Annotated in this window: 111 protein-coding genes and 1 pseudogene (1 of these 112 cut by a window edge); 60 read left to right on the top strand and 52 right to left on the bottom strand. The window is 33.2% G+C overall.

Features of this window, described 5'->3' with window-relative positions; translation table 11 throughout:
* Positions 1-475, bottom strand: the 5' portion of a protein-coding gene (locus tag H600_RS0113620; protein ID WP_026729305.1) for an NAD(P)H-hydrate dehydratase. 386 nt of this gene lie to the left of the window's left edge; 475 of the gene's 861 nt are visible here — the first part of the coding sequence; its start codon is at positions 473-475; its stop codon lies off the left edge, out of view.
* 349 nt (positions 476-824) lie between these two features.
* Here H600_RS0113620 and gcvT point away from each other — a divergent pair, with 349 nt between their 5' ends.
* The 4 genes from gcvT to H600_RS0113600 all read left to right on the top strand — a co-directional run bounded on the left by gcvT (position 825) and on the right by H600_RS0113600 (position 5,484).
* Positions 825-1,907, top strand: coding sequence for a glycine cleavage system aminomethyltransferase GcvT (gcvT, locus tag H600_RS0113615; RefSeq protein ID WP_026729304.1), 1,083 nt, complete (start codon positions 825-827; stop codon positions 1,905-1,907).
* A 333-nt stretch (positions 1,908-2,240) separates the two neighbouring features.
* Positions 2,241-4,271: a S41 family peptidase gene (locus H600_RS0113610; RefSeq protein ID WP_026729303.1), complete on the top strand. Its 2,031-nt coding sequence runs from the start codon at positions 2,241-2,243 to the stop codon at positions 4,269-4,271.
* Between the two features lie 156 nt (positions 4,272-4,427).
* Positions 4,428-5,141: a YebC/PmpR family DNA-binding transcriptional regulator gene (locus H600_RS0113605; protein WP_026729302.1), complete on the top strand. Its 714-nt coding sequence runs from the start codon at positions 4,428-4,430 to the stop codon at positions 5,139-5,141.
* 139 nt (positions 5,142-5,280) lie between these two features.
* Positions 5,281-5,484, top strand: a complete 204-nt coding sequence (locus tag H600_RS0113600) for a hypothetical protein (protein ID WP_026729301.1) — start codon at positions 5,281-5,283, stop codon at positions 5,482-5,484.
* A gap of 70 nt (positions 5,485-5,554) precedes the next feature.
* Here H600_RS0113600 and H600_RS0113595 read toward each other — a convergent pair whose 3' ends face one another.
* From H600_RS0113595 to H600_RS0113580, 4 genes are all read right to left on the bottom strand, one after another.
* Positions 5,555-6,445 (bottom strand): LamG domain-containing protein, encoded by an 891-nt coding sequence (locus H600_RS0113595; protein WP_026729300.1) that lies wholly within the window; start codon positions 6,443-6,445, stop codon positions 5,555-5,557.
* Positions 6,446-6,826: 381 nt separating this feature from the next.
* Positions 6,827-7,753 (bottom strand): LamG domain-containing protein, encoded by a 927-nt coding sequence (locus tag H600_RS0113590; protein ID WP_026729299.1) that lies wholly within the window; start codon positions 7,751-7,753, stop codon positions 6,827-6,829.
* 387 nt (positions 7,754-8,140) lie between these two features.
* Positions 8,141-9,181 (bottom strand): cysteate synthase, encoded by a 1,041-nt coding sequence (capA, locus tag H600_RS0113585; protein WP_026729298.1) that lies wholly within the window; start codon positions 9,179-9,181, stop codon positions 8,141-8,143.
* Positions 9,182-9,250: 69 nt separating this feature from the next.
* Complete coding sequence (locus H600_RS0113580) at positions 9,251-11,311, bottom strand: S9 family peptidase (RefSeq protein WP_026729297.1); 2,061 nt, start codon at positions 11,309-11,311, stop codon at positions 9,251-9,253.
* Positions 11,312-11,455: 144 nt separating this feature from the next.
* Between H600_RS0113580 and H600_RS0113575 the strand changes: the two genes are divergently transcribed.
* Entirely contained in the window at positions 11,456-11,776 is a 321-nt protein-coding gene (locus H600_RS0113575; protein ID WP_026729296.1) for a YbaB/EbfC family nucleoid-associated protein, read from the top strand.
* A 135-nt stretch (positions 11,777-11,911) separates the two neighbouring features.
* Here the strand turns inward: H600_RS0113575 and H600_RS0113570 are convergent, their stop codons facing one another.
* Positions 11,912-12,931, bottom strand: a complete 1,020-nt coding sequence (locus H600_RS0113570) for a threonine aldolase family protein (protein WP_026729295.1) — start codon at positions 12,929-12,931, stop codon at positions 11,912-11,914.
* Positions 12,932-13,268: 337 nt separating this feature from the next.
* Between H600_RS0113570 and prfB the strand changes: the two genes are divergently transcribed.
* The 7 genes from prfB (at position 13,269) to hemN (ending at position 19,838) form a co-directional block, all read left to right on the top strand.
* A protein-coding gene (gene prfB / locus H600_RS0113565) for a peptide chain release factor 2 (RefSeq protein ID WP_157509921.1) occupies positions 13,269-14,367 on the top strand; the annotation gives its coding sequence in 2 pieces (ribosomal slippage) (positions 13,269-13,331 and positions 13,333-14,367; 1,098 coding nt in all).
* Positions 14,368-14,520: 153 nt separating this feature from the next.
* Positions 14,521-14,964, top strand: a complete 444-nt coding sequence (msrB, locus tag H600_RS0113560; protein WP_026729293.1) for a peptide-methionine (R)-S-oxide reductase MsrB — start codon at positions 14,521-14,523, stop codon at positions 14,962-14,964.
* 168 nt (positions 14,965-15,132) lie between these two features.
* Positions 15,133-16,761, top strand: a complete 1,629-nt coding sequence (locus tag H600_RS0113555; protein WP_026729292.1) for an acyl-CoA carboxylase subunit beta — start codon at positions 15,133-15,135, stop codon at positions 16,759-16,761.
* A gap of 123 nt (positions 16,762-16,884) precedes the next feature.
* A complete protein-coding gene (locus H600_RS0113550) occupies positions 16,885-17,307 on the top strand; it encodes a DoxX family protein (RefSeq protein ID WP_026729291.1) in 423 nt (140 codons plus the stop codon).
* Positions 17,308-17,421: 114 nt separating this feature from the next.
* Complete coding sequence (locus H600_RS0113545) at positions 17,422-17,769, top strand: hypothetical protein (protein WP_026729290.1); 348 nt, start codon at positions 17,422-17,424, stop codon at positions 17,767-17,769.
* A 112-nt stretch (positions 17,770-17,881) separates the two neighbouring features.
* Complete coding sequence (locus H600_RS0113540; RefSeq protein WP_026729289.1) at positions 17,882-18,358, top strand: hypothetical protein; 477 nt, start codon at positions 17,882-17,884, stop codon at positions 18,356-18,358.
* Between the two features lie 118 nt (positions 18,359-18,476).
* A complete protein-coding gene (hemN, locus tag H600_RS0113535) occupies positions 18,477-19,838 on the top strand; it encodes an oxygen-independent coproporphyrinogen III oxidase (protein WP_026729288.1) in 1,362 nt (453 codons plus the stop codon).
* 7 nt (positions 19,839-19,845) lie between these two features.
* Here the strand turns inward: hemN and H600_RS0113530 are convergent, their stop codons facing one another.
* The 7 genes from H600_RS0113530 to H600_RS0113495 form a co-directional block, all read right to left on the bottom strand.
* Positions 19,846-20,547, bottom strand: coding sequence for a sulfite exporter TauE/SafE family protein (locus tag H600_RS0113530; RefSeq protein ID WP_026729287.1), 702 nt, complete (start codon positions 20,545-20,547; stop codon positions 19,846-19,848).
* Between the two features lie 46 nt (positions 20,548-20,593).
* On the bottom strand, positions 20,594-21,043 hold the full coding sequence (locus H600_RS0113525; RefSeq protein ID WP_026729286.1) for a FixH family protein: 450 nt from the start codon (positions 21,041-21,043) through the stop codon (positions 20,594-20,596).
* A gap of 12 nt (positions 21,044-21,055) precedes the next feature.
* Positions 21,056-22,474, bottom strand: a complete 1,419-nt coding sequence (ccoG, locus tag H600_RS0113520; protein ID WP_026729285.1) for a cytochrome c oxidase accessory protein CcoG — start codon at positions 22,472-22,474, stop codon at positions 21,056-21,058.
* A 6-nt stretch (positions 22,475-22,480) separates the two neighbouring features.
* The gene (locus H600_RS0113515) at positions 22,481-23,422 is read right to left on the bottom strand and encodes a cbb3-type cytochrome c oxidase N-terminal domain-containing protein (RefSeq protein WP_026729284.1); all 942 of its coding nucleotides are present in this window, start codon (positions 23,420-23,422) and stop codon (positions 22,481-22,483) included.
* Between the two features lie 202 nt (positions 23,423-23,624).
* Positions 23,625-25,811: a cytochrome-c oxidase, cbb3-type subunit I gene (gene ccoN, locus H600_RS0113505; protein WP_026729282.1), complete on the bottom strand. Its 2,187-nt coding sequence runs from the start codon at positions 25,809-25,811 to the stop codon at positions 23,625-23,627.
* 2 nt (positions 25,812-25,813) lie between these two features.
* Complete coding sequence (gene ccoS / locus H600_RS0113500; protein WP_026729281.1) at positions 25,814-26,005, bottom strand: cbb3-type cytochrome oxidase assembly protein CcoS; 192 nt, start codon at positions 26,003-26,005, stop codon at positions 25,814-25,816.
* A 116-nt stretch (positions 26,006-26,121) separates the two neighbouring features.
* Entirely contained in the window at positions 26,122-28,509 is a 2,388-nt protein-coding gene (locus tag H600_RS0113495) for a heavy metal translocating P-type ATPase (RefSeq protein WP_026729280.1), read from the bottom strand.
* A 204-nt stretch (positions 28,510-28,713) separates the two neighbouring features.
* Here H600_RS0113495 and H600_RS0113490 point away from each other — a divergent pair, with 204 nt between their 5' ends.
* Positions 28,714-29,394 (top strand): Crp/Fnr family transcriptional regulator, encoded by a 681-nt coding sequence (locus tag H600_RS0113490; RefSeq protein ID WP_026729279.1) that lies wholly within the window; start codon positions 28,714-28,716, stop codon positions 29,392-29,394.
* On the opposite strand, the gene mazG is transcribed toward H600_RS0113490, so the two are convergent.
* From mazG to def, 3 genes are all read right to left on the bottom strand, one after another.
* Entirely contained in the window at positions 29,395-30,165 is a 771-nt protein-coding gene (gene mazG, locus H600_RS0113485; RefSeq protein WP_026729278.1) for a nucleoside triphosphate pyrophosphohydrolase, read from the bottom strand. It lies immediately after the preceding gene.
* Between the two features lie 97 nt (positions 30,166-30,262).
* Positions 30,263-30,748: a DUF5606 family protein gene (locus H600_RS0113480; RefSeq protein ID WP_026729277.1), complete on the bottom strand. Its 486-nt coding sequence runs from the start codon at positions 30,746-30,748 to the stop codon at positions 30,263-30,265.
* A gap of 62 nt (positions 30,749-30,810) precedes the next feature.
* Positions 30,811-31,401, bottom strand: coding sequence for a peptide deformylase (def, locus tag H600_RS0113475; protein ID WP_026729276.1), 591 nt, complete (start codon positions 31,399-31,401; stop codon positions 30,811-30,813).
* A gap of 203 nt (positions 31,402-31,604) precedes the next feature.
* On the opposite strand from def, the gene H600_RS0113470 reads away from it, so the two are divergent.
* Positions 31,605-33,827 carry an FUSC family protein gene (locus H600_RS0113470; RefSeq protein WP_026729275.1) on the top strand — a complete coding sequence of 741 codons (2,223 nt, stop codon included), beginning with the start codon at positions 31,605-31,607 and terminating at the stop codon, positions 33,825-33,827.
* Between the two features lie 38 nt (positions 33,828-33,865).
* On the opposite strand, the gene H600_RS0113465 is transcribed toward H600_RS0113470, so the two are convergent.
* The 3 genes from H600_RS0113465 to H600_RS0113455 all read right to left on the bottom strand — a co-directional run bounded on the left by H600_RS0113465 (position 33,866) and on the right by H600_RS0113455 (position 36,686).
* The gene (locus H600_RS0113465) at positions 33,866-35,359 is read right to left on the bottom strand and encodes a malate:quinone oxidoreductase (protein WP_026729274.1); all 1,494 of its coding nucleotides are present in this window, start codon (positions 35,357-35,359) and stop codon (positions 33,866-33,868) included.
* A gap of 126 nt (positions 35,360-35,485) precedes the next feature.
* Positions 35,486-35,902: a Holliday junction resolvase RuvX gene (ruvX, locus tag H600_RS0113460; RefSeq protein ID WP_026729273.1), complete on the bottom strand. Its 417-nt coding sequence runs from the start codon at positions 35,900-35,902 to the stop codon at positions 35,486-35,488.
* Between the two features lie 151 nt (positions 35,903-36,053).
* The gene (locus tag H600_RS0113455; RefSeq protein WP_026729272.1) at positions 36,054-36,686 is read right to left on the bottom strand and encodes a PAS domain-containing protein; all 633 of its coding nucleotides are present in this window, start codon (positions 36,684-36,686) and stop codon (positions 36,054-36,056) included.
* Positions 36,687-36,972: 286 nt separating this feature from the next.
* Here H600_RS0113455 and H600_RS0113450 point away from each other — a divergent pair, with 286 nt between their 5' ends.
* From H600_RS0113450 to H600_RS0113440, 3 genes are all read left to right on the top strand, one after another.
* Positions 36,973-37,788 (top strand): 2,3,4,5-tetrahydropyridine-2,6-dicarboxylate N-succinyltransferase, encoded by an 816-nt coding sequence (locus H600_RS0113450; RefSeq protein ID WP_026729271.1) that lies wholly within the window; start codon positions 36,973-36,975, stop codon positions 37,786-37,788.
* A 112-nt stretch (positions 37,789-37,900) separates the two neighbouring features.
* Positions 37,901-38,977, top strand: coding sequence for a glycosyltransferase family 9 protein (locus H600_RS0113445; RefSeq protein WP_026729270.1), 1,077 nt, complete (start codon positions 37,901-37,903; stop codon positions 38,975-38,977).
* Positions 38,974-39,744: a glycosyltransferase family 2 protein gene (locus H600_RS0113440; protein WP_026729269.1), complete on the top strand. Its 771-nt coding sequence runs from the start codon at positions 38,974-38,976 to the stop codon at positions 39,742-39,744. The genes H600_RS0113445 and H600_RS0113440 overlap by 4 nt, the downstream gene beginning before the upstream one ends.
* On the opposite strand, the gene H600_RS0113435 is transcribed toward H600_RS0113440, so the two are convergent.
* Both H600_RS0113435 and H600_RS0113430 read right to left on the bottom strand, forming a co-directional pair.
* Positions 39,741-40,514 carry a hypothetical protein gene (locus H600_RS0113435; protein ID WP_026729268.1) on the bottom strand — a complete coding sequence of 258 codons (774 nt, stop codon included), beginning with the start codon at positions 40,512-40,514 and terminating at the stop codon, positions 39,741-39,743. The two genes, H600_RS0113440 and H600_RS0113435, sit on opposite strands and share 4 nt — an antisense overlap.
* Positions 40,515-40,520: 6 nt before the next feature.
* On the bottom strand, positions 40,521-41,627 hold the full coding sequence (locus tag H600_RS0113430) for a glycosyltransferase family 4 protein (RefSeq protein WP_026729267.1): 1,107 nt from the start codon (positions 41,625-41,627) through the stop codon (positions 40,521-40,523).
* A gap of 133 nt (positions 41,628-41,760) precedes the next feature.
* On the opposite strand from H600_RS0113430, the gene H600_RS0113425 reads away from it, so the two are divergent.
* Positions 41,761-42,321, top strand: coding sequence for an L-threonylcarbamoyladenylate synthase (locus tag H600_RS0113425; RefSeq protein WP_026729266.1), 561 nt, complete (start codon positions 41,761-41,763; stop codon positions 42,319-42,321).
* Between the two features lie 32 nt (positions 42,322-42,353).
* Here the strand turns inward: H600_RS0113425 and H600_RS0113420 are convergent, their stop codons facing one another.
* A complete protein-coding gene (locus H600_RS0113420) occupies positions 42,354-43,478 on the bottom strand; it encodes a cysteine desulfurase family protein (RefSeq protein ID WP_026729265.1) in 1,125 nt (374 codons plus the stop codon).
* An 86-nt stretch (positions 43,479-43,564) separates the two neighbouring features.
* Between H600_RS0113420 and H600_RS22555 the strand changes: the two genes are divergently transcribed.
* Positions 43,565-44,569, top strand: coding sequence for a hypothetical protein (locus H600_RS22555; protein ID WP_051234424.1), 1,005 nt, complete (start codon positions 43,565-43,567; stop codon positions 44,567-44,569).
* 148 nt (positions 44,570-44,717) lie between these two features.
* Here H600_RS22555 and H600_RS0113410 read toward each other — a convergent pair whose 3' ends face one another.
* Together H600_RS0113410 and H600_RS0113405 are read right to left on the bottom strand one after the other, a co-directional pair.
* The gene (locus H600_RS0113410; RefSeq protein ID WP_026729264.1) at positions 44,718-45,269 is read right to left on the bottom strand and encodes a Smr/MutS family protein; all 552 of its coding nucleotides are present in this window, start codon (positions 45,267-45,269) and stop codon (positions 44,718-44,720) included.
* Positions 45,259-45,444 (bottom strand): hypothetical protein, encoded by a 186-nt coding sequence (locus H600_RS0113405; RefSeq protein WP_026729263.1) that lies wholly within the window; start codon positions 45,442-45,444, stop codon positions 45,259-45,261. The genes H600_RS0113410 and H600_RS0113405 overlap by 11 nt, the downstream gene beginning before the upstream one ends.
* A 125-nt stretch (positions 45,445-45,569) precedes the next feature.
* On the opposite strand from H600_RS0113405, the gene H600_RS0113400 reads away from it, so the two are divergent.
* The gene (locus tag H600_RS0113400; RefSeq protein ID WP_342446975.1) at positions 45,570-45,836 is read left to right on the top strand and encodes a DUF2752 domain-containing protein; all 267 of its coding nucleotides are present in this window, start codon (positions 45,570-45,572) and stop codon (positions 45,834-45,836) included.
* Positions 45,837-45,858: 22 nt separating this feature from the next.
* Here H600_RS0113400 and H600_RS0113395 read toward each other — a convergent pair whose 3' ends face one another.
* The gene (locus H600_RS0113395) at positions 45,859-46,560 is read right to left on the bottom strand and encodes a DUF1003 domain-containing protein (RefSeq protein ID WP_026729261.1); all 702 of its coding nucleotides are present in this window, start codon (positions 46,558-46,560) and stop codon (positions 45,859-45,861) included.
* A 191-nt stretch (positions 46,561-46,751) separates the two neighbouring features.
* Between H600_RS0113395 and epsC the strand changes: the two genes are divergently transcribed.
* From epsC to H600_RS0113375, 4 genes are all read left to right on the top strand, one after another.
* Entirely contained in the window at positions 46,752-47,543 is a 792-nt protein-coding gene (epsC, locus tag H600_RS0113390) for a serine O-acetyltransferase EpsC (RefSeq protein ID WP_026729260.1), read from the top strand.
* 1 nt (position 47,544) lies between these two features.
* A complete protein-coding gene (cysM, locus tag H600_RS0113385; protein WP_026729259.1) occupies positions 47,545-48,432 on the top strand; it encodes a cysteine synthase CysM in 888 nt (295 codons plus the stop codon).
* 98 nt (positions 48,433-48,530) lie between these two features.
* Complete coding sequence (locus tag H600_RS0113380; protein WP_026729258.1) at positions 48,531-49,517, top strand: aldo/keto reductase; 987 nt, start codon at positions 48,531-48,533, stop codon at positions 49,515-49,517.
* Between the two features lie 146 nt (positions 49,518-49,663).
* Positions 49,664-50,074: a hypothetical protein gene (locus H600_RS0113375; protein ID WP_026729257.1), complete on the top strand. Its 411-nt coding sequence runs from the start codon at positions 49,664-49,666 to the stop codon at positions 50,072-50,074.
* 19 nt (positions 50,075-50,093) lie between these two features.
* Here the strand turns inward: H600_RS0113375 and H600_RS0113370 are convergent, their stop codons facing one another.
* Positions 50,094-51,089 (bottom strand): sensor histidine kinase, encoded by a 996-nt coding sequence (locus H600_RS0113370; protein WP_245176568.1) that lies wholly within the window; start codon positions 51,087-51,089, stop codon positions 50,094-50,096.
* 213 nt (positions 51,090-51,302) lie between these two features.
* Between H600_RS0113370 and rlmD the strand changes: the two genes are divergently transcribed.
* Genes rlmD through H600_RS0113355 form a run of 3 tightly spaced genes read left to right on the top strand, consistent with a single transcriptional unit; the run spans position 51,303 to position 54,073 of the window.
* The gene (gene rlmD, locus H600_RS0113365) at positions 51,303-52,715 is read left to right on the top strand and encodes a 23S rRNA (uracil(1939)-C(5))-methyltransferase RlmD (protein WP_026729255.1); all 1,413 of its coding nucleotides are present in this window, start codon (positions 51,303-51,305) and stop codon (positions 52,713-52,715) included.
* A 10-nt stretch (positions 52,716-52,725) separates the two neighbouring features.
* Positions 52,726-53,283 (top strand): DUF6452 family protein, encoded by a 558-nt coding sequence (locus tag H600_RS0113360; RefSeq protein WP_026729254.1) that lies wholly within the window; start codon positions 52,726-52,728, stop codon positions 53,281-53,283.
* Entirely contained in the window at positions 53,255-54,073 is an 819-nt protein-coding gene (locus tag H600_RS0113355) for a DUF6048 family protein (protein WP_026729253.1), read from the top strand. The genes H600_RS0113360 and H600_RS0113355 overlap by 29 nt, the downstream gene beginning before the upstream one ends.
* Positions 54,074-54,147: 74 nt before the next feature.
* On the opposite strand, the gene H600_RS0113350 is transcribed toward H600_RS0113355, so the two are convergent.
* From H600_RS0113350 to H600_RS0113340, 3 genes are all read right to left on the bottom strand, one after another.
* Entirely contained in the window at positions 54,148-54,840 is a 693-nt protein-coding gene (locus H600_RS0113350; RefSeq protein ID WP_026729252.1) for an aspartate/glutamate racemase family protein, read from the bottom strand.
* 18 nt (positions 54,841-54,858) lie between these two features.
* Positions 54,859-55,095 (bottom strand): hypothetical protein, encoded by a 237-nt coding sequence (locus H600_RS0113345; RefSeq protein ID WP_026729251.1) that lies wholly within the window; start codon positions 55,093-55,095, stop codon positions 54,859-54,861.
* A 169-nt stretch (positions 55,096-55,264) separates the two neighbouring features.
* Complete coding sequence (locus H600_RS0113340; RefSeq protein WP_026729250.1) at positions 55,265-56,428, bottom strand: THUMP domain-containing class I SAM-dependent RNA methyltransferase; 1,164 nt, start codon at positions 56,426-56,428, stop codon at positions 55,265-55,267.
* Between the two features lie 111 nt (positions 56,429-56,539).
* On the opposite strand from H600_RS0113340, the gene H600_RS0113335 reads away from it, so the two are divergent.
* Entirely contained in the window at positions 56,540-57,304 is a 765-nt protein-coding gene (locus H600_RS0113335; RefSeq protein WP_026729249.1) for a class I SAM-dependent methyltransferase, read from the top strand.
* Positions 57,305-57,397: 93 nt separating this feature from the next.
* On the top strand, positions 57,398-58,066 hold the full coding sequence (locus tag H600_RS0113330) for a ZIP family metal transporter (RefSeq protein ID WP_026729248.1): 669 nt from the start codon (positions 57,398-57,400) through the stop codon (positions 58,064-58,066).
* Positions 58,067-58,168: 102 nt separating this feature from the next.
* On the opposite strand, the gene H600_RS0113325 is transcribed toward H600_RS0113330, so the two are convergent.
* The 3 genes from H600_RS0113325 to H600_RS0113315 form a co-directional block, all read right to left on the bottom strand.
* On the bottom strand, positions 58,169-60,553 hold the full coding sequence (locus H600_RS0113325) for a TonB-dependent receptor (RefSeq protein ID WP_026729247.1): 2,385 nt from the start codon (positions 60,551-60,553) through the stop codon (positions 58,169-58,171).
* A gap of 153 nt (positions 60,554-60,706) precedes the next feature.
* Positions 60,707-61,846: a helix-turn-helix domain-containing protein gene (locus H600_RS0113320; protein WP_026729246.1), complete on the bottom strand. Its 1,140-nt coding sequence runs from the start codon at positions 61,844-61,846 to the stop codon at positions 60,707-60,709.
* A gap of 95 nt (positions 61,847-61,941) precedes the next feature.
* Complete coding sequence (locus tag H600_RS0113315; RefSeq protein ID WP_026729245.1) at positions 61,942-63,096, bottom strand: helix-turn-helix domain-containing protein; 1,155 nt, start codon at positions 63,094-63,096, stop codon at positions 61,942-61,944.
* Positions 63,097-63,264: 168 nt separating this feature from the next.
* Between H600_RS0113315 and murQ the strand changes: the two genes are divergently transcribed.
* The 7 genes from murQ to H600_RS0113275 all read left to right on the top strand — a co-directional run bounded on the left by murQ (position 63,265) and on the right by H600_RS0113275 (position 68,952).
* A complete protein-coding gene (gene murQ / locus H600_RS0113310) occupies positions 63,265-64,077 on the top strand; it encodes an N-acetylmuramic acid 6-phosphate etherase (RefSeq protein WP_026729244.1) in 813 nt (270 codons plus the stop codon).
* A 56-nt stretch (positions 64,078-64,133) separates the two neighbouring features.
* The gene (locus H600_RS0113305) at positions 64,134-64,355 is read left to right on the top strand and encodes a DUF6095 family protein (RefSeq protein WP_026729243.1); all 222 of its coding nucleotides are present in this window, start codon (positions 64,134-64,136) and stop codon (positions 64,353-64,355) included.
* 76 nt (positions 64,356-64,431) lie between these two features.
* Positions 64,432-65,004 carry a pentapeptide repeat-containing protein gene (locus H600_RS0113300; protein WP_026729242.1) on the top strand — a complete coding sequence of 191 codons (573 nt, stop codon included), beginning with the start codon at positions 64,432-64,434 and terminating at the stop codon, positions 65,002-65,004.
* Positions 65,005-65,006: 2 nt separating this feature from the next.
* A complete protein-coding gene (locus H600_RS0113295; RefSeq protein WP_026729241.1) occupies positions 65,007-65,582 on the top strand; it encodes a DUF1572 family protein in 576 nt (191 codons plus the stop codon).
* 289 nt (positions 65,583-65,871) lie between these two features.
* Positions 65,872-66,243 carry a hypothetical protein gene (locus H600_RS0113285; RefSeq protein ID WP_026729240.1) on the top strand — a complete coding sequence of 124 codons (372 nt, stop codon included), beginning with the start codon at positions 65,872-65,874 and terminating at the stop codon, positions 66,241-66,243.
* A gap of 157 nt (positions 66,244-66,400) precedes the next feature.
* Positions 66,401-68,323 carry a DUF294 nucleotidyltransferase-like domain-containing protein gene (locus tag H600_RS0113280; RefSeq protein ID WP_026729239.1) on the top strand — a complete coding sequence of 641 codons (1,923 nt, stop codon included), beginning with the start codon at positions 66,401-66,403 and terminating at the stop codon, positions 68,321-68,323.
* 2 nt (positions 68,324-68,325) lie between these two features.
* Positions 68,326-68,952, top strand: a complete 627-nt coding sequence (locus tag H600_RS0113275; protein ID WP_026729238.1) for a 3'-5' exonuclease — start codon at positions 68,326-68,328, stop codon at positions 68,950-68,952.
* 36 nt (positions 68,953-68,988) lie between these two features.
* Here the strand turns inward: H600_RS0113275 and H600_RS0113270 are convergent, their stop codons facing one another.
* Positions 68,989-69,558 (bottom strand): hypothetical protein, encoded by a 570-nt coding sequence (locus H600_RS0113270; protein WP_026729237.1) that lies wholly within the window; start codon positions 69,556-69,558, stop codon positions 68,989-68,991.
* Positions 69,559-69,562: 4 nt separating this feature from the next.
* Between H600_RS0113270 and H600_RS22095 the strand changes: the two are divergent.
* Positions 69,563-71,935: pseudogene (locus H600_RS22095) on the top strand (AAA family ATPase); the annotation flags it as partial.
* Between the two features lie 48 nt (positions 71,936-71,983).
* Here H600_RS22095 and H600_RS0113260 read toward each other — a convergent pair.
* The 12 genes from H600_RS0113260 to ychF all read right to left on the bottom strand — a co-directional run bounded on the left by H600_RS0113260 (position 71,984) and on the right by ychF (position 84,443).
* On the bottom strand, positions 71,984-74,707 hold the full coding sequence (locus H600_RS0113260) for a DNA gyrase/topoisomerase IV subunit A (protein ID WP_026729236.1): 2,724 nt from the start codon (positions 74,705-74,707) through the stop codon (positions 71,984-71,986).
* Between the two features lie 24 nt (positions 74,708-74,731).
* Entirely contained in the window at positions 74,732-75,169 is a 438-nt protein-coding gene (locus H600_RS23180; protein ID WP_245176567.1) for a PDDEXK nuclease domain-containing protein, read from the bottom strand.
* A gap of 135 nt (positions 75,170-75,304) precedes the next feature.
* On the bottom strand, positions 75,305-75,391 hold the full coding sequence (locus H600_RS23260) for a hypothetical protein (RefSeq protein WP_342446978.1): 87 nt from the start codon (positions 75,389-75,391) through the stop codon (positions 75,305-75,307).
* 28 nt (positions 75,392-75,419) lie between these two features.
* Positions 75,420-75,836 carry a DUF1016 N-terminal domain-containing protein gene (locus H600_RS23225; RefSeq protein ID WP_035108648.1) on the bottom strand — a complete coding sequence of 139 codons (417 nt, stop codon included), beginning with the start codon at positions 75,834-75,836 and terminating at the stop codon, positions 75,420-75,422.
* A gap of 17 nt (positions 75,837-75,853) precedes the next feature.
* Entirely contained in the window at positions 75,854-77,722 is a 1,869-nt protein-coding gene (locus H600_RS0113250; RefSeq protein WP_026729235.1) for a DNA topoisomerase IV subunit B, read from the bottom strand.
* Between the two features lie 163 nt (positions 77,723-77,885).
* Positions 77,886-79,061 carry a nicotinate phosphoribosyltransferase gene (gene pncB / locus H600_RS0113245; RefSeq protein ID WP_026729234.1) on the bottom strand — a complete coding sequence of 392 codons (1,176 nt, stop codon included), beginning with the start codon at positions 79,059-79,061 and terminating at the stop codon, positions 77,886-77,888.
* Between the two features lie 66 nt (positions 79,062-79,127).
* Positions 79,128-80,108, bottom strand: a complete 981-nt coding sequence (locus H600_RS0113240; RefSeq protein WP_026729233.1) for a transglutaminase domain-containing protein — start codon at positions 80,106-80,108, stop codon at positions 79,128-79,130.
* Entirely contained in the window at positions 80,109-80,633 is a 525-nt protein-coding gene (locus H600_RS0113235; protein ID WP_026729232.1) for an NADPH-dependent FMN reductase, read from the bottom strand. It abuts the gene before it with no gap.
* A gap of 90 nt (positions 80,634-80,723) precedes the next feature.
* The gene (locus H600_RS0113230; protein ID WP_026729231.1) at positions 80,724-81,641 is read right to left on the bottom strand and encodes a YihY/virulence factor BrkB family protein; all 918 of its coding nucleotides are present in this window, start codon (positions 81,639-81,641) and stop codon (positions 80,724-80,726) included.
* Positions 81,642-81,732: 91 nt separating this feature from the next.
* Positions 81,733-82,413, bottom strand: coding sequence for a hypothetical protein (locus H600_RS0113225; protein ID WP_026729230.1), 681 nt, complete (start codon positions 82,411-82,413; stop codon positions 81,733-81,735).
* A gap of 7 nt (positions 82,414-82,420) precedes the next feature.
* Positions 82,421-83,098: a TIGR02117 family protein gene (locus H600_RS0113220; RefSeq protein ID WP_026729229.1), complete on the bottom strand. Its 678-nt coding sequence runs from the start codon at positions 83,096-83,098 to the stop codon at positions 82,421-82,423.
* A gap of 250 nt (positions 83,099-83,348) precedes the next feature.
* Complete coding sequence (ychF, locus tag H600_RS0113215; protein WP_026729228.1) at positions 83,349-84,443, bottom strand: redox-regulated ATPase YchF; 1,095 nt, start codon at positions 84,441-84,443, stop codon at positions 83,349-83,351.
* A gap of 298 nt (positions 84,444-84,741) precedes the next feature.
* Between ychF and H600_RS0113210 the strand changes: the two genes are divergently transcribed.
* Complete coding sequence (locus H600_RS0113210) at positions 84,742-87,375, top strand: TonB-dependent receptor (RefSeq protein ID WP_026729227.1); 2,634 nt, start codon at positions 84,742-84,744, stop codon at positions 87,373-87,375.
* Positions 87,376-87,696: 321 nt separating this feature from the next.
* Here the strand turns inward: H600_RS0113210 and H600_RS0113205 are convergent, their stop codons facing one another.
* Complete coding sequence (locus H600_RS0113205) at positions 87,697-88,863, bottom strand: peptidase associated/transthyretin-like domain-containing protein (RefSeq protein ID WP_026729226.1); 1,167 nt, start codon at positions 88,861-88,863, stop codon at positions 87,697-87,699.
* Between the two features lie 152 nt (positions 88,864-89,015).
* Positions 89,016-89,366: a 4Fe-4S dicluster domain-containing protein gene (locus tag H600_RS0113200; RefSeq protein ID WP_026729225.1), complete on the bottom strand. Its 351-nt coding sequence runs from the start codon at positions 89,364-89,366 to the stop codon at positions 89,016-89,018.
* Between the two features lie 193 nt (positions 89,367-89,559).
* Between H600_RS0113200 and H600_RS0113195 the strand changes: the two genes are divergently transcribed.
* From H600_RS0113195 to H600_RS0113165, 6 genes are all read left to right on the top strand, one after another.
* Complete coding sequence (locus H600_RS0113195) at positions 89,560-90,624, top strand: acyl-CoA reductase (RefSeq protein ID WP_026729224.1); 1,065 nt, start codon at positions 89,560-89,562, stop codon at positions 90,622-90,624.
* 92 nt (positions 90,625-90,716) lie between these two features.
* Entirely contained in the window at positions 90,717-91,787 is a 1,071-nt protein-coding gene (gene serC, locus H600_RS0113185; protein WP_026729223.1) for a 3-phosphoserine/phosphohydroxythreonine transaminase, read from the top strand.
* A 229-nt stretch (positions 91,788-92,016) separates the two neighbouring features.
* The gene (locus H600_RS0113180; protein ID WP_026729222.1) at positions 92,017-92,967 is read left to right on the top strand and encodes a D-2-hydroxyacid dehydrogenase; all 951 of its coding nucleotides are present in this window, start codon (positions 92,017-92,019) and stop codon (positions 92,965-92,967) included.
* A 102-nt stretch (positions 92,968-93,069) separates the two neighbouring features.
* Positions 93,070-93,633 carry a DUF937 domain-containing protein gene (locus H600_RS0113175; RefSeq protein ID WP_026729221.1) on the top strand — a complete coding sequence of 188 codons (564 nt, stop codon included), beginning with the start codon at positions 93,070-93,072 and terminating at the stop codon, positions 93,631-93,633.
* Between the two features lie 189 nt (positions 93,634-93,822).
* Positions 93,823-94,263, top strand: coding sequence for a DUF6146 family protein (locus H600_RS0113170; protein WP_026729220.1), 441 nt, complete (start codon positions 93,823-93,825; stop codon positions 94,261-94,263).
* Positions 94,264-94,295: 32 nt separating this feature from the next.
* The gene (locus H600_RS0113165) at positions 94,296-94,598 is read left to right on the top strand and encodes a DUF6787 family protein (protein ID WP_026729219.1); all 303 of its coding nucleotides are present in this window, start codon (positions 94,296-94,298) and stop codon (positions 94,596-94,598) included.
* Here H600_RS0113165 and H600_RS0113160 read toward each other — a convergent pair.
* On the bottom strand, positions 94,595-94,894 hold the full coding sequence (locus H600_RS0113160) for a hypothetical protein (protein WP_035108645.1): 300 nt from the start codon (positions 94,892-94,894) through the stop codon (positions 94,595-94,597). The two genes, H600_RS0113165 and H600_RS0113160, sit on opposite strands and share 4 nt — an antisense overlap.
* Positions 94,895-95,105: 211 nt before the next feature.
* On the opposite strand from H600_RS0113160, the gene H600_RS0113155 reads away from it, so the two are divergent.
* The 9 genes from H600_RS0113155 (at position 95,106) to H600_RS0113115 (ending at position 106,125) form a co-directional block, all read left to right on the top strand.
* The gene (locus H600_RS0113155) at positions 95,106-95,771 is read left to right on the top strand and encodes an ABC transporter ATP-binding protein (RefSeq protein WP_026729217.1); all 666 of its coding nucleotides are present in this window, start codon (positions 95,106-95,108) and stop codon (positions 95,769-95,771) included.
* Positions 95,771-97,471: an LIC_10190 family membrane protein gene (locus H600_RS0113150; RefSeq protein WP_026729216.1), complete on the top strand. Its 1,701-nt coding sequence runs from the start codon at positions 95,771-95,773 to the stop codon at positions 97,469-97,471. The genes H600_RS0113155 and H600_RS0113150 overlap by 1 nt, the downstream gene beginning before the upstream one ends.
* Positions 97,464-98,228, top strand: a complete 765-nt coding sequence (locus tag H600_RS0113145) for a TIGR02757 family protein (protein ID WP_026729215.1) — start codon at positions 97,464-97,466, stop codon at positions 98,226-98,228. The genes H600_RS0113150 and H600_RS0113145 overlap by 8 nt, the downstream gene beginning before the upstream one ends.
* A gap of 73 nt (positions 98,229-98,301) precedes the next feature.
* Complete coding sequence (locus H600_RS0113140) at positions 98,302-99,363, top strand: HEAT repeat domain-containing protein (RefSeq protein ID WP_026729214.1); 1,062 nt, start codon at positions 98,302-98,304, stop codon at positions 99,361-99,363.
* The gene (locus H600_RS0113135) at positions 99,360-100,796 is read left to right on the top strand and encodes a glycosyltransferase family 2 protein (protein WP_026729213.1); all 1,437 of its coding nucleotides are present in this window, start codon (positions 99,360-99,362) and stop codon (positions 100,794-100,796) included. Before H600_RS0113140 ends, H600_RS0113135 begins: the two co-directional genes overlap by 4 nt.
* A 7-nt stretch (positions 100,797-100,803) precedes the next feature.
* Positions 100,804-102,063 (top strand): YaiO family outer membrane beta-barrel protein, encoded by a 1,260-nt coding sequence (locus H600_RS0113130; protein ID WP_157509920.1) that lies wholly within the window; start codon positions 100,804-100,806, stop codon positions 102,061-102,063.
* A gap of 69 nt (positions 102,064-102,132) precedes the next feature.
* Positions 102,133-104,280, top strand: coding sequence for a DUF4838 domain-containing protein (locus H600_RS0113125; protein WP_245176566.1), 2,148 nt, complete (start codon positions 102,133-102,135; stop codon positions 104,278-104,280).
* A gap of 17 nt (positions 104,281-104,297) precedes the next feature.
* Positions 104,298-104,666 carry a response regulator transcription factor gene (locus H600_RS0113120; protein WP_026729210.1) on the top strand — a complete coding sequence of 123 codons (369 nt, stop codon included), beginning with the start codon at positions 104,298-104,300 and terminating at the stop codon, positions 104,664-104,666.
* A 109-nt stretch (positions 104,667-104,775) separates the two neighbouring features.
* Complete coding sequence (locus tag H600_RS0113115; RefSeq protein ID WP_026729209.1) at positions 104,776-106,125, top strand: DEAD/DEAH box helicase; 1,350 nt, start codon at positions 104,776-104,778, stop codon at positions 106,123-106,125.
* A gap of 144 nt (positions 106,126-106,269) precedes the next feature.
* Here the strand turns inward: H600_RS0113115 and H600_RS0113110 are convergent, their stop codons facing one another.
* Entirely contained in the window at positions 106,270-107,382 is a 1,113-nt protein-coding gene (locus H600_RS0113110; RefSeq protein ID WP_026729208.1) for a lactonase family protein, read from the bottom strand.
* 282 nt (positions 107,383-107,664) lie between these two features.
* Here H600_RS0113110 and H600_RS0113105 point away from each other — a divergent pair, with 282 nt between their 5' ends.
* From H600_RS0113105 to H600_RS0113075, 7 genes are all read left to right on the top strand, one after another.
* Positions 107,665-109,593, top strand: a complete 1,929-nt coding sequence (locus H600_RS0113105) for a BatA domain-containing protein (RefSeq protein ID WP_026729207.1) — start codon at positions 107,665-107,667, stop codon at positions 109,591-109,593.
* 66 nt (positions 109,594-109,659) lie between these two features.
* Entirely contained in the window at positions 109,660-110,910 is a 1,251-nt protein-coding gene (locus H600_RS0113100) for a dihydroorotase (protein WP_026729206.1), read from the top strand.
* 4 nt (positions 110,911-110,914) lie between these two features.
* Positions 110,915-111,241, top strand: a complete 327-nt coding sequence (locus H600_RS0113095) for a membrane protein (RefSeq protein WP_026729205.1) — start codon at positions 110,915-110,917, stop codon at positions 111,239-111,241.
* Between the two features lie 93 nt (positions 111,242-111,334).
* A complete protein-coding gene (locus H600_RS0113090; RefSeq protein ID WP_026729204.1) occupies positions 111,335-111,979 on the top strand; it encodes an alpha/beta hydrolase in 645 nt (214 codons plus the stop codon).
* Positions 111,980-112,132: 153 nt separating this feature from the next.
* Positions 112,133-112,486 (top strand): type II toxin-antitoxin system RelE/ParE family toxin, encoded by a 354-nt coding sequence (locus tag H600_RS0113085; protein ID WP_026729203.1) that lies wholly within the window; start codon positions 112,133-112,135, stop codon positions 112,484-112,486.
* The gene (locus tag H600_RS0113080; RefSeq protein WP_026729202.1) at positions 112,483-112,788 is read left to right on the top strand and encodes a helix-turn-helix domain-containing protein; all 306 of its coding nucleotides are present in this window, start codon (positions 112,483-112,485) and stop codon (positions 112,786-112,788) included. The genes H600_RS0113085 and H600_RS0113080 overlap by 4 nt, the downstream gene beginning before the upstream one ends.
* Positions 112,789-112,842: 54 nt before the next feature.
* Complete coding sequence (locus H600_RS0113075) at positions 112,843-113,412, top strand: cysteine hydrolase family protein (protein ID WP_026729201.1); 570 nt, start codon at positions 112,843-112,845, stop codon at positions 113,410-113,412.
* 93 nt (positions 113,413-113,505) lie between these two features.
* Here H600_RS0113075 and H600_RS0113070 read toward each other — a convergent pair whose 3' ends face one another.
* From H600_RS0113070 to H600_RS0113060, 3 genes are read right to left on the bottom strand one after another with little or no spacing between them, the layout of a single operon-like run.
* Positions 113,506-113,937, bottom strand: coding sequence for a hypothetical protein (locus H600_RS0113070; protein WP_245176565.1), 432 nt, complete (start codon positions 113,935-113,937; stop codon positions 113,506-113,508).
* A gap of 47 nt (positions 113,938-113,984) precedes the next feature.
* Positions 113,985-114,488, bottom strand: a complete 504-nt coding sequence (locus H600_RS0113065; protein WP_035108643.1) for a hypothetical protein — start codon at positions 114,486-114,488, stop codon at positions 113,985-113,987.
* 12 nt (positions 114,489-114,500) lie between these two features.
* Entirely contained in the window at positions 114,501-115,265 is a 765-nt protein-coding gene (locus H600_RS0113060; protein ID WP_026729198.1) for an MBL fold metallo-hydrolase, read from the bottom strand.
* Between the last annotated feature and the right edge of the window lie 78 nt (positions 115,266-115,343).

Here is a 115,343-nt window from a genome sequence, read left to right as displayed (position 1 = left end):
TAGGATGAGGTGTCAAAATTGTATCTTCGGGAACTAATTCTAACCATGATAAATTTTCCGAAATAATGTTTAGAGCATCCGCATCTAAAACCAAAGGCATTTTATTGATTCTCAAAAACTCAAATAACGCTTTTTGTGTACCGAGCTCCTTTCCCATCCCTGGACCAATCCCGATCGCCTGTGGCATGAAAGGTAAATGAATCATAGTAATGAAATTTGTGTTTTCGTCTGTAACCGTCATTACTTCGGGAATCGAAATTTGAAGAATTTGATAACCACATTTGGGTATAAAAGTCGTTACGAGTCCGCAACCTGATTTTAGGCAGGATTTTGAAGCCAAAACTGTTGCTCCAATTTTTCCGTAGCTTCCAGCAATAATCACGGCGTGACCTTGTGTTCCCTTATGCGCATGCGGATTTACAGGTTTGTATATTTTTAGAATTTCTTCTTTATTGATTAAATACGGTGATTTCATTCTTTCATTGGTGTTAATTTAAACACATAGAATCATAGCTTTTCTTGCCTTAGAAAGGCGTTTCACTTGTTTAAATAAACATAGCTAAACCTAAAAACTCCATTTTTATAATAAAATTACATAAAAAATAGAAATCACGAATCATCTTTTGAAACTGTCAGCCCTAGCCCTGATAGTAGCGGCATCTCCCGATTTAGAAAAACAAGGCTTTTTAGCGGTAGTTTTTGTTGATCGGGAATATAGCGGATAGCAGGAAATAGCTCCTAATTATTGCGAAATTTATAATTTAAGCTATTCAAATTCGATATTTTTTGAATAGATTTGCATAACAATTTTATAAAACTACACAATGAAAAATACTGCGCTTACGCACATACATGAGAGTTTGGGAGCGAAAATGCTGCCTTTTGCAGGTTACAACATGCCTATTACATATGAAGGAGTTAATGCTGAACATGAAACAGTTCGTAATGGTGTGGGCGTTTTTGACGTTTCGCATATGGGTGAATTTTTGTTGACAGGTCCAAATGCTTTGGCTTTGATTCAGAAAGTGACTTCAAATGATGCTTCAACTTTGACGATTGGAAGAGCACAATATTCTTGTCTTCCTAATAATGAAGGCGGAATTGTTGATGATTTGATTATTTATAAAATGAAAGAAGAGCAGTATTTACTTGTTGTAAATGCTTCTAATATTGAAAAAGACTGGAACTGGATTACTTCTCACAATGATTTGGGAGTTGATATGAAGAATATTTCTGATGATTATTCATTATTAGCTATTCAGGGACCAAAAGCGGTTGAAGCGATGCAGTCTTTGACTTCTGTTAATTTGTCTGCGATTACTTACTACCATTTTGAAGTGGGTGATTTTGCAGGAATCGAGAATGTAATTATTTCTGCTACGGGATATACTGGTTCTGGCGGATTTGAAATTTACTGCAAAAATGATGAGGTAGAACAAATTTGGAATAAAGTTTTTGAAGCTGGAGCTTCTTTCGGAATTCAGCCAATTGGTCTAGCTGCACGTGATACTTTGCGTCTAGAAATGGGATTCTGCTTATACGGAAATGATATTAACGATACTACTTCTCCACTTGAAGCTGGTTTAGGATGGATTACGAAATTTACAAAAGATTTTACTAATTCTGAGGCGCTTAAAAAACAAAAAGAAGCTGGGGTTACGAGAAAACTGGTTGCTTTTGAAATGCAGGAGCGCGCAGTGCCAAGACACGATTATGAAATTGTTGACGGTTCTGGAGCTGTAATCGGAATTGTAACTTCTGGAACGATGTCGCCTTCTATGAACAAAGGTATTGGTTTAGGTTATGTAACGGTTGCAAACAGTGCAATTGACAGTGATATTTTTATCAGAATCAGAAAAAACGATGTCCCTGCTAAAGTGGTTAAATTACCGTTTTACAAGAAATAATTACTAATAAGTTGCAAAGTCGAAAATCAAAAGTTGAAAGTTTTATATTTTACAACTTTATGACTTTCGACTTTTGACTTTTGACTTTCGACTTTCGACTTAAAGAAAATTCCAAAAATGCATTGCAATTTTATAAAGTTGCAATGCATTTTTTTATGCCAATTCGGAAATTTCAATATTCAGTTTTAAAGTTTTTGCTGATTTTTATTATCGTTTTTTTTGATTTAATGTTATTCATAGATAAAATCTTTTACTTGTCGATATTCTTCGGAAATTACTGTCTTTTCTAAAAAAAATACCGTAATTTTAGTGTAACCGATGATTTACAGATTTATGAAAAACTTAGTAATAATATTTCTGCTGACTTCAACTACACTATTTAGTCAAAATAGCGACCATACATGTCAGATCTTAAATAAAATCAATGCACTTATTCAAAAAGAGCATATTCGGCCAAAACCGGTTGATGATAGCCTGTCTGTTTTTGTTTTTGATAATCTGATCAACGAACTTGATCCGTCGCGAAACATTTTTTTTAAAAGTGAATACGATGAAATGTCCAAAAAATACCGTTCAAATCTTGATGATTTAATTTTGAATAATGACTGCAGTTTTCTGGATGACATTACTTCAAAATATCGAGCTGGCCTTTTGAGAACGAAAGCTGTTTTAGAAAAAATTCAGGCCTCAACTATTGATTATTCTATTAAAGATACCATCCGATTTTACAAAAAAGCGTTTCCTTTTTATCTGAAAAAAGAAGATTTAGAAAAGGTTTGGCAAAAAAAACTCCGCTATCAAATTTTAGACGAAATTGCAGAAACCAGTGAAAATCTGGATTCGATAAAAGCAAACTTCAAATCAATTGAAGCTGCTTCTAAACAGATGATTTTATCTAATGAAATTTGCCGAATAAGCACTCTTTTAGAAAACAACAACAAGCAAGAGGAAAATCTGTATAATTATTTCTGTACCTATTTTGATCCTCATACAACTTATTTTAGTGATGATTCTAAGACTAGCTTTGTTGCATCTTTGTCTAAAGAACATCTTTCACTTGGAATGAGTGTAAATTTGAATGAAAAAAATGAAATAATTATTGCTGAAGTCGATCCAAACGGTCCTGCATATCAAACCGGACTGATTAAAAAAGGTGATCAAATTATCTCTATTTCAAATCAAAAAGAAACTTTAAAGGTTTCCTGTGCTTCACTAGAATTGATCTCAAACATGATTTTATCCGAATCCAATAAAAGCATTACGCTTACGCTGAAACGAAATTCTGGAAAAAGCTTTGATGTTTATATAGAAAAACAAGTAATGAAGGATGAGGATAATTCAGTTTACAGCTTCATTATTGGAAAAGACAGCAAAATCGGCTACATCAAAATTCCGAGTTTTTATGCTGATCTAGACGAAAACAATCGAAAAGGCTGTGCCGATGATGTGGCACGCGAAGTAATGAAACTCGAAAGAGATGAAATAAAAGGCCTCGTAATTGATTTGATTGATAATGGCGGTGGTTCTATGGAAGAAGCCATAAAACTTGCAGGAATGTTTATTGATTACGGCCCGATTTCTATTGTTAGTGATAACAAAAAAGAAAAATCGGTAATAAATGATCCTTATAGAGGGATGATTTACAAAGGTCCGATTGTGGTTTTGATAAACAGCAATACAGCATCGGCAAGCGAATTCTTTGCTTCAATTATGCAAGATTACAATCGCGCACTTTTGATAGGAAGCAACACACTCGGAAAAGCAACTATGCAAACCATTCTTCCGCTTGATGAGAAAAAAAATACTGATTTTTTAAAAATCACAATCAATAAATTTTACCGCATTACAGGAAAAAGTCATCAATATATTGGCGTTAAGCCAGATGTAATTTTGCCTGAATTTTATGAAGACGTTTATCAAAAAGAAAGTGATTTCCCTACTGCAATTAAAAACGATAGTATTCAATCTTTTTTGAGATACAGACCATATGCAAAAAGAGCTCTCATCGACAAACTGGCTAAAAATTCTGCCACAAGACTGGCGGACAACTACTATTTTAATGACATCAAAAAAATCAACCTAAAGATCGACCAAATTGTCAATACGCCAAAAGCAGAACTTCCGATGACTTTGGACGCTGTTTTCAAACAAAAAAAAATAGTCAATTCGCTTTGGAAAGAAATCAACACTTTCAATGACGAAAACAATCCGCTGGATGTTTACAACTCTACCGTAAATCAATTTTTGCTTGGGGTTTACCCGAATGACAAAACGGCAAATCAATATCAGCTTGATAATTTAAAAACAAATCCTTACTTGAATGAAGCTGTAAATGTTATCAATGAATTTAATGCTTCGAAATAGATTTTTTTGTTTCAGGTTTCAGGTTTCATGTTTCACGTTTTCATCAGAACTTGAAACATGAAACATGAAACTTAAAACATCAAAAAAAAGAATAATTTTGTTTTTGGAAAAATAAGGAATAACCGTATTTTTGCATCACAAAACTAAAAATTAGAAATGGGAAGAGCGTTCGAATTTAGAAAAGGAAGAAAAATGAAGCGTTGGTCAGCAATGGCCAAAACATTTACCAGAATTGGTAAAGATATCGTTATGGCTGTTAAAGAAGGCGGACCAAACCCAGACGCCAATTCTAGATTAAGAGCTGTAATACAAAACGCGAAAGCGGCCAACATGCCTAAAGACAATGTGGAGCGCGCGATCAAAAATGCAAGCAATAAAGATACTGCCAACTATAAAGAGATTTTGTTTGAAGGATATGCGCCTCACGGAATCGCAATCTTGATTGAAACTGCTTCTGACAACAACAACAGAACTGTTGCAAACATCCGCAGTTATTTCAACAAATGCAATGGAACTATGGGAACTCAAGGTTCTGTTGAATTTATGTTTGACCATACTTGCAACTTCAGAATTGCCAATAATGGTCTAGATGCTGAAGAATTAGAATTAGAATTAATCGATTTTGGTGCTGAGGAAGTTTTTGAAGACGAAGACGGAATCTTGATCTATGCTCCTTTTGGAAGTTTTGGTGCTTTGCAAAAAGAATTAGAAAACAGAGGTCTTGAAATCCTTTCTTCTGGTTTTGAGCGTATTCCGCAAATCACTAAAGAACTGACTGAAGCTCAAATCGCTGATGTTGAAAAACTGATTGAAAAAATCGAAGAAGATGATGACGTAATGAACGTTTATCATACAATGAAAGAAGAATAATATTCTAAAATACCTCACAAATAAAGCCTTGGATTTTTCTAAGGCTTTATTGTTTGTAATCGTTTTAAACTAAGATTACATTTGTCCAAAAAACATATTTACTACTATATTTGCAACTCCTCAAATAAAAATTAAAAAAATGCAAACATCAAAATACACAAGAATAGCAGTCGTTGTACTGGTAGTTTTATTTTTAGTATTAAGCGTAATAAGCTGCAGTACACACGTACACACAAGCGGACCAGCACATACATCTAAAAAAGTACCACCCGGACAGGCTAAAAAAATGTCTGGAAGCAAAAGCGCTAAAGCTTACGCACCAGGACAACAAAAGAAAAACTAAACAAAAATGCCTTCTGAAATTCAGAAGGCATTTTTATTTATAAGTTATTCCTTAAAACCTAAGTATTAGATTATTTTTTCGCTTTTGTTACTTTCAACAAATATGTACCTTCAGGCAAATCTGTTATATTAGAAGCATTACTGCCTGTAATTTTTCTTCCTTGTGAGAAAACCTCAATTGTTTTAGCGTTAGTATTATTTTCTGCTGGACTAACTGAAGAAACTGGGGCTTTTGATGCAGTTGGCGTTTTCACAGTTGGCGTAACAGCTACTTTTTTTGAATTATTTGTTTCGGCCATTCCAGCTGGCTTTGAACTGTTATATGATTCTAAAACTTGCTCATCTGTCATGGCAACATTATATATTTTAAGATCATCTATATCAGCATTTAAAGTCGTGCTCGTATTGATTTGTCCAACTCTTAAAACATAGCCTTTTGTCGCGCGCGTAATCCCACTTGCTGTTTTTAATAGTTCGCCGTTACGATAAATTTTAGAATTACTTCCATCATAAGTAATATTGTATTGATACCAAACATCTTTTTGCAATGGAACTGAGACAACAACATTGTTTGTATCGCCCCAACCAACCAAACTCAAATCTGAATTTCCTGAAACTGCTGGTTGCTGTACTAATCCAAAAAATTGAGCATTTGTAGGCGTGCCATAACCTAAAATATAATTTGCGGTTGTGACATTATTAAATTTTATCCAAAAAGATACTGATCTAGACTTATTATCTTGCGGAAGATCTCCAACCATACCTTGTAAAACCTTATTAGTAATACGTTGTGCTGTTTTAGGAGCACCAGTTCTATCAGTTACAAAATTAGCAGTCCCTAATAAAGATACTGAATTGTCGGTACTGTTTAAAGTACCGTTAAAAGTAAATTCCTGTACTGGATTTTGGGCATTCATATTTAAAAAAGTTACAAACATTAACGTAAGTAATAATCTTTTCATATTTACATTTTTTGGGGTTAAAATATTTTATTTTGGTTATTTATAGTGTACAAATAAAAAAAACAGTTAAGCAATAAAAACCCATAAATCATCTCACAATAATTTTAGATTTTTTGTTAAAATTATAATTTTAATTCAAAGGCGCAAAACATTTGTCGAGCATCAGTACGATATTCTTATTAAAAGAGTAAAATATAAAAAACACTCATCATATTGCTCAACATTTGTAAAAACATTTTTACAAAAAGCCTCCTTCGCAACGAATAAAAAAAAACCTTCTGAAATTCAAAAGGTTTTTTCTACTATCCAAAATAAATTGCCTACTAAACAACTTGATAAAAAAACTAAAAAACTAACTATTTCTATTAACCAAATTTTCACTTATTTCGACGTTACTTTCTTTGATGGTGCATTTGTCACTTTTAACAAATACGTACCTTCAGGTAAATCATTGATGCTCATAGAATTGTCTCCAAGCACTTTTTGCCCTTGTGAGTACACTTCAATATTTTTTGCAACTGCGTTTACATCACTATCTTTAATAATTGAGGCAGATGGTGTTGCTTTAACAGCAACTTTACCTGTACCCGTAGCAGTCTTTGTTGGGATTGTTTTAGTTACTACGGTTGTTTCTTTAGCAACTGCAATAATGGGTTTTGACTCTTCATAGAGTGCAGCAACCTGCTCGCCAGTCATAGCTACATTATAAATTTTCAAGTCATCAATATCAGCATTTATGCCAACTGTCGTATTTATTTCTCCTAATCTGAAAATGTTACCTTTTGTTGAGCGTTCAATCCCGCCTAAAGATTTTAGCAATACTCCATCACGATAAATTTTAGACACAGTTCCATCATAAGTAATTGTGTATAAGTACCAAGTTCCTTTTGCCAATGGAACTGAAACAATCACATCATTTTTTGCTCCCCATCCTGCCAGACTAAGATCTGAATTTGAAGATGCAGTGCCTTGTTGCAACAAACCATAGTATTGAGCATTATAGGCAGTTCCATAACCCAAAATATAATTCGCTTTCGAAATATCATTCAGTTTTACCCAAACACTTATTGTTCGTGCAGCATTATTTTGAGGCAAATCATCAATAATAGCTTCCATCGCTTTATTATTTAAGCGTTGCGCTCCATTAAGATTTCCCATACGATCAGAGACAAAATTATTTGTTCCCATGAAAGTAATTGTATTTTGTGTATTGTTCAAGGTTCCGTTGAAGTTAAACTCCTGAATAGGATTTTGCGCAGTAGCATTCAAATAACTTACAAACATTAATGAGAGTAGTAATTTTTTCATAGCGATAGATTTAGGGTTATTAAAAAACTTTGTGTCATTTTAACACTGCTAAACTATATTTTTATGTTTTTCAGCCGAAATTTTTCCGATAACTAACCTAAATAATCGTTTAAATAACCAAAATTGATGATTTTAAACGCCTAATTGTATTTATTTATAACTACAGCAATAGTATTAAATTTTTGAATTTAATTCAAGTAACAGCAAAACTTCTTACGTATAAATACGGTATTTACAATATTTTGTCAATTATAAATATTCAGCAAAAAAACAACATTACTAGATTTTACAAAACTAAAATTCATCATTACTAAGGAGTTTTATCTAATTACCAAAAAAAAGCCCCATCAATATGATGGGGCTTTTATATCTTGGAAAAGTAGTTACTTACTTTACAAATTCAATTTTTTGAACTTCTTCCTCATTGATGCTATCAAAGAATCCTTGTTCGTTCATCCAGTCATCACTAAATACTTTGCTCATATAGCGAGAACCATGGTCTGGGAAAATAGCAATAATATTGCTGTCTTTAGTGAATTCGCCTTCTTCAGCATATTGTTTAATCGCCTGCATTACTGCCCCAGAAGTATATCCCACAAACAAACCTTCTTTACGAGTAATCTCTCTTGCAGAATGGGCACTTTCCTCGTCGGTTACTTTCATGAATTTATCAATGATATCAAAATCTGTAGCTGACGGAATCAAGTTTTTCCCTAAACCTTCTATACGATACGGGTAAATTTCTTTGCTGTCAAACTCTTTTGTTTCGTGATATTTTTTCAAAACAGAACCAAAAGCATCAACACCAAGAATTCTGATGTTAGGATTTTGCTCTTTTAAGAATTTTGCGGTTCCAGAAATTGTTCCTCCTGTTCCGCTACAAGCAATTAAGTGTGTGATTTTTCCTTTTGTCTGTTCCCAAATTTCTGGACCAGTAGTGTTGTAGTGTGCATCAATATTCAATTGATTAAAATATTGATTGATGTAAACTGAGCCTTTTGTTTCTTCGTGTAAACGTTTGGCTACATTGTAATAAGATCTTTCATCATCTGCTGAAACGTGTGCTGGGCAAACATAAACTTTTGCTCCTAAACTTCTCAACATGTCAATCTTATCTTTTGATGATTTTGAACTTACTGCTAAAATACAGTTATATCCTTTAATAATGCTGACCATTGCCAAACTGAATCCAGTATTTCCAGATGTAGTTTCAATGATCGTGTCACCTGGCGACAAAATTCCTTTTCTCTCAGCTTCTTCAATAATATATAACGCGATTCTATCTTTTGAGGAATGACCTGGATTAAAAGCTTCTACCTTTGCGTAGAAATTTCCTTCTAACTCTTCGGTGATTTTATTTAGCTTAATAAGCGGGGTGTTACCTATTAATTCTAAAACATTATTATAAGCATTTATTTCTTCTTTCATAAAAAAATAGTTAATCAAAGGCTTTTTAAAAAACCCCGATAGGTTGCAAATTTAACAAAATTTTTCTAATTAGCTTTTAATTTTCTCTAAATCTAATAAAAAACTAAATTCTTTTGCTAAGTCCTTCAAAGCCTCAAAACGTCCTGAAGCACCACCATGTCCGGCATCCATATTGGTATCTAAAAACAAAAGCTTCTCATTTGTCTTCATATTTCGCAATTTAGCTACCCATTTGGCAGGCTCCCAATATTGTACCTGCGAATCGTGCAATCCTGTTGATACATACATATTTGGGTAATCTTGAGCTTTTACATTATCATACGGTGAGTACGATAACATATAATCATAATATTTCTTATTGTTTGGGTTTCCCCATTCGTCGTATTCGCCTGTTGTTAACGGAATAGTATCATCTAACATTGTCGTAATTACATCAACAAAAGGAACCTGAGCAATTACTCCGTTGTATAATTCGGGCGCTTCATTTGTTATAACTCCCATCAAAAGTCCGCCTGCTGATCCCCCTTCTGCATATAAATGATCAGAAGAAGTATATTTCTCGTTTATTACAAATTTAGAGCAATCGATGAAATCTGTAAAGGTATTTTTCTTTTTTAACAGTTTTCCGTCTTCATACCATTGCCTTCCTAAGTCTTCTCCACCACGTATATGAGCGATGGCGTAAACAAATCCGCGGTCTAACAGCGAAAGCCTTGTTGATGAGAAATAAGTATCCATGGTAATTCCGTATGAGCCATATGCATACAATAAAAGCGGATTTTTGCCATTTTTCTCTAATCCTTTTCGATAAATCATCGAAATTGGCACTTTTACACCGTCTCTTGCTGTTGCCCAAACACGCTCTTCGATATAATTTTCTTTATCGAATTTTCCGCCTAAAACCTGTTGCTCTTTTAAGATTTCTTTGGTTTTGGTCTTCATATTAAAATCAATTACAGACGATGGCGTTGCAAGTGACTGATAACTATAACGCAAAATATCGGTATCAAAATCAATATTTGTTGTGGTGTAAGCGTTGTATGTTTCGCTTCCAAAAGGCAAATAATAATCTGGCTCTCCGTTCCAAGGCATAATCCTGATATGATTCAAACCATTTGAGCGTTCTTCTACAACTAAATAATTCTTGAAAATTTCAATATCTTCTAACAAAACATCTTCTCTGTGCGGAATAACATCTACCCAGTTTCTCTTGCCTGTTTTATTTTCAGGCGTTTTCATCAATTTAAAGTTGGTCGCTTTGTCTTTATTGGTCAAAACGTAAAACGAATCTTCAAAATGCGAAATGCTATATTCTAATCCGCGTACACGTGTTTGAAAAACTTCAAATTCTCCATCTGGATTATCAGAATTCAAAATTCTATATTCAGTCGTTAGAGTACTTCCAGAACTTATTACAATGTATTTTTTAGATTTTTCTTTGTGCACAGAAACATTAAAAGTATCATCTGTTTCATTATAAACCAAAACATCAGCTGCAGAATCTGTATTTAGTTTATGTCTGAAAATTTTATCTGCGCGTAATGTAACTTCATCTTGTCTGGCATAAAACAATGTATTATTGTCATTTGCCCAAACTGAACTTCCAGTTGCATTTTCGATTTTATCTGAAAGAATTTCTCCTGTTTCTAAGTTTTTAACTTGAACGGTATAAATTCTTCTCCCCACAATATCTACTCCAAAACTGGCAAATTTATTATCTGGACTAATGCTTAAACCGCCTAATTTGAAGTAAGCATGACCTTTTGCCAATTCGTTGCAGTCGAACAAAATTTCTTCATCTGCAGAAAGGCTTCCTTTTTTTCTGGCAAAAATTGGATAATCCTGACCGGTTTCAAAACGTGTGATGTAGAAATAACCGTTATAAAAATAAGGAACCGAAGAATCATCTTCTTTAATTCTGCTTTTCATTTCCTCATACAGTGATTCTTGCAAATCTTTTGTATGTGCAGTCATATTCTGGTAATAATCGTTTTCCTTATTCAAGTAATCAATAACCTCTGGATTTTCACGGTCATTCAGCCAAAAGTAATTGTCAATTCTAGTTTCTTTATGCTTTTTAAGTTTTTTAGGAATCTCTTTAGCCTTTGGAGCATTTATATTGTTTTGCATTGATTGAGCATTTATTTTAAATACGAGGAAGCAAAAGTAGTACAATCAAAACAGAACGGAAATTAAATTTTTCATAAAATATTCTATTGATTTACCACAGCAATATACTAATTTTGTCTGAAATAATTTAAAAAATCAACAAAAATGGATTTAATGGGAATGATGGGCAAACTTAAAGAAACCCAACAAAAAATTGAAGATACTAAAAAACGCTTAGATACTGTTTTAATTGATGAGCAAAGCGCTGACGGATTATTGAAAATTACAATTACAGCAAGCAGAAAAATAAAAACAGTCTCAATTGATGACTCTCTTTTAGAAGATAAAGAACAATTAGAAGATTATCTAATCGTAACATTAAATAAAGCTATTGAAAAAGCTACAAACATAAACGAAAGAGAACTTGACGCTGTTGCAAAAATGGACATGCCAATGATTCCTGGGATGGATAATCTCTTTAAATAAGATTCTAAGAGACTAAGGTTCTAAGTTGCTAAGATTTATAAAAACAGCGATTAAAAAAAGACGTACAAATTGTACGTTTTTTTTTAAAAGCAAAAGAAAAACCTTAGAATCTTAGCAACTTAGAACCTTAGCATCTTAAATTTTCGAGAAAATTTCCATCACATACGTATGCATCACTTCTTTGTAATCTAAATGCGTTACTATTCGAAGTTTATTTCGGCCTAAGGAACTTATTAATATATTTTTCTGTTTTAATTTTTCGATTAAAAGCGTATCGCTGTAACCTTCTGCCAAAGAAAAAATCAAAATATTAGTTTCAACAGGTTCAACACTTGAAACCCAAGATTTTGTGCTTAAAATAGCTCCAATTTCTTTAGCTCTTCTGTGATCTTCTGCTAATCTTTCAATATTATTTGCTAAAGCATACAATCCTGCCGCCGCTAAATAACCAACTTGACGCATTCCTCCTCCTAATATCTTCCTGATTCTCAACGCCCTGTGAATATCAGCTTTGCTTCCAAGAAGAACAGAACCAATTGGCGCACCTAATCCTTTTGACAAACAAACCGAAATTGTATCGAAAAGCAATCCAAACTCCTTTGGATTTTGTCTTTTAGCAACTAATGCATTCCAAATTCTTGCTCCATCTAAATGAAATTTCAAATTATGGGCTTCGCACACTTTTTTGATTTCTCTCAAATCTTCCAACTCGTAACAAGCTCCACCTCCTTTATTGGTTGTATTTTCTACACATACCAAACTCGTTAAGGGACTATGATAAAACTCTGGATCATTGATTGCGGCTTCAACCTGAGATGCGTTGATCATACCTCTATCACCATCTAACAAACAGCATGATACACCACTATTAAACGAAACTCCTCCTCCTTCATAATGAAAAACGTGTGCAAATTTGTCGGCAATCAATTGTTCACCTGGTTGCGTGTGGAGTTTAATGGCTGTTTGATTTGCCATAGTTCCAGACGGAAAAAAAAGCCCAGCTTCCATACCAAAAAAATCGGCTACTCTATTCTCTAACTCGATAACCGTAGGATCCTGCTTGTATACATCATCGCCAACTTGTGCGTTGAACATGTATTGCAGCATCTCATGTGTTGGTTTTGTAATGGTATCGCTAATTAAATTTATTTCCATATGAAACTAATATCTTTTTTTGGACAGCAAAATTACATATTACTGCTATTTAATAATCGTAAGTTTTAATAAATTTTAACTTTCGATTACTATACAACCAAATTAACGTAATATTTGTAAAAAACATATAAAACTAACATTAATAATTCAAAAATCGGTTATCATTCTTTCAGTTTATTTTTATTAATGCCGAAAGCACAATTATATTTTAAACAATTGCTATTGCAGAAATTTATTGCGGTATTATGAAAACTAAATCTTATTTTTGTACAACGAAATTACACAAACAAATTGACGTAATCTCTGCAAAAAAACATATAAAACTACTTATTAATTTATGACAACAGCCGAACAAGTAAAAGGTATTGTGGAGCGCCTTGGTGCGTTGAGGAGGTATCTTTGACGTTGATGCCAAGCTAATCGAAATTGCAAACGAAGAGGAAAAAACTTTTGCACCTGATTTTTGGAACAACCCAAAAGAAGCCGAAAACATTGTAAAAAATCTTCGAAACAAAAAAAAATGGATTGAAGATTACGACAAAGCCGTATCGCTTACAGATGAATTGCAGCTGGCTTATGACTTTTACAAAGAAGGCGAACTTTCTGTAGATGAATTAGACGAGCAATACAATGCAGCGCAATCTCACATTGAAAACATCGAATTCAAAAACATGCTTTCTGATGAAGGTGACAGCTTGAGCGCGGTTGTACAGATCACTGCTGGAGCTGGCGGAACTGAAAGCTGCGACTGGGCTGGAATGCTAATGCGTATGTACATGATGTGGGGCGAAAGTTATGGCTATAAAATCAAAGAACTTAACTTTCAGGAAGGTGACGTTGCTGGAATCAAAACCGTTACTTTAGAATTCGAAGGAGATTATTCTTTTGGATATCTAAAAGGAGAAAATGGAGTTCACCGCTTGGTTCGAATTTCACCTTTTGATAGTAATGCAAAGCGTCATACTTCATTCGTCTCGGTTTATGTTTATCCATTAGTTGATGATAGTATCGAAATCGACATTAATCCTGCCGATATCGAGATTACGACTTCTCGTTCAAGTGGTGCCGGAGGTCAGAACGTAAATAAAGTTGAAACTAAAGTTCAATTGGTCCACAAACCAACGGGAATTCAGATTCAATGTTCTGAAACGCGTTCACAACAAGACAACAGACAGCGTGCTATGCAGATGCTTCGTTCTCAATTATATGAAATCGAATTAAAGAAACAACAAGCACAACGTGCTGATATTGAAGCCGGAAAAATGAAAATTGAGTGGGGTTCGCAAATTCGTAACTACGTAATGCAACCTTATAAATTAGTAAAAGATGTTCGTACCGGTTATGAAACCAGCGACGTCGATGGTGTTATGAACGGAAATATTGACCCATTCCTTAAAGCATATTTAATGATGATGGGGCAGAAAGTGGAAGAGTAAGCAGTTTTCAGTTGCAGTCGCAGTCGCAGTTTTCAGTTAACTGAGACTGAGACTGAGACTGAGACTGAGACTGAGACTGAGACTGAGACTGGGACTGCGACTGCGACTGCGACTGAATACTGAGACTGCGACTGAAAACTTAAAAAATTAGTTATGATAAAATGGGCCGATGTAATTCATTTTACAAATAAAGGAAATCCAGCTCCAGATAAAAGAGTGGAAAAAACGGAAGAAGAATGGAAACAAATCTTGAATCCAGAAGAATTTCAAGTTACTCGATTGAAAGGAACTGAAAGATCTTTCAGCTCAGAGTTGTGCAGTTTATTTGATCCGGGAATTTACGAATGTAAATGTTGCGGAACAGTCCTTTTTGATGCAAGCGAGAAATTTGAATCAGGAACAGGATGGCCATCCTTTACACAGCCAATCAAAGAAAATGCAATTGCTTATCACGCTGATCGATCATACGGAATGGTTCGTGTTGAAGTAGCCTGCAATATTTGTGATTCTCATTTAGGTCATGTTTTCCCTGACGGGCCACCCCCTAGCGGTTTGCGTTATTGTATAAATGCTGTTTCACTTTCTAAGGTAAAATAGTCTTCACATTATCGAATAAATAAAAAACAGAAGTATTTGCTTCTGTTTTTTTTATGCCTTATCAAAAAAATATTCCAAATTTAGAATAGCACATTTCTGAAAGATTCGATTTATTTCAATTGATTTTGTAAATTAGCCAACACTATTTTGTAAAAAAAGCAATATCTCATGGATTTAAACTTCAATAAAAACGAAGATCACAATAAATTACTACTTTCAGAATTAAAACAAAAATTTGCCAAAGTAAAATTAGGCGGTGGCGAAAAACGAATTGCAAAACTTCACTCCGAAGGAAAAATGACTGCTCGTGAACGTATTGCTTATTTATTGGATGAAAATTCAGAAAATATTGAAATTGGCGGTTTCGCTGGCGAAGGAATGTACAAAGAACATGGCGGATGTCCATCAGGTGGCGTTGTAGTAAAAATTGGCTACATAAAAGGCAAACAATGCATTGTTGTTGCCAATGACGCAACAGTAAAAGCCGGAGCTTGGTTCCCAATTACAGGAAAGAAAAACCTTCGCGCACAAGAAATCGCTATAGAAAACCGACTTCCAATTATTTATCTTGTTGACAGTGCCGGAGTTTATCTGCCAATGCAAGATGAAATCTTCCCGGATAAAGAACATTTTGGTCGAATCTTTAGAAACAATGCCCAAATGAGCAGTATGGGAATTACCCAAATTGCTGCTGTAATGGGAAGTTGTGTTGCTGGGGGAGCTTATTTGCCAATTATGAGTGACGAAGCTTTAATCGTTGACAAAACCGGAAGTATTTTCCTTGCGGGAAGTTATTTGGTAAAAGCCGCGATTGGCGAAACTATTGATAATGAAACTTTAGGAGGTGCTACAACACATTGCGAAATCTCCGGAGTAACTGATTATAAAGCGAAAGACGATAAAGATGCTTTAGATAAAATCAAAAATATTGTTGACAAAATTGGTGATTTCGACAAAGCTGGCTATAGCCGAATCAAAGCTCAAAAACCTGCTTTAGACCCGAATGATATTTACGGGATTTTGCCAAAAGCTCGCACAGAACAGTACGATATGATGGAAATCATCAAACGTTTGGTCGATAATTCTGAATTTGAACCTTATAAGGAAGGTTACGGCCAGTCTTTGATTACAGGTTATGCCAGAATCAATGGCTGGGCAGTTGGAATCGTTGCCAATCAACGAAAAGTGGTGAAAACCAAAAAAGGCGAAATGCAGTTTGGAGGCGTAATTTATTCTGATAGTGCTGACAAAGCAACTCGTTTTATTGCAAATTGCAATCAAAAGAAAATTCCGTTAGTCTTTCTACAAGATGTTACTGGATTTATGGTTGGTTCAAAATCAGAACATGGCGGCATCATAAAAGACGGCGCAAAAATGGTTAATGCAGTGAGCAATTCTGTAGTCCCAAAATTCACTGTAATTGTTGGAAACTCTTATGGCGCTGGAAATTATGCCATGTGTGGAAAAGCTTATGACCCAAGATTAATTTTCGCCTGGCCAAGCGCAGAACTTGCTGTAATGGGCGGCACGCAAGCGGCAAAAGTTTTGGCACAAATTGAAGCTTCTTCACTTAAAGCAAAAGGAGAAATTGTGGATGAAGCTAAAGAAACGGAACTTTTCAATAAAATTAAAGCAAAATATGACGAACAAGTTTCTCCTTATTATGCGGCATCAAGATTATGGACAGATGCTATTATTGACCCGCTTGATACCCGCAAATGGATCTCGATGGGAATTGAAGCAGCAAACCATGCCCCTATTCAAAAACCATTTAATTTGGGCGTAATTCAGGTTTAAAACATTCCCAAATTCTCAAAACAAGCCAAACAAACACCAAAAAACTCATTTTCAAGGACTTATTATTAAATATGTGATTAAATTTTTGTAATTTTAATAAACAATTTTTAATCACGCAATGTCATGGAAAATGTAAAAAGCTTGAATAAATGGGCTAATTCGCACACTTATTTACCAGTAGATTTAGTACGTATCGTATTGGGTGTTTTTTTATTTATGAAAGGAGTTTCATTTGTAACTAACGTTCAATATCTGCATGATTTAATTTCTCCAATCGATCAGTTTGGAGGCGGAATGTTCCTATTACATTATATTGCGCCCGCGCATATGATAGGAGGAATAATGATCGTTTTTGGTCTGCTCACTCGCTGGGCAATTGCCGCACAGCTGCCAATTCTTTTTGGTGCTGTTTTAATTAATTTCATGGGACGAATGCACTCTGAAAGCTTGTTTCTTGCAATAACAGTATTACTGCTTTGCATTTTCTTTCTATTTTATGGCGGGGGAAAGCATTCTGCCGATTATTACTTTAAAATGCAACAATAAAATAATTACATCCTCAGCCAAATAAGCTGAGGATACTATAAAAAAAGCATTTTTAAGAAGTAATTAGCACTTCAAAATTTCTTTTATTGTGTTTTATGAACTAAATTCGCCACCATGAATTGGATTCGTAGAACTGTATTATTTATTTCACTTTTGATTATTGGATTTTTTGCTGCTCAAGCAAACGAAATTCCTATGCAAAAAATCGAAATTGAAAAAACAGACACCAATTTCACAAAAGATATTCCAGATTCATCTGCATTTATCCAGCCACAAGCAAGTTATCAGTTTGCTGCCAGCATTAAAACAGAGTATCCAGTCGCCATAAAATGGTTTGATTCTTTGTTATCAATTGTACCGCAACATGAAGCTGTTAAATCAACTTTCAATTTTACCCGTCAATTTTCGACTCAAAGCAAGAAAATCTCTTTGATGCTCTACGCTTTCCATTTTTTTTGGTAAATAAATCCCTGAAATTAATTCGAAAGAACACTTCTTTTATCATTCTTAAACCGTTTTCTTACTGAAAACAGTTTGTAATTTCATATTATTTAATCAATTAAAAAAATCAAAAATGGAAACAAGTGTAACCATTATTGGTGTTGTGATTGCAATTATAGTCGCAATTCCAATCTATTTTTCAGCACGATCGAGCGCTGCAAACAAATCGAAAATTTTAAATATCAAAAAGAAATTCAATTCAGTACATCCTGAAGATTTTGATCTGACCGAATCTCAAAACAACAAAACACTTACATTAGATCAAAAAAACCGAAAATTCATTTTAATGAATTTCAATCCAAATCAGCAAGAGTCAACTTTTATAGATTTAAAAAATGTTTCTTCTTGCAAATTAGTTTTGACTAGAGATGGAAATTCTGATACAATTCTAAAAATTGATTTTGAGTTCCAAGAAAAAGAAACCTTAAAAAAAATCACTATACCTTTCTATGATTTTGATGATGATCGAATAAAACAGATCAGTGCAAATCAAGATCATGTTTTTGCAAAAAAATGGCTTAAAATCATCGAAGATTCTATTTCACGTTAGTTATTTAATTCAGAAAAGAGGCTCAACTATTGAGTCTCTTTTTTTATGCAGTATGATATTTATCATTTTAATTTTTAAACTGTCATTGTAATTTTGATGATCTCTAAATGTTTTATTTATGAAAATTTCACTGACTCAGAAATACAACGTCCCAGGTCCAAGATATACAAGTTATCCAACCGTTCCGTATTGGAATGAAATCGATTTTACTTTAGAAAAATGGATAACATCTTTTCAAAAATCATTTTTAGAAAGCAATACGGAAAACGGAATCAGTTTGTATATTCATTTGCCTTTTTGCGAAAGCATGTGCACATTTTGTGGCTGCAACAAACGAATTACAAAAAATCATTCTGTCGAAGATGTTTATATAAATGCCGTTTTAAAAGAATGGAGCCTATACTGTGAATTGCTTCCGGCAAAACCACTTATCAAAGAAATTCATTTAGGCGGCGGAACACCAACTTTTTTTTCGGTTTCAAATTTAGAAAATCTTATAAATGGAATTTTTAAGCTAGCAGATAAAGCTGAAAATTATGAATTCAGTTTTGAAGGACATCCAAATAATACTACTTACGAACAACTTAAAAAATTATATGATCTAGGCTTTCGCCGTGTAAGTTTTGGCGTGCAGGATTATGCCGAAAAAGTTCAAAAAGCCATCCATCGCATTCAGCCATTTCATAATGTTGCCAAGGTAACTTTTTGGGCAAAAGAAATAGGCTACACCTCAATTGGGCATGATATTATTTTTGGGCTTCCGTTCCAAACTTTAGAAAATATTGTAGATACAATTGAAAAAACAAATTCATTGAAACCTGATCGATTAGCATTTTACAGCTATGCCCACGTGCCTTGGATAAAAGGAAACGGCCAGCGTGGCTTTAACGAAGAAAACCTGCCAAAAGATTCTGAAAAAAGAATGCTATATGAAACAGGAAAAAAACTGCTCGCTGCAAATGGTTATCATGAAGTTGGAATGGACCATTTTGCATTACCTTCAGACAGTTTATTCAAATCTGCAATTAATAAAAAAATGCATCGAAATTTCATGGGCTATAGTGCATCAAAAACACAGCTTATGATTGGCTTGGGCGTTTCTTCAATAAGTGACAGCTGGTATAGTTTTGCCCAAAATACTAAAGCTCTAGAAGAGTATTATAAAATTTTGAAATCTAATCAACTCCCTGTTGTCAAAGGCCACATTTTAAATAATGAAGACTTGATTATTAGAAAACATATTTTAAACCTAACCTGCGAACTTGAAACTTCCTGGGACAAAGATTTATATTTCAAAGAATTGCCAGAAGTTTTATTGGCTTTAAAAGAAATTGAAAATGACGAGTTGATTAAAATCGAAGAAAACAGAATTAAAATTACAGAAGCCGGAAGGCCTTTTGTTCGCAACATCTGTATGGCGTTTGATTTGCATTTAAAAAGAAAATCACCTGAAACAAATTTGTTTTCAATGACAATTTAATGAAAGTTTAGTGGCAATTGGGAGTTTGTTGAACAAACAAACTCATGTTTGAAGGAGATAGATAAGGAATCCCTAATCCCAAACCTCTCAAAATAAATAGAACACCGATAAATACTGCTACATAAGGAATTGCCTTCTGAATTTTATTTCGGAAAGGCAATTTTAATAATGAATGCATATAGACCACAATAGTCATTAAAGGAATAGTTCCTAATCCATAAAGCAACATGTAGAGGACACCTAAACTAGCACTTTGCATCGCAATTGCACCAAATAAAGCTACATATACCATTCCGCAAGGAAGACAACCATTCAATAATCCGATTATAAAAAGTGATTTGTAAGTTTTCTTTTTAAATTGACTTCCTAAACTTGATTTAATTTTTGAGATTACTTTGTAAACAGGTTTTGAGAAGTTGTATTTGGCAAAGTTTTTTTCAGGAATTAAAACGATAGCAATCATTGCAATACCAATAAAGATTGATATTTTCTGCTGAATTCCTGCCATAAAAAAGCCACGCCCTAATAAACCGAAAATCAAGCCTATTGTTGCATAAGCAGTCAAACGCCCTAAATGATAAGTGATGATTTGTGTTGCTTTTTTTGCCTCATTCTGATGATCAACAGGGAGCATCACCGCAATTGGCCCGCACATCCCCACGCAATGAAGACTGCTGATAAGACCTAATATGAATGCAGAATACAACATTGATATTTAAATATAAATTATAAGTTTCACTTTTGACTTACCAAAATTAGTTCACATAGATCACTTCTTTTGTCAAGTATTTTGTTCCATTGTATTGCCATTCCATATTGACATCCCAACGACCTTTAACCAATTTATCTTTTGGAATTACTAAAGCTGAATTTGTCAAAGCTATCTTAGTATTAAAATCAAATTTCTTATTTGAAGGTCGATATAATAAAACATTCCCTGTTATTTTATCACTTTCAAAAGTTGCAGGAAATGCCACTTTCACACCAGCCTCACCAAAAGTAATTGAAGGCTTTTGCTGTAAATCATGTGCATTTTGAACACGCGCCATTTCTTCTTGAAAATGTGAATCGTGTTTATAATATTCTTCAACAACTAAATCATTGTCATACTTAGCATTAGACTGAACTTCAAAAACGAAGTACAATATAAAACTCATAAAAAGAGCAAAAGCTATAACAATTCCGGTTCCCCAATTTATTTTCATGATATACTAATTTTAATTAAAACTTCTTGGACCTAAAAAGTTCGTTTTTGTAGTTTCAAGCAATTCTTTGCCATTATAAACACCAATTTTGATCGTCGTTTTATCACTTTCCAAGATTGCTTCGTTAATTTCTATAAACAATGTTCCTTGTGCGGTTTCTTCTCTTTTAATTTTGAAATTTTTATTCCCCACATTTTTAATTTCACCTTTTTGATCAATTAGCTCAAAATGAATATCACTGTAATCTTTCATTGTTTTATTAACTATTTTATAGGTATAAACATTGCTAATTTTATCGCCTTTATGCTGGAATAATTGTCCTGGCAAACGCAAAATTATAGCTTCAACATTAGTTCTTAAAAATAACATTCCAACAAAAACACTTAACAAAATAAACAAAACGGCTGTATAACCTTTCATTCTATTTGTGAATTTAAAAGGTTCTTTTTTAGCAATTTCATCTTCTGAGGCGTAACGAATAAGGCCTTTTGGCAAACCTACGCTCTCCATTATATGATCACATTCGTCTATACAAGCGGTACAGTTTGTACACTCTAATTGCGTCCCGTTTCTGATGTCAATTCCCATTGGGCATACATGGACACATTGAAGGCAATCGATGCAATCTCCTTTTCCAGTTAAAGCTCGATCTTCCTTTTTATTGAACTTTCCACGTCCGTTTTCTTTTTCGCCTCGAACAAAATCATAAGCAACGTTAATAGATTTATTGTCTAAAAGAACACCTTGGAGTCGTCCATATGGACAAGCAATTATACAAACCTGCTCACGAAACCAAACAAAAACAAAGTAGAAAACACCTGTAAAAATAAGCAGTGCAATGAAATTGCTTGCTTGCTTTACCGGACCTTGCTCAATCATTAAAAACAATTGATCACTGCCTACTAAATATGCTAAAAATATATTTGCAATACCAAAAGAAATCAAAAAGAAAACAGTCCATTTTAGGAGCCTTTTTCTAATTTTTTCGCCATTCCATTCTTGTCGGGCTAAACGTGATTGAGAACCTCTATCTCCGTCAATCCAATATTCGATTCGACGAAAGACCATCTCTAAAAAAATCGTTTGCGGACAAATCCATCCACAAAAAATCCTTCCAAAAACAACCGTAAAAAGAATAACGAAAACTACCCCAACAAGCATTGAGATTACGAAAAGATAGAAATCCTGTGGCCAAAATGGAAAACCAAAAATATTAAAACGACGTTCGATAACATTGAACATCATAAATTGATTACCATTGATTTTTATAAATGGATTTGCAACGAGAATAGCTAATAAAACATAGCTGACAATCTTTCTATAATCATAGAATTTACCAGACGGTTTTTTAGGAAAAATAAATTTTCGATTACCGCCTTCATCAATTGTTCCAATGGTATCTCTAAAAGCTTCGTCTGGTAAATTTGACATGATTTTCTATTTTTTAACTTCTGTACTATCTTTTGTATTAGTTGCTGTTGCTTCTTTTTTTGGAGCATTTTCATCTACCCAAATGTCACCTTCCGCTTCTTTTGGATCTTTAGGGTTGCTTCCTTGCAAAGACAAAATATAACTTGCAACTTTCTGAATATCTTTTGGTTTCATACCATTTGTTTTCCATGAAACCATTCCTTTTCCGTCACGACCTCCATTTGTAATCGTATGGAAAACATTTTTAATGCCACCTCCTAAAATCCAGTGATCATCTGTCAAATTTGGACCAATCTGTCCTCCTCCATCTGCTCTGTGGCAAGCCGCACAATTTGCCATAAAGATTTCTTTTCCTGCGGCCAAACTTGGTTCATCAGTAAGCAACACCACAGTTTTCTCATCCATTAAATCTGGAGCAGTTTTCAGGTATTCTTCTACATCAATCTTAGCCTGAGCCATTTCTTTCTTAAGCTCCATTTCTTGATCATCTCCTCCTAAAATTTGATAATGAACAAGATATACAGCACTAAAAATGATACAGATATAGAACAAATACACCCACCAAGGCGGTAGATTATTATCGAGTTCTTTGATTCCATCATAATCATGATCCATCAGCAACTCGCCTTCTTTTTCAATTGGTTCAGTTTTTGTGAGCTTGTGCATCAGCTCTTTAAACCAAGTGCTTTCTGTTAAACTTAAACTATTTTCATAATCCAATTTGGCTTTTTCTTCAGGCGACATTAGTTGGTACATCACTCTGTTCACTGCATTAAGTGTAATTTCAATTGCAATCAATACAAATAGAAATACAAATAAAAAGACAGAAACCATTGGATATTTTATAAATGCCGGTTTATCACCTGAATCAATAAAATATTCCATCAACGCAAAACCGATGAAGAAAATAAGCGGTACTCTTACATATACTGGGAAAAATTTTTTCATTTTATTTATCTTTTGAAATTATACCAAGTCCTCATTTAGAGGAATTTCACTCATTTCTCTAATCTTGTCTTTTTTATATGAAAACACCCAAAAGGCTAATCCAACGAAAAACAAAAAGAAAATCAAGAGAGAGAGAATCGGGTAAAGTTCTACACCCGATATCGTCTCCATATTGTGTTTTATTTGTTCAAACATAATGCTGTTATTTTGAAGTTTCTTTTACTTTAATATCAGTACCAAGCCTTTGAATGTAAGCAATCAAAGCAACAATTTCTCTTTCGTTCATTGGAACAAATTTTTCGCCTTTTGCAGCAGCTTTCTTTTTACTATCAGCATAACTTTTTACGAAATCAGGATCATTTTCTAAGCTCTTTTCAATTTTAACAGCTTGATCTCTCAATGTTTTTTGAGCATTTGTAATTTCACTTTCAGAATATGGTACACCAAGTGAGACCATTGCCTGCATTTTCTTCTGAGTCAATGAAATGTCTAAAGGCTTATTATCAAACAACCATTTGTATCCCGGCATAATAGAGCCAGCAGAAGTGCTCTGTGGATTCCACATGTGGTTGAAGTGCCAGTTGTCATTATACTTGCCTCCTACCCTCTGTAAATCTGGACCTGTACGTTTTGATCCCCAAAGGAACGGATGATCATATACAAATTCTCCGGCTTTTGCCTGTGGCCCATAACGTTCTACCTCACTTCGGAATGGTCGAACGGATTGTGAGTGACATCCCACACAACCTTCTCTGATATACAAATCACGCCCTTCAAGCTCAAGTGGTGTATATGGTTTCACGCTTGAAATTGTTGGTATATTCGATTTAACCATAATTGTTGGGACAATTTGAATTATACCTCCAATCAAGATCGCAATGGTAGCCAAAATGGTCAATTGGATTGGTTTTCTTTCTAACCAAGTATGGAATTTTTCACCTCTAAGTCTATTGCTGCTGATTGTCTGCAATGCTGGAGCCTGAGCCAATTCATCTTCTATAGTATCTCCTGCTTTAACAGTCATGATAATATTGTAAACCAAAGTTATCATTCCAATTAAGTAAAGTGAACCACCAATTGCTCGCATCCAATATAAAGGCATGATTGCCGTTACAGTTTCAAGGAAGTTTCCGTATGTCAAAGTTCCATCTGGATTAAATTGTTTCCACATTGATGCTTGCTGGAAACCAGCTACATACATTGGCAATGCATATAAAATGATTCCTAAAGTTCCAATCCAGAAATGGAAATTAGCTAATTTTTTAGAAAACAGTGTGCTTTTTGTCATTCTTGGAATCAGCCAATAAATAATACCAAATGACATAAATCCGTTCCATGCTAATGCCCCAACGTGTACGTGTGCTACGATCCAGTCTGTATAATGCGCAATAGCATTTACATTTTTGAAAGAAAGCATTGGTCCCTCAAAAGTCGCCATTCCGTATCCAGTAATTGCTACTACAAAGAATTTCAAAACTGGTTCTTCACGAACTTTATCCCACGCTCCTCTTAAAGTTAAAAGTCCGTTGATCATACCTCCCCATGACGGAGCGATAAGCATTACCGAAAACACTACACCTAAATTCTGAGCCCAGTTTGGCAAAGCAGAATATAATAAATGGTGTGGTCCTGCCCAGATATAAATAAAGATTAAAGACCAAAAGTGTATAATTGATAGTCTATAAGAATAAATTGGGCGATTGGCTATTTTAGGAACAAAATAATACATCAATCCTAAAAACGGAGTTGTCAAGAAAAATGCAACTGCATTATGTCCATACCACCATTGTACAAGCGCGTCTTGTACACCAGCATAAACCGAATAACTTTTTAAGGCAGAAACTGGCAACTCAATATTATTAAAGATATGCAAAACAGCAACTGTCACGAATGTGGCTAAATAAAACCAAATAGCAACATATAAATGCCTTTCTCGTCTGCGAAGCATGGTACCAATCATATTGATTCCCATTACAACCCAGATGACTGCAATTGCAATGTCAATAGGCCATTCTAGTTCTGCATATTCTTTTGAAGAAGTATAACCTAATGGTAAAGTAATAGCGGCGGCAACAATAATCAATTGCCAACCCCAGAAATGCAGATTGCTTAAAAAATCGCTGAACATTCTGGCTTTCAGCAAACGCTGTAGCGAGTAATATAAACCCGCAAAAAAGGCATTCCCTACAAAGGCAAAAATTACTGCATTTGTATGCAGAGGTCTCAATCGGCCGTAACTTAGCCACGAAATCCCGTCTGTCATGTTGGGAAAAAGGTACATAACCGCTAAGGTCAGTCCCACTAACATACCTACTACCCCAAAAAGAATAGTGGCGTAAATGAATTTTTTTACAATTTTGTTGTCGTAATAAAACTGTTCCATTTCCATAATTAAACTTGTTTTTCTTCGGTTGGTGAAATATTTTTCTGGGGAGTAATTTTGGTTTCGTCGTCAAAAAGCATTCTGACAGAAGGCGTATAATCATCATCGTATTGTCCGGATTTGACAGCGATAATAAAAGCAATAAAGAACCCGATTGCCACGAAAATACTAACTGAAATTAATAGATAAATTACACTCATACCTTAAATTTATGTTAACAAAATTAGTAGGTTACTATTGTATAAAATATGATAATTATCATAGTAAAAAGACTTATGCTAAATTTAGTAAAAAAACTCCTCGGTATTATTTATAATTAATTTAAATTACTCTTACTAAAATAGTTAGACATCAAAGTCACAAAACTTACTATCGTAATAGTGCTCAACGGCATGATGATTGCCGCCACTAATGGCAACAGATTTCCTGTGATTGCAAAGGCAAGTCCTACGATATTGTACAGCAGTGATAAAACGAAACTCATTTTAATAATCAGAATCGATTTATGGGATAATTTTAAAAAATAATTCAATCTTGAAAACTCATTTGCATCTAAAATTGCATCGCAGGCGGGAGAAAAAACATTGACATTCTCCGAAATTGATATTCCAACATTGCTTTGTGCCAATGCACCGGCATCATTCAAGCCATCACCAACCATCATAACATTTTGTCCTTCGTCCTGCAATTTTTTAATGAATTCTAGTTTTTGTTCTGGCTTTTGATTAAAAATAAGTTCTGTGCCTTTTGGAAGGATATTTTCTAGATTCACTCTTTCTCCATCATTGTCTCCCGAAAGCACTTTTAACTTGTAATTTTGACTTAAAGTAGAAAATAACGTTGCAAGACCATCTCTATACTGATTTTGGAAATTAAATTGACCAAAATATCTATCGCCTATTTTTATATGAAGAGCGGTTTTTTCAATTTCCGAATCATCTAAATCCTTACTTTCAACAAATTTTGCTGAACCTATTTTTATGGTTTTATTTTCAGCAGTTGCTAATAACCCTTTTCCAGTAATTTCTTCGAATTCATCAATTTTAATTCGTTTTGTTTCGGGCAAAAAATCATATAGCATTCTGCTAAGAGGATGATTTGAAGCGCGCAGTACATTTTTAAGTAAAATCATATTTTCATCAGAAATTGCTATTCCTTCGTAAACAATATTTGATTTTTTGTTTGTTGTAATTGTTCCCGTTTTATCAAAAACAATAGTATCCACTTTTGCCAATTGCTCGATTACCAAAGCATTTTTGAGATACATTTTTTGTTTTCCCATAATTCGGAGAATATTCCCAAAAGTAAACGGAGCTGTTAATGCGAGCGCACATGGGCACGCTACAATTAAAACCGCTGTAAAAACATTGAAAGCTGTGTTAGCATCGATAAATATCCAATATCCAAATCCAGTAAATGCAATTAATAATAATATAGGAGTAAAATAGCGACTGATTTTATCGGTAATTGTTTTGTGTTTTTGGTCTACTTTTTTCTGAAATATTTCATTACTCCAAAGCTGTGTAAGGTAACTTTGGGAAACGGAATGCAAAACTTCCATCTCAATAACTTTTCCGATTTGTTTTCCTCCGGCAAAAACTTTATCCCCAGATTTTTTCGTAATCGGAACTGCTTCTCCAGTAACAAAACTGTAATCAATATCCGCTTTTTCACTAATCAAAATTCCGTCAACTGGAATCAATTCTTGATTTCTGATCAATAATCTATTTCCTTTTAAGACATCATAAATAGGGACGCTTTCTTCTGAAGTATCTGAATTAATTCTTGTAACTGCAATTGGGAAATAAGATTTAAAATCTCTTTCAAAACTTAAAAAACTATAGGTCTTGATTTGAAACATTTTTCCGAGAAGCATGAAAAAAACCAAACCTGTTAAGCTGTCAAAAAAACCCCCTCCGTAATTCATCACAATATCAAAAGTACTTCTGATGAACATAACGATAATTCCAAGTGCAATCGGAATATCAATATTCAGCATTTTTGATTTTATACTTTTATAAGCCGAAACATAATACCCACTGGCAGAATATAAGAAACTTGGCAAAGCCAATAAAAAAATCAAAACTCTGAAGAAAGGCTTATAATTATCTAGCCAAAATTCTTTGATTTCAAAATATTCAGGAAATGAAAGCAACATGATATTTCCAAAACAAAAGAAAGCTACTCCTAGCTTATAAGTCAGGCTTCTATCAACATTGTTTTTTCCTGTTTCATAGTTTTCGAGACTTATATAAGGCTCATAACCAATTGAACTCAGCAAACAGGCAATAGATTTAAGTGAAACATGTTCAGAGTTGAAAGTAATTCGGACTTTTTTTTGCGGAAAATTAACTTGTGACGTACTAATTCCAGGTTGAATTCTGTTTAAGTTTTCTAGAATCCAAATACAAGAACTGCAATGTATGTGAGGAATGTTTAAAGAAACGATAGAAGTATTTCCTTCCTGAAAATCGACGATTTTTGACGAGATGGCTTCATTGTCTAAAAAATCATATTTGCCCTGAATGTCTTGTGGAGTTGCCCCTGGTGATTTTTCAAAATCGTAATAACAGGTTAAATCATGCAGACTAAAAATTTCATACACTGTTTTACAGCCAGCGCAACAAAACTTTTTTTCATCAAAATTGATTTCTTCATTTTTAGGAATATCAATTCCACAATGAAAACAGCTCTGCTCAGTCATAATTTGTTTCTTTTTTAATGCAACAAATATTCCAAATAAGAATTAACTATAAATATGACATTTGTCATATGAAAATGAAATCGAATTCTAATTTAATAAAATAAAATAGGCAAATTACATCCGTAAAATTTTTCTGCATATTTTAAGACAAAACAGTGCTTCCTAATGCGAATATTGGTTAATTTTGCATTAAATTATATTGCGATGAATAAATGTGATCAATGTATTGTACGCCAATTGTCCTCTTTAAAAGCCCTTAACAAAGAAGAAGTTATTAAGTTAGCGAATAGTAAAACGAGTTATTCTATCAAAAAAGGTGAAGCAATTTTTGAAGAAGGCGAAGTTACCAATGGCGTATTTTGTATAAAGGATGGTGTAGGGAAATTATCGAAATTAAGCGCAAACGGAAAAGACCAAATCGTAAAATTGGTAAAGTCTGGAGAACTTTTGGGCCAGCGTTCTATGATCAGCAATGAGCCTGCTAATTTATCCGCAAAAGCAATCGCTGATATGGAAGTCTGTTTCATTCCAAAATCCGAAATCTTACATTTTTTCAATAACAACAATCAATTTTCGTTGAATTTGATGCAATCTATTTGTGAAGATTTGAAAGAATCTGAAAATGATAAAATTGCATTGGTACAAAAAACGGTAAAACAACGTTTAGCCGAAACTTTATTGCAACTTCATGACGAATTTGGAGAAAACGATGACAAAACTTTGAAAGTTCAACTTACTAGAGAAGAACTTGCAGGAATTATTGGTACCGCAACGGAAAGCTGTATTCGTTTACTGTCTGATTTCAACAAATTAGAACTGATTGAACTTGTTGGAAAAAAAATAATGCTTAAAAATGTTCGAGCGTTAAAAAAAATGGCCGAATAATTACAGCTTTTTAGCCTCGTTCCAAAAAACATCCATTTCTGCCAAAGTCATTTCTGAAAGAGGTTTTCCTAATTCTGTGGCCTTGCCTTCCAAATATTGAAAACGTTTAATGAATTTTTTATTGGTGCGTTCTAATGCATCTTCAGGATTTATGTTTAAAAATCGAGCATAGTTGATCATCGAGAATAAAACATCGCCAAATTCAGCTTCAATTTTATCTTGATTACCTGATTTTACTTCAACCTGCAGTTCTTCTAATTCTTCCTGCACTTTATCCCAAACTTGATGCGGTTCTTCCCAATCAAAACCAACGCCTTTAACTTTATCCTGAATTCGGCTCGCTTTTACTAATGCCGGAAGACTTCTCGGCACTCCTTCTAAAACTGATTTTTTTCCTTCTTTTAGTTTAAGCTTTTCCCAATTTTGTTTTACCTCTTCCTCATCTTTTACAACTGTATCACTGTAAATATGTGGATGGCGATGAATCAATTTCTCGCAGATTTCATTGCACACATCAGCAATATCAAAATCATTGGTTTCTGAGCCTATTTTGGCATAAAAAACAATATGGAGCAGCAAATCGCCAAGTTCTTTTTTAACTTCGTTCAAATCATTATCTAAAATAGCATCTCCAAGTTCATAAGTTTCTTCGATTGTCAAATGGCGCAAAGTCTGCAATGTCTGTTTTTTATCCCAAGGGCATTGCTCACGAAGTTCGTCCATAATTATTAGTAATCTTTCGAAGGCTTTAAGTTGAAGTTCTTTGCTCATTTTGATATTTTTTGAATTGTAATCGAATAGTGTAAAAGTAAAAAATCCTGTCAAGAAAACATCTCAACAGGATTAATATATTTAAAAGAACGAACTATTATTCTTCTTTTTTGGCTTTTGCTTTTTTTGCTGCTGGCGCTTTCTTTGGTTTTTCTTCAGCAACTGGAGCTTCTTCTACTGCCTCTACTGCTGCAGGAGCTAAATCAGTTACTAATCCTTTTGCTTGAAGCGTATTGTACCAATTTAATACTTTTTTAATATCAGATGGATAAACTCTTTCTTCATCATAATCAGGTAAAATTTCTTTGAAATAAGCTCCTAAAGTTGCATTGTCTTCTTTATGTGAAATTGCTTGACCTTTGTTTTCTTTAGTCGCAATTTTTTGCATTACTTCAGTTAATGGTTTCTCGCCTTCGTATGTGTAAATTGAAATTTCAGACAATAAACTTACATTACTTTTCAAGTTTACTGTTATTTTTTTACCATCTGTTAATGATTCTGCCACAAAACCTGTACGAGTTTGCACTTTTAGTACATATAAACCTGGTTTCCCTGAAATGGCTAAAATTTTGTCTAAATTCATGTTGTATTAATATTTAGTATTAAGAATTTTTATTGTATTTTTTTGTTCGGTTTTTAGAACAATTATCTTCCTTTTTTAGCGGCAGCAAACTTCATTCTGTATTCCTGAAAAGTCTTGCCTTCTGTAATATTTTTTAATTTCTTTTGAATCAAACGCTTTTTCAATGAAGATATTTTATCGGTAAATAAAACCCCTTCGATATGATCATATTCATGCTGAATAACTCGTGCAATCAATCCGTCAAAAACTTCTGTCTTCATAACAAAATCTTCTTCACAATATTCAATCGTCACGGTTGGTTTTCTGTAAACATCTTCGCGAACATCAGGAATACTTAAACAGCCTTCATTAAAGCTCCACTCTTCTCCTTCTTCTTTAACGATCTTAGCATTGATAAAAGTCTTTTTAAATCCTTTTAATTCTTTAGCCTCACTAGATTCCAAATCATCATCTTCACTAAAAGGAGTTGTATCAATAACAAACAAACGAATTGCCAAACCTACCTGCGGGGCTGCAAGCCCAACACCGTATGCATTATACATGGTTTCATACATGTTTGCTATTGTTTCTTTTAGGTTTGGATATTCTGGTGTAACATCAACTCCTACTTTTCTTAAAACAGGATCACCATATCCTACAATTGGTAAAATCATTTGTATTAATTTATTGTATTATCTACTGTAAAAACTGAATTTTAGTTTCCTATAATTCAGCTGGCAAAAATAGTAAAAAATAGTCTACGAATAATTCTAAACAACATATTATATCTTATTTTTTGACAATATGTTAAAATCTCATCTATAATTATGCCAAATTAATTCGTACAATTCTTACCTTTGTTAGTAAACCTCAACATATGTTTGAACGTATTTCAAAATTCACGAACAGCACTTCTTTTTTAAACGCCTCAAAAGTAACCATTGCTTCAGTTATTCCTGTGCTGATTTTTAACTTCTTAGGGCATTTTGAAATCGGATTCACCATTGCGCTTGGAGCTTTTTATACTTATCCCAGTGATATTCCGAGTTCCTTAATCCATAAGATAAAAGGACTTATTGTAGCTTCTTTTATTGTATCCGGAGTTAATTTACTTGTCAATTTTACCTATCCATATCCTTTTTTATTTTATCCTTTCTTAGGATTTCTGCTGTTTTTATGCTCTATGATTTCCGTTTACGGACAGCGCGCCACATTAGTTTCTTTTTCTGCCTTGCTATCAATTTCTTTATCATTTGGGCATTTACATGAGGGCTGGGAAGCTTTTCAATATGCCGGATTTATTTTTATTGGAGGAATTTTATACCTAATTGTTTCACTTGTTTTCCATTTCATACAACCTTATAAATATGTGGAACTAGAAATTGCAGAAGGAATAAAACTTACCGCTAAATACCTAAAATTAAGAGGTGATTTATGGAATCCAGAAGCGAATCGAGATGTTATTATTGAAAAACAATTAGCTGTTCAAGTTGAACTAAATTTGATTCATGAAGATTTACGAAAAATGCTTATTGGCAATCAAAATGCATCTGGTACAACGGCTCAAAACCGAAAGATGCTATTAGTTTTTATTACTCTGGTGGAAATTCAGGAACTTGCCTTATATACTTCATTTGACCACAGCAAACTTCATGAAAAATTTGCCAAACATCCAGAAGTACTTAGAACCTATCAAAATGTAGCTTACAAATTGGCTTCGACTTTAAAAAAGCTATCTAAGAATGTGCATCATATTGCGGTCTACGTTGATAAAAATGATTTGAAAAACGAATTGGATGCGCTTGAATTTGCCATTTTTGATTATGAAAAAAGCTTAGGCAAAGAAGAAGCTTCAGAAGGCGTTTTAATGCTGACCAATATGCTGAAATATGCAAGAAATCAAGTTGGAAAAATCAAAATCATTCAGCGTGCTTTCTCACTTGCCATGCAGTCTTACAAACTAAAAGATAAAGATAAGGAACTTGAAAAATTCCTGACACCGCAGTATTACCCGTTACGAACTTTGACTGAAAATTTAAGTTTTTCTTCTTCTATTTTCAGGCATTCCTTACGATTGACCATTACGATTCTGATTGGCTTTTTGATTGGAAAAATTCTTCCGTTTCAAAATGTCTATTGGATTTTACTGACCATTGTCGTGATCATGCGTCCTGGTTACGGACTGACGAAAGAACGCTCTTATAATAGGATTTTCGGAACTATTTTAGGAGGATTATTTGCTTTCGGAATCGTATCTGTCATTCAAAATCACATTGCGTTAAGCATATTTTCAATTGTATGCATGCTTTTAGGAATTTCATTTACACAAATCAATTACAAAATCAGTGCGACTTTTGTAACAATGTATGTGGTTTTTATTTACGGAATATTAACGCCAAATGTTGTCGAAGTAATTCAGTTCAGGATTCTAGATTCACTAGCAGGAGCAATTTTAGCTTTTATTGCGAATCAGTTTTTATGGCCGGCTTGGGAGTTTATTAACACGCCAATTCATATTGAGAATTCGATTCGGGCCAACCGAAATTATCTAAAAGAAATCGCCGATTTTTATAATAAAAAAGGAGAAATTCCAACTTCATACCGCTTAGCCAGAAAACATGCTTTTGTCGAGATTGGCAATTTGATGACCTCTTTTCAGCGAATGATGCAGGAGCCAAAATCGAAACAAAAAACATTGCCTTTGGTCAATAAATTAGTGGTATTGAATCATTCGATTTTATCAGCATTAGCTTCATTATCAACCTATATTCAGTCACATCAAACCACATCAGCATCAGATTCTTTTAATTATATCATCAAAACGATTTTATCAAATTTGGATCATTCTATCTCTATTTTAAAAAATGAGACTATCATTAATGATACCTTTTTTGACAAAGAAGATGTGACGCTTCAATTTGAAGAACTTAAACGCAAAAACTTTACACGACTGGCCGAAGATGACGAACTCGACAAAGAAACACGTCAAGCCAAAATGCAGGAAGCACAAATGGTTATAGAACAATTAATCTGGATGAGCAATCTTGCGGAAAAGATTTTAAAAATCACGAAAGAGTTAAAAGCAACAAATCCAGATTAATTCATCTGGATTTGCTATTATTATATATAATTTAAAGCTTAATTAAGCTTCAAAACTTCAGAAGTTTCTTTTCTAAGTTTAGCCAAAAGTTCTGGCTTGTCATTTAATGTTTGACCATAAGAAGGAATCATTTCTTTCAATTTTGCTTGCCATTCAGGAGTTTTAATTTGATTTTTAAAACATCTGCTGATAAGATCAAGCATAATCGCAACAGCTGTTGATGCTCCTGGAGATGCCCCTAAAAGAACAGCAAGCGTTCCGTCATGCGTATTGATCACTTCAGTTCCAAATTCTAATACACCACCTTCTTTTTCATCTTTTTTGATAACCTGGACACGCTGACCTGCTTTTTCAAGTTTCCAATCTTTTGAACGTGCTGATGGCAAATATTCGCGAAGTGCTTTCATTCTGTCTTTTGGAGACTGACGCACTTGCTCGATTAAATATTTTGTCAACGGAATATTGTGATATCCTGCCGCCAACATCGGAATTAAATTGTTTGACTTAATAGACAATGGCAAATCTAAATAAGAACCATTTTTCAAGAAACGAGTTGAGAATCCTGCAAACGGACCAAAAAGCAATGCTTTTTCGCCATCAATTACACGTGTATCGATATGCGGAACAGACATTGGAGGAGCTCCAACACTTGCTTTTCCATAAACTTTCGCCTGATGTTTTGCAATAACCTCCGGATTTGTACATTTTAGCCATTGGCCACTTACCGGAAATCCTCCGTATCCTTTTCCTTCTGGAACATCAGCTTTTTCTAATAATGGCAATGAGCCTCCTCCTGCTCCAATAAATACAAAAGTTGTGTATGCTTTACGTTTTTGTCCAGTAGAAAGATCCGTGATTTTGATTCTCCATGATTTATCTTCACGCTGTCTTAATTTTTTTACTTCGTGATTAAAATATAAACTTACACCATCTAATTTTTCAAGATAATTGAACATACTTCTGGTCAAAGCACCAAAATTAACATCGGTACCAATTTCCATGCGAGTAGCCGCTATTTTTTGGTTATCCTCTCTACCTTCCATTACTAGAGGCATCCATTTTTTCAATTGCTCAAAATCAGTGCTGAATTCCATTTCAGAAAAAATTGGATTGCTTTGCAATGCCGCAAATCTTGTTTTTAGATATTCAACATTTTTATCTCCCCATACAAAACTCATATGAGGTACACTTTTTATAAAATTTTCAGGAGATGGTACTTTCTTTTCTTGTACCAAATAAGACCAAAACTGGCGTGAAATTTCAAAAGATTCTGCTATACTGATTGCTTTTTTAGGATCAATACTTCCGTCCGCTTTTTCTGGTGTATAATTTAACTCACAAAAAGCTGAGTGTCCAGTTCCAGCATTATTCCATGCATCAGAGCTTTCAGCCGCCGCAACATCTAGTCTTTCGTAAATTTCAATTTTAATATCTGGTTGCAGCTCTTTCAAAATTAATCCAAGAGTTGCACTCATAATTCCAGCTCCAATAAGCACGACATCACTATTGGAACGTATTGTATTGTCAGGCATAACAGTATTTGTTTTTAAAAATGCAAAGGTACTTTTTTCAATCGCAAAAAAAAACTAAATTTTGCATGATAAAAGTTAGGAAATCATATTTTTTTCTAAATAAAGTGAAATTTTTAAGCCTTAAACTTAAAAACGGTTAGAAGAAAGATAGTCTTGAAGCATAATCGTTGCAGAAATTTCATCGATCAGTCCTTTGTTCTGACGCTGTTTCTTGCTCAGTCCGCTATCGATCATCGTTTGAAATGCCATTTTTGAAGTAAAACGTTCATCAACTCGAATCACTTTCATGTCTGGAAAAATATTTGAAAAATGAGTTACAAAACCTTTTATTATAGAAGCGCTTTCTGAAGGTTGTCCGTTCATTTGCTTTGGCTCGCCAATTAAAACCGTTTCGACTTTTTCTTTGGCAAAATAATCTTTTAAAAAATCGATTAAAGTGTGAGTTGGAATCGTAGTCAAGCCCGAAGCGATAATTTGCATTTCATCAGTAACAGCAATTCCAGTGCGCTTTTGTCCGTAGTCTATGGAAAGAATTCTTGGCATTTTATTTTTTTTCAAAGATAATCATTTTGGTTTTAGCTTTTCAAAATACACACATACCATACTTTCTTATTTAAATTTAAAAACAAAAAAATCCGCTTTAAAAATTCAAAAGCGGATTTTTCCAAAATATTCAAAACCTAAAAAATCGAATCTACCTATTAAATAATCTTCTAAAAAAACCTCTTTCTTCTTCCTCTTCGTCATCAGCCTGTTCTTCATATTGCGCAAACTTCAGCTGTGCTTTTTCATGCTCGAAAATCAACTCCTTAATATATTCGACATATGATCTTTTTTTCTCTTCTAAAAAACCAATTAAATATTTTTCGCTGAATTCAACACCGCTCGCCGCTTCAATCTGCAAAAGCTTTTTATACAAAGGCTCAATATGAAGAGAAACAACCTCTTGAGGAACAGATTGACGTCTTCCAAAATAATTCACAATTGCACCATTTTCATCTTTTGCAATTTCAAAATCGGTTATTACCCAGTAATACCTTCCTGATTTCGCCAAATTCTTTACGATTGCATGAAAGTTTCTCCCTTGTTTAAGATTTTCCCAAAGCACTTTAAAAATAACTTTTGGCATATCAGGATGCCGAATAATATTATGTGGTTGTCCCATCAATTCGTAATCTTCGTAACCAGAAACATCTACAAATACTTCATTGGCATATTCAATAATACCAAAGGCATTGGTTTTACTCATAATAACTTGCGTTTTATCCCAAGTGACTTCTTTGTCAATTACTGCAATTTTGTTCTGGAGCTGATTTTCTTGATTCATGCTATACTGCTTATAAAATTTGTTTTTGGAATGGTTTTAATTAATTCTATTTCTGTTTTTCAGAATTAACGCTGCGAAAGTAGTTGGAAGAAAAAAGGTAAAATCTGATTTTTGTCATATTTTGATATAAAAAAAACTTTTGATGGCTTTTAATTTCAACAATAATTACATTGATGTTTCTTATTTATCAAATTAAAAACAAAATGTTACATATATAACATTTTCAAAAAGGTTTTACTTTTCCGCTTTTCCACAAATACGTTATCTTTGCCAAAAATTAAAACTTATGAATTCTTTACAGACTATAATTGAACAAGCTTGGGAAAACAGAGCTTTATTACAAGAAACTGCCACAACTGATGCTATCAGAGAAGTTATCGAACTAGTAGATGCAGGAAAATTACGTGTTGCTGAACCTGTTGGTGAAGGCTGGCAAGTAAACGAATGGGTGAAGAAAGCGGTTGTAATGTATTTCCCAATTCAAAAAATGGAAACATGGGAATCTGGTATTTTTGAATACCACGACAAAATGTTGCTAAAAAGAAATTATGCTGAAAAAGGAATTCGTGTAGTACCAAACGCTGTTGCACGTTACGGAGCTTATATTTCTAGCGGTGTTATCTTGATGCCAAGTTATGTAAATATTGGTGCTTATGTTGACGAAGGAACTATGGTTGACACTTGGGCAACTGTTGGAAGCTGTGCACAAATTGGTAAAAATGTTCACTTGAGTGGTGGTGTTGGAATCGGTGGTGTTCTTGAGCCATTACAAGCTGCTCCAGTAATTATTGAAGATGGCGCCTTTATTGGTTCTCGTTGTATTGTTGTAGAAGGTGTTCACGTTGGTAAAGAAGCTGTTCTTGGCGCTAACGTTTGTTTGACTGCTTCAACAAAAATCATCGATGTTACTGGTGATGAACCAGTTGAAATGAAAGGTTTTGTTCCTGCTCGTTCTGTTGTAATTCCAGGAAGTTATACTAAAAAATTCGCTGCTGGTGAATTCCAAGTCCCATGTGCTTTGATCATCGGAACTCGCAAACCATCTACAGATTTGAAAACTTCATTAAACAATGCACTTCGTGAATACGACGTTGCAGTATAGATTAAAAAAAAAAAATCAAATTAAAAAATCCAAATTCCAATTGATAATGATTGGAATTTGGATTTTTTTTGCTTCAATTTGTAAACCATAAATACGATTTGTTTTTCTAAATATGAAAATACTTGTTATTCAACAAAAAATGATTGGAGACGTTTTGGTAAGCAGCATTATATGCAATAATTTGCGTACTGCTTATCCTGAAGCTCAAATAGATTATTTGGTTTATGCCTCGACGACACCTGTTCTTGAAGGCAATCCAAGTATTGACAATATTATTTTGTTTGAAGAAAAGCATCGTAAAAGCAAAAAGGAATTATTGAAATTAGGTTTTCAGCTTCGCAATGAAAAGTACGATTTATTAATTGATGCGTATTCAAAATTAGAAAGCTGGATTTTGGTTTTATTGAGCAATGCTAAAAGAAAAATTTCATACAAAAAACCGGGCAGGAATTTTTTATACACTGATAATGTTCCGTTTGAACCTTTCCCAAAAACCAATTTAGGTTTGGCAATCGAAAGACGTTTGTCCCTTTTAGAGCCTTTGAATCTAAAAATAAAAACCGATCCAATTCCGAAATTATTTGTTTCTGAAAAAGAAAACCAAGAAGCAATTGCACTTTTTGAAAAACACAATGTTCGAAAAGATAGAAAAACGGTTATGATAAGCCTTTTAGGAAGCGAAAAATTAAAAACTTATCCTTTAGAATTCATGTCTAAAGTTGTTGATTACATTGCTGATCATTTTGATGTAAATATTCTTTTCAACTATTTCCCAAAACAAATTGAGGAAGCTAAAATTGTTTTTGATACTTGCAAACCATCCACGCAACAAAAAATATATTTTGATTTGCTAGGCGGAGATTTGCGTTCCTTTATTGGTTTAGTCAACCAATGTGATTTGATTATTGGAAACGACGGAGGCGCAATAAATATGGCAAAAGCGTTGGAAAAACCTTCATTTATCATTTTTTCTCCTTGGATTGAAAAGAAAATCTGGGCCACTTTTGAAGACGGAATACACCACCTATCGGTACATTTAAAGGACTATCGATCTGATTTATTTGAGCAGAAAACTGAAAAAATGTTTAAGAAAGAAGCATTGCCATTATATCAAGAATTCAAACCTGAATTTTTTAAAGATAAAATCGAATTGTTTCTTAATCAAAACCTAAGTGTTTCTGCCCAATGATTTTGCCACAGAAACAATTTTTAACGGCTTTGGTTATTACCTATAATGAAGAACAGAATATAAAACCAGTTCTCGATGATTTGGCTTTTGCCGATGAAATTATTGTGGTCGATTCTTTCAGTTCTGATAAAACTTTTGAAATTGCATCAAGCTTCAAAAATGTAAAAATTGTACAGCGCATCTTTGACAATTTTGCTTCGCAACGCAATTATGCCCTAAGTTTGGCATCGCATTCTTGGATTCTATTTTTGGATGCAGATGAACGGCTAACTCCTGAACTTCAAAAAGAAATCAGTTTTATAATCCATCAAAGCAATAGTGCTTCGGCTTATTTTGTTCGTCGAAACTTTATGTTTGAAGACAAAAAATTGCGTTTTAGCGGTTGGCAGACAGATAAAATTATTCGTCTTTTTAAGAAAGAAAACGCTTTTTATAATCATGAAAAAATCGTTCACGAAAAACTTATCGTAACCGGAAAAACTTCAAAATTAAAAAACCGATTAATTCACTATTCGTATTCTAATTTTGAAGATTACAAGCAAAAAATGATTTTTTACGGTCAATTAAAAGCGAAGGAAGAATTTCTAAAAAACACTAAACCCAACTTTTTTCATTTTTATATTCGTCCAGCTTATCAATTTTTGAACCAGTATTTAATCCGTTTTGGATTTTTAGACGGCAAAAAAGGCGTTATAATTTGTTATTTGAATGCATTAAGTGTCGCTGCACGTTTTCAGGAGCTCAAAAAAATTCACTCTGGAAATTAGTACGTTTTCCAGAATTTCAGTTTCTTTTTCAACCTTTTCTTTCTTGCAAATTCCTCTTGAAAATCAGATGTTGCCTGCCACATTTTTTCAAAAATTTCAGTTTCTGATTTTTCAGTATAAAACTTTGCATATTCATTGCTCATTACCGCAATCATTTCTTTTTTAGGCGTCAAACGGCTAAAATTGTTCATGCGTTGTTCGAAACTCATATTTTCATGAAAATTCATTCGGTTTAAATCAACCAAAAAGAAATCATACAGGCTTTCAGATGTTTTTTTAATCAAAGTATTTCCTGGGGAATGATCTAAAAACTCTACTCCTTTTTCATGCAGATCAAAGGTAAATTTGGTAAACTGTCTTAAAATATTGTCATTGTCTGGATATTCTGGAATTTCGACTAATTCCCTGTATGTCAATTCAGTTACTAAATGCTCGCTCGCATAATAACTGTCTTTTAAACCTATAAAATTGAAATTCTCAAGAAACGCAACAGGTTCTGGTGTGCCAATTCCTTTTTCCAACAAAATTGTAGCATATTCAAATGAACGTCTAGCTTTTGATTTTCTAAAATATTTGTATGCAATTTTATTTACGATATTCGGAATTTTAAACGATTTGATATTGATTGTTTTTCCATCCAGATCAAATAATTTAATTTTATTTCGGTCTCCGTTTCCAAAAAGTTCACCAGAAGTCTGAAAATTTTGAATAAGAGAGAGAATATCTTTTGAGCTTTTTACAGCTGTTGAAAATTTAAATTTTGCAATCATGAGGATCTATGAGTTTATTATTTTTTTGTAGGCGTCTGCCGTTTTTCTTGCTATTACTGGAGCAATAAAACCATTGTTGATTGTCATTTTACCTTTTTCAACAAATTCCTTTTGCAGATTTACATCATTCAAAAGCAAATTTATATTTTCAGCCAAATTCTTAAAATCCTTAATTGGCGAAATAAATCCATTATTGCCGCTTGTTATTACTTCGGGCACAATACCAACATGAGTTGAAACAACTGGTGCTCCAATCAACATTGCTTCCAAAACAGAAGTAGGCCCTCCTTCTCTTTGCGATGTCATTAAGAAAACATTGAATTGCTTATTCAGACTAGATGCATCCTCAATTGTATTCGTGAAAATCACATATTCTTGAAGATTTTTTTCAGCAACAAGCTTTACATAGTCATCTGTTCGTTTGGAAAAATTTCCAATCTGAAAAAAAACAACATCTTTTTTGTTCAATACATTAACCAAATAATCTGCTGTGTTTACAAGTGTTTCTAAATCTTTTGCCGTGGTATGATTGGCAATATTTCCAATTATAAATTTACCTTCAGCAACGTTATACTTTTCTCTTAAATTAACACCCGTATTTTTGTTTAAGATTTCCAACGGAACGCAATCTGGAACAACTGTCAGTTTAGGCTTATTTGAAGGAGAAAGAACCTCCGAAAAATTATTCTTAACAGCATTAGAAACACAAAAAACAGCATCGATTGCTTTTGAATTGTATTTAAATTTACTGATGAAACTACTGCTGGCGCTGATTGCTTTTTTTGAGAAAACAACTTTTGCATTCAATTTCAGAAACAAATTGCTCAACACATAAAAAGTCAAAGAATTGCTGGTATGAAGATGAATCAAATCGGGCTTAATCTCTCGTACCAATTCTTTAAACTGTTTATAATTTGAAAATTTAACAAGCTTTCTGTCTTTCGCAGGAATAAATGCAATATTATTTTCTACGCAAAGTTTTTCAAGCACTGTGTCTTTAATTCCGAAAACAACATTTTCAATTTCTAATTTATTCAATTCAGGAATGCTATAGATCAATTGCTGTTCGTTTCCTCCCCAAGCTTTCGCTCCAGAAATGTGCAGTATTTTCATATTTTTTATAATATTTCTTAGGTATGCAAATATAAGGGTGTAATTACAAAAATAAAGATAAAAAGATCAATTAAGAAGCTCTACAAAACGGAATTATTATCTTTGCACTTTAAATTAGCATTAAAATTTCACCATGAACGAAGAAATCATCAAAGCTTACGAAGTTATCAAAGAAGGCGGCATCATACTTTATCCAACTGATACAGTTTGGGGAATAGGCTGTGATGCAACTAATCCTGAAGCAGTTGCAAAAATTTACAAATTAAAACAGCGTGCAGAAACACAAAGTATGATCGTTTTGATGAATGGCGAAAAAATGATTTATAATGTTTTTAAAAATATTCCTGAAGTTGCTTGGCAAATATGGGATTTAGCAGATAAACCAACTACTTTAATTCTTGACGATGCCCGAAATGTCGCTCCAAATATTATCGCAGCAGATAAATCTTTGGGCGTTCGATTAGTTAAAGAACCTTTTTGCTACAAATTGATGGAAAGAATGAAAAAACCTTTGGTTTCAACTTCTGCAAATATTTCAGGACAACCTACGCCAATTGCTTTCAAAGATATCAGTCCAGAAATTATTAATGGAGTTGATTATGTTGTGAAACTAAATCAAGATAAGATCAACGGAAAATCATCTACAATCATCAAATTGACTAACGATTCTCAGGTTAAAGTAATACGCAAATAATTGATAATTAATAATTGTCAATTTAAAAAAGCTTAAACAGTTTTCAAACTCTCAATCAGCCAGTCAATATCTTCTTTGGTATTATAATGGCTGAATGAAATTCGGAGATTTGGAAGTTTTAAATCGGTTTCAGAAAGCATTTCTTTTAAAACATGCGATGGCTTGATGCTTCCTGACTGGCAAGCGCTTCCGCGCGAAACTGCGATTCCTTTCATATCAAGGTTAAACAACAACATTGAAGTTTTATCTGAAGAAAACGGAAGAATAATATTGATGATATTATAGAAATCTTCTTTTTTTCCATTAATTCTGAAATCTGGAAAGTGGATGCCTAACTGCTCGATCAAATACGATTTTAAATCTGAAATATAACTTCTTTCTTGATCAAGATTTTGATAAGACAGTGATAATGCTTTTGCCATTCCCGCAATTTGATGAACAGCTTCTGTACCAGCACGCAAGCCTTTTTCTTGCTCGCCACCAAAAATTAAAGGTTGTAAACCAGAATTTTTTCTAACAAATGCAAATCCAATTCCTTTAGGTCCGTGAAACTTATGAGCGCTTGCAACAATGAAATCTATTGGCAGTTTTTGAAGATCAATTTCGGTTTTCCCAACAGACTGAACTGTATCTGAATGAAATAATGCATTGTATTGTTTACAAATAACGCCAACTCGCTCAAGATCTAATATTGCTCCTGTCTCGTTATTAACGTGCATTAAACTTACAAGTGTCTTTTTATCTTCTGACAACAAATTAGACAAATGTGTCAAATCGATGCTTCCATCTGGATTCACATTTACATAATCAACCTGAATCCCATAATCAGATTCCAATGCTAAAACTGTATATAAAACGGCGTGATGTTCTATTTTTGAAGTAATAATTCGTTCAACTTTCAAATCTTCAACAGCAGAACGCAGCATCCAGTTATCAGCCTCAGTACCTCCAGAAGTAAAAATAATTTCCTGAGCAGAACAGTTTAAGTGTTTAGCGATGCTCTTTCTAGAAAGTTCCAAAATGGTCTTCCCGTTTCGCCCAAAACTATGTGTAGAAGAAGGATTACCAAAATCTTCAGTCATAACTTTAGTCATTTCCTGAATTACTTCAGGGCGCATAGCACTTGTTGAGGCGTTGTCTAGATATACTTTTTTCATTGTTGCAAAGTTAAGAAATATCAATTGTCCAATCTTCAATATCATTTGCCAAATTTTTCACTATTTTTGACCCAAATAAAATTACGATGAAAAAATATGCAAGCCTTCTATTCTTTGCGCTTTTATTAAATGGCTGTGATGATGGTGATTTAACTGTAGAAACAATTGATTTTGATGATGTGACCGCTACAAGTTGTGATCCTGCAACTAATGCTTTGATCTATAAACTTAAGCCACAAGAATCATTGTTGTTGCAAATGCCTGCCAACAGTCTTAAAAACGAGCCAACAACAACAGATACATTGGCTTATAATATCGACAATAGTAACTTTCGTTTTTTCTATAGAGCATATGATGGCGCCGTTTCTAAACCAAACGTTTGCGACGCCATACCTCCATCAACGCCAAATATTAACGAAGAATGGTATGCCCTTTCTGGCAAAATTCAAATTGCGACAAAAGCGATTTATTTAGATCCTGCTCCAGCAGATGGCCACACAGAAATTACTGGATATAATCATAATATTACTTTAAGAGGGGTCTCATTCTCTAAGCCTGGCCCAGTACAAGTACAGGACAAATATCCTTTTGGGGATTTTAAAACAAGTGTTACGCCAGTTGTAGTTGCTTTTACGGACGAAGTTGCAAAATATTGCGACGTGCAGCTTAAAGTCTACAATAACAATTTATCAAATTCATTAGTGATCGAAAATTTAGATAAAACGTTAATTCAAAACGTAGATACTCCTATTGGACAGCCGAGAAAAAGCTTGATCAATCTAAGTACTGGCAGCCCTGCAGTTATTTCCAATAATGTTTATTATAGAACATACAACAACAATTTACCTGAGATAACGAAGGAGTATTATTGTACAACCACAACGCCAACGACGCCTACAGTAAAAGATACTTGGGTGGGTGTTACGGGTAAAGCAAATGAAAGTGGAATTATCGAGGTAACTACAACGCACTCGCTTAAAGTTTATAAGCACAAAATAGTTTTAAGAAATACTTCAATGAAACAAGGAAACAGTACTTTTAAACTTGCAACTGAATTTGTTTTAGGAACAGTAACTACTGTTGAACCTTAAAACAACCTAAAGAAAAAAGGTTAAAAACTATTCTTAAATTCCTACAAAAAAACATCCGTTTTTCAAACTGATTTAATAACAAAATCAGGGCGAAAAACGGATGTTTTTTTATGCTTTTAAATCAGCTTTTTAAGACATGAAAATAAAATTATTTATTGTTTTGCCTAAAATAAACTTCGGTCGCTCCAAGACCATATTTTTGATAATTGGCGTCTTGAAAATCTATTCCGTCATAACGGCCTAATAAAAAATCAAGTTCAGCTTTTAAAATTCCTTCGCCAACGCCATGAATAAAAACAATTTTTGGAATCCTGTTTTTGATTGCAAATTCGATATGCCTTTTTGCGGTTTCGGTCTGCAAAGTTAAAATATCATAATTCGACATGCCACGCTTATTTGGCACTAATTTTTCGATGTGCAAATCAAATTCTGGAACCGCGATATCTCGTTTATCTTTCTTTTCCTTTACAAAACTGCGCGGTTTTGGCTCTGTTTTTTCTTTTTTTATTTCATCTAAATTAATTCTTTTAATAGAATTCATTAAATTACTGGTTTCTTGAATTTTAAGCAACTCATTGACAAAAAATGTCATCATAAAACCATCCTCTGTTTCAATCAAAACTTCATTGTTTTTAACTGAAACCACTGTTCCATTTATGGCTTCATCTAAAACCGAAACCTTATCTCCTTTACTCAGCATCCTGTTCGTCTTTATCTTGATTTTTACTTGGCGTTTTTGCACTTAGCTGCATCATTCCATACATGAAAACTACAATTGCAACAATCATGATATAGATATTTTTTTTGTCCGAAACTTGCTCATAAAGTGCTACTCCAATTGCAAGAATCATTATTAAAATTTTAAAAGTTTTCATTTATTTTTCAGTATAAGAGTTCAAAAATATAAAACTTTAAAATAGCAGTTCAATTTCCTCGAAATGATATCCAATATTTTTTCGTAAAATTGTAAAAAACATTCCCTTTGAATTTAGAAAATTTCATGATCCCTTGCCTATTCAAAATGCTCTTCGGATTTGACTGTTTGGGCTGTGGTTTTCAACGTGCTTTATTCTTACTTTTTCGAGGCGAATTTTTAGATGCTTTTAAAATGTATCCGGCGCTTTATTCTACTCTTTTGTTTTTTGGTTTTCTGATTTTTTACTTTTTCGACAAATCAAAAAAATACAAAAAAGCCGTTTGGAATTTCGCTTTCATAAACCTCATTTTTGTCATCGGCGGTTATTATCTTAAGCACTTTTATTTTTGATATTTGTCCCGAAATCTCAGGATTATTTTTTGATCTGATTCAAAATATCGTTCATCATCTCGATTTGAACTTTTTGAATTTCGATCAATTCTTGTTGCTGATGCATAATCAAATGATCAATTTTATCGTGAATCATCCTGATTTCTAATTCGGATTTCAAGTTGATCATAAAATCTTTTTTAGCACGATTTCTATCTTTTTCTTCTTGACGATTTTGGCTCATCATAATAACTGGTGCCTGTAGTGCGGCAATACAAGATAAAATCAAATTTAGCAGAATAAATGGATACGGATCAAACCCCTTGTTCATCAAAATACAAACGTTTGCACCTATCCAGATTGCAATAAAAAGCACAAACGAAATAATAAAAGTCCAGCTTCCACCAAAATCAGCAACCTTATCGGCTACTTTCTGCCCAAGATTCCTTGATTCTTCTTCATCTTCAACAATGCTAACAATAGATTTATCTTCTTTCAGCGAAGAAATCACACTTTTTTCAAGATCAGAAAGCATTCCTATTTCACGGGACAAATAGTTCGAAATATACATTTGACGATATTCGTTCAATTCATGTACTGATATGCAGTCATCATCACAAAACGAAGGGTGATCTTTCGTTATAAGACTCAAAATAGGATCGTGAATTGATTTTCCACAGATTTTCTCACTTTCTGAAAATTCAATACCAGAAATTGCGCTTTTAAAAGTTGAATTATTTTTCATTTTAGGAATTTTATAAAGCTAATTTAAGCAATTAACTTCGTAAGAGTTACATCTTAATTCATGTTTCGGCAATCTTTTTAATATCACAAATACAAGCCGCAACGCAAAATTTCTTTAGTTAATTCATGCCCTTATTTACAAAAAACGCCTTACTTTTAACGTTTCAAAATTATCCACTCAATTTTTCGATTGTGACAAAAGAAAGTATCATACAAAATATAAAAGCTCTAAAGAGCCATTCTAACATAAACTACGGTATTAAAACTAAAACAGAAGACTTTACCGAAAAGCTTTTTTACACTCTATTTGATTCGAATGCCGCTTTAGACAAAAGCATCAATGATCTTGAAATTCGTTTTAAAGAAATTGCAGTTTTGGCTTGCAAAAAACCAGAAAATTTATGCGAATCAATTTGGGACAAGTTTCTTGAAAAACTTCCTGCCGTTTTAGAAAAACTAAATCAGGACGCGGAATATATTTTAGAAAATGACCCTGCCTCAAACAGTATTGATGAAGTTTATTTAGGCTATCCCGGTTTTTATGCCATTGCCATTTACAGATTAAGTCATGAATTATATTTGCTTGATTTATTACTTTTTTCAAGGTTAATGAGCGAATATGCGCACAGAATTACAGGTACCGATATTCATGCTGGGGCTAAAATTGCCTCTCCTTTTTTCATTGATCACGCTACTGGGATTGTTATTGGAGAAACTACAGTTATTGAAAAAAATGTAAAAATCTATCAAGGAGTTACGCTGGGTGCTTTGAGCGTAAGCAAAGACATGAAAAATGCAAAACGTCATCCTACTGTAGAAAAAAATGTATGCATTTATGCCAATGCAACGATTCTTGGAGGCGAGACTGTTATTGGGAAAAATAGTATAGTAGGTGGAAATGCCTGGATCACCAAATCAATTCCTGAAGATTCGATCGTTTTAAATACCACTACAACTGAAGTAAAAATAAAAGAAAAAAAATAAAATGAGTCCACAAAAATTGCTAAACCTAATTGGAAATACTCCACTGATGGAAACTGTCAATTTGGTTAAAAATAAAAACGTAAAACTGTTGCTGAAGCTTGAAGGGAACAATCCCGGCGGAAGCGTGAAAGACAGAGCAGCATATAACATGATTGCAGCCGCTTTAGAAAGAGGCGAAATTAAACCAGGCGATAAATTGATCGAAGCCACAAGCGGCAACACCGGAATTGCTTTAGCAATGATTGCTCAGTTATTTGGCATCGAAATCGAACTGGTTCTTCCTGAAGATTCTACTAAAGAAAGGACACAAACAATGCGCGCATATGGCGCTACAGTTATTTTGACGCCAGCTGAAGATGGAATTATTGGTTCTAGGGATTATGCCGACAAAAAAGTTGCAGAAGGTGGCTATTTGATGCTAAATCAATTTGCAAATGACGACAACTGGAAAGCACATTATAAAACAACGGGGCCAGAAATTTGGAATGATACTGAGGGAACTGTAACACATTTTGTTTCAGCTATGGGAACTACAGGAACAATCATTGGAACTTCGACTTATTTAAAAGAGAAAAATCCTTCGATTCAAATTGTTGGCGCGCAGCCTAGCGACGGCTCTCAAATTCCGGGAATCCGCAAATGGCCTCAGGAATATTTACCGAAAATATTTGATGCTTCAAAAGTTGATACCGTAATTGATGTGAGCGAAGAAGAAGCCAGAGCAATGACCAAAAGATTAGCACTTGAAGAAGGCGTTTTTGCAGGAATGAGCAGCGGCGGTTCAGTAGCTGTTGCTTTGAAAATTGCCGAAAAATTAGAATCTGGTGTTGTCGTAGCGGTTATTTGTGATCGTGGCGACCGTTATTTGTCATCGGATTTATTTGATTAAAAAAGAGGCTAAGATTCTGAGTTGCTAAGATGCTAAGTTTAAAAAACTGAACATAAAAGCTTAGAATCTTAGCAACTCAGAACCTTATAAGCTTAAAAATGAACTACAGAAAACTAGGAAAAACCAACTTTAATATCTCTGAAATCTCACTTGGAACTTGGCAAGTTGGAGGAAAATGGGGATCAGGATTTGATGATAAAACTGCTGATGCGCTTATAAACACAGCAATAGATAATGGTGCTAATTTTATCGACACTGCCGATGTTTACGAAAATGGTTTAAGTGAAACTGCTGTTGGGCGCGTCGTGCGCTCTCGTTCTGAACGCGTTTATGTGGCTACAAAATGCGGACGCCAAATCAATCCGCATGTGAATGACGGCTATCAGCCAAAAGTCCTTCAAAAATTTGTTGAAGACAGTTTAAAAAGAACAGGATTAGAAACATTAGACTTGATTCAGTTGCACTGTCCTCCTACTGAAGTTTATTATCGTCCAGAAATCTTTGAATTGTTTGACCGCTTAAAAGATCAAGGCAAAATTTTGAATCTTGGCGTAAGCGTAGAAAAAGTTGAAGAAGCTTTAAAAGCAATTGAATATTCGAATGTGACTACAGTTCAGATAATTTTTAATTTGTTTCGCCAGCGTCCTTCTCAATTATTTTTCTCTGAAGCGAAGAAAAAAGATATCGGAATTATTGCGCGTGTCCCCTTGGCAAGCGGGCTCTTAACAGGGAAATTTGATTCAAAAACTATTTTTGAGCCTCAGGATCATCGTAATTTTAATCGCAACGGAGATGCTTTTGATAAAGGCGAAACATTCTCAGGAATCGATTATGAATTGGGTCTAAAAGCAGTTGAAGAATTAAAAGCTTTATTTCCAGAAAATCCAAACCTAGCTCCTATCGCTTTACAATGGATTTTAAATTTTGAAGAAATTAGCTGTATTATTCCAGGTGCTTCAAAAGCAGACCATGTTTTATCAAATTTATCGGTTTATGATCTTCCAAAAATAAGTCCGGAAAAGATTGTTGCAATGAATGCAATTTATGAAAAATACGTAAAACCAGCTGTACATCATTTATGGTAGCCTAAGATACTGAGACACTAAGTTGCTAAGATTCCAAGTTTAAAACCTTAGCAACTTAGTGCCTTAGAAGCTTACAAGATTTTCTCCAGACGCAACCTTTTTTGATTTTGTTAATCTATATATAAAACTAAACAACAATCACTTCCATGAAAAACTTAAGTTTTATACTAGCAGTAATTTGCCTAACATTTGTTTCTTGCAACAATGACGATGACAATGCTAAAGAAAAAGATGCTCGAAAATTAGAAAAAATGCATAAGGAAATTGTAGTGCTTTCACAAGTAAATACCACACCTTGTACCGATGCTTCAGAATGGGCTTTCACCGCAATTGGCTCAAAAGCCTGCGGAGGGCCAATGGGCTTTATCCTTTATTCTAAAAAAATAGATACGGTAAAATTTTTAGCAAAAGTAAAAGCATACACTGACGCAGAAGCGGCATTTAATGTAAAATGGAATATTTCTTCACCTTGTGATATGGCCATCCCTCCAACTGGAGTTGACTGTGTTAACGGAAAACCGACATTGTTGTACAATGCCGCCTTTAAGACACAATAAATTTGCTAGAAGAAACAAATTAAACCTCAAACTCAATCTTAAACTCTGCTCCTTTATTTTTGCCTTCGCTGGCAGCAGTAAGTGTACCTTTGTGGCGTTCGATTATTTTTTTGCATAAATACAGGCCAATTCCGGTCGATAATTCGTTTGCAGTTCCTAAACGGCTCATTTTAGTAAACTTCTTAAACAATTCTTCGATTTGAGTTTTATCAAAACCAACTCCTTTATCGGCAACACTAATTTTCAATCTCGAATCTTCACTGTAAATTCTGACTTTGATTTCACTATCAAAATAAGAGAATTTAATTGCATTGCTTATCAAATTTACTAGAACCTGAACCAATAGTCCTTCCTCAATCCTGAGGTTGGCTTCAGCAATTTCCAAACTCAGACTCATTGTAATGTTTTTATCCAAAAGTCTTTGCTCAACTTGTTCATTAATAAAAACTACAATATTCGAAAACACAACAGTTTTAGCTTCAGGATTCAGCTTTGCGACCTGATCTTGCTCTTTCAAGAGCTTAATGAAGTTTTCAATATAACGGAACTGCAAATTTGTTGATTCGCAAATCAATTCTGCTAAATGTTTTACAGACTCAGATGGATTTTCGCTTAAAATTAATTTTGCTAATCCTTGTGGATTTCCAGCAAAATTTTTCAAATCATGCGAAAGCATATAAATCAAATCTTGTTTTTCATTAATAAAACTTTCAGACTCATAAATTGATTCCTGGATGTTACACATCAGCAAACCGGCTTCGTCAGTATATTCAGTTGGCAAAACAGAAAGTTTTCGATTGTTTCGGTAATCATCCAAAGATTTTGAAGCAATAGATATTGGCTTAATTAATTCCTTTAAAACTAGCAACGTCACAATAGTTGCCAATAACGTCATGATTAATGCAAAAAACAAAATAGAAGTTGGTGAAATATCGTACGAAGAAAATAGGACAAAAAGCAAAATACCTATTAATGGGATATGTATTCCCAAAAACGCGACAAATAAAAATTTCAATACGTAGCTCTTTTTTAGAAAGCTGATTTGTGACAGATTATGATATAACTTCATAAAAAACAACAATACTATAGGTTAAAAATGTGGCGTTTGGGGTTATAGCCAGAAAACAAAGTTAACTTTTAAACTTTATTAATGTGTTAAATTACACAATTTGATAAAATATTTTGAAAATTAAATTTATAAAAGTTTACAAACCCTTATTTTTGCGCTATGGGAAGAAAAAATACAGACAAAGTTGTCTTTCATCAAATTGAAGTATTAGACGCAGGTGCAAAAGGAGTATCAGTTGCAAAAGCTCCAGACGGAAAAGTAATCTTTATTCCGAATGTTGTGCCTGGTGATGTTGTTGATGTACAGACATTCAAAAAAAGAAAAGCATACTACGAAGGAAAAGCCGTAAAATTTCACGAATTATCTAAACATCGTATCGAACCAATCTGCGATCATTTTGGTGTTTGCGGCGGATGCAAGTGGCAAAATATGAAATACAGCCAACAGTTGTATTACAAACAAAATGAAGTAAAAAATCATTTACAGCGAATTGGGAAAGTTGAACTTCCTGAATTTGAAGATATTTTAGGTTCAGAAAAACAGTTTTTCTACAGAAATAAAATGGAATTTTCATTTTCAAACAGTCGTTGGTTGACTGAAAAAGAAATTGGAAGCACGGAAGATTTAGGAAACAGAAATGCTTTAGGTTTCCATATTCCAAAAATGTGGGATAAAATTCTAGATATCCAAAAATGTCATTTGCAAGAAGATCCTTCAAATGCCATCAGAAATGAAATTAGAGCATTTGCCAACGAGCATAATTTGGCTTTCTTTAATCCTAGAGAACATTCAGGATTATTGAGAACCTTAATGATTCGTACCGCTTCAACAGGCGAAATCATGGTTTTGATTCAGTTTTTTGAAGATGACAAAGCAAATCGTGAATTGGTTTTGGATCATTTATACGAGAAATTTCCGCAAATTACTTCGTTACAATATGTAGTAAATGCGAAACAAAACGATACAATTTACGATCAGGATATCAAGCTTTACAAAGGCAGAGATTATATCTTGGAAGAAATGGAAGGGCTGAAATTCAGTATCAACGCTAAATCTTTCTACCAAACCAATTCAGATCAAGCTTACGAATTATACAAAATTACACGAGATTTTGCTGGACTGACAGGAAATGAAACGGTTTATGATTTATACACCGGAACAGGAACTATTGCTCAATTTGTTTCTAAAAAAGCTAAGAAAGTAATTGGAGTTGAAAGTGTCCCTGAAGCAATCCTAGATGCTAAAGCAAATGCTGAACGCAATAATATTACGAATTGCGAGTTTTTTGTTGGAGACATGAAAGTTGTTTTCAACGAAGCTTTTATTGCACAACATGGCAAACCGGATGTAATTATTACAGATCCGCCGAGAGATGGAATGCATGCATTAGTAATTGATCAAATCTTGAAAATCGCTCCAAAGAAAGTAGTTTATGTGAGCTGCAACTCAGCTACACAGGCGCGTGATTTGGCTTTAATGGACGAAAAATACAAAGTTACACGAGTGCGACCTGTAGATATGTTTCCGCAAACGCATCATGTTGAAAATGTCGTACTTTTAGAACTTCGATAATAAAATATAAATGAGAAAAATAATTTCAGTTTTATTGCTTTTTACTTTTGGCTTATCAAGTTGCGAGAAAGATGACATTTGTGATCCAGATACTCCAACAACACCGCGTTTAGTCATTGAATTTTTTGATGCTGATAGCCCGTCAACTTCCAAAGAAGTTACTAATTTAAAAGTAATTGGAAAAGACATGACTGAAGGAATTATTTTTAATGAAAATGCAACTGGTGAAACAAAGTATCTGGCAAACGGCAGTAAAATTTCTATTCCATTAAAAACAGATGCTGATTTTTCGACTTTTACTTTTACTTTAGATTCTGGTAATGAAAATGCCGCCGCTATAAACAGTGACGAAGTACGATTTAATTACGCACATCAAAACCTTTATGTTTCAAGAGCTTGTGGCTTTAAAACTATTTTTCAACTTAATCCTCTTTCAGATGGACCTCCAATTTCATCTCCATTTATTAAGGTAGATAGTGATTCTAAAGGCTTTTGGATGAAACAAATTTATGTAAAAGAATATAACATTGAAACAGAAAATGAAACACACATTGAAGTATATTTCTAGTTTTTGCTTATTGTTTTCAATGTTTTTGAGTCATGCTCAGGAAACACCAACAACTACAGTAACTAAAGAAATTGTTCCAGAAAAACAAAAAATTGAAAACGTTGCTAAACCTGCATTGCAGGAAGTGAAAAAAGCCGACAGCATCAAAACAGATCGCTACGGACTTCGTGTAGGGGTTGATTTATACAAACTTACTCGCGGTTTTTATGACAAAGATTATAAAGGAGTAGAATTTGTTGGTGACTGGCGCTTGACAAAAAAATACTATTTAGCAGCAGAACTTGGTTTTGAAGACAAAACGACTGATGACGATAGGTTAAATTCAAGTGCAACTGGAACTTATATTAAAGGTGGTTTTGACTACAATTTGTATCAAAACTGGCTTGACATGGAAAACTTAATCACAATAGGTTTACGAGGTGGATTCAGTACCTTTAGTCAAGAATTAAACAGCTATAAAATTTATAACCCAAATCCGTACTGGGGTGAAATGCCTCCTATTACAGAACATCAAAAATACAGCGGACTTACTGCAGGCTGGATTGAAGTTGCAATGGGTGTAAAAGCAAAAGTATTCAACAACGTATTTGTTGGCTTTGGCGTTCAGCTGAAAATGTTGGTTGCCAATTCAAAGCCAGATGGTTTTGACAATTTGTACATTCCAGGATTTAACAGAACCTACGATGGCAGTTTTGGAATTGGATTCAATTATACGGTTTCTTACTTTATACCTATTTACAAGAAAAAAACTGTTATTCCAGCACCAGCTAAAACGGCTCCTAAAAAATAACATTTTAGCATAAAATAAAAAACCACAAATTCAAAAATACTGAATTTGTGGTTTTTTATTTATCATAAATCGTATTAAGACAACTGAAAATCAACCGCCGCTTTTGAATGAATCAAAGCTGTATCAAAAACAGGAACTGATAAATCTTCAGGTTTTATTACTAAAGGAATTTCAGTGCAACCTAAAATTATTCCTTCGGCACCTTTTGAAATCAATTCATTCGAAATTTCTATATAGCGTTTTTTAGTTTCATCGGTTACAAGTCCTCTGCCTAATTCTTCAAAAATAGTATAATGAATAAAATCTTTATCCTCCTGTTTTTCTGGAATTAACACTTCTATTTCTTTTGTTGCTAATTTATTTTTAAAGAAATCCAATTCCATTGTGAACTTGGTTCCCAATAAACCAACTTTTTTAATTTCTTGTTTTTGAATTTCAATAGCAGTTGCAGTTGCAATATGAATAATTGGAATATCAATAGCTTCTTCTAGTCGGTCGGCAATAAAATGCATCGTATTGGCGCATAAAACAATCGCTTCAGCCCCGCCCGATTTCAAGAATTCACATCCCTTTAAAAGCATATTAAAAGTCGAATCCCAATCGTTGTTTTCATTATTTCTTTTTATATCGGCATAATTGAAGGAATAAATCAAACATTCCGAGAAATTCAAACCTCCTAGTTTTTCATTAATTCCCTCGTTAATAAGCTTATAATAATCCGAAGTAGAAACCCAGCTAATTCCGCCAATAAGACCTATTTTTCTCATAATGCCTCTTCAAAAAAATTATCCGATTTCTTTAATTCCTTTTATAAAAATCCATTTCATAAAAAGCTTTTCTCCATCTTTTGTTCTTACTGCTTGAAATTTTGGTCCTATAATCGTAGCCACAACAAAAGCTGTCATCGGAATCCAAATTCCCGTTAATCCTGTATACATGTCAATTATAAATCTTCCTGCAATAAATAAAATTGCAAAAGTTCCTAATTGATATAAAAAACCTCTTACTTGTAGTTTTGTCATTTGTTTTAAGTTCAAAGTTGCAAAGTAACAAAGTTGCAAAGTTTTTTCTTTACAACTTTAAAGCTTTACAACGTTATAATTATTTATTTTGACTTATGATTTCATGTTTTTTTCAAAGCGGGTAAAGTTTTAAAATCTTTGCTACTTTGAAACTTTGTCTCTTTGTTACTTATTCAGAAACCTGAAATTTCGTTCTTTTGCTTCCTTCATACATTTCATATTTAACCAAACGCGCTTCAAGGCTTGCGTTGAAAAGTTTGATTTTTCGTGAAGGTTTTAATCCAACAAATTTTAAGGCTTCTAAGTTTGCTGTAATAAACCAAGCATTTGTCCCAGGATAATTTTTCTTCAAGGTGTCGCCAATACTAGCGTAAAATCTTTCCATGTGAATATCCAAACGCTCATCATAAGGCGGATTGAATACAATATGCAACTTTCCTTCTACTTCTTTTTCAGTATCAAAAAAGTTGTCTTCTTGAATGGTTACATAATCGTCAAGATTTGCATTTCTGATGTTGTCTTTAGCTTTGCTAACCGCACTCGGCGCTTTGTCAAAACCTTTGATTGTATAATGAAACTCTCTAGTTTTTTTCATCAAACTGTCGACTATCTTGTCAAATAAATCATTATCCCAATCTTTCCATTTTTCAAAAGCAAATTCTCTTCTGTTGATGTTTGCTGGAATGTTGCAAGCAATCATAGCCGCTTCTGCCAAGAAAGTTCCAGAACCACACATTGGGTCTAGAAAATGGCTTTGTCCGTCCCAACCCGACAATAAAAGAATTCCAGCTGCCAAAACCTCATTAATAGGTGCAATATTCGTAGCCGTTCTATAACCACGCTGATGAAGCGAAGCTCCAGAAGTATCTAGAGAAACTGAAACCTGATCTTTGTCTATATGAATGTTGATTCTTAAATCTGGATGCTGTTTGTCAATACTCGGGCGCTGACCCGTTCTTTCTCTAAATTGGTCAACAATCGCATCTTTACATTTTTGAGAAACAAATTCTGAGTGGTTAAAATAAGTCGAATGCACCGTAGTATCAATTACAAAAGTTTGATTGGCATTCAAATATTTTGCCCAATTCATGCTTGAGATTCCTTTGTATAAAGCTTGATCATTATTTGCTCTAAAAGAATAAATTGGTTTCAATACCTTAAGGGCAGTTCTAAGTGATAAATTGGCTTTGTACATAAAGCCTTTATCGCCTTTAAAACTAACCATTCGCACGCCTTTCTCAACATCTTGAGCACCAAGCACACGCAATTCATTCTCTAATATTTCTTCAAAACCAAAAAAACATTTGGCTATCATTTTAAAATTTTCTTCCATTTTTTTTCAATTAAAAAAAACCAATCACCATTACCTATGATAGCGAAATAGTTATTTTTCGGCAAAAATACACTAAATTTGCCGGACTTTGAATTAATTGAAATAGAATAAATGTCTGAAGCACCGAACTCATCAACACCTAATCAGGATCGTAATACCGAAAACTGGTTTACATCATGGTTTGATACTGCCTATTATCATATCCTGTATAAAGATAGAAACTATAGAGAAGCTCAGATTTTTATGGACAACTTGACGCATTATCTGAATTTGCCAGAAAAAGCAAAAGTATTGGATTTGGCCTGCGGAAAAGGTAGACATTCTATTTATTTAAACCAGTTAGGTTTTAATGTTTTAGGCGCCGATTTATCAGAAAACAGTATTGCCGAAGCCAATAAAAACAGCAACGAAACACTTCATTTCAAAGTTCATGATATGCGTGAGCCGTTTGAAGAAAAATTTGATGCCATTTTTAATCTTTTTACCAGTTTTGGCTATTTTGAAAACGACGATGACAACCTTACAACTTTAAAAGCCATCAAAGAAAGTTTATCTGAATATGGTTTCGCGGTAATCGATTTTATGAACGTCAATCAAGTGATAGAAACTCTTGTTCCTCAAGAAGTCAAAACGGTTGACGGAATTGATTTTCATATTAAAAGATATGTTGAAGACGGTCATATTTTCAAAGAAATTGATTTTGAAGACCAAGGCAGAAAATATCATTTTACAGAAAAAGTAAAAGCACTAACTTTGAAAGACTTTCAGGATTTAATGGAAGAAGCTGGAATTTATCTTTTAGATATTTTTGGAGACTACAAACTCAAAAAATTCCATAAAACTGAAAGCGAAAGATTAATCATGATTTTTAAATAGGTTTAATCGTTAAATCGTCAATTTGTTTAATCGTTTAAGCACGTTGACCAAAACCGATTAAACAATTAAACAAAAAAACGATTAAACAAAAAGATGAACTATCTACTACCCTTATTTTCTGTACTTTTAGGATATAGCGTGGCTTTGTTTATAAAACCAAAAAACAAAACCAATTTAAAATTATTACTTGCGTTCAGTGGTTCTTTTTTATTGTCATTGACCGTAATGCATCTTCTTCCTGAAGTTTACGAATCTCATGATCATAATATTGGCATCTTTATAATGATCGGAATTTTATTCCAAATTGTATTGGAATTTTTCTCCAAAGGTGCCGAGCACGGACACGTACACGGCCACGCAAAAATGTCGCAAATTCCGTGGCTATTATTTATCAGTTTGTGCATTCATGCCTTTTTAGAAGGTTTCCCAGTGAGTCATCATGATGGTTTAGCAATCGGAATTGCAATTCATCATTTGCCAATTGCGGTAATTTTGACCACATTTTTTATCAATGCCGATTTAAACAAAAAAGCCATTTTTGCCTTCATGCTGACATTTGCAATCATGACGCCTCTTGGAACAATTGCTTCTGAGTTTTTACCAATATTAAACAAATATTACACTGAAATAACGGCAATTGTGATCGGAATTTTATTTCATATTTCATCCACAATTATCTTTGAAAGCAGTGAGGGACATAAATTCAATGTTGCCAAAGTTTCGATGATTGTTCTTGGAATTTTACTGGCATACTTTTTATAATGAGTCAATTAGAAAATAAGCCAATTAGATAATTTTCTAATTGAATCATTTACACATTATCTAATCATCTAATTGACACATTATCTCATTTAATTAGCTCATTTAATTAGCTCTCTTTCCTTCCTCCTGATTTCCAAAATTGCGCTCCTTTACATTAATTTTTTTATTTCCAAAATTGTAAACTACAGACAAACGAACAAATCTATTGCTTTCGTTATTGCTATAAACCTGTTTTACGCCATTTACAACCGAAGTAAAATTTTTTAAATAAGAAGTATTAAAAATATCATTTGCCAAAAACGCAATTTGCATTGTTTTATTAAACAAGTCTTGCTTAAGTCCGATATCAAAACTTGAAGCATATCCTATTTCATACAAACCGCTTTTATAAGGTGTGGTATATGAAAAATCAATTTGCAATTTTGTTGTTTTCCCTAAAACAAAAGTATTGTTTGTCGAAAAATCAATTTGCAAACTATTTGCTGGCGTTGCATTGATATCTTTAATAAACTCTGTTTTTGCACCTAAAAAATATACTGAATTTTCACTTTGCCACCATTTAGCAAAACTTGCCGAATAGTTTTCTCCAATACCATAATTCAAGCTTTTAAAATAATTATCACGTGTTATGATCTGTGTACTTGTTTCGGGATTTGAAGTAAACAAAATGCCGTAACCATCTGTAATCACGTTTACGAAAACACTTGTTCTTAAAATTTCTTTATAAGAATGTGCAAACTCAAAATTATCACTAAAAGAAGGTTTTAAAAATGGGTTTCCTTCTGAATAACTATTACTGCTGATATAAATTCGGAAAGGATTCAGTAAATCAAAACGAGGTCTGTTAATTCTCTTTCCATAATTCAAACTGAAGCTATTGTTCTCATTCTTTTTGTATGAAGCAAAAACAGTCGGAAAAAGCTTTAAATAATTGTTTATAGTTTCTTGATTCAGCGTTTCAGAAAATCCGTTTGTTTGTGTATTCTCAAGTCGTAATCCCAATTGCAAATTCCATTTTTCATTTATTTTTTTATCTCCATTAATATAAATAGCTTGATTGTTTTCAGTGTATTTAAATCGGTTTGATTGACTTGGATCTAATATTGGAGTTCCCGTAATTGTATCATAATAAAGTACATCGCTAGTGCTATTTGTAAAACTTGCCTTTGCGCCATATGACAAATTCAAGGTTTCCAGAGGATGCTCCATATCTGCCTTAAAACTCAAATTATCAATATCTTGATTCGAAATATTTCTTCCAGACTGATTGACATCTACAAAAGTTCCATCAGCTAAATAATTATTTGCGATAAACTCACGGTCAAATTTTGAATTATAATTAAAGTAATCGACATCAAATGATAATTTTCGGTTTTTAGGATCTAGTTTTGTTATCAAATGCGCATTATAGGTTTGATTTTTAGACCCTCTGTCTGCGAAACTGTTGTTAATGATGTAATACTGCAATTCATTTTGCGTGTTGTATTTATTAACAATAATATCTGTTTGAAAATCTGGATTCGTTCTATCATTTAAAATTTGGAAACCAATGGTCGTTTTTTCTGAAAAATCATAATCTAAAGCCAATTTTCCTGATAAACTTTCATTTTTAATTTTTGTTCTTGCATTCAGATTTGAAAGTCCATCTTCAAAATAAACATCTGAAACTTCATCTACATTTTTATAACCTGTTTTTCCATTAACACTTGCTGAGAAACGGAATTTATTTTTGTTGTAAAAGAAATTATCCCTCAAAGTGTAAATTCCATATTTATTTTGGTCATAAGAAGCCGTAATTGTGTTTTTCCACGAATCACGAGCGCCTTTTTTCATAATAATATTAATCAATCCGCCAGTTCCTTCGGCCTCATATTTTGCCGGCGGATTGCTGATAATTTCGATATTCTTGATATCACTTGCCGAAATTGATTTCAAAAAATTATTCAATTCTTCGCCTGTTAATTCAATAATTCTTCCATCAATCATCACTCTCGAAGTTCCTTTTCCTAAAATATTGATTGTATTATTTTGCACTACAACGCCAGGAGCTGTATTTATAGCGCTCAAAGCATCTCCTCCAACATTATTTACATTATTTTCTAGATTATAGACCAATCGATCTGTTTTTTGCTCGATTGTTTTCTTTTTTGATTGCACCACCACTTCAACTAATTTTGTTTCATTTTCTTTTAGGACAATAGTTCCTAAATCGGTATCTTTTTCTAATGCGATTTCTTTCTCATAATCTGTAAAACCCAAAAGGCTAATCTTGATTTTATAAGAACCCGTTTTAAGATTGATTTCAAAAGAACCATCTTCTTTCGCCATAGTTCCGTCGATAATTTTTCCTTCTAAAGTTGAAATAGACACTTCTGCCCATTCCAAAGATTTTGTTTCGCTTGCAATTTTTCCTTTTAATTTTAATGTTGATTGTGCTAGACAAAATAAAGGCAATACTAAAAAGATAAGGAGATGTAATTTTTTCATGGTTTCTAATTTTAACTTGTTCGATTAATTTGAAGCAAAGTTGCCTTAGAAAATCTGCGTATGCGACCGACAAAAAAAAGTCGAACCAATTTCTATTTAGAAAATTGGTTCGACTTTATTCAGCATGAAGTACGACTTTTTACAAAACCTTAATTATGAAGCGTTTCTATAAGCTGTTGGTGTTAAATTTGTATATTTTTTAAACGATGTATTAAAAGACGATTTCGAATTAAATCCGACTTCGTACAAGATTTCCAAAACGGTTAAATCTTTTTTGGAAGGGTTTTTTAGAATTTCCATCGCTTTTTGAATACGATATTCATTCACAAAATCAAAAAAATGCTGATTCATATGATGATTAATCAACACTGATAAATCACGAACTGGAATGTCAATTTGATTGGAAAGTTCCTGAATCGTGAGCGACGGATCAAGAAAAGGTTCTTTTTCTGTCATATAAAGTTTCAATGCCGAAATCTGATTTGTAATTATTTCGTTTTGATTATCCTTTATTTCAGTATTATCTTTAGGAAGAATATCTTTTGCTAATAACAATTTAGAATCGATTCCTCTAAAAAGTTCCGGGTAATTGAGTGCTTTTAAAACAAACCAACACGTCACTATCAAAACCAACAACTGCAAGATTGTATTCGACCAAATCCACAAGAAATCAAGAGCAGCATATCGCACCATATTTTTAATTATCGATAGGTAATATATAACAAAAAGCACCACAGCGATTTGAAATACCCACTTAAAAATAGAAGTTCTGGGATTCGTATAATTTTCTTGGAATATTTCTCTATATCTTTTCAAAACTAAAAATACGCCGATGCTGTATATCACAGTTTGCAAACCTAAAACAAGAAACATATAAAACATTTCCGGCGATTGATCTCGATGCACATAAAACAGTTTTTTTTCTGCATCACTTAAAAGATAAAGTCGGAACAAGAAAACAATATTTGTAATAATAAACGGAATTAAATGCAATAAATGCTTTGGTCTTAACCTAAAATCTGCAAAACAAACCGACATTACATAGAGATAAAAAGCCGGCAGTATCAAGACACAAATAGTCCATCTAAAAAACTCTAAATTAAAATGATTTATAATGAAGTTGTCGTTAATAAAAATACCGCTATTGTCAATGGCAAAAAATATCAAATAACAAGCAAATAGTCTATTTGCTAATTTATTTTTTGTTTGCACAGTGAGTAAAAAGAAGGCCAGCAACAAGGAAACAAAAACTGATATTCCGGCCATACCAGTTAAAAAACTTATTCTATTCATTCCTTTTTTGATTATTTAACAAATATAATATTTTAGTTCTGATAAGATAATTTCATCAGAAACTGAATCAAGTTAAAAATTTAGTTGAAGTCAAATTAACTTAAAATGCTATTTCGATAAGCTGTAGGCGTAAGATTGGTATATTTTTTAAATGAAGTATTAAAAGAAGATTTTGAGTTAAAACCAACTTCATATAGGATTTCTAAAACCGTTAATTCTCTTTTTGATGGATTTTTCAAAATATCCATTGCTTTTTCAATTCGATATTCATTTACAAAATCAAAGAAATGCAGGTTCATATGGTGATTAATCAAAACTGATAAATCCCGAACCGGAATATCAATTTGACTGGACAGTTCCTGAATTGTAAGTGACGGATCAAGAAAAGGCTCCTTCTCTTTCATATAATTTTTTAATGCTAAAATTTGAGAAGCAATAGCTTTATCCTCGACTTCTATTGTTTTTTCAGTTATATCTTCATTTTCTTTGGAAAGAAACTCCTCAGTTAATTGCAAATTAGAGTTGATTCCTCTAAAAAGTTCTGGATGATTTAATGCTTTCATAACAAACCAGCATATTACGCACAAAGCCATAACGACCATCAAAATATTTCCCCAAAGAAAAACATCTCGAGAAGCAGTGTAGCGCAATAAATTTTTTGAAGCAGTAATAAAATGCATTGCTAAAAAAACGCAATTCATCTGAAAAAGCCATTTATAGGTAGAAGTGCTTGGATTTGTGTAATTTTCGAGATAAATTTTTTTATATTTTCTTAAAATCAAAAAGATGCTGATAATATAAAACCAATATTGAAATTCAATCAAAATCTGAAAAAAATAAATTTCAAACATCGAATTGTAATTCTCCAAGACAAATTGTTTTTCGGCACCTGATTGTAAATAAATTCTTGGTGCCAGAACCAAATTCATAATTAGAAATGGAATTGTATACAATAAATGTTTCCATTTTAATCTAAAATCAGAATAACAAACTGCCAAAGCATACAGCAATATCAAAGGCATTTCCAGCAAACATATTGTACTTCTAAAAAACTCTAAATTCACATATTCCAAAGGAAATGAATACTTTAAAAGTCCACTGAAATCAATTGCCGAAAAAATAATAAAACAAGCAAATAATCGATTAGCTAATTTATTTTCCGTTTTTACCGTTAGTAAAAAAAGTGCCAGTAATAACGAAACGAAGACCGCAATGCGTGCAACGTCGTCTAAAAAGCCTAATTTATCCATTTGTTTTTTGATTATTTAACAAATATAATATTTTAGTTCTTTTAATAAAGATGTAAGAATGCTTTCGCAACATCTCACACAAAACTTTAAATCTTTGTGAGTTTGTAATCTAAATTTCGAGATTCAGAGAAAAAAATATTAATTTTGACCAGTCTAAATAACGATAAAATGACATTTACAAAAACTACTGAACAAGCCTCAAAATATGAACATTTAGAGAAAATGTCTGTTCATGAATTGTTATCCAATATTAATCAAGAAGATAAAACTGTCCCTTACGCAGTAGAAAAAGCTTTGCCACAAATTGAAGCTTTAATTCCGCATATAGTTGAAAAACTAAAATTAGGCGGCAGATTGTTTTATATTGGAGCTGGAACTTCAGGACGACTTGGTGTTGTTGATGCTTCAGAATGTCCTCCAACATTTGGCGTTCCTTTTGATTTAGTAAATGGTATAATTGCAGGTGGTGACACGGCCATAAGACGTGCAGTAGAAAACGCTGAAGATAATCCTACACAAGCCTGGATTGATCTTCAAAACCATAAAATTGATTCAAATGATGTGGTAATCGGAATTGCAGCTTCGGGCACAACTCCTTATGTTATAGGTGGTTTAGAAACTTGTAATCAAAACAATATTATTACAGGTTGTATTACTTGTAATGCAGGAAGTCCATTAGCATTGACTGCACAATTCCCTATTGAAGTAGTTGTCGGTCCAGAATTTATAACTGGAAGTTCTAGAATGAAAGCTGGAACTGCTCAGAAATTGGTTTTAAACATGATTTCGACAGCGGCTATGATTCAGCTTGGAAAAGTACGCGGCAACAAAATGGTCGATATGCAGTTGAGCAACGTTAAACTAGTGGATCGTGGTGTAAAAATGATTATGGATGAAATTCCCGTTTCATATGACGAAGCTTCAGAATTATTAAAAAAATACGGCAGTGTAAGAAACGCTGTTGACAATTATAAAAGGTAAAAGTTTCCTCTTATTTGAGACGCAAAACTTGAAACCTTAAACTTCAAACAAAAGCCATGGCAACAAATAAACAATTACTAGGAAAAGGCATCAAATATTTGACAGGCGCATTGCCTCTTATGTTTATGGGACCATCTTTAATTTACAATGCTTTTCAAAATCAAGGCAACAATTGGCATTATCTGGTTTTAGGAATTGGGATTGTTGCTTGCATTAGCTCGATGGTTTTAATCTTTTTAGGATTGAAAATCATAATGCGAGGTATATTTAACGACTAACAAATAAAATCATAAACCCGACAGTTTTTCAAAACCAGTCGGGTTTAAAATTTAAAATATTACTTAAAATACATTCATGGAAAGTCTAATTCACATTCAGAAAACATTCGAAAAAGTTGTTTACATCGATAAAAAAATAAACAATCGAGAGTTTGAAGATTGTGTTTTTAAAAACTGTGATTTTTCAAACAGTAATTTTGCCTACAATACTTTTTTAGATTGCGAGTTTATCGACTGCAATCTCTCAATGACAAGTTTGGCGGGAACTAGCTTAAAAAATGTCACTTTCAGGAACTGCAAACTTTTAGGAATTGCTTTTAACGAATGTGATGATTTTTTATTTCAAGTTCATTTTGAAGAAAGTGTTTTGGATTATGCTTTGTTTTCGAATAAAAAAATGCCAAAAACCAAATTCATTAATTGTTCTGTACGCGAAGTAACATTTATTGGAACCAATTTAACGAGTTCTTTATTTGACAATTGTGACCTTGACGGAGCTATTTTCAACGAAACACAATTAGCAGGAGTCAATTTCAAAACTGCTTATAATTATAAAATTGATCCTGAATTTAATCCGATGAAAAAAGCGCAATTTTCGAATGAGGGAATTGCTGGACTTTTAGATAAATATGACATCAAAATCGTTTAATTATGAGCGTCGATACTTCTTATTTAGAAAGTGCTAAAAAGCAGTTTTTGTATTATAAAATGCTGGGCGAAAAAGCAATAGAACAGTTAGAACCAGAACAGCTTTTTGTTGCAATTAACGAAGACACCAATAGCATAGCAACTATTATAAAACATATTTCAGGCAATATGCTTTCACGTTGGACTGATTTTTTGATTTCTGATGGTGAAAAAGAATGGCGAAACCGCGATGCAGAATTTGAAAACGATTTACAATCTAAAGAAGAAGTTCTGGAAGTTTGGAACAAAGGCTGGAATTGTCTTGAAAATGCTCTTGAAAGCTTACGTACTGAACAGCTTTCGGACATTATTTATATCAGAAATGAAGGTCATACGGTAATAGAAGCCATAAATCGTCAATTAGCGCATTATCCTTATCATGTTGGACAAATTGTTTTTTATGCTAAACAATTGAAAAACAGCGAATGGAATAGTCTATCAATTCCGAAAAATAAATCAGGAAATTATAACGCCGAAAAGTTTGCCAAAGAAAAAGAAATCAAGAACTTTACCGATGATGAATTAAAGAGAATGAAATGATAGAATATTATGCAAATTTTGGCGGGACATGTTGGTGGATCTTAATTAAATTTTGCAAAACAAATTTAACCGAAGAGCAGAGTTCTAAAAATAAAAAACGGAATTTGCTTTTTTTAACTTTTATAACTCTTGTAATTTTCTTTTTGTTCTTTAATTAAAAAGAGCTCTTGAAAACTAAAGTCCTAGCCCTGATGGAAGCGGCATCCTTTTGTGGTGGTGTTCACCACAAAAGATACAGCGGACAGCAGTCCCGATAGCTATCGGAATCCTAAAAAACAACTTACTTAAAATGAAAAAAATTATATTCTTATTTCCTTTTCTGGCTTTAGTGTCTTGCTATAATGCCGAACACAATTGCAAAGATTTCAAAACCGGAAAGTTCAAATTTGAAACTGAAGTCAATGGTGTTAAAAAAACAACTTTCTTTGAGCGAAAAGACAGTATTGAAATTGAGACTTTTGAAGGAAAAACAGATACTGCAACCATTCGCTGGGTAAGCGATTGTGAATATATTTTGCAGAAAAAACATCCAAAAAACATGGCTGAGGAAAAAGCAATCAGCATGAAAATTCTAACTACTTCTAAAGATTCTTATACTTTTGAATTTGGTTTGGTTGGTTCTGAAGAGAAGCAACGAGGTACTGTTCATAAAGTAGATTAATTATAAAGTTCCAGTTTGGAGCTTTTTTCTGCCACAAAGGCACAAAGACGCCAAGGATTTATTTCTTTGTGACTTTGTGCCTTTGTGGCAAATTATTATAATGTGTTTCTTTTACATTTCTAATTTAAATAGTATTTTAGAACTTTAATCTAACCACATGAAAAATACCATTTCGCAAAGAGTTGCCGACTTTTTAAAGGACTTTCCTCCTTTTAGTTTTTTACATAAAATGGATTTGGAAAAATTATCGGAACAAATCTCGATAGTTTATAAAGAAAAAGATGCTGTGGTTTTTGCTGAAAACGACAAAACACACGATTCGTTTTATGTAGTTCATAAAGGCGCTGTTGCACTTAAAAAAAGCACAAAAAATACCGTTTTAGATATGTGCGATGAAGGCGATATTTTTGGATTGCGTCCGCTTTTGGCACAGGAAAATTATATTATGGAAGCTGTGGCACATGAAGAAACCATTTTATATGCCATTCCAATTGCAATTTTTAAACCTTATGCGCTTGAAAACAGAAATGTTGGTAATTTCCTGATTGAAAGTTATGCTTCGAACACTCGAAATCCGTATTCAGATATCCACAAAGACAAGTTGTATGGAGATGATGATTTATTGAATGAAAATCGACATTCAAACAACGATTCTTTTGATTTAACGCCTATAAAATATTCGAAAAAAATTGTGACCTGCAGTCCATCAACAACTGCAAAAGAGGTTGCTAAAATTATGAATAAAAAGAAAGTTGGTGCTATTTTGATTGTGGATGAAATGCTTCCGATTGGTATTTTAACCGATAAAGATTTGCGGAATAAAATTGTTAGTGGAGATTATCCCATTACGACAACAGTCGAAACTATAATGACAAAACCGGTTATTACATATCCCAAAAAAATGACGGTTACAGAAGCGCAAATGGCGATGATGAAAAGCAATATCAGTCATCTATGTCTTACTAAAGACGGAACGAGTAATACTAAAGCAGTTGGGATTTTATCCAAACATGATGTAATGGTTGCGCTTGGAAATAATCCTGCAGTTTTGATTAAGGCACTAAAAAGAGCTAAAAAAAATAAGGAAATAAAACCAATTCGAAACCGAATTATGCAATTGCTTCAGGGATATTTGGATCAAAATATTCCTATGACCTTGATTTCTAAAATCATAACCGAATTGAATGAAGCTTGTACAACACGAGTTATCGAAATTTGTTTGGAAAAAATGAGCAGTCCGCCACCTGTAAAATTTGCCTGGCTCGCACTTGGAAGTCAAGGCAGAGGCGAACAAATGCTTCATACTGATCAGGATAATGCTATTGTTTATGAAAATGTAAATGAAGTTTTTAGAGATGAAACAAAAATTTATTTTTTAAAATTTGCTTCTCTTGTCAATAAAGGGCTTTTTGATATTGGTTATGATTATTGTCCTGCCGAAATGATGGCTTCGAACCCGAAATGGTGCATGAGTCTTGATGAATGGAAAAGCCAGGTACATCATTGGATCACAAATCCTGGAAAAAATGAGGTTTTACTTTCGTTTATTTTCTTTGATTACAGCAAAACCTATGGGGATTCTGAAATTGTGAACCAGCTTTCAGATTCTATCTTTGAAAATGTAAAAGCAAATCCTATTTTTTATATGCACTTGGTCAGTGGCGCATTGCAAAGTCCATCTCCTACAGGATTCTTCAGACAATTTTTAGTAGAACAAGATGGTGCCAACAAAGATACTTTTGATATTAAAAGAAGAGCCTTAATGCCTTTAACCGACGCAGCGCGGGTTTTGATTTTGTCACATTCAGTCAAATCTATCAGCAATACAGCCGAACGATTTGAGAAATTGGCAGAACTAGAACCAAAAAATCGCGAATTGTACTTGTCATGCTCGTATTCGTTTAAAGCTTTATTGAAATTTAGAACCAAACAAGGACTTTTACATCACGATTCTGGTCAGTTTATTGCTTTAGAATCTCTTTCTAAAATGGAAAAAATTAAGCTGAAACGCACTTTTAAAACGATAAAAGAACTTCAGGAATTAATTTCAGTTCGTTTTAACGTTTCAAATCTGGTATAATCATGAGTCTATTTAATTTTTTCAAGAAAGAAGAAAACCTTTTTGACGAAAGTGTTACGATCGAAAATACTCGATTTGTCGTTTTAGATACCGAAACTACTGGATTTGATTATGAAAATGATCGTATTTTATGCATTGGCGCGCTTGTTCTTCAAAACGGAATCATTTCTGTTCAAAACAGTTTTGAAGTTTATATAGAGCAAGACCATTATGATAAATCAACGGCTCAAATTCATGGTATTTTAAAAGCTTTTGTAATGCCACGACCGAATGAATTAGAAGCTTTACAGCAGTTTATTTCATTTTTGGGCGATTCTATAATTATTGCGCACCATACTATTTTTGATGTTACAATGATTAATAAAGCGCTCGAAAGAAACGGTTTGACAGAACTCACAAACAAACGTTTGGATACAGCTTACTTATATAAAAAGACCTTGATCAAATCTCATTTATTCGAAAGAAAAGATCATTATACTTTAGACGATCTTGCAGATAAATTTGATATTTCTAAAAAAGACCGACACACTGCCTTAGGCGATGCCTACATAACTGCAATCGCTTTCTTGAAAATTGTGAAAAAGCTGAAAGAAAAAAAAGAAATCAATTTGAATTCTCTTTTTAAATAGAAAACCTGACTCTAAAAAGTCAGGTTTTTCTAAATTCTAATTGTCTATAAACAAACGATACGGAAATACATTTGAAGATCTGTTTTTTAAATTTTTCATAAAGTTATCGCAGAGATAATCCCACTCGGATTTAGATAAATGTTGTTTTTCTTCAGCATTCAACTTAATAAAAATATCAACCGTGCGACTAAATCCAGCTTTTACAGATATTTCTTTTCGAGTTCCTTTTTCAATCTTAATATCTTCAATCGAATTTTTAAAATGATTAAATCCGAATGCTTTTATATCTGCAAAAGTCACGATTCGGCCTCGAGTTAATAATGCATTTCTGTAGGCAAGAATTCGGTCTTTATTATTCTGCTTGTTCAAGCCTCCAACCGTATTGGTCATTAATATCACTCTTTTACTAACAAAAAACAAATCATCTTTAGATTCTAAAATAGTTCCGGCTTTAATATCATTTCCTTGTTCCGCACAAGTTGACCAATAACTTATTGTAAAAGATTTTGCAGTCGAATCCTCTGCTGTTGGTTTAATCATTAAATATGGATCATTATTTTTAGAAAAACTGCTTTCTTTTGCTTGCTGTTCAACAGAAGCGAGCAACTCTTATAAATCATCTCATTTACTAAAAGCTATTTTAAATCGGGATTTATCACTTTTGAAACGTCTTGAAAAAATGGGAAAAGATGTTTATTTTTTGGATGAATGGGCAGAAGTAAGAATTGAGGAAGAACCAAAAGCTTCTCACGTTTTGAGTGCTGAACCCGATGATATTATTGATCAAATCATCAAAGAAGCAGACTCAGTAAGAGATTTATTAAATGAAGATGAAATTAGTATTTACAGCATTCTGATTGCTTTAAGTTCTCCAGGAGTAGGATTTAATTTTGATCAGATGAAGAGTTTTCCTATTTCAAGAAATGAATTACTGGAAAGTGAAAATATAGTTGAGCCTCAACTTTTAACCAATCAAAAAGAGGCAAAAAAAGGCTTTTTGACTAAATATTGTATTCATAAAAATGTTGAAAAAAAGGCAAATAGAATTACTGCTATTGGTCGCGAAGCTGAACTGAACGCTATAAAAGAAATTCTTTGTCGTTTCTCAAAACCAAATGTTTTATTAATTGGTGATCGCGGTGTAGGGAAATCTATTTTAATTGATTCTTTGATTCAAAATGTAATTGCCAATCAAGTACCGGAAGCGCTAAACAAAGTGCAGTTATTTGAATTGGATTTGTCATCCCTAATTGCGGGCGCATCCTACAAAGGCGAAATTGAAGATCGATTAAAAAACTGCATTCAGGAATTACAACAGTTTCCAAAAGCCATTCTTATTATTGAAGAAATTCACACTTTATTGGACAAAAATGGCGGTGACTCCGGCGTATCCAATATTCTAAAAAGCGAATTAGTAAAAGGATTAAACATTATTGCTACTTCAACGATTGATGAATTTTCAAAAAGAATTGAAAAAGAACAAGGACTCGCTGGAATGTTCGAAATCGTAAAATTGGAAGAATCAAATGACGAAACCTTATTCCGAATGATTCGTGAGTCTGTCAAAATTTATCAGGAACATCATAAAATACAAATTGACGATGAAACTATTTCAGAATCGATTCGATTATCGAGAAGATATTTAAAAGAGAAAAGCCTGCCAGAATCAGCAATAAACTTGATTGATCATACAATGTCGGTTTTAAAAACTTCTGGAGAAACTTTTCTAAAAAGCAAACAGGAACTTGAGAATAAATTAGCTATTTTAAGACGAAATGAAACTGCTTTATCTGAAGAACAATTAATAAAAGAATGCAATTGGTTTTTGGAAGATCTTATACAAAAAACTAATTTTTTAATGATTGTCGAAGAAGATTCGGAAATGTCTTTAAACACTTCCGAGTCAATTATAAATCATATTGAAAAACTATTGATTACGCTTGAAACAAGGGCTTTAGACAAACGAAGTCATATTGAAGCATTTGACTTGTCTCTCATTATTGCGCAAAAAACCGGAATTCCTGCGGGAAAGCTAAATGAAGAGGAAAAACAGAAGCTAAGTAATATTGAAGAAGTTTTAAACCAAAGAGTTATTGGTCAAGATCATTGTATTGCAACCGTCGCGGGATCAATTTTAGAATCTAGATCAGGACTAAGCAAAGCAGGCCAACCTATTGCTTCGTTTTTTTTCCTAGGACCAACAGGAACAGGTAAAACAGAATTAGCAAAATCGTTAGCCGAATTTCTTTTTCAAGATGAAAACGCCATTATTCGTTTTGACATGTCTGAATTTAAAGAAGAACACTCGGCCGCGTTGCTATATGGTGCCCCTCCAGGCTACGTGGGCTATGAAGAAGGTGGCCTACTAGTAAACAAAATTAGGCAAAAGCCTTATTCTATTGTTTTATTTGATGAAATTGAAAAAGCGCATCCATCTGTTTTTGATGTTTTCTTGCAAATTATGGATGAAGGAAAACTGCATGATCGTTTAGGAAAAGAAGGCGATTTCTCTAATGCAATCATACTTTTTACTTCAAATATTGGTGCAGATCATATTGTGAATACTTTCAATAACGGCGAAATTCCGACTTCAAATTCTTTAATGGAGATTATGGGAAATTATTTCAGACCTGAATTTCTAGGACGTTTGACTGAGATTGTACCTTTTGCCCCTATCAGTAAGGAAAATGCATTGAAGATCTTCGAGATCCATCTCAAAAAAGAGTTTATGGATTTGCTGAAAAATATCAACATTCGAGTGGAAATTCCTATGGAAGCTAAACTTTATCTTGCCGAAAATGGTTACAATGCTAAATATGGCGCAAGACCCATTAAAAGCATTATTAGAACGCATTTGAGAAGACCTTTAGCAAAAAAGATAATTTCTGGAGAAGTAAAAGATGGAGATATTATTTTGGTAACTATTGAAAACAACGAAGTGAAATGGAATAAAAAAGAAGTATTGTTATCCCTTGAAAATTGAATTTAAAACCATAAAAAACGCTAAGAAATTAATCTTAGCGTTTTCTATTTATTCTAAAACCAAACCTATTTGGCCGTCATCATCTAACTCTGTTTCTACTGAATCATCATCTTCTGGCAATTCCGGTTTTACAGGAACTTCTTCAACTGGTTCTTCATAAGGAAGCGGATCTAACAAGTTTACCTGTTTTAATTTATCAGTTGTCAATTGATTTCCAAGAGCTTTGAAACCTTTTACAGCTATAAAGTCTTCTACATCAATATGCAAATCGTCTTTTTGAACGCCTTTTACTTTTGCAAAAACCAATTGTGCAACAGGACGATAATCTGTCGATACAATTTCTAATTGTGAATTTGGATGATCCGTAATGAAGCTTTCTTCTTTTCCTTCGTTTTCAACCAAAAAACGTTTCAAGAAATAACGCTCTTTTTCACCATCATAGTAAATCGCGGAAATTGGTTTTTTCGGTTTCCATTTTTCCAAAACAATCATATCTTCATCGAAATGAGTCGATAATTCCGGAATTATGACTTTCAATTTTCCTGATTGACTTATTACTAAGATTTTATCTGTTGGCTTAAATTCTCCTAATAATTCTCCTCTCGCATCAACATTTAAACGTTTTACTGTGTCGTCAAACCAAACTTTTCTTGGCAACAAAGTCGAAATTCCTTTTTCTTTTAATTCGATTTTCTTGATTGGATATTTGGTTACCAAGTTTCCTTTAGAACCACGACCTTTAATGGCTAATTTAGCAAAATCAATATCGAATTTCAGTTTTTTAATCGTTCCAACCTGACGAAGCAAAATAGTTACAACCTCAGCTTCTCCATTTGGATTATGTGAAAAATAAACTACCTGAGAACCGTTTGTACCGTTTGTTAAATCGTAAGCTTTATCACGTGTCACACCAGTAACATTAAAACGTTTTATATAGGATGGACCTGATTTACCATCACGGTACATCATATTATAAATGGTACGTTTGTCGTTTTTATCAAAAACTGCAGCGTGAATAATATCTTTTCCTATAAAAGTTTTGGCATCGACTTTTGTAATCATTAATGTTCCGTCTCTTAAAAATACGATAACATCATCAATATCGGAACAGTCACCTACGTATTCATCTTTCTTTAAACTTGTTCCTACGAAACCTTCTTCGCGGTTTACATATAGTTTTGTATTTCTTAAAACTACTTTTGTAGCCTCAACGTTATCAAAAACACGAAGTTCTGTTTGACGCTCACGTCCCTTTCCGTATTTCTCTTTTAGTTTAGTAAAGTACGCAATTGCAAAATCTGTTAAATGCTCTAGATTGTGCTCCACTTCTTTCATCTCGTCTTCTAACTTAGCGATTAAATCATCGGCTTTATCAGAGTCGAAACGTGTAATACGAATCATCGGAATTTGAGTCAAACGCTGTAAATCGTCATCATTGATTTCTCTGACAAAAGATTTTTTGAAAGGCTCAAAACGATCGTATAAATATTTGTAAAGTGATTCTCTGTCTCCGTATAATTTGAAGTCGATATACATTTCTTCACGAATGAAGATTTTCTCTAAAGTAGAAAAGTGCCACTTATTTTTTAATTCCTCTAATTGAATTTCTAATTCCTGACGAAGTAAATCGACTGTTCTTTGTGTTGAGATTTTCAGCATTTGAGAAACCCCAATAAACAACGGCTTATTATCTTCAATAACACATCCTAAAGGCGCTACAGAAGTTTCGCAAGCTGTAAAAGCGAACAACGCATCAATTGTTTTATCTGGAGAAACGCCTGGGAAAAGGTGAATCAAGATTTCAACATCGGCTGCAGTATTGTCTTCAATTTTCTTGATTTTGATTTTACCTTTTTCATTGGCCTTCAAAATACTGTCAATTAAACTTGATGTATTGGTAGAAAACGGAATCTGAGTAATCACCAATGTATTTTTGTCTAATTGCGAAATCTTAGCACGCACACGCACACGTCCGCCACGCATTCCGTCATTGTAGTTCGAAACGTCGGCGATACCTTGCGTCATAAAATCAGGATACAACGTAAACGGTTTTCCTTTTAATATTTTAATCGAAGCATCAATTAATTCGTTGAAGTTATGAGGAAGAACTTTTGTAGAAAGTCCAACCGCAATACCTTCAGCTCCTTGCGCTAAAAGCAATGGGAATTTTACCGGAAGATTAATCGGTTCGGCTTTTCTACCGTCGTATGATAGTCCCCATTCAGTGATTTTTGGAGAATACAAAACCTCCAAAGCAAATTTAGATAAACGCGCCTCAATATAACGGGGCGCTGCCGCACCGTCGCCTGTTAGAATATTTCCCCAGTTTCCTTGACAATCAATCAATAAATCTTTTTGGCCAATTTGCACCATTGCATCACCAATACTCGCATCTCCGTGTGGGTGATACTGCATGGTGTGACCAACAACATTGGCAACTTTGTTATAACGACCATCATCCAACTCCTTTAAAGAGTGCATAATACGACGCTGAACCGGTTTAAATCCGTCCTCGATAGCAGGAACTGCACGTTCCAGAATTACATATGAAGCGTAATCCAGGAACCAGTCTTTGTACATTCCGGTTACTTTCGTAATAACGTCTTCGCCTTCTTCTTCCTCATTTTCGTAAAAATGCTGTCCCTCAAAATGTTTAGCATCTACATCGATAATCTCATCGTCATCTCCATCCTGATTGTCATCTTTCAGGTTTTCATCTTGATTATTCTCGTCGTCGTTTGGAATTATGTTATCGTCTTCTTCGTCTTTCATTTATTTATATTCGAAATTATAAATTTATTTGTTTTCAAGAAGTTCTTTTAAAACTTCAACGCTTGGTAAAACGGTCTTATATTTACTGGCAAAAATCTGCTCGTTGTTTTCTGGTAAAGTATATTTTACGACAGATTCACTTTTATTTTGGCAAAGTACAATTCCAATTGTCTTGTTTTCATCTTCCAATCGCATTTCTCTATCATAATAATTCACATACATTTGCATCTGACCTAAATCCTGATGTTTTAATTCTCCTATTTTCAAATCAATAAGTACAAAACATCTTAATATTCTATTGTAAAAAACTAAATCAATTCTAAAATGTTTATCATCAAAAGTAATTCTTTCTTGTCTTGCAACAAAGGTAAAACCATGACCCAATTCTAATAAAAATTGCTCCAGTTTATTAATGATTTCTTCTTCTAATTGAGATTCTGAATATTGATGCAATTCTGGCAATCCTAAAAATTCTAATATGTAAGGATCTTTGATAATATCTTTTGGTTTCTCAATAATCTGGCCTTGTTCAGAAAGTTTTAAAATTCCTTCTTTATCTCTACTTAAAGCTAATCTTGTATAAAGTGCCGTATCATACTAACGTTTCAATTCTCTAACACTCCAATTGTGTTTTTCAGATTCAATTTTGTAAAACCGTCTTTCTTTTTCATCTTCAATTCGCATTAAAAAAATATAATGGCTAAAAGTCAATTTAAAAAAGGAAGACAAAGTTTGATAATCTACTTTTTTTAATTCCGCAGACACTAACTGCGTTTTTTGAGATTTGAATTCCGCAGGCACTGACTGTTTTTTTTTGAATTTCCAAAATCCGAGACAGTGTCTCGGATTTTGAGAAAGTCAAAAAGAGCTTTCTCATATTTTCCAAATTATCAATAGAAAAGCCTCTCCCAAATTCTTTAGTTAATTGCTTCGAAAGATCTTTTAAAAGCTGTTTGCCATATTCAGCTCTATCTTTTCCGTTTTGTTCTTCTTCAACAATAATTCTTCCAATTTCAAAGTAGGTAATTGTCATTGTTGAATTTACGGTGCGCAAAACCTGTTGTCGCGCATTTTGCAATAACTCGGCAACTTGTTGAAAAATAATTTTATTTTGAAGATCGTCTGGCATTATTATTCTAACGTTTATTATGCTTCTTCTAATTCATCAATCTCCACCTTTAAATTCTTGATAATAAACTCTTGTCTATCCGGAGTATTTTTCCCCATGTAGAAAGACAACAATTGTTCGATTGAAGTATGTTTATCCATCATAACCGGATCAAGACGAATCGTATCTCCAATAAAGTTTTTAAACTCATCTGGCGAAATCTCTCCCAAACCTTTAAATCGCGTGATTTCTGGTTTTGGTTTTAGTTTTTCGATGGCGTCTTTTCTTTCATCTTCAGAATAACAATAGATCGTTTCTTTTTTGTTTCGAACCCTGAAAAGTGGTGTTTGTAAAATATACAAATGTCCTTCTTTAATTAATTCTGGGAAAAACTGTAAAAAGAACGTAATTAAAAGCAAACGAATGTGCATTCCATCGACATCGGCATCGGTTGCGATTACGATGTTGTTGTAACGTAATTTTTCTAATCCGTCTTCGATGTCAAGTGCAGCTTGAAGTAAGTTAAATTCTTCGTTTTCATACACAATTTTTTTAGACATTCCGTATGAATTCAAAGGTTTACCACGTAAACTGAAAACCGCTTGGGTATTCACGTCACGCGACTTTGTAATCGATCCAGAAGCCGAATCTCCCTCGGTAATAAAAAGTGTACTTTCTAAGTTTCTAGGATTTTTAGTATCTGGAAGATGCGCTCGGCAATCTCTTAATTTTTTATTGTGAAGATTTGCTTTTTTAGCACGATCTGTCGCCAGTTTTCTAATTCCTGATAATTCTTTTCTTTCACGTTCTGCCTGAAGAATTTTACGCAATAAAGCCTCAGCAGTTGTTGGGTTTTTATGCAGATAATTGTCCAGCTTCGTTTTGATGAAATCATTAACGAAAGTACGAACAGAAACTGCAGGCGTTCCATCATCAGAACCCATATCAGTAGAACCTAATTTGGTTTTGGTCTGAGACTCAAAAACCGGTTCCATTACTTTAATACTAATTGCACTTACAATCGATTTACGAACATCTGATGCTTCGAAATTCTTATTGTAAAATTCACGAATCGTTTTTACAACCGCTTCACGATACGCAGCTAAGTGCGTTCCTCCCTGAGTTGTGTTTTGACCGTTTACGAAAGAGTGATATTCTTCACTATATTGCGTTTTACTGTGCGTTAACGCAACTTCAATATCATGGTCTTTTAAATGAATAATTGGATATTCTAAATCTTCTTCATTGATGGTTTCTTCTAATAAATCACGAAGTCCGTTTTCTGAATAATATTTTTCTCCATTGAAAATAATCGTCAAACCATTGTTCAAATAACAATAGTTTTTAACCATTTTGATTACATATTCTAAACGGAATTTATAGTTTTTGAAAATCGTTTCATCTGGCGTAAAAACAACTTTTGTTCCTTTACGTTTAGTCGTATCGATTACATCTTCTTCTAAAACTAAATTTCCAGCCGAAAATTCCGCTCCTTTTTGTTTGTCATCACGAACCGATTCTACTCGAAAAAAAGTAGAAAGCGCATTTACGGCTTTTGTTCCGACACCATTCAAACCAACCGATTTCTGGAAAGCTTTAGAATCATACTTTCCTCCGGTATTCATCTTCGAAACTACATCGACTACTTTACCCAACGGAATTCCACGTCCGTAATCACGAACCGTAACTGTTTTATCTTTTATAGATACTTCGATAGTTTTACCGGCACCCATAACGAACTCATCGATACAGTTGTCTAAAACCTCTTTTAAAAGAATATAAATACCATCATCCGGTGATGATCCGTCCCCTAATTTCCCGATGTACATTCCAGGACGCATACGAATATGTTCCTTCCAATCGAGTGAACGAATATTATCTTCGTTGTATTGATTTTGCTCTAGCATAAATGAATTTAGGATTTTTGGCTAATGTACCATTTATCGGTAAAAAATGAAAGTCTATTTTTTCTTTTGTTACGAATAATAACAGTTTTCAAACCAATTTAAATTGATTTTAAAAAATACGACCGTTAAAAATATAAAAAAACAGCGATGAAACAAAAAAATACTATTTGATTCCGAGTACTTCTTTTGCGAGCGCAATCATTTCGGGCGTTCCCGTATTTTTATTTTTTTCGTCAGAAAGTTTCACAACACCTTGCCAATGTGTATTATCGGGTTTTGTATCGGTTAATTTAATGACCATATTCATAGCAGGAAGCCCTACATCGTTTGTGAAATTTGTTCCAATTCCGAAAGACATTTTTATTTTGTCCTGGCAAAAATCAACTATCGTTTTTACTTTAACATAATTTAGGGAATCTGAAAAAACGATGACTTTTGATTTTGGGTCAATTCCCATTTTGGTATAATGCGAAATCACTTTTTTTGCAAATTCAATCGGGTCACCGCTATCATGACGCACGCCATCAAAAAGTTTGGAATATTTTTTATCAAATTGATTGAAAAATATTTCTGTAGTATATGTATCCGTTAAAGCGATTCCGAGATCTCCGCCATACACATTTGTCCAATTTTCGAGACTTATAAAATTCGCTACCTGAAAACCATATTGCGCCGCATGAAACATAAACCATTCGTGCGCATGTGTACCCAAAGGTCTTCTATTATTGACCATTGCAAAATGTACATTGCTTGTTCCAATGAAACTTTGTCCGCCATAAGTTCGTAAAGTTTCATTTACCAGTTCGTGTACGTCATAGGAATGACGTCTTCTTGTTCCAAACTCTAAAATAGAAACCCCAAGTTTATTGTAGTTATCTATTTTTTCCTTGGTCAGATTTTTAATGGCTTCATCATTCAAACGAATCAAATGATTGGATTTATAAAAAAGCTCTGAAATTAAAGCCATCAAAGGTACTTCCCACAAAATAGTTCTGTACCAAAATCCCTCAACTGTAACTTTTATTTCTGAACCTTCCTGACTAATTTGAACCTCAGACGGATCATAACTATAACCTTGCAGAAAATCTAAATAAGTCGGATCAAGATAAGGGCAGTAATGCGACAAATAACTTTTTTCTTCTTTAGTCAATCGAAGATTGTCCATTGCATCTACAGACTTTCGAAGCAAATCCGCAAAACCATCAGGAAAAACATGTTTTCCTCGATTTATAAATCCGTAACGAACTTTTGCCTTTGGAAAAAGCTTTATTACAGCGTGTTGCATTGTAAATTTGTAGAAATCGTTATCTAAGATCGATTTCAAAAAAGTAGTTTCCATAGCATTCAAATTCATTTCATTCTTGCTAAGATACAGCTATTTCAGAAAAGAGAAAAATCCTAATTCCTACTTTGAAACAAATTTAAATGACACAATACTATTTGTATCGACAAAAATCGTAATATATTCGCCTACATTATTATCATAAAGAATCTGAAATTCTAGCCCGCCTCGTTTTTCTTTTGGATTTTGAATTTTAACCGGTTTATTGTATTTATTCAAATAAAAAACCTGATTTGATTTGGAAATGTTTTTGATTTCGAAAGTAATTCTATCGCCTCTTTTAGCTTCAATTAAACCTGATTCTGGCGATTTGATTTTATAATCGAATTCAATTGTTTTATTATAAATCAATGGCCCGTTCAGGAAATCATCTTTGCTTAATCTTTCTCCTGAAAAGGTTCCTGAATCTGGAAAATGTTTGGCGAAGAAATAATCAGGATCTGTGTCGAAATAAACAGGGTTAAAATCATTTACCATTCGGCCTTTACTACTGTCATAATAACCTTGACCCCAGGTCACGTCAACCAAACGCCATTTTTTATCAATTAAAACCATATTCCAGGCGTGATTGGAAGAAGTTGTTTTTCGGCCAATATCTCTTACCGAAATTTTAGAATCTCCGCGAATAATCTCGCATTTTATTCCCATTAAGGAAGCCAAATGTTGGTACAAAGCTGTAAAACCTTCACAAACTGCTTTTTTAGAAGTAAAAGTTTTCTGAATCAGATTATCGTTAATCTGTTTTATTTTTCGTTGTTTTTCAGCTTCAGAAGAATATCTGAAACCTTGCGTTCTGGGCGGATTCAAAAAAGTATTGAAGTCATATTTTATATTGAAGGCAATCCAGCTGTAAATGGCGCGTGCACGATCATAATCCGAATCAAAATCATTTTCGATTTTGTCGGCTAATTTTTCAGTGCTAGCAAAACTTTTAGGGTATTTTGCAACGATTTTATCAACTTCGCTTACTTTTTGTGCAGAAGCGAAATTGAAAAAAATAATATTCAGCAAAAGGAATAAAATTGAAGTCTTTTTTTGTGGCATTTAAAAATTTGATTTGATAATATCTTTCAGTTCTTTGTCTAACTCGACATTAGAAATTTTATTATCATTCAAATCAAAATTCGCGCCAAATGATGGTAATGAGAAACTTCCTTTAATTTCAGCTCCATAACGCGGAAAAAGATTTTGAGCAATTCCTAAAACAGAACTTCCGCCTCTTCCTCCTGGAGAAGTGGCCAATAACAACATTGGTTTATGCTGAAAAACATCTTTTTCAATTCGAGAACTCCAATCAAAAACATTTTTGAAAGCAACCGAATAGTTTCCATTATTTTCTGCCATTGAAACTACTAAAATATCAGCTTCTTTAAGTTTATTTAAAAATGCTTGCGCCAATGAATGCTGACCGACTTCTTTTTCAAGATCAACACTAAAAACCGGCATTGCAAAATCATTCAGATCTAAAACTTCAACATCGGCATCTTCAAATAAGCTTGATGCATAAGTTGCTAAGCGCTTATTAATTGACTGCTTGCTGTTGCTTCCTCCAAAGGCTACTATTTTCATGTGTGGTATTTGTTTTTTGCCACAGATTAAGAAGATTAAAATGATTTTTTTTTAATCTGTGTAAATCATTTTAATCTGTGGCCGTTTTTTTTAATTATTTTCTATTTCGAAAATCTCTTTTTGTATTTCTACAGAATAATCATTTGGCGAAATACTGCCTCCAAATGCTTTTGCGTAGACTTTTGTAAATTCAGCTCCAAAATACAAAATAATAGCGGAGTAATACACCCAAACTAAAATTATAATCACAGAACCTGCTGCACCGTAAACACTTGCAACAGTAGAATTTCCTAGATAAAGCCCAATTGCAAATTTACCTATCATAAACAAAATTGCAGTACAAGAAGCTCCGATAAAAGCATCCTTCCATTTGATTACTCCGTCAGGTAAAGTTCGGAATATAATTGCGAAAAGCAATGTGATACTGGCAAAAACAATCACCAAATTAACCACATAAAAAAAGTAAACAGTAGTGTCTGGAAAATACATTTTCAAACGAGCATTTAAAACGTCTAAAGTAGCGTTGATCATTAAACTAACCAACATCAAGAATCCAACCGAAACTATCATTGAAAACGACATAATTCTGTTTTGGATAAATTTTCGCAAACCTCTATTCGGTTTGGCCCGCAATCCCCAAATATAATTAATGGAACTTTGGATTTCTGCAAAAACTCCCGATGCCCCAATTAGCAACATTACAACCCCAAAAATGGTCACAAATATGTTACTGTCTGATAATTGAACATTTTTTATTGCCTCCTGAATTTGTATCGCTGCATTATTCCCAACCAACCTATTTATTTGGCCGTATAACTGGCCTGTTACTGCCTCTTCCCCAAAAAAGACACCACAAATAGTAATTATAATTATCAATAAAGGAGGCAATGCAAAAATGGTATAATACGATAATGCCGCGCTTAATTTAATTGCATTATCATCATTGAATTCTAAAAATGTCATTTTTAATAAATACCAAGTTTTTGAAAATATGTTGTGCTTTTTCATTTGCTGGCTGTTTGATATTTACTCAAATGTAAGCATTAAGAAAAATTCTCTAGTTCTTGGATTTTGGTGGAATTTTATATTATTACCATGTTTATTTAAACACTTTTTTAAATTCTTGATCGTATCCCAAATTTTTAATTTTAAAAATCTTTTTGAATTCGCTTCTTGCTGGCTTCATCAAATAAGAAATAGAATCAAGCTTTTTTGCCTTTGTTTTAGTGACTGAATCAAGCTTTTTAAGGTCTTTTAAATCGTACAGATTTTTAAATTTGAGTGTGTTTTTATCAAGTAAAACAAATCGAACCTTCCAAAATATAGAATCTTTTTTACTCAAAATTAATTGTCCATCAATTCGTTTTGCTTTTTCATAAAGAGAAAACCTAAACAGCGTATCGATACTTTTTTGAATTAATTCAATTGAATCGCCTTTTGGTAGCATATCATAAGTATATCTTGTCTCTTTTACTACTAATTTGCCATCAACAATATCACATTCAGCCTTTAATGAATCTAATTTAAGCTTATGAATTTTGAACTTCCAGAAATATTCTTCTAGAATTCTATCTTCTTCAATTCTTATAAAGGTTGAATCATTGTTTACATACAATCCTCTAAATTTACTCGGAAAACGATCTAACTCAGAATCATTGTCAGGCTGTGGCTTTTCAAAATAAAAAGTCGCACATCCTTCTACGCATTCTGCTGGTGCGTCTGCTTTTTTACAAGAAATGCTTACTGCTAGTATTGCTACAATTAAAACTATCTTTTTCATAGCAGAATCATTTATAATGACAGAAAATCCCCTTATCATAAACCGTCCATAAGCTAGCTTTTTGGTTTGCTGCTTTTAAAGCATTATTTGCCCAAGTATTGCAAGTATTAAAAAGGCTATAACTTCCTTTTGCTTCATAAAAAGCATCTTTTTTTCCGTAACTATGACCTTCAATCCATTGTGGATGAATTGGATCACTAAAACTATTCGAAATATAATTGACCAGATTTTGATAGTTTTCTTTTGAAACTAAAATGCGTTTGCAGTCGTCGCCTTCTCTTAATTGCTTCAAAAATGTAGTATGCATTGCTGACGAACTTACTCCGAATGCTGCTTTGAAAGCGGTACTCCCTTTTAAATCTGACCACTCTGGGGTTTCCAAATAAAAACCTTTATCGCCCCAACCGAAAGCAATATAATTCATTAAAGAATCTTTGGATTGTGTTTGACTGAACTGAATTTCGTTTCGCCAATCTTTGATTTCGTTTTTTATTGGAACGACAATGTCTGTATGAACTCCGTTTGAAAGAATATAAATAGGAATTGCATTTTGTTCTTCGACTTTTGCAATATCAGAATTCACTGTGATTTTTGAAATAATCAAAACGGATGAAATGTACAAAGCCAGAAAAGTGAAAATTCCGAAAAGCGTCCACCCTAGAAATTTGAAAGATTTTTTTAGCATTTTGATTGGTTGATTTTTAGATTAGTAATTGGTTAATTTTTCTGTAACCAATTTTTAAGCCAAAAATTTGAAGATGTTAAATTGTTTGCGAAATGGCACGCGGATTTTACAGATTCGCTTTCGCGAAAGTGCAGATTTAAACGGATTTTATTCTCATTTTTAAACATAAAAAAACTGCTGAATTTCTCCAGCAGCTTAAGTCTTTGTTCTTTGTTCTTTATTCTTTGTTCTTTTATCTTAAAGAAAAAAATTAAACGTTGAAACGGAAATGCATTACATCACCATCTTTTACGATATACTCTTTTCCTTCAACTCTGAATTTTCCAGCTTCTTTTGCTTTTGCTTCAGAACCGTATTGAACGTAATCATCGTAAGAAATAACCTCTGCACGGATAAATCCTTTTTCAAAATCAGTGTGGATAACTCCTGCTGCTTGTGGCGCCGTCGCTCCAATATTAATTGTCCAAGCACGAACTTCTTTTACACCAGCTGTAAAATAAGTTTGTTGTTTTAATAATTTATAAGCTGCACGAATTAAAACTGATGCTCCCGGCTCTTCTAATCCCATATCTTCAAGAAAAACCTGACGCTCTTCGTAGCTTTCTAATTCTGTAATATCAGCTTCTGCTCCTACAGAAAGCACGATAACTTCAGCATCTTCGTCTTTTACTAATTCACGGACTTGGTCAACATATTTGTTTCCGTTTACTGCTGAACTTTCGTCAACATTACAAACGTATAAAACTGGTTTTGCAGTAATTAATTGGAAACTTTCCATTAAAACTTCTTCATCATTGTTTTGAGGAACGATTGTTCTTGCAGATTTTGCTTGCAACAAAGCTTCTCTAATTCTGTTTAACAAAGCTTCTTCTGTTTGCGCTTCTTTATTTCCAGTTTTTGCAGCACGTTTTACTTTTTCTAAACGTTTTTCGATTGTTTCTAAATCTTTTAACTGCAATTCGATATCAATAGTTTCTTTGTCACGAATTGGGTTTACATTCCCATCAACGTGCACAATATTATCATTGTCAAAACAACGCAAAACGTGAATAATAGCATTACACTCTCTAATGTTTCCTAAAAACTGATTTCCAAGACCTTCACCTTTACTCGCACCTTTTACCAAACCTGCAATATCTACGATATCTACAGTTGCCATTTGTACACGCTCTGGTTTTACTAATTCTTCTAATTTGTTGATTCTTGGATCTGGAACGTTTACGACACCAATATTTGGCTCGATTGTACAAAACGGAAAGTTAGCACTCTGCGCTTTTGCATTAGATAAACAATTAAATAATGTTGATTTTCCAACATTTGGCAATCCTACAATTCCTGCTTTCATCTGTTTGTTTCTATATTATTTATTCGACCTTTAGTTTTTTAGGTCTAAACATTAAACATTGTAATTTAATGTTTTGCGATTTAAATGTTCTTTTATTGATTTCTGCCAAAATCATATTTTTTGGCTTTAAAATTTTGCAAATATAAGATTTAATAGCTCTTGCACGAACTAAAAATGTTCATTAATACAATTTTAAATCAAATCCTGAAAAATTTTAAACATTTTATTAAGATTTTGTTAAAAAATACTACTTTTATAAACTAAACCAATAAAAAACAAACCAAAAAACCAAACCAACATGAAAAAAATTGTTTTATTATTATTTCTGCTAAATACAGCATTTCTTTTTGCCCAAAAAGAAGTCTCGGGCATTGTTAAAGACAAAACTGGTACACCACTTCCTGGCGTAAACATCGTCGAAAAAGGAACTTCAAATGGCGTTTCCACCGATTTTGAAGGAGGCTATAAAATCAAAGTCAAAGATGGCGCTACTTTAGTTTTTAGCTACGTTGGTTTTTCAACAGTTGAAAAATCGGCTTCGAGCGATAAAATAGATATTACTCTAAGTGAGAGCGACGGCCAAGTTTTAAATGATGTTGTTGTCGTTGGTTCGAGAAGCACTAAAAGAACCGTTGTAAATTCGGCTGTTCCAATCGACGTAATCAATGTAAAAGATGTTACGACTCAAAGTGGTAAAATTGAAATTAATCAACTTTTACAATATGTTGCACCTTCGTTTAACGCCAACAAACAATCTGGTTCTGACGGAGCCGACCACGTCGATCCTGCTTCTTTAAGAGGTATGGGACCTGACCAGACTTTGGTTTTAATTAATGGAAAAAGAAGACATCAATCGTCTCTCATCAATTTATTTGGAACACGCGGACGCGGAAACACAGGAACCGACCTTAATGCAATTCCGGCTTCTTCAATCAAAAGAATTGAGATTCTAAGAGACGGTGCTGCTGCACAATACGGTTCTGACGCAATTGCTGGTGTAATCAACATTATTACAAACGATAATGTAAAAGAAGTTACAGGGTCTGTTACTTATGGTGTTTTTAACACCAATGCAAAAGGCGACTTTTTGCCTGGAACACCAAATACTGAAGGCTTTAGATTGGACCAAAAAGGATTTGGAAACTCATACGGAAAAGACAAATCTTTTGACGGAGGTTCATTGAAAGTTGCCGCTAATTATGGGTTTTCCGTTGGTGGCAAAGGCGGTTATGCTAATTTTACGGGTGAATTAATAAACAAGGAAAAAACATTGAGACCGGCGTATGATTTTAGAAAAGGCTTCGGTGATGCCCAAATCAGAGGCTTAAATTTCTTTGGCAACTTCAGTCTTCCATTATCTGACAGAACTGAACTTTACGCTTTTGGAGGCACAAATTTTAGAGACACAGACGCTTATGCCTTTACAAGAAACGACGGTGAAAGAGTTGTAGAAGAAATTTACCCTGGTGGATATACTCCCAGAATCACTTCACATATTACAGATAATTCATTGGCTGCAGGAATTAAAACCAAAACCACAGGCGGATGGAAATTGGACCTGAGCAATACGTTTGGAATCAACAAATTCCAATATGACATTAAAGGAACTTTAAACGCTTCTCTTGAAGAGAATTCGCCAACAGCTTTTGATGCAGGAGGACACAGCTTACTTCAAAACACTACCAATTTTGATATTTCAAAAAACTATGATGATGTTATGAGCGGTTTTAATATTGCTTTTGGAACAGAATTCAGAGTTGAGAAATTCGAAATTTTTGCAGGTGAAGAAGGTTCTTACACGACTTACGACACCAATGGACAACCAATTACAGATCCAACAACTCAAAGCGCACCAATCGATCCAATTTCTGGAAACCCAAGACCTGGTAGTTCCCAAGGTTTTCCTGGATACAGCCCTGCAAACGAAGTAAATGAAAGCCGTACCAACTTCTCTTTATATACTGATGCCGAACTAGATGTCAGCAAAGATTTTATGGTCAGCGGTGCTATTCGTTTCGAAAATTACAGTGATTTTGGAAGTACCTTAAATGGAAAATTAGCTTCAAGGTATAAAATTAATGATCATATCAATTTAAGAGGTTCGATTAGTACAGGTTTCCGAGCACCTTCTCTAGCACAGATTTATTACAATTTGCGCTTCACTAACTTTAACGCAAGCGGTGCGACCGAAGTTCTTTTGGCCCCAAATGACAGCCCTGTTACAAGAGCTTTCGGAATTGAAAAATTAAATGAAGAGAAAGCTGTAAATGCTTCTTTAGGTTTTACGGCAACTTATGGAGATTTCACTGCAACTGTTGACGGTTATTATATTAAAGTAAAAGACCGTATTGTTCTTACTGGATATTTTGATGCAAGTTCTTTAGGGCTTGGCGTTTCTGAGGCACAGTTTTTCGCCAACGGAGTTGACACCAGCACACATGGTTTGGATTTAGTTTTCTCTTGGAAAAAAACATATGATTTCGGAAATATTGGCGCAACTTTGGTTGGAAACATCAATGACATGAAAATTGACAAAGTAAAAAATGGCGATTTAGATGCTGATACTTTCTTTGGAAACCGCGAAAAAGCATTCTTATTGGCTTCTGCACCAGATAGCAAGTTTGGTCTAAACCTTACTTATGCAAAAAAAAAATTTGATGGAGGTTTAGCTTTTACTCGTTTCAGCAAAGTAGTTTTAGTTGATTATGCAGATGAAGAAGATGTATATAACCCAAGATTAGTGACAGATTTGACTTTAGGCTATAGACTTACTAAAAACCTAAAAGTAAGTATTGGAAGCAACAACTTATTCAATGTTTATCCAACAAAACAAGACGAACAAGGAAATACAGAGGCTGGTGGTTACTGGGATGCCGTTCAAATGGGATTCAGCGGTGCTTATTACTACGCAAGACTTGGATTTAATTTCTAGACATTTCCAAACAAGGGCTCCGGCTTTGCTCAGCCTGAAAAACTGAATATTTGACTATAAAAATTATTCTCACTTTTTGCATTCCTGAGCGAAGTCGAAGGACACGCTAGAAGCTCGACAAAGAGAATCGTCAGTCTTTGTTCAACCTGACAATAAATAAAAAATCCTGAACCAAAAGTTCAGGATTTTTTATGCTTAAATTCTCATTTCCACATTTCCACATTTCCACATTTCCACATTTCCTCATTTTCTCATTTTCTCATTTCCTCATTTCCTCATTTCCTCATTTCCTCATTTTCTCATTTTCTCATTTTCTCATTTTTAAAGCTTATAATCTAAACCAGCTATAATTGCTTTTTCTTCATCAGTCGCGACAAAACCAGAAATATCCCAATAATTGGTCATGATTTTATTCTTTTTATTGAAAAGCGTTTTCTCTTTAAAAACATCGCTTTCCTTATAAGTGAAATTTTGTCTATTAAAATGTGTTGTTGTAAAACTATTTCGAACCTCAATTTTCTTAATTTGTTCTTTCAAAACAAGATTATACGCGATTTCTTCATTCGAACTCAACAAATAATAATTTTCGCCATCGATTCTGTAACTGACCCTTATATTAGATTTGGTTACATTTTTTGAACCTGCCTTTGTTTGCTCTTCAATTTGCATCAAATTTCTTGGCTCTATCGTAATCATATATTCTACAATCAGTTTTTTAACAGGATCATAGACAATTTCAAAAGTATCTAATGCCTTTTTCGACTTGTCCAGAGGTGTGATTTTCAGCACATAATAATCTTTATTATTTGGATGTCCCGTTGTTGTAAAATCGTATTCTTTTTTCGTTTTCGGATCTAGAACAGGGTCAAAATATTTTAAATTCGAATAATTCTCCATGATGTTATTCAAATTATAACCTTTTAAATCAGCACTCACATCAGCCTCAAGCAAGCCATAGGATCTATTTTGCTCTACTAACAATGTCGTACTCGATTTTTTTTGATTTACAGAAAACTGAAAATTAACTAGTCCATCATTATAATAGGAATACTTATTATCGAGCATAAAAAATTCTCTTATATAGACTTTTAATCTGTAAGATGATGCTAATTTTTTCCTAGAATTAGCCACAATTTTTTGAAAGATTTTTTGAGGATTTTCCTTTGAAACTACAATTTCATCCAGTTTGTTATTCTTGTTCTTCAAATAGACCACAAACTTTTGATCATCTTTTAAAGACACCCAGCGAATATTCAAAGTCTCATAATCTGTTTGCGAAATTTCAATATTAGAACCTCCTGTAAGCATAAAAGTGACTTTGCCTTCCTTATTGCTTAACAGAATTTGCTTAGTCTTCATAATAACTACTGTCGCATTTTCTATCGGCAATTGCGTTTCGATATCTTTTACAATAATAGAATATTCAGATTTTTGCGCAAAAGCAGTAATACTAAATAATAGAATAAATAAACGTACCAGTCTCCCCATAGGCTGCTTTTGGAATATTAACATCAAATTAACAAAATAATTCGTTATGCCACAGCATTATAAAGAATAAATATCAAAAAAAAAGACAAAAAAAAATCCTGAGCATATTTACTCAGGATTTTTTAAAGTTCCGAAATCTAAGCTTCAGAATATTATTCTCCGTGTAAAAACGCCTGTCTATTCAACAAAGTTTCTTCGTCTTCTACGTGGTTATCATCTGGTACGCAGCAATCAACAGGACACACAGCAGCACATTGAGGTTCATCATGAAACCCTTTACATTCTGTACATTTTCCTGGAACGATATAATAGATTTCATCAGAAATTGGAGTTTGCGCATCTTCAGCGTCAACCTCAGTCCCGTCAGGTAAAACTACTTTTCCAGAAAGACTTGTTCCGTCTTTATATCTCCAATCATCTGCACCTTCATATATTGCTGTATTTGGGCACTCTGGTTCGCAAGCCCCACAATTAATGCATTCGTCAGTTATAATAATTGCCATCTTTTTTAGTCTTAAAGTTTAAAAGTCATAAAATCTAAAGTCATAAAGTCTGTCATAAAGTTTGAAAGTATAAAAGTAAAAGTATTAAAGTCTTTTCAACTTTCGACCTTTCGACTTTGGACTTTTGTCTTTCGACTTAATTATGCTTATTTTTGTGCAAAATTACAATCAAAACTCTTCATAAACAAACATTATGACATTAGAAACAAAAAAAAGTATTTTTGTTGAATTAGGAAATTTTTTAAGTCAGTTCTCTGAAAAGGAATCGATAAAAAAAACTGACGTTTTGTATAACGACATTTTTTTTGATGATTTTGAAAACCTGATTCATTTATCACAATCTCATAATGGCTGGTACACGCCAGAGCAAGTTTATTTTGCTATAAATTCTTGGGCAGAAGCTCTGACAGAAGAAAATATTACAAAATGGATTTCGAAGTATAATTTTGATGCCAATCCAAAAGAAAAAACTGTTGCCTTAATTTTGGCCGGAAACATTCCGTTGGTTGGTTTTCATGATTTTTTATCCGTTTTGATTACAGGCAATAAAGCTTTAATTAAAACTTCGTCAAACGATCAGCATCTACTTCCTTTCTTGGCTAAATATTTAATTGCTGTAGATGAAAATCTAAAAGATAAAATCACTTTTGTGGAAGGAAAACTTGAAAATTTCGATACCGTAATTGCGACCGGAAGCAACAATACTGCTCGTTACTTTGAATATTATTTTAAAGACAAACCTTCAATCATCAGAAAAAACAGAAATTCTGTTGCTGTTTTGAACGGAAAAGAATCCAAAGAAGATTTAGAAGCTTTGGGTGAAGATATTTTCCGTTATTTCGGACTAGGCTGCCGAAATGTTTCTAAACTTTTTGTTCCGAAAGATTATTCTTTTGATGGATTTTTTGAAGCGATGTTCAAATATCAAGATGTGATTCATTATGAAAAATACGCTAATAATTACGACTATAACAAAGCCGTATTTTTAATGAGCAACTTCAAGCTTTTGGACAACGGATTTTTGACTATAAAAGAAGACTCTAGTTACGCCTCGCCTATCTCGAGCGTTTTTTATGAATTTTACGAAAACATTGAGGATTTACAGTCGCGTCTTGAAGCTGATTCTGAACAAATTCAGTGTATCGTCAGCAATGATTTAATCAAAAACAGCATTGCATTTGGCAAAACTCAAAAGCCTCAATTGTGGGATTACGCAGATAACGTTGATACTATAACGTTTTTGTTAACAACAAAGTAAAAATATGTTTAATTATTTCGAATAATTTATCGCTTTTTCGTCTCGTATTGCCGAAATTTGCATCTTTAAAATTTCGACTATTAACAACAACCATGAAAAAACACAACTACAGCGCAGGACCAAGTATTTTACCTCAGGAAGTTTTTGAGAAGGCATCAAAAGCAATTTTAAATTTTAATGATTCAGGATTATCTATTCTTGAAATTTCGCATAGAAGCAAAGATTTCGTTGCGGTTATGGAAGAAGCTCGCTCCCTTGCTTTAGAATTATTAGGACTTCAAGGAAAAGGATACCAAGCTTTATTTTTACAAGGTGGTGCCAGCACAGCGTTCTTAATGGCTCCATACAACTTAATGAAAGAAAACGGAAAAGCGGCTTATTTAGATTCAGGCACGTGGGCAACTGCGGCAATCAAAGAGGCTAAACTTTTCGGTGAGACTGTTGTAGTAGCTTCATCAAAAGAAGACAATTATACTTATGTTCCAAAAGGTTACGAAATTCCAGCAGATGCTGATTATTTCCACTGTACAAGCAACAATACCATTTTTGGAACCCAAATGAAAGAATTCCCGTCGACTAACGTTCCGGTTGTGTGCGATATGAGTTCTGATATTTTTTCACGTGAATTAGATTTTTCTAAATTCGACTTAATCTATGCAGGTGCTCAAAAAAATATGGGACCAGCAGGAACTACTTTAGTAGTGGTTAAAGAAGAAATCTTAGGCAAAAACGGAAAAACGATTCCGAGTATGTTAGATTACGCGAAACACATCAAAGGAGAAAGTATGTACAATACGCCACCTGTTTTTGCTGTTTACGTTTCTCTTTTAACTTTACAATGGATTAAAGAAAAAGGCGGAATCGCTGCTGTTGAAAAATTAAACAATGCTAAAGCAGAATTACTTTACGCTGAAATCGACAGAAACCCATTATTTAAAGGTGCTGCAAAAGTTGAAGACCGTTCTAACATGAACGTAACTTTCTTATTGAACAATCCTGAACACACTGAAACTTTTGACGCTTTATGGAAAGCTGCAAACATTTCTGGATTGCCAGGACACCGTTCTGTTGGTGGTTACAGAGCTTCTATTTACAATGCTATGCCAATTGAAAGCGTTCAGGTTTTAGTTGATGTAATGAAAGCATTGGAATCTAAAGTTTAGTTTTCTGTCGCAGTCGCAGTTTTCAGAAACCGAAAATGTGAATTGAATACTGATTTCTAGCCCCGATAGAAGTGGAAATCCTTTTTTGTTTTTTCTTTAAAAACAAAAAAGATTGGAACGGATAGCGGGATTAGCTCCTAAATAAAAAAAAAAGAAAAATCAAATAGTTGGTTCAATCGATTAAACAAATAAACGATTTAACGATTAACCAAATAAAACAACATACACAATGAAAGTATTAGCAAATGACGGAATTTCTAAAAGCGGAATTCTAGCCTTAGAAAAAGGTGGTTTTGAAGTTATCACTACAAAAGTAGCTCAAGAACAAGTAGCTAACTATATTAATGAAAATAATGTTGACGTAATTTTAGTGCGCAGCGCGACTAAAGTTCGTAAAGATATTATCGACGCTTGTCCAGGTATCAAAATCATCGGTCGTGGTGGTGTTGGTATGGATAATATCGATGTGGATTATGCAAAAAGCAAAGGAATTCATGTAATCAATACTCCAGCTTCATCATCAGAATCTGTTGCTGAATTGGTATTCGGACACTTATTTTCTGGTGTTCGTTTCTTACATGATTCTAACAGAAATATGCCTTTAGAAGGTGATTCTAACTTTGACGGTTTGAAAAAAGCTTACGCAAACGGAACTGAGTTAAGAGGAAAAACTTTAGGTATTGTTGGTATTGGTCGTATCGGACAAGCTACTGCAAAAATGGCTCTTGGTTTAGGAATGAAAGTTATCGCTGCTGATAGTTTTATTCCTGAAGTAGATGTAAAAGTTGAATTTTTCGACGGACAATCAATTACAACTAAAATCGTTTCTCAATCTCTAGAGTCTTTATTTAAAGAAGCTGATTTCATTACATTACACGTTCCTGCTCAAGATGGTTACATCATTGGAGAGAAAGAACTTGAAATCATGAAAGACGGAGTTGGAATTGTAAACTGTGCTCGTGGAGGAGTTATTGATGAAGTAGCTTTAGTAAAAGCTTTAGATTCAGGAAAAGTTGCTTTTGCTGGTTTAGACGTTTTTGAAAGCGAGCCAAAACCAGAAATGGCAATCTTAATGCACTCTAAAATCTCTTTGACCCCTCACATTGGAGCTGCAACAGGAGAAGCACAAGACAGAATTGGTACTGAATTAGCATCACAAATCATTACTTTGTTAAGCTAATTAACTATAATTAAATTACTTGCAAGGGATTTATTAACATTATTTAATAAATCCCTTTCTTTTTTTGTTTAAATTTGAGTTCTAATCTAAATCCTAAAAATCATGTTTGAACAATTAACCCAATTAGTACAGCAATACGGAGGCGATGCTGTTGTAAACAATAGTGCGGTTCCAAACGAACATAATGAAGCAGTATTAAGCGAAACAAGTAATTCAATTTTTGCAGGATTACAAAAAATCGTTTCTGAAGGTGGAACGGAACAAATTGCAGGATTATTTAATGGAAATTCATCTATAGACAGTTCAAATCCTGTTGTGCAACAAATACAACAGCAATTAAGTGGAAATCTAGGCGAAAAATTCGGATTGAGCAGTGCAGATTCAAGTGGAGTGGCTTCTAATTTGATTCCACAGATTTTAGGCTCTTTAGTCAATAAAGCAAAAGATCCAAACGACAGCAGTTTTCAAATTTCAGACATTATAAATTCTATTTCAGGAAACAGCGGTCAAGCTTCAGGAATAATGGATACGATTTCAAAATACGGAATGCAATTTGGTCTTGACCAAAACAGCGACGGAAAAGTTGATGTAGCAGATGTTCTTGTTGTGACTAAAAGCAAAGGAGGTATTGCTGGTTTTATTGGTAAATTGTTTGGAAGCAAATAAAGACTCTAAGTTGCTAAGACTCTAAGTTTCTAAGATACTAACATTTTAGCCTCTTTGTAAAATATTCAAAAAGCTGTTTATTAAAATAGACAGCTTTTTTTATAGCCATGAATAACTTAGCACCTTAGAACCTTAGAATCTCAGAACCTCAAAAAAAATTCGTAACTTTAATAGTTCAAAATAAAAGTCATGAAGAAATTCATTTACATATTGATTATTTTATTTACGATAATTGCGTGTTCAACAACTTCAAAAAATAATGTTGTTGCTACTAATTCGCCTAAGCCTCATTCTGGTGTAAATGATACAATTCGAATTGCAAATGATTCCCTAGAATATGAAGTAATTATTATCGACAATGGTTTTTCGACTTGGCTGGCCTCAATTGCGCAACCTCGTTTTTATTATTCTTTAGCTTATCTCGAAAACAAAAACTATTTGTATGTAACCGAATGGAATAATCGTGTACGACAGCCTCAAATTTACAATCCGAATTTATATGAAATGCTGATTGACTATCGTCCAGAGATTCATTATGGTTATGAAGTAAATTACCTTATTTACAACTACATGATTTATTTTCAAAATACTTATAAACAAAAGCTTTGGGGTTACGTTCCATCTAGATAATGTTACTATATTTGTAATCATTACAAATAACAATGAATAAATTAAAGCAACGCTGGGGAATTACCTCAAATTTACAAGCCGTTATCATTCTTGTCGTTTTTGCCATCACCGGATCGGCATCTGCGTGGCTTTCTAAACCTTTTTGCGTTTGGCTGGGTATCACAAAAGAAGATTTTGGTGGCTGGTTTACTTTAATTCGTTTGATAATAATTTTCCCAATTTATCAAGTTTTGCTAGTCGCAATTGGAACTATTTTTGGCCAATTTAAATTCTTTTGGAACTTTGAAAAGAAAATGCTCAAAAATATGGGATTAGGTTTTTTGTTTAAAGATTAAACCTCTTTATTTCTTTTCTGAAAATAATACGTATAAATCCACGTAATTGTAAACGAAGGAATCACATCAGTAAAAGGTATAATTTCCTCAATAAATGTCAAAACACTGGCTACTTTCCCTACTCTGCCTTTATACATCCTGGTCATTATATACGCAGCAACTGGCGCCCAAATCACATCTGCAAATTCTCCAATTAACGGAATACTGAACGAAATCATTCCGATCCCGTCTAATAGCAAACCCATCAAGAGTTTTTTCATTTTATCATCTTCATCTATAACTTTCAAATCTTGCATAATACATTTAATTTAAAGTAATTCGAATTTAAAAATAATTGATCAAACTGAATTATTTCTTTTCCTATTTTAATTTCTAAATTCCCATTATCAAGAAATATACCGAATTATGATTTTCGATTTTGAATATAAACACAAGATTTGGAATTTGGAATTTGGAATTTGAATATTGACTATAATCTTCGTTTCTTTGTAGAAACAGTTTCAAAAAATGATACACGCAAAAAATATACACAAATTCTACGATCAGCTTGAGGTTTTAAAAGGAGTTGATTTGCATATTAAAAAAGGAGAAATTGTTTCGATTGTTGGCGCTTCTGGTGCCGGAAAAACTACTTTACTGCATATTCTAGGAACTTTAGATAAACCTTCAAACGGCAATACAGATACTTCATTAACCATAAATGGAGAAAATATCCTCAAACTGAATGATAAGGCTTTATCTAATTTCAGAAACTTGAATTTAGGTTTCATTTTTCAGTTTCATCAACTTTTGCCTGAATTTACGGCATTAGAAAATGTTTGTATTCCTGCTTATATTGCTGGCAAAAAACCATCAGAAACTGAAGCTGAAGCTAAAAAACTTCTTGCGTTTTTAGGTTTATCACATCGTGTTGATCATAAACCAAATGAACTTTCGGGCGGAGAACAACAGCGTGTGGCCGTTGCAAGAGCTTTAATCAACAAACCAGATGTCATTTTTGCCGATGAACCTTCGGGGAACTTAGATACACATTCTGCCGAAAATCTGCATCAATTGTTTTTTCAGCTTCGTGATGAATTTGGGCAGACTTTTGTAATTGTTACACATAATGAAGAATTGGCAAATATGGCAGATAGAAAGTTAGTAATGTCTGACGGACAAATCCTTAGCTAATGCTTTTAATCGCAATTAGCTGGTTTTATATTTTATTCACTACCATCAATCTCGGAATTGGTTTTGATAAAATTATAGGTTTAAAAAACCGAAATTTTGTTGTTACATCTATCTTAGGCTTATTTTCTGTCACAATTCTATCTAGTATTTGGGCGATTTTTGGACGAATTAATATCGAGTTTCACATTGCTTTTGCATTATTAAATATTCTTTCAATATTCAAATTCCGTCATTCCATTTTTGCGCTCTACAATTCTTTTTTACTTGAAATAAAAGAATTAACAACCTTTTCAAAATTATTTCTAGTACTAATTTCGGTTTTAATAATTGCGCAGTGCAGTACTGTTCCTTTCGTCATTGACAATGAATCGTATTACATACAAACTATAAAATGGTTCAATGAATATGGTTTTGTAAAAGGCCTTGTGAATCTTCATTTATTTTACGGACAAGCCAGCGGGTGGCATATTGCTCAAAGTGTTTTCAATTTTTCGTTTTTATATAAAAACTTTAACGATTTAAGCGGTTTTGGCCTGCTTTTAGGGAATATTTTTGCAATTCAAAAACTGAATGAATATTATACAAACAAAAATGTAAACTATCTTATTATTGGTTTGTTGCCACTATTTAATATCTTCTTTTTTCAATTTATTAGCGCGCCCTCACCTGATATTCCGGTTTATGTTTTCTCTTTTATTCTGTTTTTTTATTTTTTAGAAAACTTCAAAGAAATAACTGCTGAGGTTTATAATCTAATCGTGATTTTAGTGCTTTTTTTGCTTTACATAAAAAACACCACTTTGACTTTTGCCTTATTTCCAATATTACTATTACTTACCAATTTTAAGCTTTTATTTAAAAAACTTGCAAAACCTGCATTATTAAGCGTTTTATTATTTGTCCTCTTTGTGATAAAAAATATGATTATTTGCGGTTCGCCTATTTTTCCATCAAAAATATTCACTTCATTGTCAATGGATTACGCTATTCCAGATTCCATACAAGTTTTTTATTATGATCAAATCAAATATTATGGATTTTTCATCACTAAAGAACAATACGATGCAATGTCAATTTGGGATTTGTTTTTGCAATGGATTTCAATGCCAAAACTAAATGGTCTGTTCAATAAAATTGGCACTCTCTTGCTTCTGATTGTTCCATTTTTCCTTTTTAAATTTCAAAATAAAAAAGCTTTATGGATACTTTATTTTGTTATGGCTTTACAACTTTTGTTGCTTGGCGTGACATCACCACAATATCGCTTTTTCATGAACTTCATATTGTTCTTTTCACTAGTATGTTTAGTTTGTGTTATTCAGAACAAAAAAGCTATTAGCTTTATATTATTAATTTCAATTGTTCCTATTTGTATAGTTCTATTTATGCCAGTGAACTTAAATCGTTTTGCTAATCATAAATTTATGATGAAAATCAGCAACTTTTCGATGGCAAATATTGTTTTTCCATATAAAAACACTAAAAGCGATACGAGTTTTGAAACAATTCATTTAGGAAATTTCAAATACAATTCTCCTGTAAAAAATGATTTTTTCTGGGCAAATGGAAACGGAGAACTTCCTTGTGTGAACAAACAGCAAATTGATTATTTTAGGAACTATTTTCACATTATTCCGCAAATGAGAACCAATGATTTAAAGGACGGGTTTTACGCTAAAAAACTTTCAGAAAATGAATAAAACTGAACTCAAAGAATTTCTTGACGAAAAAGTCATTCAATATAACAATCAGGATTTTATTGAAAGTGATCCTGTACAAATTCCGCATTTATTTTCTCAGAAAGAAGATATTGAAATTGCCGGCTTCTTAAGCGCATCTATTGCTTGGGGAAACCGCAAAATGATTATCAAAAATTCGCATAAAATGATGGAATTAATGGGCAATACCCCTTATGATTTTGTCATGTCACATTCTGAAGAAGATTTAGCTCGTTTGGAAAACTTTGTCCATCGTACTTTCAACGGAAAAGATTTGGGCGGTTTTATAAAAGGACTTCAGCATATTTACAAAAACCATAATGGCTTAGAAGCTATTTTTGCAAAAAATAAAGAAGAAAATAGTTTGCAGAAAAGCATCAGCGAATTCAAAAAAATATTTTTCGAAATCGATCATTTGCCTCGAACACAAAAACATATTTCAGATCCACTGAACAATTCGGCTGCGAAAAGAATTAACATGTACTTGCGTTGGATGGTCCGTCAAGATGCAAAAGGTGTAGATCTTGGCATTTGGAAGACTATTTCTCCTTCTATTTTATCTTGTCCTTTGGACGTTCATTCCGGAAATATTGCTCGAAAATTAGGATTACTTTCGCGTAAGCAAAACGATGGAAAAGCTTTGGCCGAATTAGATTCAAAACTTCGAGAAATGGACAACCAAGATCCTGTAAAATATGATTTTGCGCTTTTTGGATTGGGCGTTTTCGAAGGATTTTAATCCGCAAACTGCGTTCTTTTTCATTAGCTTTTTTCTGTTTTTTTTTGTAATATTACGGTATAAAGCTATTGGTATGGAGCAACTTATAGGTTATATCAAAAATTTTGTCATTCCATTTTTCTTAATCATAACCATATCTCTGATCGTAATTCTGCTATTTAAAAGGATACGTTATCAATACACACTGCCCTACCGACACCATATCATTCGCAAATCAGAAATTTTCTTAACAGAAATCACGCTTTCAAAACCAGATGAGAATATTTTAAAGTATAAAATTTCACAATTCAAATCAGAAATTCCGATACATAAAAACTGGTGCAAAAATATGCTGATTGACGATATGATTCGCATGAAAAGCAATTTAAAAGGAAAAACAGCAAAAAATATTCTCTCCATTTACAAACAGCTTGACTTAAACCATTATTCTGCCAGTTTAATTCGGGACTTTAGAAATTACAAAAAATGCCTCGGTTTTTATCATTTTCAGGCCATGGGATACAAGCCAGGAATTCATCTGATCAAAAAATATTTGCTCCATCCTAACCAAATTATTCTTTCTAATGCCAATATCGCCTTTTTAGCACTTTCAAAAGGCAACTGGCTGGCTTTGGATAAAATTCCGGTTAAAGTGTCTCGCATCACAACCATAAAAGTAATGGATGTGCTGCATTCGGAAAACATCCCAATTCCTAAAGACATTGATCTTTGGATACATTCAGAAAAAAAAGCCATATTAAAACTCGCCGTCATGACGATGGTGTTTTACAACTACAGAAACAAATCGGCTGAGATTATAAAATTGCTCAATCACGAACATAAAGCATTAAGAACTGATGTAATTATTGCCATTCGTGAGCTATTTTTATATGAAGCTGAAGACGAACTTCTTTCTATAATTAATTATGAAACACGGGATACTCAAATAGAAATATTAGAAACTTTGGCTGTAATAGGCACAAAAAAAACAATTGCCTTTTTAAGAAATAAAATTCCAAAACAAGAAATAAAAGATGTAAAACTGAAAATGGTTTTTTGTTATAACAACTTAGATTCCAAAGGTGTTGACAAATTGGGACTTCAAGATCCTGACACTCAAAAAATGATCAACCACATTAGAAAATTAGAATTATGATACAGGACTTTTTTTACCTGCTGATTCATTGCTATGCAATTTTTGCAGGCATATTTTCTATAACTTATATTTTATTTTATGTTTTTTTAGCCATTATGTCTTACTTGGCAATCATAAGGCATGTCAAATATCAGCGTTATCTTGAAGAAGAAGTTTTGCTTCGTTCCAATCATATATTAGGAGTTTCAATTGTGGCACCCGCCTTCAACGAGGGTGTAAATATTGTTTATAATGTAAAATCACTGCTCTCGCTTACTTATCCCAAATATGAAATTATAATTGTAAATGACGGAAGTTCTGATGATACACTAGAAAAATTGATAACCGAATTTGAGCTGGTGAAATTTGATTTTTATTATCAAGAAAAGATCCCAACACAACCTGTAAGAGGGCATTATAGATCCAAAAATCCTGTTTATTCCAAATTACTTGTTGTAGATAAAATCAACGGAAAAAGTAAAGCCGATGCTTCAAACGCTGGCATAAATTCATCGCAATATCCTCTTTTTTTATGTACTGATGTTGATTGCATTTTAAAACGGGATACTATTTTAAAACTTGCAAAACCTTTTATGGAAAGTACAACACGTGTTATTGCAAGTGGCGCGGGAATCAGAATTTCAAATTCATGTGATGTGAAGGAAGGCTTTCTGCTTAAAGTTCATTACCCAAAAGAATGGTATCCACGTTTTCAGGAATTGGAATACGTGCGCTCTTTTTTGTTTGGAAGAATGGCCTGGAGTCAAATAAATGGGTTACTTTTAGTATCAGGCGGCCTCGGAATGTTTGATAAGGATATTGTAGTAAAAGCTGGTGGCTATTGGCATCAGTCTCTAGGTGAAGACATGGAACTTGTAACCAGAATGCGGCAATATATGCACGATACCAACCAAGAATTCTTAATCAAATATATTCCCGAATCACTTTGTTGGACTGAAGTTCCAAGTACAAGGAAAATTTTTTTGAGACAAAGAATTCGCTGGGCAAGAGGACTTATACAAACATTGTATCTGCATAGAAAAATGTTTTTGAACCCAAAGTATGGAAGAACTGGTTTTCTGGTTTTGCCTTTCTTTTTCAGTTTTGAATTTTTAGTGCCTATAATTGAGCTTATAGGAGTCATTATACTGATAGCCAGCTTCATACTTAACATAATAAATTACCAATATTTATTTATTGTTAGCCTTTTGGTATATCTTTTTTATTTATCTATTACCATAATTTCAATATTAATTGATGAGACATTGTACCGAACCTATTCTAGCTACAAAGAACTGCTCACCATGATCGCAATGGCGGCAATAGAGCCTTTTGTGTATCATCCTGTAAATGTTTATGCCTCATTAAAAGGATATTGGTATTTCTTTGGAAAAAAAGAACAAAAATGGGGCGTCATGGTTCGAAAAGGTTTTGATCAGCCAAACAAAAAATAATGGAATTATGAAATACAACAAAATTTTATATACCTCCCTGATGATCTGGATAATTCTATTTTCTGTCCAAAATATAAAAGCACAGAAAATAGATACAGATAGTCTTTTGACTGTTATAACCAACGACATGAAAAATGCGCATCCTAATTATAAACTCAATATTCAAAGAGCATTATTAGGAAAAAAAACAGCTCCAGATTATCTCGATTTTTATCTGGCATTAGGGCGCAATTATGATTTGACGAATGCAAAAGACAGCGCAAGATATTATTACAATTATGTAATTGATAAAAACCCGAAATATCAGGAAGCTTTTATGTATCTGATCAATTTGAATATTGATGAAAAAAAATATGATGAGGGCATAGCCGTCGCAAACAAAGCCATTGAATTATATCCTGATGAAAAAGCCTACCGACTTAAGCGAATTGCTTTTTATTCTCTGCAGAATGATACTGAAAATGAAGCCAAGTATCTAAAATCAATCAAGGCAAAATTTCCAAATGATCCTGAAATTCAGCAATTACTTTATGAATTGTATTCTCAAATCAACATGGATCGTGTTGGGGTGTATTATAATTATACTACAATTAACCGTGATGGCATTGGGCCATGGCATTTAGTTAGTGCCGATTATTTGAGACAACGTTCTTGGGGAAGCCTAATCGGGAGAGTCAGTTATGCTAGACGACTTTCGTCGAATTCAGTAATGACAAGCGGCGTACAGTTTGAAGGAGAATCCTATATTTTTGCAAAAAAGAATAATTATTCATACATTGATATCGCTTATAGTCAAGACAATGCATTTCCGAAAATAAGATTGGGATATTCCTATTTCCATAATTTTGACAAAGGCTGGGAAGCTGATTTGGGGCTTCGTTATATTTTGATGAACGATAATAGTGATGTAAAAACATTAAATATCGGGCTTGGAAAATATTTTGGCTCTTATTGGATTAATATAAGATCTTATATTCAAAGTGAAGGCACTTCTTTTACCTTGACATCGAGATATTATTATAAAACAAAATTTGATTATATTACGTTAATCGCTGGTTACGGAACTTCCCCAGATGACAAAACAAGATCAGCAGATTATGAAAGCAGATTGTCTTTAAGATCATACCGCTTGAGTGCAGGTTTTTTTAAACTGATAAAAAGCCACTACATCGCTGGATTTATGATTACTGACAATCAACAGGAATACACCGCAAATAAATTTCAAACCGAACTTGATTTTGCCTTTGTACTGCAATATAAATTTTAAATAATTATGAAAAAGAAGCCTTACCTTAAATTACCGCTCCTCTTTTTTCTCCTATTTAACCTAACTATAATGGCTCAGTCTGAAATTATTATAACGCACAAAAACAGTATTATTTCTAAATCTGATGAAAGCCGTGACGCCGCTTTGATTCTTAAAAAATATGTTGATAAAGCTTTTGGAAAAGAATTTGAAAACATTACTCAAAATAAAAGTGATGACGCGTCTGAAATAATTCTCGAAATTTCTGATACCGAAAAATTAAAACCCACTGAATTTTTAATCAAAAGCGATTCAAAATCTATTTATCTCATTGCTCAAAATCCAAAATACCTGCGATATGCAGTTTATACTTTATTGGAAATTTGGGAATTTAGAAAATTTACAGCAACAGAAACTTATGTTCCAAAAGTAACCGAATTTTTATTTCCTAAAAACACAACAAAGCGCTATCAGCCTTCTTTTGATTACCGTGCATTGTTTTTTCCTGATTGTTATGACGAAGCTTTTCGGGACTGGCACAAACTAGATTGGCATATGGACAATTTTGGAATCTGGGGACATTCATTCAATGTTCTTGTGCCACCAAAAGAATATTTTAAAAGCAATCCAAAGCTTTTTGCGTTGTATGAAGGAAAAAGAAACAGCGAATCTTTATGCATGACAAACGACACCGTTGTTGATTTAGTAGAGAAAAAAATGGCTAAAATTATTGCCCAAAAACCAGACGCGCAATTTTATTCGGTAAGTCAAAATGATGATGTAGTATATTGCGAATGTACCGAATGCCGAAAACTCAACGAGAAATTTGGTGGGCCACAAGGTTCTTTTTATTATTTTTTGAACAAAATTGCAGCTCATTTTCCAAATACAAAAATTACGACGCTCGCTTATTTGCATACCTTCAAACCACCAGTTAATTTAAAAATTGTACCAAATATTTATACTATTTTATGCCCAATAGAATTAAATCGAGGAAAAGCAATTTCAGCACAAAGCGCTCCTTCATTTGTAAAAGTTTTAGACAATTGGAGCAAAACATCTCCGCATTTATTTCTTTGGGATTATACAGTTCAATTTTCTAATTATATGTCGCCTTTCCCAAATTTTGAGTCTTTTCAAAGCAATTACAAGCTTTTTGAAAAAAACAAAGTCAAAGGATTATTTGTTCAAGGCTACGCTGACGTTCCTGGGGATTTCTCAGAATTGAGACAGTATCTTTTAGCGAAATTACTTTGGGATACCAATATTAATATTAAGGCTGTTACAGCAGATTTTTTAAGAGGCTTTTACGGAAAAGCCGCGCCGCACGTTAGCGATTATTTGAAACTTTTGATTGAAAACCAAAATAAAAGCAATTCTTATTTAGACATTTATTCTGGTCCGGTTCAAGCCCGAAATACGTTTTTGAGGCCCGATGCAATGGATCAATACGATAAATTGCTCGAATTAGCATCTGAAGCTGTCGCTGATGATGCGGTTTTAAAATCACGAATTTTAAAACTACGCCTTGGTCTTGAATTTGTCTATTTTGAGCAATCCAAATTTTATGGAAAAAACCAACACGGAATGTTTATCATAAATAATAATGGGGAAAAACAAATCAAAGATAAATTGACCGAAAGAGTTCAAAATTTCAGCAAATCCTGCAATGATTTTGGAATCTACGAATTGAGTGAAGACGGACTTTCACCCGATAAATATTATAAGGAATGGCTGAAAATTTGCGAAAATACAACTACACATTTAGGTGAAGATTTGAAAGTCATTTTTTTAACTGAACCTTCAGAAGAATTTAAAGGCAAAGGAAGTTACGGACTTGTTGATGGAAATCGAGGCCACAAAGACTTCAACATCAATTGGATTGGCTGGTATGGGACAAATCCTTCTTTTGAAATCGAAACTAAAAAACTAGATTTTAATCTTATAAAATTGAATTTTCTCGAAGATCAGAGGCATTGGATTTTTCCACCGAAAAAAATAAAGATTTACGGCTTTAAAGATCAGAAATGGAAGCTTTTAGAAGAAAAAAATTATGATAATTTAACAGAAGAATATGAAATTACAACAAAATCATGGGAATTTAAAAACCTGAACCTTAGTACTTTTGCCAAAATAAAAATAGTAGTAGAAAATCAATCAAAATTACCTGAATGGAGATTACGAAAAAATAAAAAACCTATGGTTATGCTAGACGAAATCGAACTATACAAAAAATAAAAGCCAAAAACAGCAAAATGAGTATAAGCGAAAAAAAAATTATGATCATCGAAAATGATGATATGGCAATTGAAATTCTAAAATTCATTTTAAAAAAAGAAGGTTACAAAATAAGTGTTGCCAAAGATGGCATGAATGCGCTTGAGCGTATTCCGGTTATTTTGCCTGATTTAGTGATCACCACAATCATTATTCCGTTAAAATCTGGTCTGGAAATTATCAATCATATCAAAAAAAACTTTCCAAATATTCGTGTTATTGCGCTCTCATCACTTGGTGAAGAGGAGAATACCGTCGAAGAAGCTTTTGAATTGGGCGTTGATGATTTTATTGCAAAACCATTTAATCCTAACGAACTTTTATTGCGAATAAAGCGATTATTATAGCTTTTTAAACTTACTTTTTGAGAAATACGAAAGCAATAATCAATCGTAATTTTTAACAGATGCCAATTTTCAGCTATTTATAGCTATCTTTGCGCAAAATTTAATGCAAATGAGCACTTTCGAAAAATTCAATCTTCCAAAATCATTACAAAAAGCTGTAGACGAATTAGGTTTTGTTACACCAACTCCTATTCAGGAAAAATCTTTTTCTGTAATCATGTCTGGACGCGATATGATGGGAATTGCACAAACCGGAACTGGTAAAACATTTGCCTATTTACTGCCTCTTTTAAAGCTTTATAAATTCACCCATACAAATACGCCAAAAATAGTAATCCTAGTTCCAACACGTGAATTAGTGGTTCAGGTTGTGGAAGAAGTGGAAAAACTGACTACCTATATGTCAGTTAAAACTTTGGGAATTTACGGAGGCGTAAACATCAATACACAAAAAAAAGCCGTTTATGAAGGTGTCGACATTTTAGTTGGAACTCCTGGTCGTACAATGGATTTAGCGCTTGACGCTGTGGTTCGTTTTGATGAAACTCAAAAACTGGTTATCGACGAATTTGACGAAATGCTGAATTTAGGTTTCCGACCTCAATTGACTGCGCTTTTTGCAATGATGAAAACCAAACGTCAAAACATTTTGTTCTCAGCAACGATGACTGATGAAGTGGATGATTTATTAAATGATTATTTTGATTTTCCTGAAGAAGTTACGCTTGCTCCATCGGGAACGCCGCTTGAAAAAATTACTCAGATTACATATAATGTTCCGAATTTCAATACAAAAGTAAATCTATTAAAACATTTGCTGGAAACCGATGAAAGCATGAGCCGTATTTTGGTTTTCGTAAACAATAAAAAGATTTCTGATATGCTTTTCAATCGTATTGACGAGCTTTTCGAAGGACAATTTGGTGTTATTCACTCGAATAAATCTCAAAATTATCGTTTGAGTACAATGGCTGAATTCCAAGAAGGAAATCTTCGTGGCTTAATCACGACCGACGTTATGGCGAGAGGTTTGGACATTTCGAATATCACGCACGTAATCAACTTTGAACTTCCTGAAGAACCAGAACTATACATGCACAGAATTGGTCGTACAGGTCGTGCCGATGCAACCGGAACAGCAATTAGTTTTGTTACTCCAAGAGAAGAAGAGTTTAAAATCGAAACAGAACTTTTAATGGATCAAGAGCTTGACATTGTTGATTTTCCTGAAGAAGTAGAAATCTCAGAAAAGCTAATAGAAGCTGAAAAAGACAAATTGCCAAGAAAATTTTTAATGAAAAAACCAAAGCTTGAAGGAGATGGTGCTTTTCACGAAAAATCAAAAAAGAATCAAAAAGTCAATCTTGGAGGACCTTCAAAAACCAAAAAGAAAACGCATGGTTCTGTCAACAGAAATATGTTGAAAACGAGAAATGAGAAAAAGAAGAAAAAGAAATAACTTTTTTTAGATGCTAAGGTTCTAAGCTACTAAGCTACTAAGATTCTAAGTTTTTTACATAAACTTAAAAGGGTGAAAATTCAAATGAATTTTTCACCCTTTTGCGATTTATATTAGGAGCTCAGCAACTTAGCAACTTTTTTACTAAATCTTCGTAAAAACCAATCCAACTGGCGAACATAATTCGATTTTCTTTCCAGTATCAGTAAGTTTTCCTGTTGTTTTATCTCTTTTAAAAATAATAATGTCGTTTGTATATTGATGCCCCACCAAAAGATAATTTCCTGATGGATCAATTGCAAAATCTCTTGGGCCTTTTCCTAAAGTACTTTGTTGTTCAACTAGTTCGATTTTTCCATCTTTTAGAATTTTAAAAACTGAAATTGCATTTACATCTCCACGGTCAGTTGCATAAAGGAAATTTCCATCGGGCGAAATTTTTATTGCCGCCGAACCTGTTGCGCCTTTAAAATCTTTTGGAAGAATACTAGTTTCAGCGATCACTTTCAAGTTTCCAGTTTTGTCATAGCTAAACGTTGTCAAAGTAGCATCTAATTCTTGAATTAGATATACAAATTTACCATCTTTACTGAAGGTTAAATGTCTAGGTCCGCTTCCCGCTTTTACGTCAACAGTTTCTTTTAAAGTCAGCATTTCGTTTTTAGAAGCTGGATTGTATTTATAAATGAACACTTTATCCAAACCTAAATCATTAGACAAAACAAACTTTTTATCTGGAGAAAAAACCACTTGATGTACATGCGCTTTCTCTTGGCGCGCCACATTTGGCCCTTTTCCTTCGTGTTGAATTAATTGTTGTACTGGCGTAATACTTCCATCAGGATTTTTCTTGAAAACAACAATGTTTCCCCCCGAATAATTGGCAACAATTACATTTTTATCATCATTGATCAAATGGCAAGGATCTGCTCCTAAAGCATCATTTGTATTCAAAAATTTCACTTTTCCAGAAGCAGCATCAAAACCAAATGCACTGACAGTACTTTGAGTTCCGTTTTCATTTACTGCATATACAAATTTATTATTTGGAGAAACCGATAAATAACTCGGACTTATTACATTTTCAGAAGAGTTTTTAAGCTTAAAATCACCCGATGCAGCGTTGAATTCGTACACGTAAATTCCATTGCTTTGGCATTTATTGGTATAAGTTCCAACTAATAAGTTGAATTTACTTTGAGCTTTTGCCGTTGTTAGCGCCAAAGCTGAAAATAAAACTAAATATATTCTTTTCATAATTTGCTTTTTTTGAATAGGCTAAAATACGCATTAATATCTTTTTGTGAATAGTTTCTTTGTTACAAAAGAAATTACAAAAGTTACATTTTTTCAATGTTTTTCTTAAACCATATAAGTTCATCTAAGTTGTATAAGTTGCATTCTTTTGTTAATTATCAATTATTCACTTTTTGCTTATAATCTCTTATATGAACTTATATGGTTCAAATAAATTTTAATTTGTATTTTTGACTGCATCTTCGCGAAAAATAAAACGTAGCGAAGTAAATCGAAGCCAGAATGCATTTTAAACATCCCGAAATTCTATACTTTCTGTTTTTGTTGATTGTTCCAATTTTGGTTCATTTATTTCAATTACGACGTTTTAAGACTTCCTATTTTACCAATGTTCGTTTCCTGAAAGAACTTGCTATTCAAACCCGAAAAAGTTCAAAAATCAAAAAACGATTATTGCTTGCTACTCGGTTATTATTGCTTACCTGCGCAATCATTGCATTTGCACAACCATTTTTTGAAGCAAAAGACAGCAAAAATGCTTCAAACGAAATGTATATTGTTTTAGACAATTCGTTCAGCATGCAGGCAAAAGGGAAAAAAGGTGAATTGCTGAAACGTGCAGTGCAAGAATTGCTTGAAAACACTCCAGAAACGGCACAATTTTCACTTTTGACAAACACTGAAAATTATTGGAACACAGATATCAAGTCCTCTAAAAGTTCATTGCAAAATCTTAAATACAGCGCTTCTCCATTTGAGCTTTCTTCAATTTTAGCAAAAATAAAAGCACACAAATCAGCGCATAAAAAAGATATAGTAATTATTACTGATGCTGTAGGCTTAAAAGAAAAAGACGTAAATAATATTGATTTTGAAGAAAAACCGTATTTCATAATTCCAGAAGCAGAACAAAAAAACAACGTTTCAATTGATAGTGTTTATATCAATCAGACTTTAGAAAACTTTTATGAAATTGGAGTAAGCTTATCGGCTTATGGTGATGATTTCAGTCCAATTTCGACTGCTTTATATAATCAAAACAAATTGATTGCCAAAACCATCATCAATTTTGATGCAAAGAAAAAGAAAATCAACTTTACAATTCCAAAAGAAGCTTTCCATGGTTATGTTTCAATTGAAGACAACGGATTGACGTATGACAATAAATTGTATTTCAGTATTTCTAAAAACAAAAAAACAAATGTAATTAGCATTGGCGAGCCGGAAAAAAGCAATTTCTTATCCCGAATTTATACCCCAACCGAGTTCAATTATAATAATTATTCGATTAGTTCATTAGATTATAATAGCTTAGAAAAACAGAATACAATTATTCTGAATGAATTAATTGAGATTCCGCAGGCATTACAAACAACACTAAAAAGCTTTGTTTCAAAGGGCGGAAATTTGGTTATTATTCCATCTGAAAAAACTTCAATTTCCAACTTCAACGATTTCTTAGGAAATTTTGGAAAAATTCAATTTAATTATTTAAAAACCGAAAGCAAGCTGATTACCAAAATCAACTTCGATCATCCGTTGTTTTCTGGAGTTTTTGAAAACAAAATCACAAATTTTCAATATCCAAAAACAAATTCATCTTTCGCTGTTTCAAGTCCGTATCCTGCCGTTTTGTCTTTTGAAGATCAAAGTCCTTTTGTAACGGCAATCCAAAATTCAGTTTCTGGAGTTACATTGTTTTCGGCACCAATAAACAGCGTAAATTCTAACTTTCAGCAATCGCCTTTAATTGTTCCTTTGTTTTATAAAATCGCGACAAACAACCAAAAAACAGGTGTTAATGCGTTGACCATTGGAAACAATCAGCCTTATTTTGTTGATGTTTTATTGACAAAAGATGCGATTTTAGAAGTAAAGGGAACAGAAGATTCGTTTATACCAATTCAGCAGATTTTAAACAACAAAGTCAAATTAACGTTTAATGATTTCCCTGAAACAGCTGGGAATTATGGCATTTTTGACAAAAAAGAATGGGTTGAAAATTTAAGTTTCAATTATAAAAGAACCGAAAGCGATTTGAGCCAAGTAAATACAAACGTGGTTTCGGATTTCAAAACTGCTGATACCATTTCGACCATTTTTAACACATTACAAACTGAACGAACTGACAGCCAAATTTGGAAATGGTTTGTTATCTTTGCACTGTTATTTTTAGCATTAGAAATGGCAATTATAAAATTTGTGAAATAAAATTCTCGTTTTCCAAAGACGCTCACATTTTACAAAAATCATTTTACGACAAAAAAATATCTACATATGAAACTAATCATCAAAAGCGCCAAAATTATCGATTCAAAAAGTCCGTTTCATAACCAGACTGTTGATCTTTTAATTGCAGATGGTTTAATTGAAAAAATAGGCGTTTCTCTTCCAAATGATAATGCCGAAGTGGTGCGTTTTGATAATCTTCATGTTTCTCAAGGTTGGTTTGACAGCAGTGTTTCCCTTGGAGAACCAGGTTACGAAGACAGAGAAACTATTGCAAACGGATTGAATGTTGCGGCAAAAAGCGGTTTTACAGCAATTGCATTACAACCAAATTCACTGCCAATTATTGACAATCAATCTCAGGTAAATTTTGTAAAAAATAAAGCAAATGGTTTTGCTACAGAAATTTTCCCAATTGGTGCTTTGACTAAAGCTAGCGAAGGAAAAGATATGGCAGAACTTTTTGATATGAAAAATTCTGGAGCAATCGCTTTTGGGGATTATAACAAAAGTATCGATAACGCTAATATTTTGAAAATTGCTTTGCAATACGTTCAGGATTTTGACGGATTAGTAATTGCATATTCGCAAGACCCAAACATTAAAGGAAACGGAGTTGCAAACGAAGGAGTTGTTTCGACAAGATTAGGATTGAAAGGAATTCCGAATCTAGCTGAAGAACTTCAAATTTCAAGAAACTTATTTTTATTAGAATATACAGGAGGGAAACTTCATATCCCGACCATTTCTACAGCAAAATCGGTTCAATTGATAAGAGAAGCAAAAACGAAAGGTTTAAATGTAACTTGCAGCGCATCAGTTCATCATTTGGTTCTAACCGATGAAAAATTAGACGGATTTGACACGCGTTTTAAAGTGACACCACCATTACGAACTGAAGTTGACAGACAAGCTTTATTGAACGGAGTCGCAGACGGAACGATCGATATGATTACATCAGACCACAATCCGATTGATATTGAATTCAAAAAAATGGAATTTGACACTGCTAAAAACGGAACTATTGGTTTAGAAAGTGCTTTTGGAGCATTATTGACTGTTTTGCCTGTTGAAACTATCGTTGCAAAATTAACTTCAGCAAGAGCTACTTTCGGTTTAGAAAAAAATACGATCGAAGAAGGTGCTAAAGCCAATTTGACATTATTCACAGCCGAAGGAAAATCAACTTTTACGAAAGAAAACATACTTTCAAAATCTAAAAATTCTGCTTTTTTAGGAACTGAAATCAAAGGTTCTGTGTACGGAATTTTCAATCAAAATCAATTAGTTACAAAATAATAAAATGAACAATACAGTCGAAGAAGGAAAATCAATTGCAATAACAAGCTATATTCTAATTATTGGTGTTTTGATCGCCATGAGCATGAATTCTGAAAATAAAAACAGTTTTGCTTCTTTTCATATTCGTCAGGCCTTAGGTTTATCACTGACTTTTATTTCTTTTGGAGCTATCATCAGCAATTTCGATAGTTTTTTTATCACTTTCCCAATGTGGATTTGTATTTCAATTCTTTGGACTTTTGGTATTTTCAATGCTATTCAAGGGCAAATGAGACCAATTCCGTTAGTTGGGAATTTATTCCAAAAATGGTTCAAATCTATCGGCTAGAAAAATTTCAATATTTAAATTCCAACAACTTTTAAAAGTTTAAGCTATGAACGAAACTCATAACTTATAACTCAAAACTCATAACTCCCAAAAATGAATCTATCTTTAGAATATAAAATAAGAGAACCAAAAGTAATTTTAGACAAAAACCCATTATTGCTTTTATTGCATGGATACGGAAGCAATGAAGAAGATTTATTCTCTTTTGCATCTGAACTTCCAGATAATTACTATATCATTTCCGCAAGAGCACCTTACGATTTGCAATACGGAGCTTACGCTTGGTATGCCATCAATTTTGATGCTGACCAAAACAAATTTTCAGATAACGAACAAGCAAAAACTTCTCGCGATGCAATTGCTACGTTTATTGATGAATTAATTGCCAATTACCCAATTGATACCAACAATGTAACTTTAATCGGATTTAGCCAAGGATCTATTTTAAGTTATGCTACTGCCCTTTCTTATCCAGAAAAAATTCAGCGAGTAGTTGCTATGAGCGGGTATTTCAACGAAGAAATTATAAAAGAAGGTTTTGAAAATAACGATTTTAAGAACTTAAAAATATTCGCTTCACACGGAACTGTAGATCAAGTCATTCCAATTGAATGGGCAAGAAAAACTCCGGCAATTTTAGAAAAACTAAATATTCCCGCGACTTATAAAGAATATCCCGTTGGTCATGGCGTTTCACCACAGAATTTCTTTGATTTTAAGAATTGGCTAATTTCATAAAAGAAAGAAAAAAATTACATTTTATTGTAATTCCAAAATGAAAATATTGTATTTTAGTCTCATAAACCAAATTAGGTTTATTGAAAAAAATAATTAAATACCCAAAAGTTTCCTTTAAAAGAAACTTTTGGGTATTTTTGTAATATATTTAGAATGGACAAAAAATTTGATGTAATCTTTCTAAAGGAAGTTTTTGATTTTCTAAAAGAATTAAAACCAAAACATTCAGAAAAAATAATTTATAATATTCGAAGATCACAAACAAAAAATGATCCTGAACTTTTTAAAAAATTAAATAATGAAATTTGGGAGTTTCGAACTTTATATCAAGGAAATCACTATCAGTTATTGGCATTTTGGGATAAAACGAATGCACAAAATACTCTAGTAATTTCTACAAACGGTTTTACAAAAAAACAAAGTAAAGTTCCAGAAAAAGAAATAACAAAAGCACAAAAACTAAGATTAGAATATTTTAAAGATAAAGATTCAATTTTAAAAATATGAAAACATACACTTTAGATCAAGTAACTGATGAAATTGTTGGCAAAATTGGAACTCCAAACAGAGATCAATTTGAATATGATTTACAAATGGATTCAATTGGAAATGCGATTAAACAAACTCGTAAAGAACGTAATTTAACTCAGGAAGAATTAGGAAAACTAATTGGTGTTCAAAAAGCACAGATATCTAAACTTGAAAAAAATGCTGGAAATGTAACTCTAGAAACTGTCATCAAAGTTTTTACAGCACTAAAAGCCAAAGTTAAATTTCAAATAGAATTAACAGACTATCAATCCGCTTAAATAAATAATTCTAAGTTCAAAACTCATAACAACTTTACAAACTATCGCAATAATATGAATAATACAAAACTTGACAATCCAGCATTAATTTTAATTGATATTCAAAAAGGTTTTCACGATGTTGCGTACTGGGGCGGAGACCGAAATAATGTTACGGCAGAAGAAAAAGCTGGCGAGCTTTTGAAAATTTGGAGATCAAAAAAACTGCCTATTTTTCACGTTCAGCATTGTTCTTCAAATCCGAACTCAATTTTAAATGAAATAAATCCAGGAAATGCTTTTCAAGATGTTGTAAAACCATTGAAAGATGAAACAATCATTAAAAAAAATGTAAACAGCGCTTTTATAGGAACAAATTTAAAAGAGCTTTTAGATGATGCTAAAATCACAAATCTTGTCATTGTTGGCTTGACTACAGATCACTGCGTTTCTACAACAACTAGAATGGCTGGAAATTTTGGTTATAACGTATATTTAGTTTCTGATGCAACAGCAACTTTCAATAAAAAAGGAATAAATGGCGAAGAATTCTCTGCAGAAATAATTCATCAAACCGCTTTGGCAAGCTTAAACGAAGAATTTGCTCAAGTCGTAACTTCTGATTTCATTAAAGAGAATATTTAAGTCTCAGTCGCAGTTCTCAGTCACATACAAACTTAGACAAAGTTTTTCGCAATTCAAGACTGAAAACTGTGACTGCGACTGAAAACTAAAATTTTATTGTCCCGTATAAAGAATCTTCCCTCCTTTTTTCAAAACATAACCTTTCCACGGAATTAATTGCCAATCTCCATTTACCCAAGAATCTCCCTTTGATTTTCTTTCTAAAATAATGGATTCTTTTTGAGTATCTAAAAAAAGCTCGGCCTTATTTCCGTCAAAAATTACGTATGACGCAGTGGTGTATTCTTTTCCGTCATCGTAATGTGATAGTTTTGTTCCTTCAAAAACTCGGATGCATGCTTTTTTAAGTTCGGACCAAGTATATCCAGCCGAAGCTTTACAACCGTGCGTATCAGCATCAGCACCAACTACAGTTTCCTTTTTAGGCTCTTTTTCGGTTTTTGGAGCATCTGTCTTTTCTGGCGACACTTTTTTCGCGCAAGAAAATACAGTAACAATAATTGCAAACAAAATCATCTTTTTCATAATCCTATAATTTTAAAATTGAGCAAAAAAAATAGGATTAAAAAACCCTATTTTTGATATAACCAACTTTGATTTACTTCAAATGTAATATTATCATCGTTATCTACAAAATATTTTAACAAGACTTCCCCCCATAATTCACCATTGCTGTAGTCTGCAATAATCCATCTGTGGTTTAAAATTTTAATTTTATTGATGATAAATTTCTTTCCATCAATCATATCTTGGCCAGTATAAGGGTTCCCTTTTGGATTTGCATTTAAGTCCAATAATTTCTCTGTTACAACAGGAATCAATTTTTCGTATAAAATCACTTTTCCGCCAGAAGCGCTGTTGTCAAAATAATTATGAGCATTTTCATTATGCTCTAACGAGAAATAATCAGCTTCAGCTAATTTTCCAGTTACTAGATTGATACTGTCTCTTAGTTTCTTAGTTGTTTTATCATATCTCTCTCTTTCAAATTTTACTTCACCACTATAAAACGCATAAGTAAAAACGTTCATTAATATTGCCAAAAGAAATAGATAAAGCATTAAGGATTTTTTCATTTTGTGGTATAATTAAATTGTAATTTCTAAATTATCATAAGCCAAAAAAACATTTTCAGGAAGTGTTTTTTGCACTTCTTCATGAAAACCCAAAACATGGCTAATATGTGTTAAATAAGCTTTTTCAGGTTTTACAAGATTAATAAAATCAAGTGCTTCCTGTAAATTAAAGTGTGTATCGTGAGGCTCAACGCGCAATGCATTTACAACCAAAACTTTTAAGTCTTTAAGCTTCTCGATTTCAACGTCTTCAATTGTTTTGACATCCGTCAAATAAGCAAAATCGTCAATTCGATAACCAAAAACCTGTAAATCACCATGCATCACATTAATGGGAATTGCCAATTTATCACCCACGGCAAAAGGCTTATTATTTACAACTTCGATTGTTTTAACACTCGGTGCTCCTGGATATTTGTTTACTGTTTCAAAAACATACTCAAAACGGCGACGTAGATTTTCAATCACACGCTGATGCGCATAAACAGGAATCTCACCTTGCCTAAAATTAAACGGACGAATATCATCCAGACCCGCTGTATGATCTGCATGTTCATGTGTAAATAAGATCGCATCGAGTTTTCGGCATCCACAGGAAAGCATTTGTTGTCTGAAATCAGGCCCACAATCTACTACATAGGAATGCTCGTCCCACGAGATCCAAATGGATACTCGGAGCCTTTTATCCTTAGCATCAGTGCTTTTGCAAACGGGATGATCAACCCCAATAATCGGGATACCTTGAGAAGTACCAGTACCTAAAAAATAGACCTTCAATTGAACTTAATTTTTTTACAAAAATAGGATTATTTCTCTTTCATTAGAAGCCTAATTTACTAACTTTGTAACAAATCT

The organism is Flavobacterium denitrificans DSM 15936 (assembly GCF_000425445.1).
Taxonomy (GTDB): domain Bacteria; phylum Bacteroidota; class Bacteroidia; order Flavobacteriales; family Flavobacteriaceae; genus Flavobacterium; species Flavobacterium denitrificans.
Note: the sequence above shows the minus strand (reverse complement) of the source record. Positions and strands in the feature narration are given on the sequence as shown.

Coding starts and splice junctions, on each gene's coding strand:
- gcvT (WP_026729304.1), top strand. CDS start 825: ATGAAAAATACTGCGCTTACGCACATACATGAGAGTTTGGGAGCGAAA.
- H600_RS0113610 (WP_026729303.1), top strand. CDS start 2,241: ATGAAAAACTTAGTAATAATATTTCTGCTGACTTCAACTACACTATTT.
- H600_RS0113605 (WP_026729302.1), top strand. CDS start 4,428: ATGGGAAGAGCGTTCGAATTTAGAAAAGGAAGAAAAATGAAGCGTTGG.
- H600_RS0113600 (WP_026729301.1), top strand. CDS start 5,281: ATGCAAACATCAAAATACACAAGAATAGCAGTCGTTGTACTGGTAGTT.
- H600_RS0113595 (WP_026729300.1), bottom strand. CDS start 6,445: ATGAAAAGATTATTACTTACGTTAATGTTTGTAACTTTTTTAAATATG.
- H600_RS0113590 (WP_026729299.1), bottom strand. CDS start 7,753: ATGAAAAAATTACTACTCTCATTAATGTTTGTAAGTTATTTGAATGCT.
- capA (WP_026729298.1), bottom strand. CDS start 9,181: ATGAAAGAAGAAATAAATGCTTATAATAATGTTTTAGAATTAATAGGT.
- H600_RS0113580 (WP_026729297.1), bottom strand. CDS start 11,311: ATGCAAAACAATATAAATGCTCCAAAGGCTAAAGAGATTCCTAAAAAA.
- H600_RS0113575 (WP_026729296.1), top strand. CDS start 11,456: ATGGATTTAATGGGAATGATGGGCAAACTTAAAGAAACCCAACAAAAA.
- H600_RS0113570 (WP_026729295.1), bottom strand. CDS start 12,931: ATGGAAATAAATTTAATTAGCGATACCATTACAAAACCAACACATGAG.
- msrB (WP_026729293.1), top strand. CDS start 14,521: ATGATAAAATGGGCCGATGTAATTCATTTTACAAATAAAGGAAATCCA.
- H600_RS0113555 (WP_026729292.1), top strand. CDS start 15,133: ATGGATTTAAACTTCAATAAAAACGAAGATCACAATAAATTACTACTT.
- H600_RS0113550 (WP_026729291.1), top strand. CDS start 16,885: ATGGAAAATGTAAAAAGCTTGAATAAATGGGCTAATTCGCACACTTAT.
- H600_RS0113545 (WP_026729290.1), top strand. CDS start 17,422: ATGAATTGGATTCGTAGAACTGTATTATTTATTTCACTTTTGATTATT.
- H600_RS0113540 (WP_026729289.1), top strand. CDS start 17,882: ATGGAAACAAGTGTAACCATTATTGGTGTTGTGATTGCAATTATAGTC.
- hemN (WP_026729288.1), top strand. CDS start 18,477: ATGAAAATTTCACTGACTCAGAAATACAACGTCCCAGGTCCAAGATAT.
- H600_RS0113530 (WP_026729287.1), bottom strand. CDS start 20,547: ATGTTGTATTCTGCATTCATATTAGGTCTTATCAGCAGTCTTCATTGC.
- H600_RS0113525 (WP_026729286.1), bottom strand. CDS start 21,043: ATGAAAATAAATTGGGGAACCGGAATTGTTATAGCTTTTGCTCTTTTT.
- ccoG (WP_026729285.1), bottom strand. CDS start 22,474: ATGTCAAATTTACCAGACGAAGCTTTTAGAGATACCATTGGAACAATT.
- H600_RS0113515 (WP_026729284.1), bottom strand. CDS start 23,422: ATGAAAAAATTTTTCCCAGTATATGTAAGAGTACCGCTTATTTTCTTC.
- ccoN (WP_026729282.1), bottom strand. CDS start 25,811: ATGGAAATGGAACAGTTTTATTACGACAACAAAATTGTAAAAAAATTC.
- ccoS (WP_026729281.1), bottom strand. CDS start 26,005: ATGAGTGTAATTTATCTATTAATTTCAGTTAGTATTTTCGTGGCAATC.
- H600_RS0113495 (WP_026729280.1), bottom strand. CDS start 28,509: ATGACTGAGCAGAGCTGTTTTCATTGTGGAATTGATATTCCTAAAAAT.
- H600_RS0113490 (WP_026729279.1), top strand. CDS start 28,714: ATGAATAAATGTGATCAATGTATTGTACGCCAATTGTCCTCTTTAAAA.
- mazG (WP_026729278.1), bottom strand. CDS start 30,165: ATGAGCAAAGAACTTCAACTTAAAGCCTTCGAAAGATTACTAATAATT.
- H600_RS0113480 (WP_026729277.1), bottom strand. CDS start 30,748: ATGAATTTAGACAAAATTTTAGCCATTTCAGGGAAACCAGGTTTATAT.
- def (WP_026729276.1), bottom strand. CDS start 31,401: ATGATTTTACCAATTGTAGGATATGGTGATCCTGTTTTAAGAAAAGTA.
- H600_RS0113470 (WP_026729275.1), top strand. CDS start 31,605: ATGTTTGAACGTATTTCAAAATTCACGAACAGCACTTCTTTTTTAAAC.
- H600_RS0113465 (WP_026729274.1), bottom strand. CDS start 35,359: ATGCCTGACAATACAATACGTTCCAATAGTGATGTCGTGCTTATTGGA.
- ruvX (WP_026729273.1), bottom strand. CDS start 35,902: ATGCCAAGAATTCTTTCCATAGACTACGGACAAAAGCGCACTGGAATT.
- H600_RS0113455 (WP_026729272.1), bottom strand. CDS start 36,686: ATGAATCAAGAAAATCAGCTCCAGAACAAAATTGCAGTAATTGACAAA.
- H600_RS0113450 (WP_026729271.1), top strand. CDS start 36,973: ATGAATTCTTTACAGACTATAATTGAACAAGCTTGGGAAAACAGAGCT.
- H600_RS0113445 (WP_026729270.1), top strand. CDS start 37,901: ATGAAAATACTTGTTATTCAACAAAAAATGATTGGAGACGTTTTGGTA.
- H600_RS0113440 (WP_026729269.1), top strand. CDS start 38,974: ATGATTTTGCCACAGAAACAATTTTTAACGGCTTTGGTTATTACCTAT.
- H600_RS0113435 (WP_026729268.1), bottom strand. CDS start 40,514: ATGATTGCAAAATTTAAATTTTCAACAGCTGTAAAAAGCTCAAAAGAT.
- H600_RS0113430 (WP_026729267.1), bottom strand. CDS start 41,627: ATGAAAATACTGCACATTTCTGGAGCGAAAGCTTGGGGAGGAAACGAA.
- H600_RS0113425 (WP_026729266.1), top strand. CDS start 41,761: ATGAACGAAGAAATCATCAAAGCTTACGAAGTTATCAAAGAAGGCGGC.
- H600_RS0113420 (WP_026729265.1), bottom strand. CDS start 43,478: ATGAAAAAAGTATATCTAGACAACGCCTCAACAAGTGCTATGCGCCCT.
- H600_RS22555 (WP_051234424.1), top strand. CDS start 43,565: ATGAAAAAATATGCAAGCCTTCTATTCTTTGCGCTTTTATTAAATGGC.
- H600_RS0113410 (WP_026729264.1), bottom strand. CDS start 45,269: ATGCTGAGTAAAGGAGATAAGGTTTCGGTTTTAGATGAAGCCATAAAT.
- H600_RS0113405 (WP_026729263.1), bottom strand. CDS start 45,444: ATGAAAACTTTTAAAATTTTAATAATGATTCTTGCAATTGGAGTAGCA.
- H600_RS0113400 (WP_342446975.1), top strand. CDS start 45,570: ATGATCCCTTGCCTATTCAAAATGCTCTTCGGATTTGACTGTTTGGGC.
- H600_RS0113395 (WP_026729261.1), bottom strand. CDS start 46,560: ATGAAAAATAATTCAACTTTTAAAAGCGCAATTTCTGGTATTGAATTT.
- cysM (WP_026729259.1), top strand. CDS start 47,545: ATGAGTCCACAAAAATTGCTAAACCTAATTGGAAATACTCCACTGATG.
- H600_RS0113380 (WP_026729258.1), top strand. CDS start 48,531: ATGAACTACAGAAAACTAGGAAAAACCAACTTTAATATCTCTGAAATC.
- H600_RS0113375 (WP_026729257.1), top strand. CDS start 49,664: ATGAAAAACTTAAGTTTTATACTAGCAGTAATTTGCCTAACATTTGTT.
- rlmD (WP_026729255.1), top strand. CDS start 51,303: ATGGGAAGAAAAAATACAGACAAAGTTGTCTTTCATCAAATTGAAGTA.
- H600_RS0113360 (WP_026729254.1), top strand. CDS start 52,726: ATGAGAAAAATAATTTCAGTTTTATTGCTTTTTACTTTTGGCTTATCA.
- H600_RS0113355 (WP_026729253.1), top strand. CDS start 53,255: ATGAAACACACATTGAAGTATATTTCTAGTTTTTGCTTATTGTTTTCA.
- H600_RS0113350 (WP_026729252.1), bottom strand. CDS start 54,840: ATGAGAAAAATAGGTCTTATTGGCGGAATTAGCTGGGTTTCTACTTCG.
- H600_RS0113345 (WP_026729251.1), bottom strand. CDS start 55,095: ATGACAAAACTACAAGTAAGAGGTTTTTTATATCAATTAGGAACTTTT.
- H600_RS0113340 (WP_026729250.1), bottom strand. CDS start 56,428: ATGGAAGAAAATTTTAAAATGATAGCCAAATGTTTTTTTGGTTTTGAA.
- H600_RS0113335 (WP_026729249.1), top strand. CDS start 56,540: ATGTCTGAAGCACCGAACTCATCAACACCTAATCAGGATCGTAATACC.
- H600_RS0113330 (WP_026729248.1), top strand. CDS start 57,398: ATGAACTATCTACTACCCTTATTTTCTGTACTTTTAGGATATAGCGTG.
- H600_RS0113325 (WP_026729247.1), bottom strand. CDS start 60,553: ATGAAAAAATTACATCTCCTTATCTTTTTAGTATTGCCTTTATTTTGT.
- H600_RS0113320 (WP_026729246.1), bottom strand. CDS start 61,846: ATGAATAGAATAAGTTTTTTAACTGGTATGGCCGGAATATCAGTTTTT.
- H600_RS0113315 (WP_026729245.1), bottom strand. CDS start 63,096: ATGGATAAATTAGGCTTTTTAGACGACGTTGCACGCATTGCGGTCTTC.
- murQ (WP_026729244.1), top strand. CDS start 63,265: ATGACATTTACAAAAACTACTGAACAAGCCTCAAAATATGAACATTTA.
- H600_RS0113305 (WP_026729243.1), top strand. CDS start 64,134: ATGGCAACAAATAAACAATTACTAGGAAAAGGCATCAAATATTTGACA.
- H600_RS0113300 (WP_026729242.1), top strand. CDS start 64,432: ATGGAAAGTCTAATTCACATTCAGAAAACATTCGAAAAAGTTGTTTAC.
- H600_RS0113295 (WP_026729241.1), top strand. CDS start 65,007: ATGAGCGTCGATACTTCTTATTTAGAAAGTGCTAAAAAGCAGTTTTTG.
- H600_RS0113285 (WP_026729240.1), top strand. CDS start 65,872: ATGAAAAAAATTATATTCTTATTTCCTTTTCTGGCTTTAGTGTCTTGC.
- H600_RS0113280 (WP_026729239.1), top strand. CDS start 66,401: ATGAAAAATACCATTTCGCAAAGAGTTGCCGACTTTTTAAAGGACTTT.
- H600_RS0113275 (WP_026729238.1), top strand. CDS start 68,326: ATGAGTCTATTTAATTTTTTCAAGAAAGAAGAAAACCTTTTTGACGAA.
- H600_RS0113260 (WP_026729236.1), bottom strand. CDS start 74,707: ATGAAAGACGAAGAAGACGATAACATAATTCCAAACGACGACGAGAAT.
- H600_RS23260 (WP_342446978.1), bottom strand. CDS start 75,391: ATGCGAATTGAAGATGAAAAAGAAAGACGGTTTTACAAAATTGAATCT.
- H600_RS23225 (WP_035108648.1), bottom strand. CDS start 75,836: ATGCCAGACGATCTTCAAAATAAAATTATTTTTCAACAAGTTGCCGAG.
- H600_RS0113250 (WP_026729235.1), bottom strand. CDS start 77,722: ATGCTAGAGCAAAATCAATACAACGAAGATAATATTCGTTCACTCGAT.
- pncB (WP_026729234.1), bottom strand. CDS start 79,061: ATGGAAACTACTTTTTTGAAATCGATCTTAGATAACGATTTCTACAAA.
- H600_RS0113240 (WP_026729233.1), bottom strand. CDS start 80,108: ATGCCACAAAAAAAGACTTCAATTTTATTCCTTTTGCTGAATATTATT.
- H600_RS0113235 (WP_026729232.1), bottom strand. CDS start 80,633: ATGAAAATAGTAGCCTTTGGAGGAAGCAACAGCAAGCAGTCAATTAAT.
- H600_RS0113230 (WP_026729231.1), bottom strand. CDS start 81,641: ATGAAAAAGCACAACATATTTTCAAAAACTTGGTATTTATTAAAAATG.
- H600_RS0113225 (WP_026729230.1), bottom strand. CDS start 82,413: ATGAAAAAGATAGTTTTAATTGTAGCAATACTAGCAGTAAGCATTTCT.
- H600_RS0113220 (WP_026729229.1), bottom strand. CDS start 83,098: ATGCTAAAAAAATCTTTCAAATTTCTAGGGTGGACGCTTTTCGGAATT.
- ychF (WP_026729228.1), bottom strand. CDS start 84,443: ATGAAAGCAGGAATTGTAGGATTGCCAAATGTTGGAAAATCAACATTA.
- H600_RS0113210 (WP_026729227.1), top strand. CDS start 84,742: ATGAAAAAAATTGTTTTATTATTATTTCTGCTAAATACAGCATTTCTT.
- H600_RS0113205 (WP_026729226.1), bottom strand. CDS start 88,863: ATGGGGAGACTGGTACGTTTATTTATTCTATTATTTAGTATTACTGCT.
- H600_RS0113200 (WP_026729225.1), bottom strand. CDS start 89,366: ATGGCAATTATTATAACTGACGAATGCATTAATTGTGGGGCTTGCGAA.
- H600_RS0113195 (WP_026729224.1), top strand. CDS start 89,560: ATGACATTAGAAACAAAAAAAAGTATTTTTGTTGAATTAGGAAATTTT.
- serC (WP_026729223.1), top strand. CDS start 90,717: ATGAAAAAACACAACTACAGCGCAGGACCAAGTATTTTACCTCAGGAA.
- H600_RS0113180 (WP_026729222.1), top strand. CDS start 92,017: ATGAAAGTATTAGCAAATGACGGAATTTCTAAAAGCGGAATTCTAGCC.
- H600_RS0113175 (WP_026729221.1), top strand. CDS start 93,070: ATGTTTGAACAATTAACCCAATTAGTACAGCAATACGGAGGCGATGCT.
- H600_RS0113170 (WP_026729220.1), top strand. CDS start 93,823: ATGAAGAAATTCATTTACATATTGATTATTTTATTTACGATAATTGCG.
- H600_RS0113165 (WP_026729219.1), top strand. CDS start 94,296: ATGAATAAATTAAAGCAACGCTGGGGAATTACCTCAAATTTACAAGCC.
- H600_RS0113160 (WP_035108645.1), bottom strand. CDS start 94,894: ATGCAAGATTTGAAAGTTATAGATGAAGATGATAAAATGAAAAAACTC.
- H600_RS0113155 (WP_026729217.1), top strand. CDS start 95,106: ATGATACACGCAAAAAATATACACAAATTCTACGATCAGCTTGAGGTT.
- H600_RS0113150 (WP_026729216.1), top strand. CDS start 95,771: ATGCTTTTAATCGCAATTAGCTGGTTTTATATTTTATTCACTACCATC.
- H600_RS0113145 (WP_026729215.1), top strand. CDS start 97,464: ATGAATAAAACTGAACTCAAAGAATTTCTTGACGAAAAAGTCATTCAA.
- H600_RS0113140 (WP_026729214.1), top strand. CDS start 98,302: ATGGAGCAACTTATAGGTTATATCAAAAATTTTGTCATTCCATTTTTC.
- H600_RS0113135 (WP_026729213.1), top strand. CDS start 99,360: ATGATACAGGACTTTTTTTACCTGCTGATTCATTGCTATGCAATTTTT.
- H600_RS0113130 (WP_157509920.1), top strand. CDS start 100,804: ATGAAATACAACAAAATTTTATATACCTCCCTGATGATCTGGATAATT.
- H600_RS0113125 (WP_245176566.1), top strand. CDS start 102,133: ATGGCTCAGTCTGAAATTATTATAACGCACAAAAACAGTATTATTTCT.
- H600_RS0113120 (WP_026729210.1), top strand. CDS start 104,298: ATGAGTATAAGCGAAAAAAAAATTATGATCATCGAAAATGATGATATG.
- H600_RS0113115 (WP_026729209.1), top strand. CDS start 104,776: ATGAGCACTTTCGAAAAATTCAATCTTCCAAAATCATTACAAAAAGCT.
- H600_RS0113110 (WP_026729208.1), bottom strand. CDS start 107,382: ATGAAAAGAATATATTTAGTTTTATTTTCAGCTTTGGCGCTAACAACG.
- H600_RS0113105 (WP_026729207.1), top strand. CDS start 107,665: ATGCATTTTAAACATCCCGAAATTCTATACTTTCTGTTTTTGTTGATT.
- H600_RS0113100 (WP_026729206.1), top strand. CDS start 109,660: ATGAAACTAATCATCAAAAGCGCCAAAATTATCGATTCAAAAAGTCCG.
- H600_RS0113095 (WP_026729205.1), top strand. CDS start 110,915: ATGAACAATACAGTCGAAGAAGGAAAATCAATTGCAATAACAAGCTAT.
- H600_RS0113090 (WP_026729204.1), top strand. CDS start 111,335: ATGAATCTATCTTTAGAATATAAAATAAGAGAACCAAAAGTAATTTTA.
- H600_RS0113085 (WP_026729203.1), top strand. CDS start 112,133: ATGGACAAAAAATTTGATGTAATCTTTCTAAAGGAAGTTTTTGATTTT.
- H600_RS0113080 (WP_026729202.1), top strand. CDS start 112,483: ATGAAAACATACACTTTAGATCAAGTAACTGATGAAATTGTTGGCAAA.
- H600_RS0113075 (WP_026729201.1), top strand. CDS start 112,843: ATGAATAATACAAAACTTGACAATCCAGCATTAATTTTAATTGATATT.
- H600_RS0113070 (WP_245176565.1), bottom strand. CDS start 113,937: ATGAAAAAGATGATTTTGTTTGCAATTATTGTTACTGTATTTTCTTGC.
- H600_RS0113065 (WP_035108643.1), bottom strand. CDS start 114,488: ATGAAAAAATCCTTAATGCTTTATCTATTTCTTTTGGCAATATTAATG.